Raw genomic sequence first — 115,343 nt, forward strand, 5'->3', positions numbered from 1 at the left:
ACAGAAAAATCCCCTCCATAGTAAACAGGTTAATGTGCTTTCTTTTTCCTGTCTACTATAAGGGGATCATATCATTTATGTAGGACTCTTTTTCAGTATTTATAGCGGATTAGCGCTTAGAATCATGGCAATTAAATGCATTTATTTACAAAATTCACCACATAATATATATGCTATCCCTTTTTATTCTGTACATAATTTTCTTTAGGCTGATATAGTATAAACACAATAGTTCTGGAAAGGTGATGATATTATGTATGAACAACAAAATAATAGAGATAGAGATCAAAAAATGATGTTTTTCATGCAGGGAGTTCCCTCAAATAAAATTAACATGAATCAATTACCTAAATGGATTAGAATTTTTGGCTATTGTGCGTTTGGTTGGATAATAGTATTTAGTTTAATTATGATTGTAGGTTTAATTCTGCAATAACTACACAGATAAACAGTTAAACGGGACAGCATTTAGATTATATATCTAGGTATTGTCTCGTTTTTTATGTGTGATTATCCCATGATATAGGTAACCAATTATAATAAAAAGAACTTGTAGAATATCCTACAAGTTCTTTTTCGAATATTATTAAAACGGGAACAACAAACTATTTTAACATTCAGTACAGGGAGACCATTTTGGTTATGGCTTGATTTTATTATAAATTAAATATAAGTTTTTGAAAGGGATATATCTTGAAAATTATGTGAATTGAACAGCTACGATGTTTATATTAGATTTCATTTACGACCAACTTCTTCTTACTTAAATATACTGCACGATCTGATTTTTTAGCAACCTCTTGTGAGTGCGTCACAACAATAATGCATTTATTCTCTTTATGTGCAAGTTCTTGAAACAGTTCTATTATATCCATTGCAGTTTCCTCGTCGAGGTTTCCTGTCGGCTCATCCGCAATCAGTAAATCAACATTACAAGATAGTGCTCGAGCAATTGCTACACGCTGTTGTTGTCCACCGCTTAGTTGCAATACGTTTCGTTTCGCTTCAAGTTCTGTGAGTCCTACCCTCTCTAATAATTCTAATGCTCTTGCTGTTTTATTTTGCACTTTAACACCTGTAATTTCCATTGCTGTTAAGACGTTTTGAAGAGCGGTCATATAGGTAATTAAGTTATAAGATTGGAAAATTACAGATACATTTTGATTACGGTATCGATCCAAACCAATTTTTCTAATATCTTTGCCATTATACAGTACATGACCATTTTTAGGGACATCCAGTCCACAACCTAAGCTCAGAGTTGTGGTTTTACCAGATCCAGATGGTCCTAAAATCGTGTAGAAATGCCCTTTTTGAAAAGAAAAGTTAACATTATCTAGTATCGCTACATTTTTTCCATTACTTTCATAATAATAATCCAAATTTTTAAACTGTAAAATCGTCTCCATATCGAGCCTCCTCATTCATCTTTTAAAAGAATTTGTTTTGGGTTTAAACGTAGAATGGATAATGCTGGAAGAAGCGTTGCTATTATAGCAATAGCTAGTCCAATTCCACCCATTTTCCCTACATCTTCTCCTGTTACACTTACATCAATTTTATCAATTGGATCTTCTTTTTGATTTTGTAGAGTACCACCAGGTCCAGCCATCATTACAGTACCATGTTGCGAGGTATCTGTTTCTTCGCTTGCAGTAGCAATTTCATTCGAAAGTAAATTATCCCCGATATATTGAGAAACTTTAGCTCCTGTTGTTACGGATAATCCAAATGCTAAAATAGCGACACATACTACTTCTACTACGAACTGTGCCATCAGTTTCCACTTTTTCTCTCCAATGGACAATAGAATTCCCATTTCTTTACGACGTCCTTTAATTGATAGCATAATGATTAATCCTAAAATAATCGCACCTGCAATCGATACAATATAAATAATCATTTGAGAAGTCGAAGAGATATTTTCGATAGGACCAATCATTTGCTTGTACAATGAATCATGTGCATCTAATTTATAATAATTAAAATCAATATTAGATTTTTTTGCTTCTTTTTTAAATGCATCAATATATTGTGGATCATTCAAGAAATACACGACTTGAACACTACTTATACCTTGGTCTACTTCTAATTTTTTCATAGTTGAATGCGGCATATATAGTTTATTAGCTGGATCCATAATAGGAGGAGCCTGTTGACCCATTGCTTGCTCATTTGTTTCGTAAATACCGATAATTTTAACCTCAAGGGTTTCCTTCTTATCCCCTGATTGCACTTTAACTTTGTCTCCTACTTTCAAATTGTTTAATTCCGCTAATCGTTTTTCCATTAAAGCTACATTCTGATCCTTCATTTGCTCTGTAATTGGTTTTCCATCAATGATTTTACTTTTTCCGTTTTTAAAGCTTTCTTGTAATGCAGTCTTGCGGACCCCCTCAATCATAAAAGAAGCATTCATATCTATTTCTGTACCAGAGCTTGAACCGCCTCGCACAGCCGCCATTCCCGCTTTACCTTTTCCTTCTTCTTCTCCTTCTGAAGCTCCTACTAGTTTAAGTCCATCAGAAATACCGAAAGTGTTAGCTATGTAATTATAGTCTTTTACATACTTGGACTTCGCTAATTGATCTGTTTCTTGTGTATCGAGCTGCGGCGGATTTGGCATTTCTCCAGTTTCCTTAGCTTTTTGACCTAATTTGTCGAAATCAAGACCTAAAGTAACATCTGCACCAAGTTTTTTTCTTGCAGCATCCGCTGCTTTTTTTGACGCATTTTGGATTGTGAAACCTGAAAGAACCAAATTTGTAACAATCAGAAAAACTGCCATCAAAATTAATGATGTTCCTATCCTTTTTTTCATACTGAGAATTGCTCGTTTCATAAAATTCATTTTTTCTTACCTCCTTGATATCTTGTATTCTATATAGGTTATCTAGAGTTTATATGGAGCTAATCGGTAGTTTAACTAGAGATATAAGGAGTTTATGTGTAGTTATTCATTTACCTGTTCAAGAAAAACTAGAACACAAATTCAAAAACGCAGTCGTTGTTGAATATTGGTAAGGAGTTAGTCAATTTAATATGCAAATTTATCACCTGTTTTTATAATTCAAGCACCTACTATTAGGAAAAGAGAATATTTCCTAATTAATTTAAAACATAAATTTTGTCTATGTTTTAAACAATATGTATTTTGGAGGAGGTTAATTTGATTTTTTCAAAACTCATTGATCGGTACGCCTTATATGATTTACACAAAAAAAGAAGTGTAGCGTTTCAGTATACTTCCCTTTCTAACACTTCATTAAATATAAAGGACATAGAATCTTTTTATAAAGCAAAACCATCACATATTCATTTTGACATTAAGCATTCAAAGCAGAAAAATGAATACATGGTTGGGCAATTCAAATATAAAAGCTCGGTTCAATCCGGTGATTCACGCAACGACTCTGTAACTGGGGAATTATTCTTACATAATAATGAAAATACACCTCATGTTATCTTTGTTCACGGTTGGAGAATGGATTCTAACGAACGTGTGAAAAAAATATTCAACGATCATATGACCAGCCTGAAGTGGAATATGTATTATTTCACTCTACCCTATCATTTTGAAAGAAAACCCGATCAATCCTTATTCAGTGGAGAGTATATGGTAAGTGCAAATATTGAACGAACAGTACACGCAACTAGACAAGCGATAGCTGATTTACGAGCTTTGATTAAATGGATTAAAGCAAACAAAAATGGTCCCCTAATTCTAATAGGGATTAGTTTAGGCGGATTTATTACTAACTTAACCTCTCTTGTTGAAGAAGAAATTGATGTGTTAGTATCCATTTTCTATGCAAATCGACTTTCTTATTCTATTTGAAATACAACTCCGGGTAAATTTATTAGAGAAGACTTGGAATATCATGGTGTTACGTATGATGATTTAATAGATTATTGGAAAATCACTGAACCGAGTCAAGCATTGCCAAAAGTAAAAAAAGAAAATATTTTATTAATTTCAGGTAAGCACGATCTATATGTGCATTCTGAGGATACAGACTACTTGTGGGAATCTTGGGAAAGACCTACACGATATATTTATACATGTGGGCATGCCGAGATCGTTCTTAAACGTAAAAAAATTGCAACTGATACTATTGATTTTATTCAAAATCGATTGAACTCCCCACACTTATCCAATGTCATGCCTTAAATTGCGAGATTACTAAGTACAAAATCTTATACTTATATTGTTATATTTTTTACTAGTCACCTTTGTAAATCTTAGCCCCAAGCCTTACACGATTGAAAATGAAATAAATAAATAACTAAGGAACTAATTTACCATATGGAAAAACATTGCTCAGCATTTTCACCAGTGGTCCCTGTATATGCAATATTACATACAAAAATCTTTATTTATTACGTTATTAATTTAAAAATAAATTATTCATCCATTAATCTATACCATCCGTATTTACATTTATGGATACCCTAATTACATATGAAAAAGAGAGAAGAACATTGGTTAGTTCTTCTCTGTTTGTTTATTTTTAAGATAACTATCTATAAAATTTTGCTTTTCATAATTCTTCATGAGTCTAGAAAAGAAATTTTTCTAATGTACATAATTACAACGACATGAAAACACTTAGCTCTTAAATCCACTACTTGTATTATTGATTGCATGAAACTCCTTCTTGAGAAAGGTTTTAATTCCGGAATATTCTGTTGACCATTATAACATATCCAATTTACAATTTAATTGTGGTGTTCTTTCACAATTAAACTACTTAGAATACACTTCATTTATTTGAAAACAATTACAAATAGAGGTGCTAAAATGAAAACTAGAGTAAATCCAGAATTATTACAAGGGTTAGAGATGTTTCCGGATCTCGATTTATACCCGGAAAACTTGCAATCAATCAGAGAAGGAATAGCTCAAATGAGACCACCTACCGTTGTTGATGACTCCCTTTCTTTATCAGATAAAGTCATTGTTGGACCTGATGATAATCCGTTACGATTAAGAATTTATCGTCCAAAATCCAATCATGAATTTTTACCTGTCTTATTATGGATACATGGTGGTGGTTATATCTTAGGGTCTATAGATGATAACGATGATACTTGTATGAGGTTTGCAAAAGAAGCTGGCTGTGTGGTCGTGTCTGTAGACTACCGCTTAGCACCTGAACACCCTTACCCAGCACCAATTGAGGATTGTTATTCAGCTTTAAAATGGATTGCTGATAATGCAAAGTCATTAAACATTGATTCGAATCGAATTGAGGTTGCAGGAGTAAGTGCTGGCGGTGGACTAACAGCAGCATTATCATTATTAGCACGAGATCGAAAATACCCTTCAATTTGTTTACAAATGCCACTATATCCAATGATTGATGACCGAAATAATACACCTTCAGCGAATGAAATTAAAGAGGGATTTGTTTGGAACCAAAAGGCAAATGAAGCTGGCTGGAAAATGTATTTAGGAGGAATGTATGGAACGGATCAAATTCCTGCCTATGCAGCGCCTTCTCGAGCTGAGGATTATAGTGACTTACCGTATACTTACACATTTGTTGGTCAATTAGATCCATTCCGAAGCGAAACATTAACCTATGTAAGCAAACTAGCGCAAGCTGGTGTTGATGTCGAGTTTCATTTATATCCAAATGCCTATCACTGGTTTGAAGGGTTAAATCCAAATGCCGATGTATCTATTTATGCTGTGAACGAAATAGTACAAGCAATAAAAACTGGGTTCAAAAGAGTATCTAAGGTTGAGGCTTAATCCCATTACAAGAGAAACACTCATAAATAGTATACATTTGTGAGTGTTATTATCATTTAAACATAATAGCCGATTCTCATTTGAAATCGGCTATTAATATGTAAAATTCACCTAATATATCAAGGTTGAGAAACAGATATAAGATGTTTAGGCGATGTGTTTATTTCCTCTGCCAATGCTTTTATGTTCATCATGATTTGAAGTATTTCTTCTTTTGTTGTCCTTGGGTTGATAGAGCAAAGTCGAATTACTACTTTTTCTTTTAATTTAGTCGTACTTAGCATAGCAAATCCTCTTTGATTAATTTCTTCCACCAATTTTTTGTTTATTTCATGAATTGCATCTGTAGATGTTAGCTCACATGGAATATAACGAAAAGTAACAATTCCTAATTGGGCGGGTGTTACTATTTCCCAATCTTTTTCTTTCCTTAAAAACTCTTCAACTTGTTCAGCTAGCATAATGCCATGATCTATTGCCTCACGAAAAGCTGTAACTCCGAATGCTTTAAAAGAAAGCCATACCTTTAATGCTCTAAATCTACGAGAAAGTTCAATTCCACGTTCCCCAAAATTCACTTTTTCTTCTATATTAGTTTCCGTATCCCTAATATACTCTGGGATCATACGGAACGTTTCACTTAAATATTGACTATTTCGAATGAGTACACAACCAACATCATAAGGCTGAAAAAGCCATTTATGCGGGTCTAACGTCAAAGAATCAACACGATGAATTCCTCTTAATAACTCTCTTCCTTTTTCGCTCAGAATTGCTGCAGCCCCATAAGCGCCATCCGCGTGTAGCCATACATCTTCATCACCACATAGATCAGCCAATTCATCGAGGGAGTCCACCGCTCCGCAATTCGTTGTCCCTGCATTCGCAATAATACAGAATGGTTTTTTCCCTTTTAATCGATCTTCTTTTATTTGCTTTCTTAAAGTACTAACTGAAATTTTCAAATCTTCATCTGTCTCAATTCGGCAAATTTGATGCTGTTTAAAACCTAATACTTTAAGTGCTCGATCTACAGAAAAATGAGTTTGGTTAGAAAAATAAACAACCGCATTTTCTATGTCATTATTCAACTTGATCTGTCTCGCTACAGTAAGTGCAGTCAAATTAGCCATGGAACCGCCACTGACAAATAGTCCTTCAGCTGAATCAGGGAATCCTAGCATTGATTTTAACCAGTTGATTGTTGTTAATTCAATTTGTTCAGCACCTGCACCTACTATCCAAGCTGTAGGAAATACATTAAAACCACTTGCTAAAAAATCTGCTACTACACCAACATAATTATTAGGACCTGGCACAAAAGCCATAAAATGAGGATGATCCACATGAGTAATTTGATTAAACACATTGTTATTAAGAAAATGAAGTAATTCTTTTGGATTAGATCCGTTTTCCGGAATCGTTTCAATTAGCTTGTCTCTAAAAATATTACTATCAATCGTTTCCGAAACTGGTTTACTTTTTAAATGATTCATATGATCAACAATCAAGTCAACCGCTTGATATCCTAACTGACGCATCTCTTCGGCTGATAACTGCAAGTTTTTTGTCATTTGGTTTACTCCTATTCTATTTAAAAAGGCGAGTTCTTGCTCGCCTTTTCATTTTTTATAATTTGTAATCATCGATTGCCTGTATGGGATTTTGAAGAATCATATTGATTAACTGATGCATGTGATTCAATATTTCTTGTATTTTCGCCGCTTCATATACGGTTTGATCATATCCAAACTTTATTGTAAGTTTCTCTTCAGGGAAGCACATAATTCCATACTTTACATGTGGCTCATCGACAACTTCGTAATCTGTGATGGCAAAATGTCTGTTTTCATTTGAAGAAAAGATTGCTGGATTAGTTGGATAGTTTTCAAAAACCCAAAGATGGTCAGTCAACTCAGTTTTTAATTCACTTTGCTTTTGTATATCAACAAATGAATAGTATGCATACTCATTACATTTCAATGTTTCTAGTTGTACTTTTTGCAGGAGGTCCACAAAAGATTGCATTTCTGTCCATGCTAATCGGATAGGCAAAACATTTGTGAACAGACCGAACATATTTTCAATTCCTTCTACTTCGGGAGGTCTGACTGATACTAGATTAGGCAATACTACTTCTCTCGTTCCGTTGAATTTGCCAAGTAATATTCCCCATACAGCTAGTAGTGCTGTATTCATAGTTATATTGTTTTTAGTTACAAATGTCTGTAACTGATTAGTCAAATCCTTGTCTAATGTTAAATCCATAAAAGTGAAGTTTAACCCTTCACTTTGAGTTGGGACTTTCTTTTTAGGAATACTAATTTTCCGATTGTATCCTGATAAATAATCCCTCCAAAAATGACGTGCTTTCTCATGATCTTGTGCCAAAGTCCAGTCTATGAATGTTTCAAAAGGTTTTACCATAGGTAACTCCGCCGTAGTTCCCGCATTTGTTGTTTCATAGAGCTGGAATAATTCGTCTATCAAAATGCTGACACTCCAACCATCACATAATAGATGATGGGAACTCCAAATTACCTTATGCTCGTTATTACCTATTTGGAATATACAGAGACGTGTCATAAGTTCATCATTTTTGAATCCTCGGCTTAAATTTTCATTCATCCACTGTTTTAGGAATTCTTGCTGTTCTTGTTTCGTCATCTCAATCAAGTTTTTTATTTCTGAATTTATTTGAACATCATATAGAACAGCTTGCCAAGGTTTTGCTTGTTCATCTTGCACAATTATTGTTCTTAAAGAATCATGACGATCAACTAATTGTTGGAAACACTGAATAAAGAGTTTAATATCCAGCTCTCCCTCAAGTGCCCAAATTGTTTGTTCAAAATATGCATTTGTATCAGGTTCATTCGTAGCATGTTCATAAATAACTTCTTGGAAAGGTGCTAACGGGTAAATACGTTCTATTTTTATATCCGGCATTTTTTCTTGTATTTTGGTAAGTGTTTGTTGATTAAGTTGTTTATCTTTAACATTTAGTAATGTAGCTTTATTATCGTTCATTATGTTTACATCATTTGTTTGTGAACTTGAAAAATGGTCTAGCTTTTTAACAAATTGAACCATGTCTCTTAATATAGGAAATGAAAATAGATTTTTTGGTTCAAGCTCAAATCCTTGTCGATACAGTCTGACGGACACTTGAATCGCTTTTATCGAATCTCCACCTAAGGCGAAGAAATGATCATTTACTCCAACTTGATCTATTTTGAGTACTTCTTGCCAAATACTAGTTAATATTTTTTCCATTTCAGTTTTTGGAGCAATAAATACTTCATTTTTTTGTTTCTCTGGAGTAGGGAGTGCTTTTCTATCTAATTTACCGTTTGGAGTCAAGGGTAATTGGTCCAAAGAAACAAAATAAGAAGGAATCATGTAATCTGGCAAGTGATCTCGCAAATGCTTTCGTAGTTCTGTTGTACTAATATTTTGCTCAGTTACCACATATGCAACTAAAAATTTTATTCCGTTCTCATCTGTTTGATCAATTACGACAGCATGTTCGACTTGTTTATAAGTTAAAAGACAATGAGAGATTTCTTCTAACTCTACTCGATATCCTTGAATTTTCACTTGATAATCTTGGCGGCCTAAAAATTCAATATATCCCTCAGAATGCATTTTTCCACAATCTCCTGTTTTGTATATAAGACCAAAATCAGGATGTGACACAAACGCTTCATTTGTTTTCTTTTCATCATTTAAATATCCTTTAGCAAGGCCCACTCCCCCGATATATAAATCCCCAATTACACCAACAGGGCACATTTTCTTTTCATAGTTCAACACATAATACGTTTGGTTTGCCAAGGGCATCCCGTATGGAATACTATTCCAATGTGATTCCACCTGTTTGACCGGATAATAAATTGACCAAATCGATGCTTCTGTTGCTCCTCCTAGTGAAACTACTTCTGCAATCGGAAAATGTCGTTTTATTTTTTCTGGTAAAGAAAGTGGAATCCAATCTCCACTATGTAAAACTAAACGCAAAGAAGAATGTTCAAAATGAGAACCTACTTGATCCAATGCCAAATCCATGATTGCAGGCACTGTATTCCAAATTGTAACCCCTCTACGCTCGACGGTACGGATTAATTCTTGCATGTCTCTTGGATCACGAATCATTACCAACATTGCACCTGTGCTTAACGTTCCGAAAATATCGTATACAGATAGGTCAAAACACATGGAAGAGATACCAATAATACGATCATCTTCATTTACCTCGTATTTTTGATTTATGTCTTGAATAGTATTTGTAACCGCTTGGTGAGTAATAATTACTCCTTTTGGTTTCCCTGTACTTCCTGAAGTGTATATAATATAGGCAATATCTTCTGGACCAGCAATAGCGGGCATATCTTCTGTTGTATAAAATGACAAATGATTTTCTTCATAAAGACTAGGTTCTAATAAAAGTTTGCATGAGCTATTTTTTAAAATATATGTTTGGCGATCTAAAGGATGATCGGGATCAATCGGAATATAAGCGGCACCTGCTTTTAAAATACCTAACATATTAACAATTGTGTCAACTCGCCTTTTTGCTAAAAGACCCACTTTGTCACCTAGACCAATGCCTTGCTCTTTTAAGAAGTGGGCAATTTGATTGGAGCGTTTATGAAGTTCTGAGTATGTTAACCATTCTTGTTCAAATACCACTGCCACTTCATCCGGTGTACGTTTTACTTGGTCTGTAAATAATTGATACAGAGTAGTTGAAGGTATTTTTTCTGTTGTTTCATTGTATTGCTCAATTAAAGTTTGATCCGATTCTTTCATCTGCAAAGATGTTATATCGCTTTGTTTCACCAATTGTTCCAATAAGTCAACAAATTGGGAAAACATTGCTTCTATCACATCAACATCAAACAACTCTTCAACATAGTTCCAGCTAATTAATAACTCTCCATTTTTTTCAATTACTACATTATCCAAATACACTTGTGGAGTCCGAGCATGAATATAGCGAAGAGAACCAAGTTGTTCCCAAGAGAAAGCACCTGCACCTGCTAACATCGAGGTGAAAACGATTGGCATAACTGCTTTTGGCGTCATTTGATGATATCGAGTAAAATCTCGAATAAAGTTAACTCCATCGTAATGACGATGTTCAAGGCCATCTAATAAAGTAGATTGCGTTTCTTTTACTCTAGTAAAGAAAGTTTGCTCTGGTTTTACATCAACATCCAACAAAATAAGCGATGTGAAATCTCCCACAATCTGTTCTACTTCATCATGAACAGGATAACGGTTAAATACAGTCAAATTAATTGCCAATTTACGTTGATTACTCCAATATGCCAACACATCACCATATATTGTACAAAGTAGAGCGGAAGGAGTTACCTCTTTCTCTTGTGCTAACTTTCGTAGCTTTGTCCATTTTTCATTGTCCAGGATCTTAGTAAGTGATTTGAATTTAGGAGTAGCAATCTCTGCTGGATCCTTTTTTAACAGCAAAGAAGGTGCAAACGGAAAGTCAGTAAGCTTACTTGTCCAATAATTTTTTGCTGTTTTATATTCTTCGCTTTGTTCCATTTCATCATAGATAAACATGTAATCTTGAAAATCAAAAGATAGAGATTCTAATTTTTGATTGGGTTTATAATAATAATGTAACAAATCCTGTCCAACAATGTTCATGCTTGCTCCGTCCATTAATAAAGCATCGTATCGAAAACATAATAAATACGTGTCTTCTTTTAAAAGAAAGGCTTTTAATTCAAACAAAGGCCATTGCCCCAAAGGGAATACATGGTTAGTCATTCGAGAACGCTCTTCTTGTAAGCGAGCATTTTGATTCCTATCATCTAAATCTATGAGACTCACTATCTCAATCTCGTAATCAGGAACGCTTTGTAATATTTGTTGTTTTCCCTCTGGTAAAATTACAGCTCGCAACATTGGATGACGATGGATTACCTTTTGAAAACTTTTTGAAAGACGATTGATATCCAATGCTGTTTCATATTCAAAATATGTTTGAGGTGAAATACCACTTAATTCAAACTGTGAATTCCGTCCTAACATATACGCTGTCTGAACTTCTGTTAAGGAAAATGGCTTAGACAAATCTTTAACATGAGTTGGTCTACTTTCAAGGTTTTCCTCTTTATGCTCTAACTTTACACAAGAACTCAGTTGAGCGATTGTAGGGTGCTTAAAAAAATCTGTTGTACTTATTTTTAAGCAGTCTTTTCTTAATAAATTAATTACCTGAAGTGCTTTAATGGATTCTCCTTTTAATGCAAAAAAATTATCATGAATACCGATGCCCTCAATCTCCATAACTTTTTCCCATGCACGCACTAATTTTTGTTCAATTTCATTGCGCGGGGCAACGTATGGAATTGATACATAATCCATTTGTGTTATATCCAACAACCTTTTTCTATCCACTTTTCCATTTGGATTCAATGGAATCTCTTCTACCTGAATCATTTTTTCAGGAATCATAAACTCAGGTAGTTTATCACTTAAATATTTTCTAATTTCACCAAAAGACACCTTGTTATCCGATACATAGTAGGCAGCCAATAATTTCCTATTTCCATACACTTGATCAACAACGATAGCCTGGTTTATTTCTGGATATTCCCTTAATTGAGTTTCGATTTCTCTTAATTCAATCCGATACCCCCGAATTTTCACTTGATGATCCATTCGACCTAAATATTCAAGTTCTCCATTAGGCAACCAACGAACAAGATCACCCGTATGATACATCATTTCCCCTGCCGTAAAAGGACTCGGTACAAACTTTTCATCTGTCAGTTTATTTTTACCAAGATACCCTCGTGCTACCGCTACGCCAGCAATGCAGAGTTCACCGGGAATTCCAAATGGTTTTAATTGGCCATACTTATTCAATATATAGGAATGATAATTCGGGTTAGGTTTGCCAATCGTAACTTCTTTGGAAGTGCTCAAGTCTTTTACTGTTGCGCAAATGGTTGTTTCTGTGGGACCATAAATATTTAAAATTGTTGCTTCACTGATACAACGAATTTTTTCAACCAAATCAATGGAAAATGCTTCTCCTGCTAATAAAATAGATTTTAAATCTTTTAGAAAATTTGCCCCTTCTGGATCACTCAAAATCACTTCCATTCGCGATGGCGTTGATTCCCATAAATCCACCTTATGTTTTTTGACCAAATGAGCCAATTCTTTTGTTGCAAACTGGTCCTCTGTAGCAATTACTACTTTTGAACCTTGCGTTAAAGGAAGACATATTTCTAATAAGGAAATATCAAAAGATACACTAGCAAGAAACAAGAATGATTGATTAGCCTTTACTTTTTCTCTCATTACATTTAAAAAATGAACTAGCGATTTTTGTTCTATCATTACCCCTTTTGGATTTCCTGTCGATCCTGATGTGTAAATAACATAAGCCAAATCATTAGGATTATGTTCTCGTACTAAATTACTTTCTTCACCTTGGAAAAGATATTCTTTATCAAGATACAGTACTTCACCCGCAAATTGTGGCAATACCTCCTCTGTTCGCTTACTAAGTAAATATTTTGCTTGACTATCTTGTAACATATATTCAATTCGTTCAGTTGGGTAGTTAGGGTCGATTGGTAAATACGCTGCTCCTGCTTTTAAAATCCCCATCATACCAATAATCATTTCTAATGACCGATCTACCATAACGCCAATAATACTTTCTTTTGAAACACCTTTACTTTGAAGAATAGAAGCCAATTGATTCGCTTTCTTATTCAATTCTCTATATGTCAAAGATTGATCATTACAAACAACAGCAATTTGATCTGGAGTTTTTAATACTTGCGCTTCAAACAAATCTTGAAATGATTGAAACAAGTCTATGCCCGTTTGAAAAGTATTCAATCCTTCTAGCAACTCTTTTTCTTCTTCTGCAATAATACAAATATCTTTCACTGCCAAATTCGGTTTTTGTGAAACTTGCTTTAAAACATAACAATACGAATTTGCAAATTGTTGCAAAGAAGAGAATGAATGGGACTTGCAAGAAATTTGAAATTCAAATTCATTATGTATTTCATTCCATTTTCTTCGTATCCATAGGGCTAAATTATTCTCTGCGTATTCTTCTAGCGAATTTTCATTATGTAATCCTTCCATCCCGATTACAATTTGAAAAGGAGTTGAATTGTGTTTAACTAATAATTCAGAGAGCGGATACTCCTGATTTTCATACCCGAATAAAGTCGTTTGTTCAATCTCATTTACTAATTGTTCAAAGGTGTGATGCGGATGGATTTCACTTCCTAAAGGAATCAACTTATTAAGATTCTCACTTTGTTCAAGATTTTTTTCAATTATAGGAATACCAATAGTAATTCTTTCTTGATCTGTATAATGTGCCAAACAAACCCTTAAAGCGGCTTGAAACCAGCTAAATAATAATAAATCTTGAGACTTACTTATTTTTTGTGTACTTTTACTAAACTCTGCATTCACTATGACTTGAACGTACTCACAAGGTGTTTCTTTATTTAGTTGGTAATCGCTATTAAATACAGAAAAATCGAGAACCTCGGAAGATAATTGCTCCTTCCAAAACGCTTCTACTTCTTTATTTTCATGAATCGAACTTCGATCTTTAATGTGCATTTTTATCTTTATCCCCCTAATATTCATTTCTTCTACTTGTTAATTTTCAAGCCAACTTCAAGCCCATGGAGAAACACTTGATGGTTATCCAAACATAAAAATTGCTGAATCTCTTCAAATTTCATATGACCAACTGAACAAACCCCTAAATTTAATGTCTCAGCAACCATATTTAAGGTAGCAGTGATAATGCCTGACTCAATACAAGCAAATAAATATCCATCTGAACCGTATTTCGGGATGGAAGCGTTCGCATTATAAACCAAATAAACTGAGAAGGCAGATTGAGTAAATAAATCCTGATTAATTAACTCATGATCACTTTTGATTACTTGATCAATGTTGTTTACAATCACAAGACTATTTTTTGATGGGTTATAATAATAAAATCCAGCTTTCATACCCCCTATACGTTTTGGTTTTACATAAACAAAGATATCAATGGGATAGAGCCCGCCTGCACTTGCGTAATGATAGTATATTTTTTCTTCCCTAACCTGTTTTAGAGTTGATATAAGTTGAGAAAATTGTGAAAAACTAATATGTTTTTCCACATCAAATTGACGACAAGACCTACGTTCCTTGATTAAAGTGGGTAGCTCATCTGTTGTTTCAAGTTGAATTTCGGTTGACCGTGCAGCAATGTGCGTACGATTTAATTGTTCACTCATATACTTATCTAACTCTTCTTTAGAAAAGCGAATCTGGTCGCTATATGGATTTGGAAAAATATTTTCTTGTGAAGAAAATACTTCTCTTGGGTGTAATATGTTACTTACTAACACACGATTTTTTATCATAAGCTCTATGTTTTTTTGTGTCTCTTCTACATTTCCTAACGAAAAGCGTTCTACTAGTTCACTAATTTTCACACCTTTTTGAGCCATAAAATAAAAATCAGGAAACCACTCAGACAGAATACCTGTAAATCTCATTTCTCCTATCAAAACCTCATTATGCAACTTCTCCCAATGCTTAATAGGAGACCAGTAATAAATTTTCTCGCTCATATAACCCTCCATAAACGTTTAACTTATTTTTGAAATGCAATTTTCTAATCTACAAAAAATATTTTTTAGATTCTGATCCTTGTCTCATAGTGATTATAAATACATACACTTCAATGAAACTTGAAAATAATGAAATAACTTTTTCTTCATTAAAATTTTTTATTTCATTGTAAAAAATGATTTTTCTTTGGATATTTCACATCCTTTCCCATAGTAATCCTATAAGGTATAAACCATTTAGAACATTGGGAATATTCATGTATTTCCAATGTGAAATTATTGTAATGGATTGGAGAGCAGTTGAATATAGTTATTAAATCAAATAATGTTGAGAAAGTTTTATTTATTATATTGATAAAATTTTATGATGTAATTTATTACAAATAGATTAAGAAAAGAGTTTTAAATTTTTCTTAATCAGTTAGTGTGAAAATATCACATACTATTACATACAATTGAGTTACTTACATTTCATATTCAAAATAGAGAAAAGACACCTTGGATGGTGTCTTTTCTCTATTTTAATTCCATATACTTTTTACGCATTTGTTATTTTTAAACGATTTGTAGGAATTAATACAACTCTAATATCTAACTTTTTGTATGTTCTAATATACAATAAAAATTATGTAAATTACGAATGTATTTCAGATAATTTTATAAATAAACTCAAAGATATCTTCTCCCCTACTGTCACGATAGCAATAATCTATTGCTTATTTCTTTTATTAAATTGTAATATAATTACAGTATGTGAAATTATATTACATTAACTTTAAAAGCGAAGTGAGAACAACCTTCACTTCGCTTTTTTCATTTGCAATCACTTTGCTCAATTCAGTATTTATTTCCACACTCTTCGCTTTTATTTAATTGGTTTTTCTGATTTTAAAACAATGGAACTTAATGCAGGAACTTTAATTTTATTGTCATGGACAACATAAAGTGGTTTACTTCCCGCCTGCTTCCCGTCTACTAGTACTTTCCAAGGCCCTTTCGATGGAAGTGTTATTTCAACAGCTTCTCTATTTGCATTGTGAGCCACTGTAAAGTATTCATGTTTATTCCACTCTATTGTATAAGCTACAGTATTTTTCGGAGCATCAATAAATGATACATGTGTTTTTATTTGCTCAGCAGATGTCATTCGAAAAGCTGAATACTTTTTGCGTAATTCTATTAAGCCCTTCATATAATCTACTTCATTATTAAATGCTGCACGGCGCAACCAGTCCATCTGGTTAATTGAATCAGGAGATTTGTAACTATTATGATCACCATATTTCGTGCGCATAAACTCTTGTCCTGCATGTAAGAATGGAATACCTTGTGATGTTAATAAAATCGAAGAAGACAATTTGTGCATTTGTTTTCGTACTTCTTCACTGTCACCTGGATTAGTCAACTCAAGTTTATCCCATAATGTATGATTATCATGTGCTTCCACATAAGTTAGCACCTGCTCCGGATCTTGATAAGTAGACGAATTTGTATCGTAGTCAATTCCTGCCGTAATACCTTTTTTAATACGGTCTTCCATGTTTTCCCTTCCACTTACAAACCCATTTTCTTTCTCCTCAAATACACTACCTTTCAATCCATCACGTATATTATCGTTAAAATGGGCAATCCCTTTCATTTTTTCTGCATTCTTTTGATTTGCTTTCAACTCAACTGCAAGGGGTGTATTTAAATCCCAGCCTTCTCCATGCAGTATAATAGAAGGGTCAATTTGATTAACAGCTTTACGTATTTCATTCATTGTTTCATAATCATGAATACCCATTAAATCAAAACGGAATCCGTCTAAATTGTATTCTTTTGCCCAGTATGCTACAGAATCGATCATAAATTTCCTCATCATTTTTCGTTCTGAAGCAGTATCATTTCCTACACCGGTTCCATTAGCAAATATTCCGTCTTCATTGTAACGATAATAATAACCTGGAACTAACTTATGAAAATTAGATTCAGCAGCATTATACATATGGTTATAGACTACATCCATAACAACACGAAGATTATTATCATGCAGTGTTTGAATCATTTGCTTTAATTCAGTGATTCGAACAGTCGGCTCATATGGATTTGTAGAATAGGATCCCTCTGGAACGTTGAAGTTTTTTGGGTCATATCCCCAGTTATACTGTGGTTCATTTAAATTCTCTTCATTTACTGAAGCATAATCAAATATCGGTAAAAGCTGAACGTGTGTAACACCAAGATCTTTCATATGATCAAGTCCTGTTTTCACACCTTCAGGCCCTTTTGTTCCTTTTTCTGTTACTCCTAAATATTTCCCTTTCTGCTTAATGCCACTTTCAGGTTGGATGGAAAGATCGCGTACATGCAATTCATAAATAATAGCATCTTCCGGATTTTTAAATTTTGGCTTTTTGTTTGCTTTCCATTTTTTCGGATTTGTTTCTTCTAAATCAACAACAGCACCTTTATCTCCATTTACAGAAGCAGCACGTGCATACGGATCAACTGCTTCAGTCCACTTATCACCAATTTTCACCTTATATGTATAATAGAGACCTTTTTTGTTCCCTTTAAGTTCTGCTTTCCAAGTGCCCTTTTCACCTTGTTGCATGTTTATTTCAGTACCTATTTTATCGTTCCATTTTTTATATGTAACTAATTTCGCTTCACTCGCAGTAGGAGCCCATACACGGAACTTTGTATGTTGCGGAGTATATACATTACCTAAATCGTTACTTCCATAATAAAATAAATTATCAAACTCCTCACTACGAATGACTTTACCGATTTCAGTATTCGTATCAGCTAAGTTTTCAATTTTAACATTGTATGTCTGTTTTAAATCAACTTTCTGCTCTGTAATTATTTTAACCTTATTAGTAAAATTGCTACTGTTTATATCATAAGGACTAATATTTTTAATTTTAATGCCTTCAATTTCAATTTTCCGTTCCTTAATATTAAAAGGGACATTAGTCGTTACAGTAATTTCATTGAAACTATCAATAGTTGCTTTTTGAATTGATAGATTCGAAGAAGGCTTAGAGTTATATACTTTTTCATCACCAGAAAGAATCCATACTTCAGCACGACCGTCCTTTATATTTTCAATCCAACGATCGCCACCATCTTTTTCCCACTCATTCGTACGAATGATAAATCCTACACGATTATAGTCACCATCTATATTAATCTTAGCGTACTTTCCAAATTCATCTTCACCAGTAAATTCATATGATTTACCATTTGCATTTTCTCCCCATAACCAAAGGTTCCAGTCTTTTGTATTTCCAGACTGCTCTTTGTAATGAACAATCACTTCAGTTATTTTCGAATTTGAAACTGCCTTTACACTTTGAAACGAGAAAACAGATGATAACATAACGATTATAGTAAGTAATAAAACTGATTTGTTTATTAATCTTTTTATCATTTGCACCACATACACCCCTTCTTTAAATAATACGAGCAATTTATTATGCTTGTACTAAATTACACTGCTTAAATTAATCTAGAAATCTTTATTATTTCACCCCCATGTTGGCTATCTTCACATATGTATTTCAATGATCTTTTAATACGAAAACGTTTGCATTAATGTTTAAAAAAATAGATATGTTTTTGTCTTCATATATTTGTAAATACTAAAAGATCAGGGAAATCATTTTAAAGCAATCGTTTGTTATCGCTTTCATTCTATAGCACTTTCTATCAAGAGGTCAATATATTATTAATTTTCTGTTTTTATATACTGTAAACCTTAAAAATTTGTTTCAACTACTTAAAGATAGAATGCCTACTTATTACTTACTAAGTTTATTTTTACTAATACATTGCTACGTAAAAAAACAGCTAATATCTCTATAATGACATTAGCTGTTTTTTCATAATGTAATAATATATGAATGAAAACTATATTTCTAACTTACTTAATTTTTGCTGCATCAAATGCTTTTTGAACTGCTTGAACTTCAGCTGCATTCGCACCATATTTATTAGTTGCTACTCGAATACATGCTGATCTCAATTCTTTGAAATTAGAAGTCATGTTTAACTCATCTGTATTTGCATAATAGAAAATATCAAACATTTTATCTTCACCAATTCCTTTGACAGTTACTCCGTTATGAGTTCCGCCTTTTGCAATGAGATACGCAACTTTATTAATAATGCTCGAATTAAAATGAACGCCACCTTGATCCCATCCATTAAAATCGTTAAATTCACTGTAATCATCTGGATAAGGTACTCCAAGTGAAGATGGAACAGAAGCCGGGTTTTCCATATCACGGAAGACAGATCCAGTTTGTTCTCCCATCGTCCAGTTAAAGCTTCCATTATTTACGTATTTCTCAATAGATGTTCCCATAATATCAGATAGCGCCTCATTAATCGCACCAGATTCACCGTAATATTCAAGATTAGATTCACTAGAAGTAACAGCATGTGTAAATTCATGGCCAGCTACGTCATATGCTTTGACGATAGGATCTCCATATACAAGCATACTACCATTATTAGCACTTAACGCATTCTGCCAATTTTTCGGATCATTCGTATCTCCAGAATCCCAAGCGTGTACAACTGAAACTACTTTCTGTCCCTTATTATCAAAACTATTACGCTTATATTTCTCTTTATAAAAATCAAATACTTTTGTTGCTAAGTAATGAGCACTTACTGCTTTTGGATCGTTAAATGCTGTCGAAGTACTAGTTGCTAATGTACCAGGATAATAGCTTTCTTCTTTAGTAATATCTCTGTAATTCACATCGTATGTTTCAATTCCTTGCCCCCTTGTATAATCAGCAAGAGCATATTTACCATTACTTTGTTTAGAGATACCAAATGTACGTGATATACCTAAATCATCTTTTCCTGTTCCTGTTAATGATGTAAGACTGCTTTTTTTACTCTTCTTTAATGCTCCAACTAGTTTTTCACTTGCTTTTAAGTTAGATTCTTGTACCATATTTTTTAACATATCGCCATTTTGTGCATTTACTAAATAAGTTCCAGAAACATAGTTTGGTGTTGCAGCTTCAAATGTAACCTGGTATGCATTGCTAGCTTGTCCATTATTTTCATCAACAAAAATAACTTCCTTAACTTCTGGCTCAGAAATAAAATTGATATCGTTCCCGTACTTCTTATAAATATATTGTTTCGCTTCATCTTTTGATAGATTGATAGGTTTTTTCAATTCTTCTTGTTTTAAATTTTGCGCGCTATCGCCAGAAACACTTTTAATCACACCGTTATTATCTACGTGTGCAGTTAATTGATGGCCATATACTTCTCTTCCTTCGTATGTTTGCTGTATACGTACAAGTGTAGTCCCATCATATGAACCACGTTTTTGAATAACTTTATAATCTACTCCTGTTTCTCCATTGACTTGCTTTGGTGATAGAACTTGTTCTGTTTTCTCCTTAAGAGCATCTTTTACTACATTCTCTGGTGCCTTTTGTGACGGTTGTGTAAGTTCACCCGAACGGAACGATTCCTCCTGAATTTGAACTTGTAGTTGATCTGTTTCCTCTGCATGCCCTACCCCATATGGTGCTACAGCTGTTAAAGCTAAACCTGTTGTTAATGCTACCTTAGTTAACGTCTTTTTGTTTTTCATTTTTTTCACCTCGTATAATTTTGAAATAGAAAGCTTGTACAAAGTATACTGCCTGTTTCTGTCGAAAAAAAGGGAAAATACACAATTTATGTAACATTATGCAAAATTACATATATGTGGTCGATGATATAAATAAAGAACGACACATATATGTATATTAATTTCAATAAAAAAGAGCTCTTTTAGGCGCTCATCCAATTGGTTAGTTGTTAATTATCTATATTCATTCTAATCAAAGTACCCTTACATCTAAATAACAACATAAAAACCCACTCTTTACTATTTTAAGAGTAGGTTTAATGCTATTAAAATAACAATTATTATAGGACATCTTATAATTTATATTACTTATTTAAACTTATATTTCGGACATGAAGTTGATTTAGGATAAAGATGGATCAAATGAATACTAATGACCTTGATAAATAAGAAAAAGAAAGTGCGTGTTTTGTTTTATGATGTATATAGTATATAAATACTTTAGTGAGACAGCGCATCTACAATTTAGATTTTTTAATATAATGTTGTTATGTATGTCTATAGCTGCATGGATTGTAACATTATGAGATAGCTGAGGTCTCATATGAGTTTCAGACTTTTTTATTTTGTCAAAAACATCTTTAATTTGTCTCCCATTTAAATATAGTAAAGGACACATCTATTGCATGTTATTAGCTCAAGGTATGTTCTTTTAAAGCATATTATAAATATGCATAGTAAGAAATAAAACCAAAATTATTTAAATAAAACATCCCCCGGATTTGTTTAATGATCCAGGGGATGTTTTATCGTTGATTCTTTATATTTCCATACCAATCACAAACTTTTTTAGGATAATGGTATGTCCAAGTTTAATAGTTTTTTGCACGAAAGCTATCTATTTTATATTTATTTAATTATCCTACTAAGTTTTTTGTAAAATTCACCTTTTCTTTTTACATGATTAAACTGATTTGGATTAATATTAGCTTTTTGTGAGAGTGCTACAATCTCTTCTTTTGTAATTGAATCTTTAGTATTTATAGATGCTATATTTGTATATTTTCCATCTTCAGTTTTTGGAATTTCTAAAATCCCTTTATTTACAAGATCCACTACAGCCTTATGCTCTGAAGAATGTGTATTCACGCCAGTAATTTTCCAATTATGCATAACTTTTGGTGTGTATACACCATTCTTTACCTCTTTTAAATATGTAATAGCAAGGTTACGAATGGTTCCACCAGTTTCCCCGAATGCATTCTCTTGTTTAGATGACCAAATTTGTTCAAACTTACGCCCCTCTAAAGCTCCACCTTTTGCCTGAAGAGCCTCCATTCTATATGCATTCATTCCTAGCGTCATAACATCGTTCGTTTTGATTGGTTTATTTGTACGAATAGAACGTAAATTTGTAATTCTACTTCCATATGGTTTTGTTAAGTCAATTTCATATTTTACGCCTCCAAAGAAGTCATTCGTACTGTATTTAGAAGCACGACGGGTTTTATCAAAGCTAACTGTTACATCTCCGGCACGAGATGGGTTAAAGTACCCTGCCGCCCATTCCATATAGTCTTTTAAGTCTTTCCCAGTTACCTTATATACCGTAATTTCTCCCAAAGCATATTGATAATTATACGCAATATCTTTTTTCTTAATAGGACCTACATCCAAACGAGCATTATCGTTATCAATTTGATGGGCTACTACATCTGCTTTGCTGTAGTAGAGCATGACTTCATGAAAGAAATCTGATAAAGGTGTCTCTTGAATCTGCACACTTGGAATACCCTTTATTTCATTTTCAGGAACAAGGTTTCTACCCTTTAATTGAGCGACTACAACATTTGCATCTCCCCTCGCATACTCGTGAAAAGGTGTCAGTGTGTCTTCAAGTGTAGGATCAGATACTACTGTTGTTCCATCAGTATTTTTTACAGGTATAGCTGTAGCAGTTTTATCTTTTAAAACCAGCTTTCCATCTTGTTTTGTAAAAGTAAGGTCAATACGCGAGATATGTGTTCCATATTTATCTGGCTCTGTAATAATAACGCCATTTAAAACTTCTTTTTTAACAAGTTTATGCATATGAGCTGCAAAAATAGCACTTAGTTCCGGACAAGCATTCGCAATATCTTGAACACCAGTACCAGGGATCCCATTCTCATTTTCTAATCCCATATGCATAACGCCTACCATTACATCTACTTTACCTTCTAATTCTTTAATGGCCTTCTTTGTCTCTTCTACTGGATTTTTCACTACCAAACCATCCAAATGATCTGTCCCTTTTTCAAAATCACTAATCATTGGTGTATTCATACCAATAATCCCGACTTTAATTCCACCTTTTTCAACAATTGTATATGCAGGAAGAAAACGCTCTCCATTTTCCTTATAAATATTTCCTGCTAACGTCTTTCCCTTATATTGCTCACTAACTTTTTTCAATGTATCTAATCCAAAGTTGAATTCATGATTTCCAAATGCCCAGGCGTCATATCCCATTGTATTCATCGCTACCATCATTGGCGATTGTGGCTTATCATTGAATAATTCTACTGAGTTTCCTTGAATTGTATCCCCGGCATCTACTAATATGGTATTTGGATTTTCTTGACGTACCTTCTTTATAACCGTATAAAGCTGTGTCAAACTTCCACTCATATTTGCTCCATCAAGTGCATAATCCCAAGGCATAAATCTACCATGAATATCTGCCGTACCTAACAATGTAATATTAACATCAGATTCCTCAGCCTTAGAAATAGCTGGTTTGGCTGTTACTGCTGTTACAAGAAGCATAAGAATAATAAAATAGCATACATAATTCTTCCATTTCATTTTTTGCATAATAACAATATTTCTCCCCTTTTTGTACTGCTATAAAGTTGCTTGAACTTTAAAAATGTAACTTATTATTCGGAAAAATTCAACTGCAAAAGATAATTTTGGAGGTGATTCTGCTGTGAAAATATAGAGAATAAAATGCATATCCCTCCCTAGCAGGATAGTATTTACTTCTTCCTCTAACGCGTGAAGAGCGCTAAACCAACGGTAGATGTATATGTACTATCAAAATTATGGACATATAACTCATTTCCGGAAATCATTATAACTTAAAGATATAGTGTGTAATGCTGATTACATTTTCGGATTTCATTGCTAATTTATTTCCTTCTAAATGAAAATGCTGAGATCACTTCCAAAAATAATAACCCCGTTCTTCATTTAAGACGGGGTTACACTTATACAGCAATTCGGATTCAGTTTTTTGAATGTTCGTTTCCTATTCAAGAGTAAGATCTGCTAGTTTCGTATTTTCTTCTGCTTATTGGTTGCTTTCAACTAAATTCATCATAATTTTAATCAAGACTTGTATTTTATCACTCGAACCCCTGATGCTATCCTAAATCGCTCAATAAATAGATAATAATTTTTACTTTTCAACTTCACAAAGCAATTTTACCTCTTTGATTTGTTCTATATGACGCTGTTCATGCAAATAGATTAATTCTATCCACTGATCAAGAAGTAATTCTCCAAGAGCTGGATGCATTACTGATTTTTTTGCCAATTTAGATTCATCTTCTATTGTACTCAGAAAACGCATCAATTCTTTTCTAGAGTCGTTTAACAAATCAACCATTTGCAGCAATTCAAATGGTTCTATACTTGGTTCAATCATTTCTGGTGCTATAAATTTTATCGATCTATCTAATACAATAGTATGAATTTCTTTACGCTCATTTTGGAAACTATCCATCTTTTTTAATCCTGACAAAATAACCGTTATAACTCTCTCATCTAATAAAACTAAGTGATGACAAACTTGTGCTATACTCCATTTATCCTTATCTGGTTTTCTATTAAATTGAGCATCACTTAACAAAGTAATTTCCTCAAATAATTGATTTCTCGTTTCATAAAACTTGTCCTTTACAAATGTATTCATGTGAATTCTCCTTTCATTAGAACCTATATACTTAGATTCCTGCGTTAGAAATATTCTCTATAGAAGAAAGATTTTCCTTCACTACTATTTCAATCAAATCTTTTCTTGCTTTAATAGTTTCTCTAATTCACGACTAAATATATGAGTTTTCTCAACATCCTTGAAGATTCCCTTGAGGTTATCATGTGCTACAGCTACACCATAATACTTTCCACGGAATCCTTTCAATACAACTACATAAAACGTTCCTAATTATCAATCTAGCATTAAATAAATGTAAAAAATGCCCCTATTCATTCATTTTTCATGCGTATGTATGTACATTTGTTAATTTATTCGATATATTATGTGTATTGAATGATTACGAAAAGCTTATTGGTCGCTAAAAAACACCTTATATTTTTATATCCGAGAAAACTACAAAATGTATAAAATTCCATTTGTCAAATGAATTTAATGCGGAAGGAGGTTTGTGGTTACTTCATCGGGATATAATAATCAGTTTTGAACTGATCAAAATATAGGAGGCGACATAATGTTTCGTACGATTTCAAATTTCATGAGAGTAGCTGAGATAAGAAACAAAATTCTTTTTACACTAGCGATGCTAATTGTTTTTCGAATTGGCACGTTTATTCCAGTTCCTCATACTAACGCAGAGGTATTAAAAGTACAAGATCAAGCTAACGTTTTAGGTATGCTAAACGTATTTGGCGGAGGAGCACTGCAACACTTCTCAATCTTTGCTGTAGGTATTACACCATATATTACAGCTTCCATCATAGTACAATTACTACAAATGGACGTTATACCTAAATTTTCGGAATGGGCAAAGCAAGGAGAAATGGGCCGTAAGAAATCAGCTCAATTCACTCGATACTTTACAATCATTCTCGCATTCATACAGGCCATTGGGATGTCTTATGGCTTTAATAATATAGCAGGTGGACAATTAATAACAGATCAAAGCTGGACTACATACTTATTTATTGCGACAGTTTTAACTGCAGGTACTGCTTTTTTACTTTGGTTAGGTGAACAAATTACTGCTAATGGCGTAGGTAATGGTATTTCGATGATTATCTTCGCAGGACTTGTAGCAGCGATTCCAAATGTTGCGAATCAAATTTATTTGCAACAATTTCAAAATGCAGGCGATCAATTATTCATGCACATCATAAAAATGGTTTTAATTGGTCTCGTAATTTTAGCGATAGTTGTTGGCGTTATTTACATTCAACAAGCCGTGCGTAAAATACCGATTCAATATGCAAAAGCTGTTTCAGGAAACAATCAATATCAAGGAGCAAAAAACACTCATTTACCTCTAAAAGTAAATAGTGCTGGTGTAATTCCAGTAATCTTTGCTTCCGCATTTTTAATGACGCCGCGTACAATTGCGCAGCTCTTCCCTGATTCAAGCGTATCAAAATGGTTAGTTGCAAATCTTGATTTTGCACATCCAATTGGAATGACACTTTATGTCGGTCTTATCGTTGCTTTCACATACTTCTACGCATTTATTCAAGTAAATCCTGAACAAATGGCAGAGAATTTGAAAAAGCAAAATGGATATGTTCCTGGTATTCGTCCTGGTAAATCAACAGAACAATATGTAACTAAAATTTTATACCGTTTAACATTTATCGGCGCAATTTTCTTAGGTGCAATTTCAATTTTACCGCTCGTATTCACAAAAATTGCTACGTTACCACCTTCTGCTCAAATTGGTGGTACAAGCTTACTGATCATTGTCGGTGTAGCACTAGAAACAATGAAGACGTTAGAAAGTCAGCTTGTGAAACGTCATTATAAAGGGTTTATAAAAAAAGCGAATTAAGTAAAAAAACACAGTTGGTTATTTTTCCAACTGTGTTTTTGATTTTACTACCTCTAATGTTCCCACTAATGTACCAATGATTTTTTCTAAGTTCATTATTTTTTCTTCTAAGGCTTGAATACGCTTATTGCTTTCGTCTACATCATTATGTTTTAAACTGTTATTGGAGACTTTGAACTGCTCCCCTAATTCGGAAGTGATATCTTCAATAGTTGATTTTGATTTTTCGCCATTACTGGTTGTATTTGTATTTGAATTTAATTCAAATTGAAGTTCATATGTATTTCCAGTTACTTCTTTAGCTATTTGCGAAATTAAATCTTTATAAGACTTTTCAACCCACTCTTGTTGAAATTTATTTTTAAAATAAATGATCAATGAATTTTCATTTATTCTGGCTGTCGTTTCTTTGACCCATGTTTCATATGATGGTCTCGAAATTGTTAATTGCATTTTATCTTTTATTTTATTCCAAATTATTTTTGATTCCTCTTGTCCGGAAGTAAGTTGATTATTTTGCACGTGATGAATCTGTGCTTTAGAAGTGGCGTTTGATTCTATTTCGAACCAAATTTGATATTCTTCATTTGTAATTTTCTGTACGGTACTTGAAATTATATTTTTATACTCCCCTTCAAGCAAATCACGATGAAACACATCTTCACAAAATATTATTAATTTATTATCTTCTATTGTAGCATTTGTATTTCTAATCCATGTCATAAATGTTTTCTCTGCTAGCTTTGGTCTTAATGCTTTCTTTACTTCATCCCAGCTATTAAGCCTTTCTTTTTTTACATCTTTCAACTTAGATGGTTCGCTATTACATAGATCAAACTGAATTTCAAATGTCGTATTATACATTTCTCGTAATGTATTAAATACTAATTCTTTATAATGAGTTTCTAACCAATCACGTGCAAATTCATTCGGACAATAAATTGTTAATATATCATCCTCTAAATAAACAGTAGTATTAGTAAACCAAGTTTCATATGATGGTTTTGAAATTTGCGGTCGAATTTTTTCCTTTACTTCAGTCCAATTCATTTTCATAATAACTCCCCTCTTTTTACAGTTTTCTTTCATATAGATTAATAATATTACGCCTTTCCAATAAATAAAGTCAATCCGTATCGTAAATAAAATTCAAGCAGCCCTGATTTATACAGGGCTGCTACTTTATACAACTACATTTCCTTCTCAAATAATCTTCCTTGTTTGAAATACATACGGAGTGTGGATCGATTAGCTAAAAATACACCAACCAAAATAAAACAAGCGCCTATTCCCATTGTAGGGTTTAAAGGTTCTCCTAATATGATGTATCCAACTATAATAGCAATTAGTGGTGAGACATATAACCACGTTGACGGAAATACAGGATTCGTTTTTGATAAGAGCCAGTAATATAATCCGTGTCCACCAATTGATCCGATAAAGATGAGATATAAAATAGGCCACTGTACACTCCATGAAGCTAATACAGTTACATCCGGTTGTTCTACTATGACGGATACGATTAGTAATAAAACACCTCCGTAAAACATTTGAATACCATTAATGAGAAATGGCGATACACTTTGTAAATCCGAAAGTATTTCTTTTGAGCGAATAGAGCCTATTCCGTAAAATAATTCTCCTATTATTAAAACAAAACAAGCGATACTCCATATGAAACTTATTTCTTGGTGCATCCCTGGTAAAGAAACAAAGATAACGCCTATTAGTGCAATAACTAAAGCGACGAGTTGCTCCTTTTGTAATTTTTCCTTATTTCTCTTAGCTTGTAATAACAAAATCATCATTGGACCCGTAGCCGAAAGAACAGCAGCTAGCCCTGAAGAAATATATTGTTCCGCCCAGTACAATGATGCAAACGTCATGAAAGTTAAACAAAATCCAGCATACATAATACGTTTTGAAAATAGATGCGGTGTAATCTCTTTTCGCTTTAACTTAAATATAATCATAAGGATAACGCCTGCTAAAAAGAAACGAATTCCTGCTGAAAATAATGGGGGTGCTCCTGCTTCAATTCCAATTTTTATCGTTAAAAATGTTGTACCAAAAATAATACATACTAAAATATAATTGAAAATAACCATTACTTTTCCTCCTTTTTACTCTTAACATGAGTATAGAAGGTATAGTGTATAACAGTGTAACTATGTATATAACAGTTGCCTAAAATCATAGTTGATTCTCTATATATTTTTCGCTTTAATAAAATAAAAACGAAAAAGGTGAAACCATGAAGATTGTCCTTCGTAAAGAATCCAACATACCGTATTACCAGCAAATATATATGCAAATTGTTGAAAGAATACAAAGTGGCATGCTTTTGCATGGTGACTTACTTCCATCTTTACGCTCTATGGCAGAAGATTTACAGATTAACCTATTAACTGTTCGTAAGGCGTATAAGCGGTTAGAAAAGAAAGAATATATACGCATTGAGCAAGGAAAAGGTGCTTATATACATAAACATGTAAAGAAAGATTTCAGGTCAATTCCGTATAAATGGCAACAAACAAAAACGATTAATGTTATGCGATCTCAATATGCAATGAATCAGCACCGGAAATATTATGATTTTTCACAAGCGATTTTATATCCTCGCTTATTACCAAATCCATTCTTGGCAGAAGAAATGCATAAAATACTTAATAAAGACCAGATGATTCTAGCAACTTATGGGCCAGTTCAAGGCGATTATGAACTGCGAGTTGAAATAGCAAATTACTTAAATGAGCACCAGAAATTAGTGACAGACCCATCTCAATTATTAATTACAAGCGGAGCACAACAAGGAATTGATTTAATTGCTCAAACATTATTAAAACCTGGTGATATTGTATTAGTGGAAAGTCCGTGTTACAGTGCTGCACTTGATATTTTCATCAATAAAGGTGTTCAAATTATTCCAGTTTCTCTTGATAATCATGGAGTTCGCTCCGATTTAATCGATGATATTTGTCAAAGTAAAAATCCCGTTTTATTGTATACGAATCCCACTTTTCAGAACCCAACAGGTACAGTAATGAGTAAAGAGCGAAGAATGGAACTTATAGAACTAGCAGAGCTATATGAGTTTTTTATAATTGAAGATGATTCTTTCGGAGAAATATATTTTGAGGATGCTATTGTTCCCCCTCCAATCAAAAATTTTGATAAGAATGGCCACGTAATATATATAAAAGGATTTAGTAAAACGTTAGCACCAGGACTGCGTATCGCAGCACTTATTGCCGATGGTCCTATTTTTGAATGGTTATTTGCTGTAAAAGGTTCAATGGATATCGGTAGCCCTTTATTAACACAAAAAGCACTTCTACCGTTTTTACGTGCAGAACGTATGAAAAATCATTTAGAAAAATTACGTACAGCTTTACAAATTAGACGTGATATAACGATTGATATTTTATCACCACTTAAGGAAATAAACTTTGAAATTCCAAATGGTGGCTTTAATTTATGGATTGCACTTCCTAATTCGATAGATCCTTTTACTTTATTACAAAAAGCAAATGAAGTAGATGTTTCTTTTTTGCCAGGAACAGCTTGTCTATTACATAACGAAAGAAATAATAACCAATTAAGAATTAGCTATTCTATGTTAAATGAAAAAGAGATGTTGATTGGATTAGAGAAATTACATGATACAATACGAAACTATAAACTTTAGAAACACATGCACAATCCTTTTAAGCTAAAAAAAGTAAATACCCCAAAATATTTTTGTTTTGGGGTATTATGAAATTTTTAAGTATGTTAAGTCATTTTTATTCCACTTTCATGACAATCTTACCTCTAACATGTTGACCTTCACTCAAAATATGAGCTTCTCTGATCCCTTCTTCATTAAACGGCACCACCTTACTTACAATAGGCTGAACTTTTCCATGTACAATTAAATCTGACAATGCTTCTAATTGCTTTCCATCTGGTTTTAGCCATAAAAACCCTGATTTTATCCCTTTTACTTTTTGAATTGGCTCATGAACAATCGAAACTAAAGCACCACCAGGCTTAATAATTTGAAAGCTTTTTTCTTGTACTTCACCACCTATTGTATCTAATACAATATCGAAATCTGATAGTAATTCTTCAAATTTATCGTTTTTATAATCAATAACAAGATCTGCCCCTAAAGACTGTAAAAACTCTTTATTTTTATCACTCGCAGTGGTCGCAACAAAAGCTCCAAATGATTTGGCGATTTGGATTGCTAAACTTCCAACTCCACCTGCTCCAGCATGAATGAGCACTCGGTCATGTTCTTTTATTTTTGCGTAATCTACAAGACTTTGCCATGCTGTAAGTCCTGCAAGAGGAATTGAAGCTGCCTCTTCGAAACTTAAGTTAGTAGGCATATAGGAAACTAAATCTGATTTTACTGTAATGAATTCAGCATAAGAGCCTTTTCCTATATTTTCAGGTTTCGTAAACACTTTATCTCCTATTTTGAAACAATCTACACCTTCCCCAACTTCTTCAATAACTCCAGCTACATCTAACCCTAAGATGATTGGAAATGAGAATCGCAACTGTTCTTGTAGGTCTCCTTTTCTTATTTTCCAATCAACAGGATTAACAGCTGTTGCGAGAATACGTATTAATACCTCGTTATTCTTAACAACCGGTTTTAAAACTTGTCTTTCTTTTAATTCTTCAACACTACCATATTGATCTATAACAATCGCTTTCATTTCCTCTCCTCCTTGTTGTTTATTGTAATAACATACAATTATTTTTCAAAATTTTTTGTCTTGAATAATCATATAATTATTTTGGGGGGTAATTATGCTATAAACAAATCTTACTCACATCTTAGAACCATTACAAACTGTATTGTTAATTAAATTCAAAAGAAATGGAGATAATTTTATGACTGAAAAGATATTTAAAATAAACGGAATTGATATATGTACAGAAAGCTTTGGGAATCCTAAGAACCCAGCTATTTTATTAATTATGGGTGCTACGTGTTCAATGGTTTATTGGGATGAAGAATTTTGTGAACGGTTGGCGAAAACAGGGAAATTTGTTATTCGTTTTGATAACCGTGATGTGGGACGCTCAGTTGCATACGAGCCTGGAACTTCCAATTATACCGTTACAGATATGGCTGAAGATGCAATTGGGGTACTAGATGCTTATCATATTGACAAAGCACATCTATTTGGTATGTCATTAGGTGGCATGATTGCTCAAATTGCTGCTGTAAAACATCCCGAAAGAATTTTAACGTTAACATTACTAGCTACAAGTGTGATAGGATCTGACAATAACACGCGCGATTTACCCCCGATGGATGAAAGAATTTTAACACACCATGCTAATGGCGCGCATTTAGATTGGACAAATGAAAATGTTGTAGCAGAATATTTAGTTTCAGGATCTCGCCTATTATGTGGATCCAAACGAACATTTGATGAAAAAAGGGTCTACAAACAAGTCAAACAAGAAATAGAACGAGCTAACAATCTATTAAGTATGTTTAATCACGCTCTACTTCAAGGAGATGATGCATATGAAGGTGTGCTTGACTCCATACAAGCACTTACATTAGTCATTCACGGAACAGACGATACTGCACTCCCTTTTGAACATGGTCTTGCAATTATTGATGAAATTCCTAACTCAGCGCTGTTAACCCTTGAAGGCGCAGGACATGAAAATCATCCCGATGACTGGGAAGACATAATTCATGCTGTTACTGAGCATACATCTAAATTATAGATAAATAACGAATAGAAGGGCACACCGTAATTTGTGCCCCTTCTATTCGTTACATTAAAAAAAGCCCATCACTGTATCCGTATGTATAGTGATGGGCGATACTTATATTTTTATATGTTTAAAAAAACGGACAATCTAATTGATCAACAGCTTCCCATGATTTTTTTTTTATATTATCGGTGGATTTATTTGCTTCTAGTGGTACGTTTTTAAAAGGATTAACTTCGACCTTTAACAAGGACGATGGCTCTACGTATAATGAGAAAACATGGCTGCTTGGTATAGCTTTTGACACATCAATATCTCCCACTTGTTTAAAGAGTTGCTGTGCAGCAAAGAAAAAGAAATTGGTTGGGTTTGATTGTTTATTCAGCCATGCAAGCATTTCAGGTGATACTGATTTATGAATATTGATTTTCACTCGATCACCACGTTTATATCGCCTAGATCGCATGTTCCCACCAACTAACTTATCGTTAAGTTTGTAAATCCTAACTCTTTTTGCTTATGCTCTCTATATTTTGGTGAACAAGTGTATACTAATAATCCACGTGCATTTGTAAATAATGGATTATCTACAAAGATTACATTTGTTAAACGCCCTTTTTGTTTTAAAATCATTTTCAAGCTATTTTTAATGATAACTGCGCCCCCGCCATAAATAAACACGTATGGATCGTCTTTCATATCATCAATTTTGTTAATAATATCCGTTGCGACACGTGCTGCTAAACCTAATAATGCTGGTTGTGATTCTTCAACTAATAACGCATTTCTTGGATGCTTTTCATTTAAATATATTTGGTTAAACTCTGTAATGCTATCAATCGTCTTTGTTGGATACTTCCGGTTCCATCTCGTAATTATTTGTAGTAACGTTTCTTTCACACCGTATGATAAGCCTTTACTTAGTTGTGGTCTAAAGTTTACGCCTAGTGAAACTACTTCTTCTGTAGTCCCTGCTCCAATATCAAAAGATAATAGTGTTTTATCAACAAAATCAATTTCAGAAACTTGATTTGGTTCACATTCTATTTTATGTTTCACAACATTTCCTTCTTCATCATATACAATGCCCCACGTCCCAGAAGCGCCCTCAGGTAGGCATTTACAATATTCGATAGAAATATTAATTGTCACATCACGTCCGTTTGGATAATGGAACACCACTTTATGGTTACCCATATAACGTTTTGCATTTTCCGCAGCTATTTCTTGCGTAATGAGTTGCATAGGAAGAGCAACTGATAAATCATAACGAATATTAATATGACTAGAAGTTGGACTTTGACGCATAGCACTTACTGCTAAGCCTGATAGAATTGTAATAACCATTAACTCATCCGTTGACTTATTCGATTTCTTCTCTACTTCAGTACCTTTTAATTGATCTTGAATTACTTTTTCTCCAACGATATACCGCACGTTATTTAACATTAACGATGGAGAACTAATGGTCACGTCAATGTGATTTTCTAATTCAGATAATGAAACATCTCCCTCATCTAAGAGTCCTGTAGGCTCTCCTATATATAAAGAATATATACTCGGAATAAAAATAGGGTCTTGCCCTTTCACCATTAACTTCAAACCGTTATTTCCTGCATCAGCACCAGCTTTTAAAAGAATAGACATAACTACCCCCTAAATTAATCTGACATCCCTTCCAAATATATGCGAGCCCATTCTTTTACATTCAAATGTAATGTAATTTTTTATTAATCTTAAAAACAAAATATCATATTCTCGCCCTTTATGTAAAAAGTATTTGACATGGAACTTTTCCAATTTTATACTATGATTGTAAAGAGTTTTTTACAACTATGGAGGTGTCATTTCTAAATTGAAGCATAAAAAATTTATTTTCATAATTATCGTTTTATCATTAATCGGAGTCCTCATACATGGCGCATATAAATATGTAACAGAAGGTTCGATTTTGGGAGGAACATTATTCGCTTTTTCGTTAATACTTGGTAATTTAATTAATCAAATTACTTGGGGAGATCCAAACGGAGTATCGGAAGAAAGCCAAGATGAAATGGGACAGCAAATCAAATATAAAAGCTTTAAAATTTCTTATTTTGCACTTATTTGTTTCATGTTTCTAATTTTAATATTTTCAGAAGGATTTGCCTTCCTATTACTTGATGAAATAAAGAATCTTCCTCTCTTTATCGCACTTTGTTCTTCATTCTTTATTTATCCTATTGTCGAACTTATAGTCGGAAAACAATATAAATAAAAAGATGAGATTTTCTATATAGAGAAAATCTCATCTTTTTATATTTACATATCCTCAACTATCGCTTTTAATTTATTCACAGTCCGCCAATTTCTTACTGTAGCTGGTGTATGTAACTTCTGAAACTGGTTCATTAATTTGGAATTTCGAATGCTATTTTTGAAAAATAAATACACAACTTTTTCATGTATATAACAATCTTCAGTCTCATTTTTTTGCATAAGCAGCTGATCTTTTTCTATTTCAGAAAGTTCATTTGCTAGGAAGGCAACATGTATACTTTCCCCTTCTAGCAATGAATTGGCTTTATAGGAGCATCTTTTTATAATATTTATAAATTCCTCATTTGTTCTTAACATGACTGGAACATCAAAACCAAAAACGTTTTTAATTTCAGATTGTATTCGCTCCTTTAGAAATTTTATATCTTCCTCAGATTCGAATACGATATTACCGCTTTGAATATATGTTTTCACTTGTTTTAACCCTATTGATTCAAACACTCGTTTTAAATCAGCCATTTTAATTACCTTATGGCCGCCTACATTTATCCCTCTTAGTAATGCAATATAAATTGCCATATCATTTCTCCTCAATTAAATGTATTTCACAATTGATCTACAGTGATAATAAAGTAAGTTAATTTTAATATAAACTATAAGAACCTTGCCACAATCTATCGTAGTAAGGTTCTTTAAAGTTCTTTAATTTTGTTCAACGAAAGGTGCTTTCGTTATAGAACTGTTGCCTTTTTAAACAAAGGTATGTATCCTCCACTAGGCCCATAAGCAACTCCAATTTTTTCCCATTCATATTTTTCATAATAGCCTTTAAGATCTGAAGTAAGATAAAGAAATTTGTATCCTCTTTTTGCTGCTTCTAGCAGTCCATGATTCAACAAGTCTGCTCCTATAGAGTTACCTCTAAATTTTTCATCTACAAACAAACATGCTAGCCACGGGCTCAAATCCTGACGACTGTTTAAATCATTACGAATTAATGCATAAGTTCCGATAATCTTATCATCTACTTTTGCAATGTAAAAACTCGGTATGTCATTTGGATCAATTAAAGCATTAGTCATACAATCTTCATAAAAAGCACGCCCTCCTTCCTCACCCCATTCTTTCCAAAACACATCTATTGCCTTATTAAATAAGTCATCCTTCTTTAGTAATTGAATTATTTCCATAAAGCTACGACCTCCATTAGTATTATTTAATACTTGTAAAACTAACTAAAATTAATGTTTTTCAAGTATCTTTATTTTTTTATGTCACTAGCTATAATTTCTTCACTCCTAAATATATGTGTTTTATATTAATTCTCTTATCGTTCTAAGTAAAAAACTTACTACTTTGTTATGCAAGAGTAAGTTTTTCTTCTCATTATTTCATGATAGGTAAATGCATTATGATTTGTTGACCAATTGGTCCCATTCTTCTAAAGCCTTTATCTTGGAAGCCGACTTTTTCATATAAATTTTGTGCAGGAATATTTTTTTCATTCACAGCAAGTATAACTTCATTTTTTATCGGAAAATAACGTTTTACAAACTCTTGTAATAGCGCCAATGACTTTTCGGCATATCCTTTCCTTTGTCTATTGTGATTTATAGAAAATGAAGTTAAAAGTAATGCGTTCTCATTATCTGTGAACTCCTGTACTCTATCACCTGTTTGCAATGCGAAAAGGCCAACAGGTACCCCATTGTAATCCATAATAACAATCACATTTTTTGTATGATCACTTTTAGCTTTCTCCAGCAATTCACCTGGGTCTGATGTAAATTGAACTTGTTCACTTGGTAAAGTAAATGTTTGTATAACTTCTTTATATTTTTCTTTATACGGAACTAATTGAATTTCCCCTGTATGTATGTTCATGCAAAACTCTCCCATTTTTTACTTATTAACTTAAACCTTGCTGCGCTTTTGAATGTACTTTTCCATCTAAAAAGGTAATTTCAACAAATGAAGTTGAATCGCTTCCTTTCCAAGAAAAAATTTGTTTAATTTGTGTAGAATGTTCTACGCCTTCTTCTATGATTAAATTCCCTTCAAAACCAATTAATTCTTTTACTTCTTTATAAGTCATTCCTTCATTTATGTGCGAGAAATGATTTATATTGATAGATTCTTTCTGCTGTCTCTCCATCACAGTAGAAGAAGTAGTGGTTTGTTTTTTTACTTCTTTCTTCTGTTCACACGCTGTCATACTGAAACCTAAGCATAAACTACATAATATTAATGTGCTTTTTTTCATCATAACAGTTGTCCCCCCCATCATAATTAAACCATATATTCCCTTAAAAATAAACTGAATATTTAATATTATATAAAAAAACCCGTACAATTTAGTACGGGCCTAAGGTTAACTTTATTTATTCAAATGATAATTTGATTGGTCATTCTGTTCTTTTCTTAATTCTTGTTCTTCATCTTTTGGTAATTGTTTATCATTATCTTTAATTGGATTCGTTTCTCGATTTTCAATCATGTCATTTGGAACTTGTGGCATTACTCGGCCAACAATTGCTGCTAACTCATCGAGTATACCTTCACCTGTTTTTCCTTTTTTAATTTGCTTTCCAATTTGTTTGAGACGTTCATACGTATCAACATCCGCTACAACAACTGCATTAGCACCATCAGGATCGTTTTTTAAACTTTCTGCTACAGAGTATTTAATGGACTCCACACGAGTTCGATCGAGTTTCGCTTTTACATCAATACCTACAATAGCATATTTCCCAACAACGACTGCTGTTGCATCATTCACTCCTGGCACACTTGCGGCTAAAGATGCTAAATGGTCTGCTGCTTTTTCATTTGGCTTATTTGATTTGTTCGTATAATTAACATTTTTCGTCGAAACATTTTTTTGTTCTGGCTTTTCGTTTGGGTTGTCCTTTTTTCCAATACTACATCCAACTATAATAAAGCAAAACATTAACATATATATTAGGGTTTTCATTATTTTCACCACTTTACTAATAAGGTTTAATCATAAATTTTTTCAACAGCTTGCATTTTCTTTACTTTTTCTTCAGCTCCGCTATTTGCATTAATGAAAATTTGGTACGTATCTTTCCCTAACGTACCTACAAATTCATAGCAAAGTACTTCATTATGCAAATCATTTACTACGACGGCTTTGCGTTCTTCCATAACTTTAACATCTGGATTGATTTTCTTTCTCGCTTCTGCTGCAGTTAGCTTTGCTGATGGAACCGTTCGTTTTTGATGTGACGCTAAATATTCTTTTGCGGAAAATCCAACGATAGAACCGTCATCTAAAGCAATTTTCATTTGAATTGCTTCTGGATAAATTCGTATGCCATTCTCATTTACAACATACGTAAATACACCAACATTATCATATTGTGAGCTATCATAAAGCTCCATATTATTAAACTTATGGTCCTTTAAGAATTTCAAACCTTTACTTCCTGCATCGTTTAAACTAACTTTCTGTTCTTTAATTTCTCGATTATTCATAACCCAAATTGGATATCCGCCTTTTCCGGTAATATCCATATAAAACTCATTATTCGTCACTTCATCTTTAATTTTCACACTATAGAAAGATTCTTTTGCACCTTTTCCGCTTTTCTCAACTTCTACTTTTTCATTTCCTTTTAAATTTAAAAATGATTTTGCGATTTTCGCCGCTTCATCTTTTGAAATCGCTTTTCCTTCTGCTTCAAATCCGCCTTTTTTATTTTTTTGCGTACTTGTAAAGGTCGGTCCGAAGTTTGTAGATGAATACGATGTTACATTTTTTTCTACAGTCTTTAATCCATCAATAATTGTATTGTCTGCAGGATCACGATTTGATGCGAGTGCCATCTCAACATCCATCCAGCGTAAATTATTTTTCAAAACAAGATGTTGCACTTTTCTTAGTTCATCTTGTATATTTCCTGCATTTGAGTATAAAGTTTGCAACGTTTTGTATTCTTGAGCATTTAACGGCTCTTTTTCTAAATCACGAATGGCTGCACGGTAACTAAAATCACCAATATTCGCTAAAAATTCTTCCGTTTTATTAAAAGGCATTAATGTTAAAGGAAGTTGCCCTACATCCGAACGAGCTTCAGATGTTAATCTCCATACATCTGCTAATGCAGGTGATAAAGATGCACGTGAATTCATCGCGAGCGTTGTTCCAATTTTGTCGTGCAATAAATCAACCTCATATGCTAAATCATGAAATGCACGTTGATAGCTATTTTCCGCTCGAATTAATACTGCATTTTTCTCTTGGTGCTCTTTATAGCCCCAGTATCCTGTCCCAACTACACCGATTGTTAATAATACGATTATAATACCTCGTAACATAGTTCCACCTCCGCTCTATTTACAGAAAATATGTTTTCCGATCTTTTTAATTTGTGGACGCGTCCAAATCCATTTACTTGTTGCGGTATCTGGATTGAAATAATACAATGCATTTCCTGTTGGATCCCATCCATTAATTGCATCTAATACAGCTTTTTTTGCTGTTTCATTTGGTGTTAAATATATTTGCCCGTCTGCTACTGCTGTGAATGCTCTTGGCTCAAAGATTACACCTGAAACGGTATTTGGAAATGATGCACTTGTAACACGATTCAATATAACTGCAGCTACTGCAACTTGTCCTAAGTATGGCTCCCCACGTGATTCTCCATATACTGCGTTTGCCATGAGCTGAATGTCATTTTGAGAATAGCCATTTGGAACATTTGTCCCTTTATTTTGAGGTGGTTTATTTTCTTGCGCAGTACCACCACTATTTCCTTTATTAGCAGTTGACTTGTCATACTTCGTTGCCTTCACGAGCATTTGCTTCGTTTTAGCTCCAGCTAAACCATCAACAGGTAATCCGAATTTCTCTTGAAAATTTCGAAGTGCCCAATATGTACCCCATCCGAAAACACCATCCACTTTTCCCGTATAAAACCCGTTATATTTCAAACGAGATTGCAGTTCAATGACATCTTCGCCAGATGCTCCTCTTTGAATGACTTGATTAGAAAAGGCTTCTACATTTTTTAGTTGTATACTACTGACCATCAAAGATAGTCCTATGAACGCAAGTAAAACTGCTATTTTAAAAATAGCTTTTTGACGCATAATTTTCCCTCCTTAATTACGGAAATGATTTCTTGGTTATGTTTTGTAAAAGCCTCGCTTTTATGTAAAGAAGACAAAAAAATCCAAGCTAATATCGTTGAAAAAATATGTAAACAATATACAAAAAGAATAAAAGGAGTTCATCATGAAGAAATTGTTAAAGCGTGTCGCACTCGTCATTCTGTTCCTAACAACATGTTCAAATATATATACCGGCTCATCAATTGTTCATGCGCAGCCGCCGTATGCTAAATGGGGGAAACTTGCTGTAGAAAAGACGAAAGAACAATACCCGAAAGCTGAGATTATTGATTATCTTCATATAGGTAGAAAACCAAAAACCGTTCAAATAACAGTTGAAAAATTTAAATTATGGCTACGTGAAGATGGAAAAGAATATGGTGTTTTTGTTGATGTAGAATTTGAAACGAAGACAGAGAAATTTATAAAGGTGTCGTTCCAGAAGACGAGTAGATAAAATAAAACCCCACTGTTACTAATGTAAACAGTGGGGTTTTATTTTCTAAATTACTTTTAATTGCGAAGAAACTAAACAATTGAACTGGATTGAACGGATCCACCTGTGGCCTTATTGAACATTGTAATTCTCTTGTACATGCTCAATAAATAATTTCAATGGAACGAGTCCACGTTTTGGCATATGACTGCTTATTACAGCAACGACCTCTAACTGCGGAATGATAACGATGTATTGTCCGCCATATCCCATAGCAAAGTACATACAATACGGTATGTGAAATCTTTCATTATTCAATACCCACCAGTGATATCCATATGCCCCGACATATTCATACGTTTCAAATAGAGCCATACTTGATTTTTCTAACCATTTCGATGATACAATTTTATTCCCCTGCCAATACCCATTCTGTAAACATAATATTCCTAACTTTAATAAATCTTTAGACTTCATTTTCATTCCGAAGCCGCCGACATGTATTCCTTGCGGATCTTGTTGCCACTCATATTTGGTAATTTCTAATGGATCAAATAAATATTTTTTCGCAAACTGTTCTGTCGGCATTCTAGTAGCTTCTTGAATAATATAGCTAAGCAAATGCGAAGACCCTGAGTTATAATTCATTTTTGTAGCGGGTTCTTCAATTATTGGTTTTTCTAATATGTACTGCACCCAGTTTTCCGATTCTACAAAATCATTTGGGAACACTACTCCATTTCCGAACTCTTTCCAGTCCTCACCTGTAGTCATCGTTAATAAATGATACAGAGTCAAATCCCGCTTTTCATTAGATACATTTTCAATCCACTTTGTAATCGGTGTATGTATATCATTTATATATCCTTTATCGATTGCAATACCAATTAATATAGATACAATGCTTTTTGTAATCGAATTTATTTTAAATAGATTATTTTCACACTCTAACGTTTTATAATACTCAGTTGTTAACTCACCTTTTTGATAAACGAGAAATGTATTCACTTTTTTCTTTTCAAATTTATTTTCTAGTTGCTTGAAATCCAAAACTTTACCTCCATTTAAATAGTTACTTAATGTATTATATCTTGTAGTTTCCATTAAAACATAATTGTGCTCAAATAAAAAAACAAACCTGCCAGTTAAACTGACAGGTTTGTTTTTATAATTTCGTACGAACATTCCAAAGCTCTGGGAAGAAACGTTGATCAAGTACTCGTTTTAAATAAGATACACCAGAAGATCCGCCTGTTCCCATTTTATGTCCGATAATGCGTTCTACCGTTTTCATATGACGGAAACGCCATTGTTGTAACCAATCTTCAATATCAATCAATTTTTCAGCAAGCTGATATAAATTCCAATATTTTTTTACGTCTGCATATACTTCTATCCATGCTGCTTCTACTGTTGCATCTTCTTCATAAGGCTGCGTAATATCACGATTTAACACATCTTTATGAATCGGGAACCCTTCTTTTACAAGCGCTTGAATTGCCACATCATATATACTAGGTGCATGTAGTGCTTTATAAAGGCGAGCATGTAATTCTGGATCTTTTTCATAAATCTTTAATGCATGTGGTGTTTTATAACCAAGTGCATACTCAATCATACGATATTGGTACGATTGAAAACCTGAAGCTTGACCAAGTGAATCACGGAATTCAATGTACTCTGATGGCGTTAATGTCGCAAGAATATCCCAAGATTGAATAATTTGAGACTGAATTTTTGATACACGTGCTAACATTTTAAAAGCTGGTTGTAATTTATCTTGTTTAATAGATTCAATTGCTGCATTTAACTCATGTAAAATGAGTTTCATCCAAAGTTCACTTGCTTGATGAATAACGATGAATAACATTTCATCATGATGGTCTGATAATCTCTTTTGAGAAGATAGTAAACTATCTAATTGCAAATACTCCCCGTACGTCATATTTTCTTTAAAGTCCGTATGAATCCCTTTTTCCATAATTACCTTTTCGTTTTCTTTCATATTAGCCAAACGCCCCTTTATATATATTTCTACTTATATTGGTCTAATAACTGCTCGAACTGGACTTCCATCTGCATCTGTTAAGGCAAGTGGTAATGCGATTAGTTCATAATCTCCATCTACTACATGATCTAGTACGACATTTTCTAAAATGTGTATTCCATGTTTAAACAATTGATGATGCGCTTCTAATTCTTTATCATCTAATGGATCAACTGAGGGAACATCTACCCCAATTAAACGTATCCCTTTCTCTGAAAGAAACGGTGCTATATCTGCACGTAAATGCGGAATTACATTTGGGAATTCATTCGCTTTACCATGTGAAGATGTGCGTAACAATAAGCGTTCTACGCCTTCTAAATGAAAGTTTTCTAATTCCTTTTTCCCGATGCTTTCAAGATTAGAAACATCAATGATTTTTGTAGGCCCAACATAAACTCGAACATCTAAGTCTATTACTTTCTTTCCTTCATTATCAAAATGAAACGGTGCATCAATATGAGTACCTGTATGAATACTCATCGTTAACTTTCCGACATTTACTGATCCACTCTCTTCTTTTGACCATGAAACTTCATACGAGAATGGTGTATCCCCTGGCCAAGTGGCAATATCATTATTTAACGGTTGTGAAATATCAATCCACTCTGATGTTTTCATGTTTATGCCACAACCTCTCGCTTATTTTCAAATTGCTTATACTCTTCATCTTTCATAATATTCTTTAAAATACGAACAGACTGCCATACTTCCTCGTACGTATTATATAAAGCAACTGGCGCAAGTCTCGCTCCATTTGGCGCTCTAAAATCTGGAATTACACCATTTGCTTTTAACGCTTTACATATGCGTGCTGCTTCTGCATGCTCTAAATAAATATGCCCGCCTCGTTTTTCATCTTCTAATGGATTTCCTATTGTAAATCCAAAATCTTTTAATTCATGATCAATTAAATCAAGCATGTATCTTGTAATATGTATGGATTTTTCACGTAAACGTTCTATACCAGCATCTTTAAACATTTCAAGAGAACCGATTAACGGCGCTGTACTTAATACGTGCGGTGTACCAATTTGATAAGCACCTGCATGATCAGCAGCTGTTAATGTATGTTCCATATCAAATTGCTTATCTTTTCTGGAACTAAACCAACCTGATAACCCTGGAAGTCTATTAAAATGCTTCTTATTTACATATAGCCCCGCTACACCACCAGGTCCTGCATTTAAATATTTATAGTTACACCAAATAGCGAAATCAACATCCCACTCTTTGAAATGATGTGGAATAGCACCGATTGAATGACATAAATCGAATCCAATATGAATACCACGCTTATGCGCTTTCGCTGTTAAACGTTTCATATCAAGAATTTGGCCGCTTCTATACAGTACAGAAGGCAATAAAATTAAAGCGACATCATCTGTCATCGCATGAATAATATCATCTTCAGAAAGTGTTCTACCATCTCGGCTCTTCACTCGCACTAAATGCTCATCTGGCTCTAACCCTTTTAATCGAATTTGACTTTGAAGTGCATATATATCTGATGGGAATGTTAACTCATCCGCAAGAATTTTTGTACGTATTCCTTTCGGCTCATAGAAAGTTGCGATTACTTGATGAATATTCGTCGTCGTGGAACCGGTTACAATAGTTTCTTCTGGTAAAGCTCCAATAAGAGGTGCTGTCAGTTCACCTAATTTCTCCGAAAGGAAAAACCAAGGATGCTCACCCTCTGTCCAGCCGTCAATGCCATACTCTTTCCATGAATCTAGCAACGTAAGTAACGATTTCTCTGCTCTTTTTGAAAGTAGCCCTAATGAGTTTCCATCTAAATATATTGTTCCTTCTTTTTTATAAAATTCAGTTTGAAAATCTTTCAGTTCATCATGTTTATCACATTCAAGCGCATACTCATAAGTTGGTTGAAATGGTTCTTTATACATGGTGTCACCTTCTCTTAATTTTCTTTTTATTCTAACTAATTGAAATATATCACCTTCGTTGATATAACGTCAATGATATTATGTCAGTTGACTTTATATATGAATTTCTTTTACAATACAGTTATATTTTCAGATATTTCAGTATAAAGAGGTGGTTCTTTGAAAAACAGTACTCTTTCATCAAGAAAACACCGCTCCTTAGAAACAAAGAAAAAACTTTTACACTCTGGCTATACTATTTTTATACATAATGGTTTTCAAAAAACGACAATTACACAAATTATTAAGCATGCAGAAACTGGTTATGGAACCGCATATGTATACTTTAAAAACAAAGATGATCTCCTCATCGTTTTAATGGAAGATGTTATGAATCAATTTTATGATATTGCTGAGCGCTCCTTTTCGCCTCAAACAAAAGAAGAAGCACGTAGCATGATTCAAAATCAAGTTAGAGCATTCCTACAATTAGCAGAGAAAGAACGAGCTATATTGCAAGTTGTGCAGGAGGCAATCGGATTATCAAAAGAGATACGTCAAAAATGGGACGAGATACGAGAACGCTTTATAAACAATATTACGCAGGATATTACATACTCTCAAGAAAGTGGATTAGCACAATCTAAATTAAATAAAGAAATTGTAGCCCGTGCTTGGTTTGCGATGAATGAGATGTTTCTTTGGACGATTGTGAAAAATGATAAAAAATTAGAGTTAGAAAAGATAGTGCATACATTGACGGAAATGTATACGACGGGATTATATAAATAGCACACCTTCAATGAATAAGGTGTGCTATTTTACATCTATAAAAATATTTTATCTGGGTATGGTAACGCTAAAGGCGGCTTTTCAGATAAAGAGAAATATTGTAGTTTTAAAGATTCACCATCTATCGATTTTAGCTCGCCACTAGTAACTTCACACTCAAACACAACAACTATATATTCTAATTCATCACCATTCGGATATGTATGACGGTACTCTTCTCCTCCAAATACCCCTTTTTGTTTTTTTACTTGCACTTTCAATCCTGTTTCTTCCCAAACTTCCCGAACTACTGCTTCTTCTGGAGTTTCCCCAAGCTCAATTGCTCCAGCTGGCAAACTCCAGTATTCCCCACCAGGAAATTGAAACAAAATATCCCCCTGCTCATTTTTTATCACAGCAGCTACACTCGGCATAAAAATTAGTTCATGACCTAATTGCTTCCGGATCTTTTTATAATATAGCGACATAGACATATAATTCTCTCCTACCCTACTAATAACTGTATTTTCTGACATTTATTATATAATATTCTTAATACTAACTTCTATATAGAAAGGAAAAGAATATGTCGTCAGAAAAACTAGTAAACGAATTTCTATCATTTTTAAGTGCTACAAAACAGCCTAATAGCTTAAAATTTTTAAATGAGCTAATTAAAGCTCATCAAGAAAAAGTAAAGTGGGAAACCCTTTCTAAAATAATTGACTGGGAAAAAGGTAATGAAACAGGGGATTATTTTCCTTTCATTGAGACATACATAAACCGTATTACAACAAAAGGTCTGGGCGGTACTTGTTGGACGCACTCGATTGGATTCCATTGGTTATTATCAAATCTTGGTTTTGATGTTCATTATATGTATATGGACCCCGGACATTTATGCTTACGAGTCAACTTAGACCAACCTTATTATGTCGATGTTGTTTACTGTGCACCTTTATTCCAAGCTTACTCACTTTATGAATCATTTCAAATAAGTAATGTAAGAGAAACTTTTACTTATGAAGTCTCAAATAATAGGGTTAAAATTACTAGAAATCCAGGTCCAGCAAAAATCTTAAATACAGAGCAAATACATTTATCAAGTATGAAAGAACTCATTACAAAGTCTAATGATTGGCCTACCTCTCCTGTATTAAAGACAATTCAGATCTTCGGTTATATCGATGGCATTCCGACTTCTATTAATAATAATGTTTTAAAACGATATTTCCAAGGTAAGAAAAGAGAAGAAAGTCTTACATCTTCCGAACTTAATTATTGGATAACAGAAAGATTTTGTGTCGATAAAAAAATATATGAAAGAACTATTGAGATTTTTAATATTAAACTTCTTTATTATAAGCAGTTTCCACACATTCTGCTAAACGCTCCATTTGTTCCATAGTTAAACCTCGTGAAATCCATCCTGTTAACTTATACATAATTTTATAGTAAAAATTACTCGGTTCATATTCTGAAATTAATGTTAGTGCTGTACCTTCTTCATCTTCTTCTAACATATAAGTCATCGCTGAATATCCTTGCTTCATTTCACTACCTAGTGAAATGATATGGGGGGCATCGTATTCAAGAATTTCTACTTCTGCCTCCAATATTTTCTTACCGACTTTTTGAACAGAAATATATTTATCTCCTACATGTGGATTCTCTTTATCTATATTTGAAGGATAGCGATTTTCTATTATAAACGTATTCCATTCTTTTATTTTTTCATCTTCTATTATATAGTCACATACAACATCCATTGGTGCTTTTATTACTATTTCAATTGCAAAACTCATTATACTGCCCCTCTCAAATACCCTATCCATTTCTATTTAACTAAATCATTATGCCATATTTTATATAGTGAAATACAAGTGGAATTTTAACTTTTATTGCGAGAATGTTTTTCGTAATAAGAAAATCATGAATAAATAATTTAAATACTTATTCATGCAAAATATCTTACTAACGATACAACAATTAAATATAACGCAACGAGTAGTAAAGCGATGCCCATACTTCTATTTTCTTTATTTTTAAAATTTTGCACCCCTAAACTAACTAACATAAACCCTAATAGTGTTTGTAAAATTAGCAAACTCTGTTTCGAAGCATCATTCCAACTATAAATGGAATACCCCATTACAATAATTGCAAGTAAAACCGTTACAATCCTATTCATACGCAAATCCCTCCTATTCAAAAAGAAACCGCTAAGTTTCCTTAGCGGCTTTATTAACAATTTATATTTGTGAAATTGTTTTTCATGAATTAGATATAAATTAAAAGAATTTCCTGGTTAATATAACTACGTATGTTAACACACTTTTTCTTTATTTAATCTACTCACAATTCCAACTATAAATTTATATTCAACCCTCCTTTTCTTAACCTTTTTAAACCCTTCTTTCGCATCAAAAATTAAACACGTTTTGCGAAACCAAATTCGTACATATAAAGACTCAAAATAAATAGGTTTTATAATACCTCGTTCCTCAAATTCAGTTCCATCTTTATTTTCTGTTTCTGTTCGAACGAACCACCTATTTCCAATACCAATTTCAATATACTTCACATAAGTCCCCCTTTCGGAAATTAATTTCTAACTATTCTATTATTTCCCCGGTAAGCGCACATTCCGACAGAACATGAGCCCACAAAGAAAAAGTAGATTACAAAAATCTACTTTATAACTTATATTTTTGCATTCGTTTATAAAATGTACTTCGAGGTACATCTAACAGTTTTGCAGCTAACGAAACATTTCCATTCGTCTTTTCAAGCGCTTCAATCATACTATCACGCTGTATTTTCTCACGGAAATTTAATGTATACTTCGTTTTATTTTCTATTTGCAATTCAAGTTGATGTTGATTTCCCATCATAGTTTGTAATAAAAAAGAGATTTGTTTTTCGCATATTTCCCGTCCTTGCGACAAAATGTAAATACGTTCTAATACATTTAATAATTCTCGAATATTTCCGGGCCATGTATGTTGTGAAAATTGATTACAAATGCTCTTTGGAAATGCAACATTCCAATTCTTTCGTTCACAAAAATGTTGTATGAAGTACGGAATATCCTCCTTTCTTTCTATTAACGATGGAACATATAGCGGATAAACATGTAAACGATAATATAAATCTTGACGGAACTTTCCTTCTTCAACTAATCGCAGTAAATCTTTATGTGTCGCAGTAATAATACGAATATTGACTGGTACCTCTTTTGAACTGCCAATTGGGGTTACTGTTCGTTCTTGTAAAACACGCAATAATGCGACTTGCATCTCTGGTGGCACTTCACCAATTTCATCTAAAAATATTGTTCCACCGTCTGCTTGTTCGAATTTCCCTTTATATCCTTGGCGCCGCGCACCTGTAAACGCTCCTTCAGCATAACCGAACAATTCACTTTCCATTAATTCTTTCGGTAATGAACCACAGTTAACAGCTATAAAAGGACCATTTTTTCTTGGACTATTTTCATGAATCGCTCTCGCTACATATTCTTTCCCTACACCTGTTTCACCACAAACATATACACTTGCGTCAGTTGGTGATACAAGCTTAATTTCTTCTAATGTATGTTGAAATACACTGCTCGTCCCAGTTACTCCAGGGAAAGTAATTCCATTTATAAATAGGGAAGTTGAAAATAATTTTTCTTGTTTATTTTCCTTTACATAAATACATTTCCCAATCATTCTATTATTACTGTATACTGGAACTTCTAATTTAGTTTTCAATCCATAGTGCATTAAATCTTCAGATTTCATTCGTGACCAATTACATACTCGTTCACGAACCCTCTTGCTTGCGGAAACGATAACATCACGATGATTACAAATAACAACTTGCTCATCACTATCAATTACATCTAAAAAACGATGAATTAAGTGTAGCTCATTTTGATGCACTCGAATACTACATTCACGTTCAATTGCATGGGCAAGCGAAGTTACCATACCGAGCATATATGGATGTGAAAACTCAATTGGACAGGAGAAATCTAGACCGCCAATTAATTTTCCATCATCATTATGAATGGGAGCGGCCGCACAGCTCCAGCTATGAGATGCGACAGAATAATGTTCTGTACCACTTATCATAATAGCTTCTTCAATTTCTAACGCTGTTCCTATCGCATTTGTACCAACAGCTGCTTCCGTCCACTTCACACCTTCAATGAAATTAATATGTTTCGCTCGTTTCAACGTTTGTTGATTTCCACTTAACGATAGAACGTAACCGTCTGGATCAATTAATAATGCCATCATTTGCAGTTCATCAATGGTTTTTCTCATATTTTGTATTTGAGGTATTGCTATATCAAGGAAGATTTCACTCTTTGTCTTTTGATCCTGAAAAATATTAGAAGACAAAATTTTCTGACCTTTATTCATATGAGGGTTCACATTTGCTTGTTTACATCGATGCCATGACTCTGAAATTCTCTCGTTAATACGGCTCGAATCAAGAACTCCTTCATCAACAAACTTTTTCCAAGTATGTAAGTAAAACGGTGAAGCTAACATCATATCATCTCCCTTTTAATTGTTTTGGAGATTTATAAAAACATACTTTTATTATAAAATCGAATAAAAGCGTTTTCAACAAAACTAGAAAGATGACACAAATATGTTAATAATTTGAATATATCAATACATTTCTTTATTCTTTTTTAGTAGAACTATATTTTGTATAATGGACGCAACGAAAATACATAACCAAAACCACTTTTGTGGATTGCCATTTATAAAGAAAACAATCACGGCTATTGTAAATAAAATAGTGGATGCTACACTAAAATATAATTTTGTTTTAATTCCCATTATCCCTCACCTCTCTATCACTTTACAGTATATATTAACTCTTCATTTTTCATCTCTACTATGTACTCCTGTAAAACATACTCTTTCCCGCCATGTTTTTCATACCATTCATGTATTCTTCTAGTATGTTTCTCGTCACTTCTAATTTTTGATTCTATTTCTTTATACTGTTCATAACTATCATATTCCCATATGGCAAACATTTCAGTCGTACCATTCTTATTATCTTTCATCCAGCGTCCTATTAGCCTAGATCCATGCTTTACCTGATTAGGTAAGTTCGTGTTATTGAAATGATCATTAAACATTTTAATAAATTCATTTTTTACTATATAGTACTTTCTTCTATAAAACATACCTTTCCACCTCTTTTATGAACAGACTCAAATACATCTTCCCATTACAACCGTATTATAATACTGCTCATCTGACAGCCTCTTATCATTTTTCAAAATTCCTTCTACTTCAAAACCTAATTTTTTATAAAGTAGAATGGCTTTTTCGTTTGTCTCTAATACTTGTAATGATATCTTTTTCACTTCATTTTCATCAGCCCAATGAATAGATTGTTGCAATAGACTCTTGCCCATTCCATATCCCCAAAACTCTCTTAAAATACAAACACCAAACTCTACTTTATGAGATAATCTCTTCAAATTTGATCCTTCACATCTTGAAAATCCAACGATTCGATTGTGCACTTCTGCAACTAAAAACAAATTCTTTGTCTCTTCACTATCTGTTTTTATTATTTTTTGAAACCCTATCTTATCTATAAATCCCTCTCCAGCTTCTCTATCCATATTTTCAGTTTCGCCATCGATCTGAACTCTAATCTTCGATAATTGCTCAGCATCCGTTTCAGCTGCAGAACGAACTGTATAAGTTAATCCATTTATATAAAACTCTTGTTCTTTTATAATCATTACAAACTCCTTTTAAATGCAGTCTATTGATGCTATCAAAATTTCTTTACCTTGTTTCTCAAATTGTTGAATCGTTTCTTTACTAGCCTCTTCACCTGTTATAATAAGGTCAATCTCAATCAGTGACTCTCCTTTTATAAAGCAGTCTATTCCGATTTTAGTATGAGGAGCTAAACAAATGTTTCTTCTAGCAATTTTACTTACTGTTTTTCCAAAATAAGCAACTTCCGGCGTTGCAGTACTTATACCATTCAATGAAACACCATCACCTGTAGAGAAATACAGATCAATAGAGAATCTACTTATCATTTCAGAGGCAAGTGTATCTGTCATATTTCCTGATGGTTTCACCTTTCCACCAATTAAATACGTTTCTACATTCTTATACTCCCGTAACTTACTAGCAATTTCTAAAGTATTCGTAATCACTGTAAATGATGTTTCAGGTAAATACTTTAACATGGCATAATGAATAGAAGCCCCGCCAATAAAAACAGAATCTCCTTCTTGTATGTAGGATGCAGCAACTTTTGCAATCACTTCTTCATCTAGTGAACTATCACGATTACGTCTCGATGGTTCAGCAGCTAAATTCCTTACTCTAGCAAGTTCGATTGCACCTCCATGTGTTCTTTTTAACAAGCCATCCTTCTCCATAATAGACAAATCTCTTCTTATAGAATCAATAGACATATCGAAACTTTCCGCAAGATTTTTAGCAATTACCCTTCCATCTTTCTGAAGTAACTCTAAAATTTTCTCTCTACGCTCTTCAGTAAACATGTGCCCACCGCCGTTATTAAAGATTCTGAAATCTCATCCTTATTTTAATTATATGCATGCCTCTTCCACTTTACAATATTTTCAATTCTTATCCACTCCGTTTTATTCAGCTTTTCCCTCTTTCTATTCCGTGAACTGGACAACAAAATAAATGTATATTTGCATATTCCATAAACATACTTCCATTTACTTTCCTATTGATGTAAAATTATTCCTATGTTTTACTTTTTAATACAGAAAGGAATTACTATGAAATCTATAATTAAAGTAACTTGTACAGCATTATTATTTACAGGAATAATGGCAGGATGTAATGGGGATACTGCACCAAAACAAGAAAAGAGCGCTCTTGAAAAGAATGCAATGCACTATGGGGAAATATTTAAAAACGAATACTATAGAGCAACTGTTGAAAATGCTAAATTCGAAAAAATAGACAAAGAGTGGCGTCTCACAGCTCGCGTTACTATAAATAACGCTCGTGTTGACGGACAAACGATAGATCTTTCAGAAATAAAATATTTCATAAAAGATGACAAAACGGGTGAAAAATACGAAGGTGAAGTTATACAAAATGAAAATGCTAAAAAGGTTCCATCTGAGTTTTCTTTAACTACTGACATTGTATTTAATATGAAAACTTCTCCAAAAGATTTAAATAATATGTATTTATACATAGATAGCAAAGCTGCGCCGTTAACAGATACATATTGGAAACTTGATAATTTAGTATCTAAATAAAAAAACCAGTCTTACATGACTGGTCTTTTTACATTCATGTATCTATTTTTCATTAACATTTACATTGATTTGCTAATAACAACTTGAATTACATCAGCTAAACCAGTGTGCCCTTTCCCTTCAACTCGCTCTTGTTCCCCATTAAAGAAATGAATTACCTCATGTTCTTCACACCAAGTAAGGATATCAATTGGATCATACAGCATATCAATATCTTTTGGCCCACCAGTACCATAATTGATTTGTTTTTTTGAGTAAACTTCAAACATTATTAATCCACCAGGCTTTATCGTTTGTATCATTTTATCCAATATCATTTTTTGATGATCATTATGAAAATGTCCAAATACCATAATCGCTGCATCATATTCATTTACTGGCGAACTATCAGCTAATAAATCTACTTTTTTTGTATGTACCTCTACATTATGTTTCTCCGCCAATTTTTTTGTCTTTTCTAATCCGTCTTCCGAATAATCAATAGCTGTTACTTTATGTCCTTGTCTTGCTAGAAATACAGCATTTCTACCTTCTCCTTCTGCGAAAGCTATTACTTTATGATAATTTTTTAAACGAAATGCTTGTTCTTTAATAAACGTATTAGGTTCTTCCCCGTAAAAATATTCATCTGATTTATATCGATCATTCCAAAATTTATTCATCATCTTCTCTCCTTCTTCAAATCATTTTCTAGTTAGAACCGCTCATCTGTAATATCACTATTAATAGCTATTGCTGCTTTATTCCCATGTGATGCAGCAATAATTAATGAGGATGGTCCTTGAATCATTGTTTCTCCTGCTAAGTAAATATTCCTTTCTGAAGTACGCCCAAAATCATCTATTACAAAAGTTCCATTACTTTGCAACTCACAACCAAGTTGTTCTATAAATTGATTTGCTCTAAAGAAAGTAGGTACTATAAATCCTCCAGCTCTTTCAATCCGTAAACCTGAATAAAACTCTACTTCTTTTAAAAAACCTCCTTCACCTTGTAGTGCACGTATAGGTTCTGTAATAAAAGGTATATTTTTATTAGACAGTTCATCCATAGTAATTTGACTTAGCTCATTGCCATTTGTTGCGATTACTAAATCAATAGACCAGTTATAAACTAATTTTGTCATATGCAACGTATAATCTTCGTTTTCAGAAATAATAATGAGTGGTTGATCTTTTAATTCCCATCCATCACAATACGGACAGCTAAATAAGCTTTTCCCATAGTATTCTCGAACATTAGGAATAGATGGGAATTCTTCCTGTATGCCCGTCGCTAATAAAACTCTTTCTGCCAAATATTTTGTGTGATCTTTGGTCACAACCTCAAATAAACCATTGGATTGTTTCGTTATCATTACAACTGTTTTTTCATAATAATGAACTGATGGATACTTCATCAATTCATTTAATCCTATTTCCTTAAACTCTTCCGGTTTAATCCCGTCACGCGTAATAAATCCGTGAGAATTTTGTGTTACACGATTCCTATTCGTTTTATTATCAAATAACGCTATTTGTTTACGAGCTCTTCCTAAAAATAAACTCGCATTAAGTCCGGCTGGTCCTGCACCTATTACTGCACAGTCTATATATTTCATAAGCAAATATCCTCCATGAATGAATAAATTTAACTATAATTAAAGATATTAAAGAGTCTTTTTATCTTTAATATCTTTAAAAATAAAAGCGGATTAAAAATCCACTTTTATTTTTTTCGCAAGATCTACAATTTTTTGATTTCTTAACTCTTCTTCCATTTTCTCTTCTGCTGCGAGCATTGCTTCATTAATTAAACATCCAGGTTTTTCATGTAAACAACATTCAAATAATGATGTTTTACCTTCAATCGCATGTATAATATCTAAAAATGAAATATCTTCCCAATTATGACTAAGCGAATAACCACCTTTTGGACCAGATGATGAATGTATCATCCCTTCCTTCGTCAACTTAGTTAGTATTTTAGACAAGTATGTTGGTGAAACATTTTGCATTTCTGCTAATTGGTGAACACTAACTAACTTATTTGGTGTTGCCTTTGCCAGAAAAAGCATTGTATGAAGAGCATAATTTGTAGCTTTAGAATATTTCATAGTACGGCTCCTATTGCAGACTTCATATATCTACAATAACTCTATTTCTTTATCCTGTCAAACATTTGTAATACTCCATACAAAATTACATCTTCTCCAGTAATACATCTGCTGCGCAAATCGTTACTTCTATAAATGGGCAATCAAATAAAACTCCTAGTTCGAAACCATCTTCAGCAAGGTCTATTTCATGACATAACCACCAAGCACCTTCAAAATTTTCCGGAATAGAACATTTCGTTACTCCTGTAAAAGTTACTTGTAGTTTATCAAATTCACTGAAAGTACCACTGCAATCTAAAGTTATAATTAGCGTATCCTCTGATCTTCTCTCTACTGATTTGACTACACTGTCATGTAGTGAGTATTCATGTAGTTGAACGACATTCTGCGCGAGCCTTTCTTTTATAGAATTATAATTCTCTATATAAGCTTGCTCTAAATCATGCATTCTTTTTTCATAATCTACTGTCCACTCAAGCACAAGTTGCTTTAATTTTTCCGATGGGTATTCTGAATTAATTGTATTGTTATAAATGTATGGATGTAATGACTTAGGTAGAAACTTTAATAACTCTTCTTTCTTTTCTTCCACGTCTTCTCTCAAACTTTGCTTATAATCCATTCCTGCCTTTTCGCTCTCTCGCAAAATCTCTTCCCATTCTTCAATAGTTTCTGAGAAAATTAAAAATCCAGATACTTGCATTTCTTTATACCAATCTCTAGTGAAGTACTTCAATGGCAGCCCCTAAAACATTTTAAAATCCAACAAAAGCAATATATCCACTTATTATATCATTCCAATAACCATTTTTTCTAAAGAAAAAATGTAAAACTTTAAATATTCCGCCTTTTATTTCTAAAACTTCAGAATATTTACAAAAATCAATAATTAGACTACATTTTACTAGTACAAAGATTCATCTGTACAAAAATCTTAAACAAAAAGGGATGGTTATATGTTGAAGAAATTAGTAGCAGGGACATTAGTAGCTGGATTTGCATTAACTGGAGGATTAGGTGCAGTAAGTGCTGAAGAAAAAAATAACACAATCAAATCATTTGATTATTTAAAAGTGGATGAACAAAATGTTTCTTCCTTTGCAAAATTAAGTGATCAAGATAAGAAAGACATCCAAATTACTATGGTATTACCAGAGCAAAATGAAAATGGAGATTGGTTAGCTTATGGTTTTACTAATAGAGAAACATTGGATGCTTATATTGAGAAGGATAAAAAAGCGCTTAAAAATAAAATTAATCCTTTAGGTAGCGGCGCTGGTAGTACTGATTTTTATGAACATATAAATAAAGGTGGACAATATATTTACTGGAGTAGCGGCTTTAAAAACTTACCTTCTAGCTGGAATGACAGAATTTCTTCTGTAAGCACAGCATCACCTTCTGCAAGTTATTCAACGACACTTTGGGAGCATACTTCTACACAAGGATATGGGAAAGGTGTTGTATTTAAACACGCTGATTGGTATGGTAAAACTGCTAATTTAGCTCCTGAATGGAACGATAAAACTTCAGCTATTGACATTAAAAAGTAATAGAGGATTTAATTTCTTCTATAAAAATCCAAACCACTATTCTCTCATTCATCTAGAGAATAGTGGTTTATTATAATTCCATTTAAGCATGTACAGCATGTCCTACAGCTTGCAATAGCGCTTCATGAATCGCTTCAGATAAAGTTGGATGAGCTGCAATATAATCTCTCATTATATCAGCGGTAACTTCCGTATGAATCATTACAGTTCCTTGTCCGATTAATTCGGTTGCACGAGGACCAATAATAGAAATCCCTACAATTTCTTGATATTTAGGTTCAACAATAACTTTTACTTTACCCGTTTGTTCTCCAATAATAAGTGCTTTACCGTTTGCCGTAAAAGGAAATTCTCCAATAAGAATATCACCATATTGCTCTCTTGCTAATCTTTCACTTAAACCGACGCTAGCAATTTCTGGTGCTGTATAAACACAGCGAGGTACAGCATGATAGTTTACTTTTATACCTTCTCCGCTCGCGTGTAATGCTGCTGTTGTTCCTTCATGGAAGGCAACATGAGCAAGCTGGATTCCCCCAATCACATCACCAGCTGCGTAAATATGTGATATGTTTGTTTGCATATGTTCATTCACAGAAATTCCTTTATTCGAAAATTGAATGCCTGCTTTTTCTAATCCTAACTCTTGTACACGTGGTTTTCGACCTACAGAAACGAGAACAAATTCTGGATTGGCTTCTTGGATACTTCCTTCGTATTCAAATGAAGCCTGCTTTTTATAATTATTTAATCCTTTTAAAGCTGCTCCTGTAAATATTTCTACGCCATCATTTTCTAGTTTCCCTCTTAAAATGTGTGCGATATCTTCATCTTCACCTGGTAATAATTGCGGTTCCATTTCAACAATCGTAACTTTTGTTCCAAGACGACTATAAATACTTGCAAATTCACAACCTATTACACCACCGCCAACGATTAATAATGATTTCGGTATGTTTTCTAGAGACATTGCATGGGTACTATTTAAAATCCACTTTCCATCAAATGGAGCAAAAGGTAATTCAGTTGGTTCTGAACCTGCCGCTATAATAAACTGTTCTCCATCTACTACAGCTTCTTTATCACTGTGCATAACTCTCACACGGTGATCCGTTTCAAATTTTACTTTCCCTTTTATTACTTTAATTTTATTTTTCTTCATTAAATATTGAATTCCTTGTACGAGCTGCGTTACAATTTGTGACTTCCTTCCCTGTATTTGCTTCCAATCAATTGATATACTTCCTTTGTTAAGCTTAACTCCATAATTATTCGCTTTTCTCACAATGTCATGCACTTCAGCACTTTCTAACAGTGATTTCGTAGGCATACACCCAACATTTAAACACGTACCACCAAGATCAGCTTCATCAATAAGAGTGACGTCTTTACCATTTTGAGCCGCGGTAATTGCTGCTACATAACCAGCAGGTCCGCCCCCAATTACAACTAATTTACTCATTCTCTCACCTTCTCTTTATAAAAGAATTGTTACAGGTTCTTCTAAATAGCATTTAATTGTGCGTAAAAATGCAGCTGCTGGTGCACCGTCTAATACGCGATGATCGAATGTTAAACTTAAAGGTAACATACTTCCTTTTCTTAATTTTTTTCCTTTATATACAGGAACATGTTCAATCGCACCGACACCTAAAATACCAGTTTCAGGTGTATTTAATACTGGCGTAAAATATTCAATACCAAAGCTTCCTAAATTACTAATTGTAAATGTTGTTCCTTGCATATCGTCGCTATTTAAACTGCCTGCTCGTGCCTTTTGTGCCACATTCTTAATCTCTTTAGATAACTCTACTAAAGGTAGATTATTTGCAAATCGAATAGCTGGAACGACTAATCCTTTTTCTAATGCGACTGCCATGCCTAAATGAACATGTTCAAATTGATGAATTGCATCATCTATATAAGCGCTGTTCATTTCTTTATGCTCTCCAAGTGCTAATACAACAGCACGAGAAACGAAATCCGTAATGGTTAGTTTGTTATCGTATCTTTTTTGTACAACTTCCACTATTTCTTTATGTAAAGCAACTAAATCTGTAACATCTACTTTCATCGTTAACGTTAGTTGCGCGCTATTTTGTAAGCTTGCATGCATACGATTTGCGATTGCTTTTCGCATACCTGTAACAGGAATCACTTTACTTTCTTCTTGTTCAAGTACTTCTGGTATTGCTACTCTTTCTTCAAGCGCCTTTAATACATCTACCTTTGTAATTCTTCCACCAGGACCTGTACCAAGTAATGATCTAATATCAAGGTTTTCAGTTTTTGAAATTTTCTTCGCTACTGGAGATATTTTAACTCTTTGCTTCGTCACATCTATCACATATGGTTCTAGATGTTGGACCTTTTTAGGTTCTGGATTAGATGTTTTTTCTTCTACAACATTTGTACTTTCATAGACTTCTACTTTTTCGTTCGGTTTACCGATATAGCAAATTACAGTGCCAGGTGGAACTCCCTCATCTTCACTTACAGCTATATCAAGAACAGTTCCATCAGCTGGTGCTTCTATCTCTGTTTCAATTTTTTCTGAATTAATACTAGCGATTAATTCTCCTTTTGCCACATTATCGCCCGCTTTAATATTCCAACTCGTAATAATACCTTCTTTCATCGCCATACCTAACTTCGGCATTACAACTTCTACAGCCATGCTTCTCTCTCCCTTCTCATCGTTTCATTACACATGTAATAAAGATTGGTCTGCGATCATTTCTGATACAGTTTCAATTACTTTTTCTGGCGTTGGCAAATACAACTTTTCAAGCGGTGGTGAGAACGGAACAGGTGTATGTGGTGCTGTAATTCGTTTAATAGGTGCATCTAACAAATCGAATCCTTTATCCGCTACAATTGCCGCAATATCTGTTGCGATACTACATCTTGGGTTTGCTTCATCAATAACGATAAGACGATTTGTTTTTTCAACAGATGCTAAAATCGTATCCTCATCAAGCGGTGATAAAGAACGTGGATCAATTACTTCTACTTCAAGTCCCTTTTTTGTTAATTGCTCAGCAGCAGCGAGCGCAGTATGAACTTGTTTTCCAATTGCAACGATTGTTACATCAGTACCTTCACGTTTAATATCTGCTTTTCCTAAAGGAATTGTATAGTACCCTTCTGGTACTTCGCCTTTCATATTGTAAAGTGTTTTATCTTCAAAGAAGATTACTGGATCATCATCTTCAATTGCCGCTAATAGTAAGCCTTTTGCATCATACGGAGTGGAAGGAACGACGACTTTAATACCTGGAATACTTGTAAATAACGCGTATAAACTTTGTGAATGCTGCGCTGCTGCACTAAATCCAGCACCGTGCATCGTACGTACTGTAACTGGAACTTTTGCTTTACCACCGAACATATAGCGGAACTTTGCACCTTGGTTTAATACTTGATCAAGACAACTACCGATAAAGTCATTAAACATTAATTCAGCTATCGGACGTAAGCCTGTTGCCGCCGCTGCCATCGCAGCTCCCATGTAACCCGCTTCAGAAATTGGTGTATCTAAAATACGATTTCGGCCAAATTCTTGTACTAGCCCTTTCGTCACGCCAAGTACACCGCCCCACGCTTCATCATCTTGCAAGTGATCAACTTGTGCACCACCTGCAACGTCTTCTCCTATTAAAATTACATTTTCATCACGACGCATTGAGATTTTCATCGCTTCATTAATTGCAGTTGACATACTTACTGTTCTAGTCATTATTTTTCACCCTCCTCTTATTTGTAAGAAACGTATACATCTTTTAATAATTCTTCATCCTCTGGATATGGACTATTTTCACTAAATTCAATTGATCTTTGCACTGCATCATCTACTGCTTTCTCCATATCAACAAGTTCAGATTCTGTTAATAAACCTTCATGAATTAAATGTTTACGGAAATTCACAATCGCATCTATTTCATTTAAATGTTTTTCTTTTTCCTCTGCAGTTTTATATGTTTGTGCTTCACCCTCAAAATGACCGTAGTTACGATATGTCATACATTCAATTATTGTTGGGCCACCGCCATTACGCGCGCGTTCCACCGCTTCTTCGGCAACTTTGTATACTGCAAGTAGATCTTTTCCATCTACTTGAATACCTGGAATATTATAAGCTTTTGCACGATCAGCAATAGAGTCACAACTTGAAGCATATTCAAATGTCGTTGCTTCACCGTAACCGTTATTTTCAGCGATAAAAATTACTGGTAACTTCCAAATCGCTGCTAAATTAACGCCTTCATGGAATGTTCCTTCATTATTTGCTCCGTCACCGAAGAAACAAACACTTACATCTTTCGTTCCTTTATATTTAGCTGTTAGTGCTGAGCCGCAAGCAAGCGGGAAACCGCCACCTACAATCCCATTTGCACCAAGCATTCCTTTATCTAAATCAGCAATATGCATGGAGCCGCCTTTACCTTTACATAAACCTGTCGCTTTCCCAAAAAGTTCAGCCATCATACCGTTTAAATCACAGCCTTTTGCGATACAATGTCCATGTCCTCTATGCGTACTTGTAATACTGTCACTATCCGTTAAGTGGGCACATACACCAACTGCTACCGCTTCTTCACCTGCGTATAAATGAACGAAACCTGGCAAAACACCTTGCGCGAACAATTCATGCACCTTATCTTCAAACTTACGAATCTCTAACATTTTTTCGTACATCCAACGAGCTTGTTCTTTCGTAATTTCATTCCCTTTACTTTCAGTTGTTTTTAACATGTCCAGCCCTCCTATTTTCTTGTTCATCTTTTATATTGCAAGTACTGTGCCAAATTCTAATCCTTGATTTAATAGGTTTTCTCTTTACTTTCATAATAAAAAAGTGGACAAAATGAGACATCTGTCTCGTTTTGTCCACTTTTGTTCACTTTTGTTCACTTTTGTTCATCTAATTTTAGAATTATTATGTTATTCATTATCAAAACTCTTCTGTAACTTCCGGATGTAAATAATTTGACCAATATGATACGCATTATGAGTTGTTACATTTGCTAGCACTTCCCACCACTTAGCGGAAACTGGAAATCCAATTACATCACTTTCAACCTTCTCTTCATTGATAAGCTTTTGCCATTGTAACAGTTTCTCTAGTAGTTTTTCTCTTAACTCATCGAAGGTTTGATTATCTGAAAGCATAAAACTTTTGTTATTATCACCAATAGCGGGCACGGCATTAACATTCGATTCTTTATACCTAGTTTGCCACGTTGAATTCCAATACAGTAAATGTTGTACAATTTCAGCTATACTATTACTCTCTTCATTCGGTTTCCAGAAAGCTTCTCTCTCAGATAGATCTTTAACTGCATCTGAAAATGGAATATACCAACTGGGATCGTTCGCATTTGCTAATAACTGATCTGCTAATACATCTTTCACTTGAGCCATTTTTCTTCCCTCATTTCATTATCATATTAATATACACTACTCTATATACGCTGATTCCCTATAAACCCCTTTTTTACATACGAATTGATTTCATAATGAATATAAGAATAATAGATTTTCTTATTATAACTCGTTATGATAAAAGAAAAAGAAAGCGAGCAAAAAATGAATAAAAAAATCGCAGTTATAACCGGGGCTTCAAGTGGGTTCGGTCTTTTAACAACAATTGCCCTTGCGAAAAAAGACTATTTAGTTATCGCTACAATGAGAAACCTTAAAAAACAAGTGAACTTAATATCTCAAGCTAATCAACTCAACTTGCAGCAAAACATAAAAATTCAACAATTAGATGTAACTGATCAAAACTCTTTACATAACTTTCAATTATTTTTAAAAGAAATAAACAGAGTAGACCTTCTTATAAATAATGCAGGATATGCAAATGGCGGCTTTGTAGAAGAAATTCCAGTAGAGGAATACCGTAAACAATTTGAAACGAACCTTTTTGGCGCTATTTCAATTACTCAGCTTGTTTTACCTTATATGAGAGAACAACAAAGTGGAAAAATCATTAATATAAGCAGCATTAGTGGTCAAGTTGGATTCCCTGGTCTATCCCCTTACGTTTCTTCAAAATATGCATTAGAAGGATGGAGTGAATCCCTTCGTTTAGAAGTACAACCTTTCGGAATAGATGTTACATTAATTGAACCTGGTTCTTATAACACGAATATTTGGGAAGTTGGTAAACAACTAGCTACAAACCAATCTGATACTACTTCTCCTTACAAAGAATATATGGATAAAATCCAAAAACATATTAATAGTGGCAGTGATACATTTGGTAATCCGATAGATGTTGCTAATAAAATTGTAGAAGTTGCAGAAGCAAAGCGTACAACATTACGATACCCAATTGGAAAAGGTGTAAAATTTATGATCTTAGCAAAGAAGATTCTTCCTTGGAGATTGTGGGAATACCTTGTTTTGAAAAGTTTAAAGAAGATGTAATTTTTTTTGAAAGAGGTGCTAATTATATGTTAGGTTTACCCTATGGCAAATTGTTTTTAGTTCCGTGGACTGAAGAATGGGAAATTGAATTTACGAAAGAGAAACAATTCATTGAGGAACAAATTGGCGAACATATTTTAGCAATACACCATATTGGAAGTACTTCCATTCCATATTTAAGTGCAAAGCCAATTATTGATATTGCAATCGAACTAGAAGATTATAAAGACGGTTTAAAATGTATTAAAAAATTAAAACTACTAAATTATACGTACAGAAAAGATGTATTGCCTGAAAGATACTATTTTAATAAAGGAGAGCCACGAACTCATCAAATTCATATGTATGAACAAGGGAATGCATATTTAATAGAACAATTACAATTTCGAGATTACTTAATAGACAATAAAACTGCTCGTATACAGTATGAACAGTTAAAGATTCAACTTTCAAAAGCTAATCCTAATGATAAACATCAATATGCAGAGGATAAAACAAATTTCGTTAAATCTATTTTAGCTAAAATAAAATAAGAAACCATTTAGTAGTAAATGGTTTCTTATTTATTAGTTATTTCATTATTTGTACCATTATTAATGAATTTATTATGTAGCAGGTGGAACGAAATAAAATAGTATTGAAAGCATCAATATAAATGCAACCATTCCCATTATCGAAAGTATATATTCTTTTGATTCTCTATCATACTTCCATTCCATCCATGCTCTTAAAGTACATGATATCCCTAAATAAGTGAACATGACATAAGCCGTTTTAGCGTTTTCAAATTTAAATATATAATAACAACTACTTATTACATAAATAATAATAAGCCCTATTTCTAATTTTACATGTAAACTATTCACATGCTTATATCCAAAGAAGCCTCTTTTCTCCATATTTAATTTTCTTCTTAAAAACTGTTCTATAAAGTAACCACCTATACCAAGTCCAATAATAATAATCAAAATTGTAGAAGTACCCATTGCTATCTCCCCTATTACTTTATTTATCTTTAGTAATAAAGTGGACTATATTACGTTTATTCTCTTCTAAATAACTTACAATTCCTTCAGGATATGTTGGTTTCTCTTTTAATTCCTTTATACTCTTCCATATTAATATAATATCTTCATGTTCTTTATGTCTTATTTCATTTGTAATCATCTCTTCAACCGTTCCCCTATGTATTAATGTACCTTGATGTCCTTTTTCGTTGTTCCACTCGAAAATATGCTCATTTACAACAGCTAGCTCTTGGACATCAATCTTCAAATCGTATTCTTCCATTAATTCTCTTATTATCGCTTCTTTTGCTGTTTCACCAAATTCAATAGAGCCTCCTGGAAAACGATAAAATGATTCACTTAAATCACATTGTACAAGTACTTTAGAATAATCTTCATTTACAATCATTGCTTCAGCACGTAATTTAGGCATTTTCATTTTGTCTCCCCATTCATTTCATATATGTCTAAATCCAATAGGTATAAAAGAAAAGATTAAGCATAATCCCTGTTATTATTAATAGAGGAACCGTTCCTAAAGAAATGACATATTCCCTCGATTCTTTATCAAATTTCCACTCCATATATGATTGAAAGCAGTATAAAGTTATTAAAAATAAAATGGGTAAGTTGCTAATATAAATAGGATTTAAATTGGCACATATCATCGTAACAATTATATAAGAAACGATAAGAACCCTAATACCCCATTTATGAGTGTTGTTTACATATTTACTATTCCATCCTGTTTGTTTCGGTATATTTAATTTTTTTCTCACTACTTTTTCCAAAACAACTAAGAATATGATCCATACTATTAATAAAATTCCTTTAACTAAAAACAGTGATGTCTCCTCCTTTACTTTTTATCTGGCTGATCACTCGGATAAGTAGCCTTTCCTTTATTATCAATATCCCAACTAATAATTGTCGCACTATCGCGTCCGAATTGATGATGAACGTGCTCTAATACATGATGAACACTTTCTTCATGTATTATATTATTTCTATTCATATCATTATACAGATTTAATGGTGTTTCATATCGACGGTCCCCACATTCTAATACCCCATCTGTCACCATTACAATTCGATTGTTGCCAGTACGTAATTCACGAATTCCTGATGAATAGCAAGGAACAGGTAAATCAAATGTGTTTACATTTCCAATCCATTCGTAAAAATGACGTTGATTTAATGCATATTGCCCTAACTTATGTAACTCTTCATGAAATACATAAACTAAACAATCTCCAATAGATAACCACCATAGATAATTTTCTTTTCTTACACATAGTAAGCAAGCTGTTTCACCTTTAATTATTTTGCACTGTTCTTTAAATGAAGAGGACTGAAAAATTGTAAGTATATGATTTTCAAGAGATCGAAACACAGTTTCAATTGGTTCTTTCATAATCGTTTTTATATTTTCATACTCTTTTTCAATTGTATTTACTACTAAATCAACACTTTCTGCACTATTATGTCCATCTAGTATAGCTGCAAATTCCCAATTACCATTTGACCAAACTAACGCACCATCTTCATTCTTTTTTGCTCCTGCGCTTATATTCCCACCATATGTACCAAGCAAGATGTCACCATATTGCTTTACCGAAATTTCGTCTAAACACATTTCCCTACTTCCAACCCATGAATATTGTCTATTATTTGTTGTATGCATATTCACTCACCATATACTTTCGTATTCTTTCACATAGTTTTTTGATTTCTTCTGCGTCACCATAAGGCGCACCTGTCCATTTCGCTACTTCAGTCGGTGACCAAAACTCTTTTGGTTTATTTGTATAACGCGGTATGATGTGCATATGCATATGTGGTACACCATTTCCTGAAACAAAAGTGTAAATATGTTCTGCACCTTCACTTTCTTTTAGCGCTTTACTCATTCTACTAGTTATAAGTCCGAATGCTTTCGCCTCATCTTCAGTTAATTCAGCTAGACCAGGTACATGTCTTTTTATGTCAATCATTATATAACCAAGATATGTTTCTTCACTATCCCAATGGACATGTCCAACGTATATAAGATCATCTTCATAAATAGCACCACCTGGAACTATAATATTTCCTTTATGTTTTTCACAAATAAAGCAGTTTTGTTCTACTTGTTTGTTTGTTGACATATCCATCACCATCCTTTTTATATATAATATCATAAAAAAAGGAAAAAAAGGTTTTATATTCCGAATATTCGTTCTTTTAACGCAACAATTTTTGAAATGAATTTACAACCTCATTTTTTCTTCAAAAACGCAATTCCAATTACAAGCCCAATCACAATTCCGATTACTAAATTATTTGTAAAGTACCCTTGGAATACACCGATTACAACCCCTATACCGACGCCTATTGCCAAGGCATCATTTCTTTTTATATTTTTAGCCAAATTGCATCTCCTCCCATCATTTCTTCCCTAATAATATCCATTTACATGACGTCGCTGTCTCCTAATATATTCGCTATTCCACTTAATAATTTCCAAAAAATGTACTTTATTACTTATACTTTTCCACCACATAATCCTCTTCTTAAAAAGAGATTTTCAAGTCGCTATTAAATAAACATATCGTTATTCATCGAAGAATTAAATCAATGAAATAACAACAAAACCAAGTTTTTGCGTCAGCTGATGGTTCTGTTATTGTTCGTATGTGATCTTTTCGAATATAAAAAAACACACTTTGTATAATAAAGTGTGTTTTCTTTTTATCTTCTTTTTTGATGAAATCCTTGTGTAATGCGGTCTAATATAATCGCAATGACAACAATAGCTAGTCCTGCTTCAAATCCCATCCCGATATTAACTTGTGTTACAGAGCGGTATACATCAACTCCAAGACCTGGTGCTCCTACAAGAGATGCTGTTACAACCATTGATAACGAAAGCATAATGCTTTGGTTCACACCAGCCATGATTGTTCCAGTTGCGAGTGGTAATTGTACCTTAAATAATTTTTGTGATGCGGTAGAGCCAAACGCATTCGCTGCTTCAATTAAATCTTCTGGAACTTGTCTAATTCCTAAATCAGTAAAACGAATTGTCGGTGGCATTGCAAAGATTACTGATGCAATAATCCCAGGTACTACACCTACTCCGAAAAATGTAATCGCAGGAATAAGATATACGAAAGCTGGCATTGTTTGCATAAAATCTAATGTCGGTTTTAAAAATTTTGAGAAGCGTTCATTTTGAGAAGCTAAAATTCCGATTGGGATACCTACAATGATTGAAATAATAACAGATGTAAGTACAAGTGCTAATGTTTGCATCGTTTGTGCCCAGTAGTTAATATTTAAAATAAATAATAAACCGATCAGTGTAAAAATAACTAAAGATAATTTTCTCGTTGTGTACCAAATGAGGAAACAAAGGATAATAATCATCAATATGGCTGGTATTATTATTAAAAAATTAGTGAGTAAATCAACGAATCCTCCAATAATATAAGAGAACCCTCGGAATACGCCTTCAAAGTGCTCATATAAACTTGCAACAAATGAATCGACCCATTCCCCTAATGGAATACGCGGAATACTATTCATCGTCTTTCACCTCTTCCTCAATGTTTCCTGCAAGAGCTTGAATGACACTTTCACGTTTAATGATTCCTCTAAGTCTTTTCTTCTCATCAATTACGGGTAACGGATATTTCATCTCCGCCATCTTTGCATATGTTTCCTCAAGTAAAGTATCCAAATAAACATGCGGAATATCGTTAAGTAATAAATCAGCAATCGGCCACTGTTTTTGTACTGCTTTACTCGCATCATCCGCAGTTAATATACCTAAAAACTCATACTTTTTGTTTACAACATATACAGTAGAAACACCGGCGTTCCTCATAATTTGAAGTGCTACACGTGGTCCACGATCAATTAATAAAGTCTCCGGTCGTTTTAAAATAGATTCTGCCGTAATTACTTTTCCTAAATTCACGTCCGCCACGAACTTCTCTACAAATTCATTGGCAGGACTCATCATAATTTCTTCCGGTGTTCCAATTTGGACAACTTCTCCGTCTTTCATCAATGCAATTCGATCACCAATTCGAAGCGCTTCATCTAAATCATGCGTAATAAAAATAATTGTTTTTTCCATTTTATCTTGAAGTTCTAATAGCTCATCTTGCATTTCTTTTCGAATAAGTGGATCTAATGCACTAAATGACTCATCCATCAATAAAACATCTGGGTCATTCGTTAGTGCCCTTGCGATTCCAACGCGTTGCTGCATTCCACCACTAAGTTGACTTGGATAATTATCTTTATGATGGTCTAATCCAACTAATTTCAAAGATTCTAACGCTTTTTTCTCTCGTTCCTCAACTGGAACTCCCTGAATTTCTAACCCGTACGCAACGTTTTGAATCACTGTACGATGAGGAAATAAAGCGAACTTTTGAAATACCATGCTCATCTTCGTTCTTCTCACTCTTCGCAACTCTTCTTTCCCCATCGTTGCGATGTCTTCACCATCTATGTATATATGACCTGCGGTTGGTTTAATTAATTGGTTTAACATACGAACTAACGTAGATTTCCCGCTACCAGACAAACCCATAATAACGAAAATTTCTCCAGTATATACTTCGAACGTTGCCTTTTTCACACCAACATTCATTCCTGTCTCTTTTAAAATATCCGATTTACTTTTTCCCTCTTTTAATAAGGAAAGGGCTCTTTGCGGATGTTTCCCGAATACTTTTGTTACGTTTTCAACACGCACCTTTGTATTATCCATGTCACTACTCCTTTTCTACCCATCTATTCACATAGTGTTGCGATTTTGCAAAGAAATATTACATAAAAATGACATTCATAAGATTTCTTTAAAATTCTCGTTTCCGTTCATAATAAGAATGCTTACTTATACATTTATTTAAAAAGGCAAACGTTCCTTAGGAGGTTTTCAATGAGAAAGAAAATATGGCTTATATGCCTTGCATTATTTATTACTATGATTTTCACCTCATGTAATGCAACAAATGCAAATTCGAAAGGGAAAATTAAACTTGGTGTAACAAGTTGGAAAGAAAACATTGCAACAGCAAACATGTGGAAAGTTTTATTAGAACAAAAAGGCTACAAAGTTGAACTCATGTATTTAGAAAAAGCGGCGATTTGGACTGGTGTCGCTCGTGGTGATGTTGATGCTAATTTAGAAGTATGGCTACCCGTTACGGATAAACCACTAAACGATCGTTATAAAGATGATATTGTCTTAAAATCAAAATGGTATGAAGGAACTGGACTAGGTTTAGTCGTACCATCTTATGTGAAAAACATAAACAGTATCGAAGATTTAAATGCTCATAAAGATGAACTAGATAATAAAATTGTCGGTATCGAACCCGGTAGTAGTCTTATGAATTTAACGAATAAAGCAATGAAGGAATATGACCTAAAACTAAAACTTGTCCAATCTTCAGAAGCTGCGATGATGAGTGAATTAAAGAAAGCATATACGAAAAAGAAACCAATCGCTGTTACGCTTTGGAATCCACATTGGGGCTTTTCAGAATTTGACTTAAAATATTTAAAAGACCCTAAGAAAGTATATGGTGAAAAAGATGACATTTATTACTCTGTTCGTAAAGGTTTCGAAAAAGATCATCCGGATATCGTGAAATACTTTGATAAATGGAAAATGAACGATGAACAGCTTGGTACATTAATGGTCATGTTAAATAAAACGAAAGATCCCGAAGAAGCGGCGCGAAATTGGATTAAAAAGAATCAATCGTTAGTTGATGAATGGATTAAAGATTAAAAAAACAGGCTAGAGAATTAGCATATTCTCTAGCCTGTTTTATGTTATTTTTTCTCAACGACCCCATCAACAATCCCATATTCTTTAGCTTCCTCTGCTGTCATAAAATAATCTCTTTCCGTATCATGTGCTATTTTTTCGATTGGCTGTCCTGTTCTGTCAGCAATAATTTTATTAATGTCATGCTTTAATTTCAATATTCTTTTTGCTGTAATTTCGATTTCTGTTGCTTGCCCTTTTACACCGCCAAGTGGCTGATGAATCATGATTTCACTATTAGGAAGGGCAAACCTTTTTCCTTTTGCGCCAGCTAATAGTAAAAGGGCACCAAATGATGCTGCTAAGCCCATACAAAGCGTTTGCACATCCGGTTTAATAAGATTCATCGTATCTAATATTGCAAATCCCGCTGTCGTTGAGCCGCCAGGACTATTAATATACAGGAATATATCTTTCTCCGCGTCTTCCGCTTCTAAAAATAATAATTGCGCTACTACACTGCTCGCAACCTGATCATTAATCTCTGAACCGATTATAATAATTCGGTCTTTTAATAACCTTGAATATATATCATAGGAACGTTCTCCTAATTTCGTTTGTTCTACTACATATGGAATTGCATTCATTTTAAATCCCTCCAATAATTGTTATGCCGCGCAAAGCATACAACTGTAGGAAGAAGGGTTTTTCGCATTAAATAATAAGACTGGCTGTTTAGATGGTAACTTAGTAAAATCAATTGTCGGAAGAAGTTTGGTTAATAATTCCGGCCTTTCTTCACGAATAGATGTTACTACAACTTCAATATCATCTGTGAATTCGACTATCTCAATCCCTTCTTCACTTACAGTTTTCAGCCTATTTCTACTCCGAAATAAAGAAGCTTTCACTGCCCCTTCCGATACGGAACATACTTTGGCAATATCAGCGATACTATATTGAAAAACATCCTTTAATAATAAAATTGCAGATTGCTGGACATTTAATGAAAATAATACTTTCCCTACCATTTCATGCAAATCCGCAATTTTTTCATGTGGTTCTTCAAAAGTAATTTGGTCTCTTATTTTTTCATGAACTGATTTTGACTTTATTTGATCTAACCAACGATTTCTAGCTATTTTATATACAAGCGTCATACAAATATCTTTATCACTATATTTTTGAAGAACTTTACAAACTGTTTCTTGGGCAAGATCTTCGCCGTCCCATTTGTTTTTCGTTAAAAATGTACAGTACCTTTTCAATTCTCCATATTGCTCAATTAAAAAGTTTATATTTGAATGATTCATATCGATATGATTTTTTAAAATATGAGTTACTTTTGTGCACAAAATAACCACTCCTTTTCAGCGCTTACTTAATTAACGATTCAACAAATAAAAAAGTTACGGGGCATATAAAAAAATTATGTTTATGTTCAATAATTCGCGGTCATAAATATGTTATGTACAATTTTACGTGAGGAGGAATAAATTTGCCAAAATTAACAATTGAAGGTGCAGGAACTTTTGATGTAACAGAAGGCACAAAGTTAGTATTAGCGATTGAAGACAACGGTGTAAACATACTTCATCGTTGCGGCGGAAAAGCACGTTGCACAACTTGTAGAGTAGAAATTATAGCGGGTGATTTTTGTGAAGCGAGTGCGAATGAAAAAAATGCGATGACGGAAAAAGGGATTGAGGATCATTTACGATTATCTTGTCAAATGCGTGTACATAAAGATTTAGTCGTTCGTCCGGTACTTACAGTTGAGAATTCAGGTCTTGATGCTGGGCCACGTCCGGCGGAATAAAGCGATGAATCTAAAACAACTCGCAGGTGAATATGCTGCAAACTTTGTAAAAGATGGAATGACAGTTGGGCTTGGCACAGGTTCAACTGTATATTGGACGATTCAAAAATTAGGTGATCGTGTAAAAGAAGGGTTATCATTTCAAGCTGTACCGACATCAAAGGAAACAGAGGCATTAGCGCAGCAATTAAATATCCCATTGATTTCGTTAAACGACGTACAAAGTCTTGATCTTACAATTGATGGAGCTGATGAAATTGATCCTAATTTACAGCTTATTAAAGGCGGCGGTGGTGCATTACTACGAGAGAAAATTGTAGCCTCCTCCTCGAAAGAACTTATAATTATCGCTGATGAATCAAAAGTTGTGACACGTTTAGGAACTTTTCCATTACCTGTTGAAATCATACCTTTTTCATGGAAACAAACCGAAAATAAAATCCAATCTTTAGGATGTCAAACAACATTACGCTTAAAAAATAATGTAACGGTTATAACTGATAATAATAACATGATTGTCGATTGTATATTCCCTAATCATATATCTACTCCTTCCGATTTACACAAACAATTAAAAATGATTACTGGTGTAGTTGAAACCGGATTGTTTGTTAATATGACTAGTAAGGCGATTATTGGAACAAAAAATGGGATTAAGGAATTATCATGAAAGCTGACTCTTACAGTCAGCTTTTTATATTTTCTCTTTATTGCGTAACATTATGATATACTATTAAAACAAAAGCACATCACACTAGAAAGGACTGAACAATTTGCACTCCAAACTCATAACAGAACTTACAGATTTAGAAACTGCCTTTCACATTCGAAAAGAAGTATTTGTAAAAGAACAAAATGTCCCACTTGAAGATGAATTCGATATGTTTGATGAAATCGGAGAGACATGTAAACATATTTTAGTTTATTATAATGAGCTTCCTGTAGGTACAGGTCGTATCCGATTTGTTGATGGTACTGGTAAATTAGAACGCATTTGTATTTTAAAAGACTATCGTAAATACGGTTTAGGAAAAGTAATTATTCAAGCGTTAGAAGAAATTGCTCGAAACAAAGACGCTACAAAAGTAAAACTACACGGTCAAACACAAGCTGAAGGGTTTTATAAAAAACTAGATTATCAAACTTCTTCTGATGTATTTATGGAAGATGGAATTCCGCATATACTTATGACGAAAATATTATCATAATAAAAAGGGTAGTATATGAAACTACTTTATGTATTCATATACTACCCTCTTTTATTAATAGAAAAATGAATTCTCAAGATGTCCTTTTGCATCAAAGCCCATTATCTCTTAGTTCATACCTCGGTAAAGCTTATATTGTTTTCCATAATGATAAGGCATAAATCCAGTTTGGATCCCCATTTCCTTTATAACTCTGGACTGCTTCATATACTTTTCCCTTGTGTAGAACTCTATCTCCCTTTTCATATGCTTTCTTTGCATCCCACTCTTCATATGAAGCGCTTTCAGTTTTTGTAGTAATTGTGAACATATCACTCTGTACAGATTCATTTCCAGCTCCATCAACAGCTTTCACTACATATTTATAAGTAGTATTAGGGAGTAAATTTTTATCCATATAAGAAGTCGTATTGGATGTTGCAATCTTTTTCATCGATCCTTCTGTTTCTCTATAAATATCGTAATGGTCTACACCAATATTATCGTCAGAAGGACTCCACATTAAATCCACACTTGACGTTGTTGTTCCCATACTATGTAATCCTTTTGGTTGTGTTGGTGCTTCTGTATCAGGAGCCTCAACTGTCGTTTTCACTGTATATGCTGCACTTTCTTTCGAGACATTTCCAGCTGTGTCAATCGCTTTTACAGTATAAGAATATTCCGTACTTGGTTGTAATTTTTTATCAATAAAATGAGTGCCCGGTACAGTATCGATCATCTCTCCGTTACGGAAGATTTGATATCCTTTTACCCCTACATTATCCGTAGAAGCGTTCCATGCTAGTTCTATACTATGCGCTGTTACTTTTTGTTCCTGAATTCCATTTGGAATACTTGGAGCTTCTGTATCTGGTTTTACGTCATTGATGAGTTTAACATCAATTACATTATAAAATGCATTTGCAGTATCAGCTACATCCCATACTGCTAAAATCACATGATATCCACTTCGATCAGTAGGTACATTGATTTTGTGAGTTAAATTATTTGAGGCTGCAGAACCATCATGTTGTACAGTTCCAATTGGTTCAAAATCTGCTCTTGTGAGCGCTTTATTTGGATTCCATCCTTTTTTTGTAATATAGTAATGCCATTTACTCGTTAAATGAGGCGCTGTATACTTCCAAGTAAATGTATTTTCACCACCTGTGATTGTATTTTTAAACCAACGATTGTCTGCTTGTTGATCTAAAATACCACCAAATTTACCACCTGCAGAAGCGATTTGCCCATCAACTGGGCCACCTTGCGGGAATCCTTTTGGTGCTTCTAAGCTTTGCGGTTCATACATAACACTTCCGCAATTTACATTTAGTGCACCATAAGTTGGACTACATAAAGCAGATCGGCTGCCAGGCTTTTCAACAAAACCGTGCGCGTATGCGTTTTGAGGAATAAGTGTCGTACCAATAATTCCAGCTGTTAATGCAACAGCTCCTAGACTTTTTTTGTTCATTTTCATGTTTTGTAGTTGTTTTAAAAATCGATTATTCATGTTCCTGTCCCCTTCTTGTTATACTTTGTAGTGTAATGTGGGCTTTGATGTAAAAGAATAACGAGAGACAATCTTGTATCGATGTATGTGTTAGTTATGCATACACCGCAGTGAAAATATATTTCTATTCATGTGAAATATTTCACTTAATGAATATATCATGACATAGAAATCAACAAAACATGCGCAGAAGTTGTGCAGAAAATGTGAAAGCATTACTAACACATAATACTATGGCCAGAATTTATAAAACAGGATATTTAATCTTTCAATGTAATTGATTCTCCGCTTTATATAACAGAAAAGTGTCTATACCATTTCATATAGACACTTTTCTCATGTATAATCTTCTATTTATTACTGACCTATAAATGTAAAAATCTCATCGACAGCTTGTTTATGCCCACCAGATTTTCGAAATGACTCCTTCAAATGTAATGCAGCTTCTTTATATGATGGATTATTTAATACAAGTTCTACACTTTCACGTAGTTGTTCCACAGTTAATTCTTTCATAGACAACTTAATCCCAGCTCCTAGATTCTCTACTTGCTTTGCGATTACTGGCTGATCTGCACTTTGTGGAATTACAATGAGTGGAATCCCGTTATTTAATCCTTCATGTGTACTGTTCATCCCGCCATGTATAATAAATAACTTTGTATATGTTACTTCTTTTTATAATCTAACTATCTACGTTATCGCACTTCTCTAAAAATAGTTTTACTTCATTTGAAGATTTTAAAATAACAACATCTTTATCCTTGCTTAATTGATTTAGCCTCTTTAAAATGAAAGGTCGTTTCGTTTTAGGGTATTCCCATATCCATTTGAAAAATTGCAAATCAAATCTTTCTTTACATCCAGCCCCCATATCCGGCCTTGTTTTATTCCGATATTGTACAATCCTTTTAAAAGCACGATAAACACATATTGTTCTATGAATATCAAGAAAGATAATTGTATCAGCTGCGTTCATTCTTATGTCCATTGTCCCGCCATAATTCCCATCAATAATCCACTCATCTTCTTTAACTAATTCATTTTGAACCGTTCTTTGCTCTTCTTTCGAAACACCCTCCCAATTTGGTTTCCAAAATAGTGCATCAAGATGATGCACCTTAATATTTAGTTTATTTCCTAGCTGTTTTGCTAATGTAGATTTCCCTGAACCACCAGAACCTATTAATATTATTTTTTTCATAAATACATACTCCTTTTCAGATTCCCTTATTTCTTCCGTAACATAAATTCATAAAACATTCCAATCCCCACACCAATTGTGTAAGCCACCAAATCACTCCACAAAAATCCGTAACCTAATACGAGTCCACCTAAAGTCGTTGCACGAACGCTATCTATCCATTCAGCATGGTATAATTGGCTCACTTCAATCCCGTAGCAAAACATTAAACTAATAAAAGTCAATTTCTTCGTTTCTATTTTAGGAAATAAAAATCCGAATCCAGTAAAAATCATTAATGCCCATAAAGCATCACCTAAATAATCATTTAATAGAGCGGGCAGCGCAAAAGCTAACTTTCTTGAGCTAAGACCTAAAATAATTACAACGATAGTAAACAGTGCATATAATAATCTATTTCGTTCCCTATTCATATAAAGTTCTCCTAAAATGTAATTTAAAACTACAAATAGCTAGTAAAATATAATCATTTTACTAGCTAGCTATTTATTAATTGCTTTCATAATAAGAAAATGGGGATTTGTATTTAAATAATGATAAGATTTTTCATTTACTTCTTTCATCTTTTCAACTGGCCTCGGTTCCACCATTTTTTCTAACACAAAATAATTTGTTGTTTCATTAATAATGTCTTGAAGTGACCTTCTAAAAAATTCAACTTCAATTGTAATGTTGGATTTAACCCAAGTATCTACTAATAATTGTTTTTCGAAATAATTTTCACAAGTAAACTTTGTAAAGTCCATAAAAGGATGATGAATGGAATATATAAATTCTCCACCTGGCTTCAATACTCGACGAAACTCCTGAAATACTTGATTCCAATTTTCTAAGTAATGAAGGGTTAACGAACTCACAATAACATCAAAAGTATTATCTTCAAATGGTAATGTTTCTTGCAAGTCATGACAAAGAAACGTCGCTTTATCACCTGTACTTTCCTTTGCAGCTTTTACCATTTCAGAACTCACGTCAATTGCAGTGACATTTGCTCCTCTTTCTATAAATTGAGAGGTATACCACCCAGCTGCACATCCAGCATCTAGTATACTCTTCCCTTCTAAATTCTTCGGAATCATCTCCATCATCGCTGGTCTTTCGTAATAGCTGTTATATGGATTTGCCACATCTAGATTTTCTTTATATGTACTCGCTAATTTATCATATGTACCTTTAATCGTGTCTTTCAATACATCCACCCCTTATACATATTAATCTAATAATTCTTGCTGCTTTTTCTTTGAAAATGACTGTAGAACTAAATCATACGACCAATCAATCATCTTATTAATTTGCTCCCGCTCTACAACTTTATTAATATACACTGTATTCCAATGTTTTTTATTCATATGATATCCTGGAATGATTGTATCTGGATAATCTTCTCTTATTCTTATTGAAAGTTCTGGATCACATTTTAATGTAATTGCCGCTTTTTCACCTTCTTCATGGTTCAATATCGCAAATATTTTATTGTTAAGCCTCATACATGTTGCATTCCAACCATCAGGAGAATCTTCTGTCGCTTTTCTTTTTTGATAAACAATATGTTCTTATTGCAATCATTCTAATTGTCACCTCTTATTCTTTCACTATTTGATTACGATGCATTACAATTTGTTTCGTCGCTTGAAACTGCTGTTCACCATAAAACTTTATAAATTTCTCTCCACAAAATAAGCTCACAATATCGATATGAGGTATCTCTTCAAGTAACATTGTAAGCATCTTCTCTCCAATACCTTTATTTCTTACACTCTCATGTACAACAACATCTTCTATGTACGCTCGAAAAACACCATCAGAAACAACTCTAGCAAATCCTATTAATTCGTTATTTTCCCATACCCCAATAGCTATACTATTCTTTAACATTTTTTGAATATCGTTTTCTTTTCTTTTCTTTCTGGCCACCAACCGACAGAATCGTAAAGTTTCTTTATTTTTTCTGCGCAGATTGGTTGATCATGTTGTAATTTATACGTGTACATTTTCTTTCTCCCATTGAATAGAATTTATATTATTATAATTACTTTTATGAATAATTCAATTTGGTATTAGCAAATTCGCTTGCATACTTGTTAGCACTTCTCATTAAGTAACTCCAATGATATTGCAGCGAATTCCTCAATACGATCTACACAGTGCAGTTTCTCTTGGTATTTACTTTTCCTTACTTCCCTTCTTTCACTATATAGTTCTGGAATCCCCCTGTTACCAAACCTTCATAAGATTAATTTATAATACAGATTCTACAATTGCAATATAAACAGTTCTTCACTACCTTTCATATCCCCTCTATTAAATTACGTTATTTAAAATTGGTGAATTTATGAATATAAACAATTACTAATGGGATATTTATCTATTAAACTTTGAATTACTTGTAAGAAATGGTAAAGTTAATAAGGTAAAAAATACATTAAGTGAGGCGATTTTTTGAAAAAGTTTAGTTTATTACTAACAGCATTTGTCATGATTTTATCATTGTTCATTCCAAATCTTACAAGTGCCAAATCTTTCCCTGATGTCCAATCTAATCATTGGGCAATTAAAGAAATTAACTATTTATCGGATAAAGGTATCATTAAAGGTACGCCAGATGGATCTTTTAAGCCAAGCGATGATGTAACTCGTGGACAAATGGCCTTAATGCTAGATTTATCATTAAAATTAGAAAAACCATCTAGTTATAATCATATTTTTTCCGATGTAGCCAAAGGTATCTATTACTATGATTCTGTACATAAGTTAGCACATAATAACATTGTACAACGCGAAACAAACTATTTCCCTGACCGCTCATTAACTCGTGCAGAAATGGCAAAAGTTTTAGTTAAAACTTTTGATTTGAAGCCTACAGGTGCTGACGTCAATTTCCCTGATGTTCCATCTAATCACTGGGGTTACAATTATGTCAAAATTTTAGCACAAAATAATATTACCACTGGATTACCTGATGGTACATTTGGTCCAGGTGTAAAAGTAACTCGTGAACAATTTGCTGCATTTTTGGCTCGTGTATTAGAAACAAATTTCCGTCCTGCTCTTCCTAAGCCTAAAGGAGAGTTAGAAGTTCATTACATTGATGTCGGACAAGGTGATGCTACTTTTATTAAATCTCCAAGTGGAGAAACGATCCTTATTGACGGTGGAAATAACGGAAAAGGTAAAGTTGTAGCAAATTATTTAAAAGGATTAGGATTTCAAACTATCGATTATATGATTGCCACTCATCCTGATGCCGATCATGTAGGCGGATTGGATGAAGTGCTTTATGCTATAAATGTAAAAAACGTTTACGCACCTAAAGTGAGTCATACGACACAAACGTTTAAAGACTTTTTAACTGCAGTAGCTAACAAAGGGTTAACTATTAAAGAAGCGAAATCTGGAGTAACTTTACCAATCAATGGTTTAAACTCACAATTTTTAGCTCCTGTTAAAGAATACGGTAACGATTTAAATGAGTGGAGTGCTGTATTAAAAGTAACACATGGCAGCAAATCTTTCTTATTTACTGGTGATGCTGAATCTAAAAGTGAAAAAGATATGGTTGCAACGTACGGTTCCAGCCTAAAATCCGATGTATTAAAACCTGGTCACCATGGAAGTAAGACATCTTCTTCTCAACCATTTTTAGATGCAGTGAAACCAAGTATCGCTATGATCAGTGCAGGTGCAGGTAACCGATATGGCCATCCTACACAGGAAACTTTAGCAAAGTTAAATGCAATGGCTGTTAAGGTATATAGAACCGATTTAAATGGAACTGTAACTATTAATAGTGATGGTTCTAGCATTTCTGTAAGAACGGAGAGATAATTATGAAAAGAGGTATTATTGACCGTTTTGAAGGGGAACTAGCAGTTATTGAAGTGAATAACGTAACAATTGATGTACCTAAATCCAAACTCCCTTCCACTGCAAAAGAGGGTGATGTTCTTATAATAGAGGATGATACGTATACAATTGATAAGGACGAAACAGATAAAAGAAGACGTGAAATACAAGATTTAATGAATAAGCTATTTGAATAGTAAAAAAGAGCCCTCCAAAAAAACTGGACGGCTCTTTTTTTACACAAATAGTAGCTAGTTATTTTTTTATTATTTAACTTCATACCACCAACCTTTTCGATCAAGCCAGCTTTTCATTGCGTTTAATTGCGTATCACTAGTGGGTTCAGTAACAAAATATGTTAAACCATCTGATTGTAAAATGAAGGTAGCAGTCATTTTTAAAGAAGTTAACGCTCCCATAACATCTGGAGTTTCATGTGGTGAAAAAGCACCTGATTGGATAATGTTTTGTTTTGAAACTTGCGCTTGCACATTTTCTTGTTTTGGTACTGATTCAGTAAACCAAGAAAGTGGCTTATTTCCTATTAATTGATTTAAATCACATGTACCGATACCAGGTACATTACCAGTCTCAGTGTATTGCCAAATATCACAAGGATATGCTGGTTTATTACCGCCATACCTAGGAATCCATACAAAGTCACTTTTTACGTTCGCCATACCGAAAGGCGCATACATATGATGTCCAACATATAAACCAACTTTCTTAGCACCTAGTCGGCGTAATTCATCGATAAAAGCTTGTGTACCGGCTCTCATGTCATCCATTGTTTTCATTTCTACATCAGCTGCCCAAACTGTAGCGCTCTTATCACCACGATTCCAAAAATCTTGTGCTTCCTTCTTCGCATCAGCAATTGAAATAAAACGGCAGAATGCATAGTTACCAAAAGGAATATTTCTTGTTTTCATTGCTTGGGCATAATTTTTATATAAAGGGTCTACATAATTTGAACCATCTTGTACCCTAGCGATTACGAAATCTAGTTGGGGCGCTGCTACATCCCAGTTAATGTTACCGTTCCATTTTGAAATATCTACAATATACCCCATAACTTAACACCTCCTTTATCATTATTATATTCAGTGCTCGTCTTATTGCTCTTCTCCTTCTAAAAATTCAATAGTATTTGTTAGTGCATATAGTAAATACGACTAGTTTCTTCTACAAAGACAGTAACTCATTTCCGATAAAAAAGAAAATCTTTGTTATACGAACCTTATTATTTGTTCCCATAATTGCATCTGATTGAGTAGTAGCTATAAACAAAATAAAAAGCATCACCTTGTTAGTGATACTTTTAAAATCTATTTTTCTTGTAGAATACTATTACTATAATCTCTTCTCTAAAAAGTGTTGACTATGTCCCTTAGGATGATCTTCAACAACACCATATTCTCGGTAGCCGTGTTTTTTATAAAATTCTGGTGCTTGAAAACTAAATGAATCTAGTAATATTAATCTACAACCTTTTTCCTTCGCGATGTCTTCGATTTTATGTAATAGTTGACTGCCATAACCATCATGACGAACCAATTCGTCAACCCATAAAAAATCTATATGAAGATGATAAAAATACATCGTTCCTGTTACCCCGCCAAAGATTTTTCCAGCCTCATCTTTCACTACGAAATTTACTTGTTCCATCGGCTGTTTCGCTTCATCATTTAAAATAGACATGTTATATTGAATGACTTTATTTTTTATGTATTCTCCTTCAGCGCGAGTACCATTCTCTATGTGTTTCATATATTCCTCCCTTTCAACTTAGTAAGTTACCTTTAATTTTTACTTTTCCTCTTTAAAATACTAATAAATACGAATCCACCATATGTAACAAAGCATGAAAAACCAATTATCCCGGGCACAGAAACATAGCCTATTCTTATATAACTTATAACTGCAAAAGAAGCGATAGACAGTAAAATAAATGTCCAAAATAGAAGAGCTGTTTTTCTTCGCCCTTGTTTCGATGTACTTTCTTTCTCTTTAGAAATACGTGTACCAAAAAGTAATACAATACAAATGAGGATTGCTGCAAAGTAAATTGTATCTAACGATAAAGTGTGATCGTAAATCGCGATTCCAACTTCCAAGGCGATAATTGTTACTATTAATATAATGATTGTTGATGTCTTTAAGTTTCTTTTCAATCAATCACTCCTAGCGTAATTTCACTATATTCTTTGTATATGTACTTCAAAGCTACTGCAAAAACTTTATCTACCTCTTTATTTTCACGTCGATTAGGTAAGTCTTTTCCCCCAATAACATAAAGAAACGGGAATTCGTTAAATATTCCTATTATACCAATATTTATTGTAGCTGAAGATAGTCCACCTGTCATATGAGCTAAGTGATATGAATGTATTCCTTCATATTCACCTTGCTGCCTTACCATGCCGCTAATAATTGGTTCCCATAATTCTGCTTCTGATTTATAACCTTGAAATATATGTACTAAAAGTGAAAGAAGTTCATTTAATTCTCCAATATTTTTCTCATCTCTAGCGTCCTCTTGTATATGAATTTTTGAAAAGTACGTTTGAGCATACATTTTCACAGCATCCCATCCACCACAGTACATTACAACTGACTGTGCAACGTAACTATCATGACATGCTATCATTACTTCAACTGCTTTACTAAGTGTTAAAGTATTTCTTCCTTGTAAATGTGGATATAACTGCGCACTATCTTCATGTGGATTAAATTTAACATCATGAAGTATATCATTCCAATTACGTTTATTTTCCTTCACCATCTGCGCTACTACAAATCCAATTACTACTTTTACTGCCGATGCTAACGGAATATTTAATTCACTATTATATGAAGCAACTATACGATTGCTTTTTGTAGAATAAATAGCTATCCCAACATGATCAGAGTGTATCTCTTTCATTTTTTGAATGACAGTTTCCATTTTCATTCCTCATTTCATATCGTTTTATCACCTTCTAATAATTCAATATAGAATTTAAAAATCCTTTTTAGCAGATTAAATCGGCTATTACAATAAGAAAAAGGTAGCATGAATTACTCCTTGCTACCTAAAAGATAAATTTTTACGAAAAACCTCTATTCTTCTAAAGGATTTTTAGGACCACTAAGCTCCAATTGATAAAAAGCTAAATCTAGCCACTTATTAAACTTATAACCAGCCTTTTTGATTGTCCCCGCATGAGCAAATCCATATTTTTCATGTAAGGCAATACTTTTCTCATTATCTGCATCAATTCCAGCAACTAAAGTCATATATTCCCTTTCTTTTGCAATTGTAATTAATTCTTTCATTAAAGAATTTCCTATCCCACATTTTCTATATCCCTTTTTAACGTATATAGAATGTTCAACTGAATATTTATAAGCAGGCCAAGCTCTAAACGGACCAAATGTCGCAAATCCTACTACTTTATTATCTTGTTCGTATACAAAAACCGGATAGCCATCAGCCTTTTTTTGTTCATACCAATCTATTCTATTTTTAAGGGTTACAGGTTTATATGCATATACAGCTGTTGTATTTAGTATCGCATCATTATAAATATCTAAAATATATGTTACATCTGTTTCCATTGCTTCCCTTATCATTGTTTTCTTCCTTTCATATACGTTATCTTTTTAACTACCTATTCGTTACACGAACACTAGCTTTTCGGAAGCCATCATAAATGTTTAATGCAGCAGATACTATATAAATGAGAATACCTCCACCAATTAACCACCCTTTAAATTCCTCTGGAGAAATAGTAAACACATTTGCCACAAACGTAATAAATCCTTCGTTAAACAAGTGCGGATTTACTACAATTACAATGAATACTATTGTTCCCGCTATTTGGAGAACAGTATTTCCGATTGCCAATCTTTTCGTCCATTGTCCCTGTACTAACTTATAAAGAGATATAGCTATTTCAAAAACAATCATAATCACAACGATTAGCCAATATTGAAGTAACACATCTTGATTAAACGTCGGCGCAACAAACTTCAATCCTTTTTCCGTACCACTGTATACACCAACGAGGTGATTCGCATAAAAGTAAAGTGTAGCCCAAATTGCCGTCCACATTAAACCTCCAAAAACTTCAAACTTAGAGATTGCTTTTTTCTTCGGAATATACGAAATATTTTTCAAATCATCTGGCGTCCACTTTTTTAAACTTGTCGTCAATGGTTGCGTATCTTTGTCTTTATCCGTTCTTTCTAAAATAGCAAATACAAGTGTTAACCAGAAAAATACATGGAGAGCCACTTCAAGTATTTCTCCTACACCTTTACCTATCAATTGTAAAACAATATTTAATACCGCTTGATCACCAGTATAACTTATAAAATTTTCTGCAACCATTGCAATGAGTGCGATAACGGCTGCAATTGGAATGATCATTTTTAATAATGTCATATATACATCAAAATAACGTGGTCCAATTAAATGCATCGGTCTATCCAAGTACCCATTAGCCAACGAAACCGGACTTCCTAATTTTTCAAGAACTCTTTTTTCATCTTCTTCATTATAATCATCAGGTAACATATCCTCTATTGTTGATCGTAGTTCAAGAATAATATCTTCACGATTTTTTTCAGGTAATCTCTTCGCTACTTCCTCGACATAAATATCAATCAAGTTCATTCTTGTCCTCCTCCTTTAATAAGTTATAAAGTTCTTTCGAATCCTTTATCCATTCCTTTTTTAACTGCAAAAATATCTCTAATCCGTATTCACTTAAAACGTAATACTTACGAGGTCTACTCTCCGTTTTATCCCAACTACTCGTCACTAGCTCCTGCTTTTCTAATCGGCGAAGTAGTGGATATAAAGTACTTTGATCAATTGTAATCCCTGATTGCTCCAATAATTGGACAAGTGAATATCCATACTGCGGCGTTCTTAATTGGCTTAAAACCGCTAATGTTAATGTGCCTCTTCTTAGTTCAGTAATTAATGAATTTAATAAAGCATCCATGTATTCACCTCATTTTTATTACTATATGTCATACAGTATATGTTTTATACTATGTATCGTACAGTATAATTGTGACAAAAACAACAATTTTTTACCAAAAAACGGATAATAAAAAGCACAAACTATATGATTTGTGCTTTTCTCACTAACTTATATATAACATTCTTATCTTTGTACCTCTGGTAATATAAATTCCCATTTTTCTTTAGAAAATGGAACAACATCAATAATTGCATCAATATTAATTGCTCCGTAAACATGCGGATACTCTTGGCCGTTAGAAGCAAGTTCATATTTTATTTCTGCTTTCACTAAGGATCGATCAATTGTCAGTAATAAAACATCTTCTTCATGCATGAAATGTTTTTGTGCAACGTTTAAAGCTTGTTCTAAATATGAACAATGGATAAATCCCTCTTCAATTAGTGATTTTTCATAAATTTCTCCAGTTGTTTTTGCGATTTCCCAATTTCTTTTTGTTATTACTTTTGTAATCATTATCATGTCCCCTATATATTTATCAACTAAGAGGCTTTCCTATTCATTACTAGAAAAACCTCTTGAATTTTTATTTCTTAATTAACGGAGATGCTTCCCCGCTATGGAAAATCCATAAATCATGAAGCGACCTTGTACATCCGACATATAATAACTTCGCATCGTGTTTCGTATTTTTATAATGTTCTTCATCAACATCAATGAGTAGAACGGCATCAAATTCTAACCCTTTGGCTAAGTATACAGGTACTACCGAAATACCACCTTTATATTTACTTTGATCTGCTTCAATAACGTTTACAGACAATCCTTCATTTGTTAATTTCTCATACATATCGCGGCATTCATCGTCTGTTCTTCCGATTACCGCAATTGTTTTCACATCTGCATTTTGAAGCTGTTTTAATGTCTTCACAATTTCAGTAAACTGATCTTCAGTATGAATTACTTTTACTTCTTCTCCACTACGGAAAACTGGCGTTGCAAGCCCTACAGGAATCTCTGCATTTTTAATTATTTCGTTCGCAAATTCTATAATTTCTTTTGTAGAGCGATAACTTCTCGTCAGTTCATAATAACCTGTTTCTTGGAAGACTTCCTTAAAAGCACTCCAATCTTCAATCCCTTGATAATCATAAATCGCTTGAGATAAATCACCTAATATAGTAAAAGAATTACCTAGTGTAATTTCTTTCAATACATAAACTTGGAATGGCGAGAAATCTTGCGCTTCATCGATAACGACGTGATGAAACTTTTGTCCAATTTCAATACCTGTGATGCGGTGATGTATGTATATTAAAGCGGGTAAATCTTCTACATACACTTCTTTTTTACGACAATTCTTTTCTGTTTCTCTAACAAGTTCTTCAGGTAATACTTCGAGTATTTCTTTACTTTTCAATATTGAACTATATATTGAAAGTGGGCTCATTTTCGGCCAAAACTTCATATAACTGTTCAATCTCTTTGTCGCTTCTTTTTTTAATAATTTCTTCTCGTTAGTTTCTCCATACTTTTTCAGTTCAATTTCAATCCAGCGTTTCATTCGGCCGAGTAAACGTTCTCTTCTTTTCTTTAATGGATAATGTTTATATTCCACTTGCATCCACTTTTTAATATCTTCCACTGGAATAACAGCTTTATCCCACGCCTCAAAATCACTTGTTGGCACTAGTTCTTTTTCAAATTCAACCATTCGCTCTTCAATAAAGGACTTAAATTTCAGTGTACCTTTCAATTTACCAAGCATAACCTTTCTTTCATCACGATTAATAGAAAAGGCTTCTTTTAATTTTTCATCTGTCTGCTTTAGTTTCACCGAATCATCTAACGTACGTAATGCCCAATTTGAAAACGTTGTTTGACTAATATTCCCTACACCTAATTCAGGAAGTACGCTCGAAATATAGTCTAAAAATAAACTATTCGGAGCGAATACAATCATTCTTTCAGCTTCTAACTGTTCACGATATTCATAAATTAAAAAAGCAAGGCGATGTAAAGCGATCGTTGTTTTTCCGCTCCCTGCAACCCCTTGAATTAGTAATGGTAAGTTTCTTTCCGCACGAATAATATCATTTTGCTCCGATTGTATCGTCGAAACAATATCCTTTAGTTTATTATCTTTATTCTCACCTAGTCGATATAGAAGAAAATCATCAGCATGCGATACATCTTCATTTCCTTTCACATATGTATCAACAACACGTTCTAGTTCTCTTTTTCGAATGGAGATGTTTCGCTTTAAATAAACATCACCCTCTACTAATCCGTCTGGTGATTGATAAAATGCTAATTCTTCACCACCGGTAAATGAATAAAACATACTTGCGACAGGCGCTCTCCAATCAATAATGATTGGTTTCATCGTGTCTATATCCGAAACACCTACTTTACCGATATAAATCGGCATAACGTCTTCCTTGCCATCCTCCTGAAAATCTAATCTTCCAAAGTACGGCTCTTGTACACCAATACGTAAGTTTTGTCTATTAGACTCCCTCATACTTTCAAGAATTTGTTCTTTAAAATCATCGCCATAATAAACTGGAATTTTTTCAAGCTGATCCAATTGTTCATCCATCGTACTTAATGTATCTTTCATTTTTTGTAATTCTTCGTTAAAAATGTTGTTCATTTGATGATTCCCTCCTGTCCGTTCTAATTTTTCAGTCGAAACATAATTGTATTAAAAATCCATTTATAAAGTCAACAATTTTAATTTAAGTTTTCCGAAAAAACTTATTTTTCACCTTTCTAATATCGAAATTCAAATGATATTTTTACATTATAAGAATATATAACATCTAAATCATACAACTACACATATAATAAAGTGATTTATACAACAGCTGCTATTATCTATTGATTAAAAGAACTTTATACTATCTAACTAAGTTCCCCTTACACACTCTCCAATTTCTTATCTAGTTGTCTATTAAGACGTCGTTGCTACTGTATTATTTCTTCGAATTGGGATCATACTAAGATCCATAAGAATAAAAAAAGAACGACAATTAAATATTCACACTATAAAAGTAAAAAAGAGTAAGGAATTAATCCTTACTCTTTTTTACTTTTATACGATATGATAAACATTCATTTAAAGACGCTTGCTCTTTATATTTTCTCTCTTCGAAGTCATATGCTCCCCCTGGGAAAATCCCAACTATACTGAACTGAGCCTCTGCACATAAATTACTAATCTCATCTATAGTATAGCAACGTAAAGATTGTGTCACGATATCATTTGAAGAATCCGTTTCCCACCAGTGGTCCAGCATCCTAGCATTTTCACTATCGTATTCATATTTTCGCATTGCAGAATAAATCGGCATTTCTTGTCCATTTGCTTTTTCCCAATATAATGGTTGATAAATATCAATAAGTGCACACCCACCATCTTTCAACCAATTATGGATTCGTTTTAATAAAACCAATTGTTCTTCATCTGTTCCTACACCAAATCCGTCTAAATAACTAACAACATCAAACTTTTCTTCAAAGTTAATTTTATAAAAGTCAGCACAATGAATCACAATGTCGTTAGTAGAATGTTTTTTAGCAAACATAACTAACTCTGGTACAAGCTCAACCGTAGTCATTTTTACACCCAAATTAGACATCGCTCTTGCAAACCCGCCATTTCCAGCACCTAGTTCTAACATCGTCTGAAATGGATATCCCACTTGCTCTTGAATTTCTTCAGCAACTTCCTGTAACCAATTTTCATTATTTATATCATGGCTTAGTAATTCAAATTGTTTTTTATAAAATTCTTTTACATTTAATTCGTTCATTATTATTCTCCTCCTGTACGTTATTTTTCTACTACAGTTGAGAAACTAAATTTCTGACACCCCTGAAAAATCCTCCTTTTTATTTCCCTATATTTACAATTTATCAAAATAATAAGAATTTTAAAAGTGTAAATATAAAAAATAGATAATGGATTATTCCACTATCTACTCTTTAGTTACTCTTATTTTTCTTTTTGATACTCCACCCAATCTCCAGAATCAATCACTTTCAATATCATCTTTTTATCTTGAGCGATATACACATATGCCTCTATTTCCCTATCAGCAGCATATACTGTTTGCGTAATGCGATCATATAAATCAGTCTCCGCATTACCTGTATATTCTTCTAGTTCATCTAACTTACGCAATATCTCATCATTTACTTCATAAACTTCACCATAGACCTTTTCTTCATTCGAATAAGTCATGGCTGGATACCCTTCGTTTGTATCAAATAATTCCCCATACGTCCATGCTTCGTCTGCGATGCATGTTGCACCTTGCATATAATGAGCATTTGTTTGCTCTTTTCTTAACGTGCCATACACAAAAACGTGATGCATAAAATCCCTATCCCCTTTACATGTCACTACTTTCTAATTTGTAAATAAGCACGAATCATAAAGTAACTCACTTCATTCGGAAGTTGTTCCTTAATCGATTTCAGACCACCATCAGCATTTTGCACTGCAGTTTCAATCAGCAGTTCATATTCTGCAGGAACAAAACTGTTCCAGTCTACTTCCATTCCATCTTCAAAACAGCGAATTAAATGATTTTCAATTGTTTGTCTTGATAGGTTACGTTCTTTTGCAATCTCATTTAAATCAATGCCTTGTTTATACATTTCATACGTCTCTAAATGAGAATTTGCTGAAGCTTTCCCTGGCTTTTTCCGCTCTGTCACCACTTCTGTCTTAACTGTTTCAGCATAGTTTGGGTTTTCCTCAATAAAGTGCTGTACTGCTTGCAAGAAATGAGAACCGTACTTCACAAGTTTGTGTTCGCCAATCCCTTTTACTGTTAAAAGTTCAGAGTCACTTTGCGGCATTTTGGCACACATATCTTTTAACGTTTGATCAGAGAAAATAACGAATGGAGGTACACCTTCTCCTTGTGCAATTTCTTTACGTACTTCACGGAGTACTTCAAATAAAGGATGGTCTTGAACAATTTGTCTTGTCTCTACACGTTCTTTGCGTAAAACATTCTCTTTACCAAGTAACACTTCTTTCCCTTTTCCTGTTACTTTTAATGTTGGATACGTACCATGTTCAACTGCAATTAACTCGTCTGAAATAAGAAACTCAATAAACTCACTGACTTCTTTTACACTACGATTTGATAGTAATCCGTACGTTGGTAAAGTATGAAAATTAAATTCAATGACTTTCTTATTTTTAGATCCCGTTAGTACTTGTGCAATCATTTGTTTTCCGAATCGTTGGTTCGTCCTAATCATACAAGATAGAACCATTTGTGATTCTCTCGTCACATCAATACTTTCACGTTCGTCTGTACAATTACCGCAACGGCCACAATCTTCTTTCGGTTCTTCTCCAAAGTATTGCAAAATAAATGATTGTAAACATTGTTCTGTATGACAGTAATCAGTCATATTTTGCAATTTTTCAAGTTCGTTTGAAAAACGAGATTCTCCGGTCGATTGATCAATTAAAAAGCGCTGTACTTGCACATCTTGAGAAGAATACAGCAATATACATGCACTATCTAATCCGTCACGGCCAGCACGTCCTGCTTCTTGATAATAACTTTCCATATTTTTTGGCAGTTGATAATGAATAACGTAACGAATATTCGATTTATCAATACCCATCCCGAATGCAGATGTCGCTACCATTACACTTACTTCATCACGTAAAAAGAGTTCTTGCTGCTCATTTCGATCGTTATCACTCATACCCGCATGATATTTTGATACAGAAACTCCCGCTTTCATTAAATCCTCATACAACTGATCAACTACTTTTCTAGTAGCCGCATATATAATCCCAGATTCCTTTTGATTTTGACGAATATAATCCGCTAAATATGCATTACGATCTTGTCCTTTAATAACAGAAAATGATAAGTTCTCGCGCTCAAACGTTGTCATAATCGTGTTTTCTTGATTAATTCCAAGCGTATTGCAAATATCATCACGAACTTGTGGTGTTGCCGTAGCAGTTAATGCTAATACGAGCGGCTTTTCTGGAAGATAATCTAATATACGATGTATATGTAAATAACTCGGACGGAAATCATGTCCCCACTGCGAAATACAGTGCGCCTCATCAATTGCAATCATCGGGATTTTCATATCGATAAGTTGATCAACAAACTCCATTGAATCAAGACGCTCAGGCGCCACATAAAGTAACTTATAATGTCCTTGTTTCGCTAATTGAATTCGTTGATTCGCTTCTGTAATAGAAATAGAACTATTAATATAAGTAGCCGAAATACCATTTTGTACTAATGTATCTACTTGGTCTTTCATAAGTGATATTAAAGGCGATATAACTAACGTTGTTCCTTCAAATACTAATGCGGGAATTTGATAACAAATTGACTTACCCCCACCTGTAGGCATAATACAGACTGTATCTTTCCCATCTAATACATTTTTAATTGTTTCATCTTGTCCTCTTCGGAATGAAGAATAACCGAAATAAGACGCTAAAAGTTCTTGTGCTTTTGTAAACAAAAAAGAGTCACCTGCTTTTCTTTATCTTTCATCTACTTCTATTATATCATCTCTTATGCGTCATGAAAGTGATGAATGCATAACTAACAGCCTGCTTTTTCATTATTTTATGCATCTTTACGTTTTAGAGATTGATTAGCAACTATAACGAATTTCAAAATGAATACACATTTTATTAATTCTCCTTGAATACTACTAATCTTATACATATGAATTCAGGAGGTTACTATATGAAGCACCGTAATATTAGTTCCATCAAACAGAAAACAGTACCGAACCAACTCCAATTCTCAAATAATGATGCGTGGAAATATGAATCATATTATAAGTACCAACCATTATTTTCTTATAGAAAGCTTTTTCATTTTCTTTCTCAACTTTTTAAACATTAATACACGTGCGAAATATATCATTCATAATAATTTTCTCAATATGAACCTTATAGACATACTACAATACAGTTGTTAACATATGAGGTATTCTGTTGGATAAACCCCTTAAGTTGACCTGCTTATTTGTGCAGGTCTTTTTTGATTTTTATATATTTCAGTACACTTTTAGATGTGATTGTAAATCTTTTCTCCATTTTATAACCATACTCCACTCACAACAAATGATGATAATAACAGGAAGTAAAATATAAGTTCTTAACATCTAATAAAGTAAATCTTTTTTTCTCAATACACAAAACGAATTTCACTTGTTACTATAAAGGTACTCTAGATGATTTTTTGCTCATCGACATTATCTAGTTAAAGGGACCTGCCGCGGGAAGCAGGTCCCTTTGACTTTATTAAAGACTGACTTTCATTTGGACACATTTACCAGGTTTTTTTAATAGAATTTTATGATAATATTACGTAGTCGAGTCCGACATCTCGGCAATACCCTTTTGAGGCTCTGCAACTTCCCTTGCAGAGCCTCTTTTACTTTAAATTCAATTTATTTATATATACCACAATAAAATTCTTCATCTTTTTCCATATCATTTTTTGAAATTAATCTAGGACACGTAACTAAAAATAAATTTTCATCATACTTTGAGTTATACATGTTCAAAGGAGTGTTACTATTTATGTATTCATATTGGCAATCATATTACTCCCCCTATCATAATCCTTATGTAAACTTTGATGTATCTGTACGTAACTACCGAATTAGTAAAAACGAGAATTTTTTAAAAGGTTACATGCGTTCTTTATGGGAACAACACGTTGCTTGGACGAGATTAGCTATTATAAGTATTGTTTTCAATTTACCTGACGTAAACGTTACTGTTGGACGGCTTCTTCAAAATGCAACACATATGGGACTATCTCTTGAACCATTCTATGGTGAAGATGCAGTGAAAAAATATAGTGCATTAATTAAAGACCACTTAGTAATTGCAGCAGATCTTGTTAAAACCGCAAAAGCTGGTGACCAAAATGCAGCTGCCGCTATAGAAAAAAAATGGTACGCTAACGGTGATAAAATTGTTGCGTTTCTAACAAGCATCAACCCATATATAGAAAAGGAAGAATTCAGAAAAATGTTTTATGAACATTTAGCACTTACGAAAGCAGAAGCACTTACCTTTCTAAATAAAGATTATGAAGCAGGAGTAAAATTGTACGATAAAATTGAAAAAGAAGCATTAGAAATGGCTGACATGATAACAAATGCAATCGTAAAGCAATTTCCGCAAGTATTTCAATAACAATAAGCCGATTTGAAAAACAAATCGACTTATTGAGCTTTCTATCAATGATATTTCGTCCCCGCTCTTTACATTTAGCTTATATCGATATATTTTATTAATATCCGTTTTTATAGGAGGAAATAGTTTGATTAACGCCATCGGTCTTGTATTTATCCTTACAAATAAGCACGAGAAAAAGAAGAAAGTATATCTAAATGAAAAATACGCATTAATAGACATTATTGATTCTAAAGAAGTAATTGATGATGAAGGAAACTCACTAGTAGAACTAACATGTAAATACAGTATATATTTAGATGAAAAATACTACTGTAAATCTCTTGATGATTATACTGGACAAGTATTTCCATTCTTAAGCGCTAAAATAGGAAAAGGACTTCTCAGAAACTTAAATTATTACTTTTCTTACGTTGATGCCTATGATAAAAAACCACCTGTAAAAGAAATTAGGCCACTTATGAAACAAGTAACGAACAGATAGTGAAAATCACTCAAGAAAGAAAACATCTAATTTCAGATGTTTTCTTTTTTGAATCCAGAACTAGTTACCTTTCATCCTCTTCTAAATATATGTATCCAAGCATACTTTAAATTAAAAACATTGGAGGATTAAACTGAATGAAATACTCAGAAACAATTGTAAGTAAACGGCTTCGAACACTTAAAATATGTAGTATGTTTATCATGCTAGTTTTAATCGCATGGGTTGGATATACAAAATTACTTTATGAAAACGGATTTCTTCAAGAAAAGAAAAATTCAGTTGAAGTAATGAATACTAGTATTACAGGAGAAATTGAACAGAATTCCCATGTAAACTTACAAGGTTATCGTAAAACAGACCTTGATACCATTATAGATGCAAGTAGGACTGATCCGAGCGAACTATCCTTAATTGAGATTATCAATACATCTTGTTCAAGAGATTGCATAGGTGAACCATTGACATATGTGAACGCAAATAATGGATATATTTTTTTTAAGGAGTCTAATGGAACTCATGTAGCTATAAAGATTAAAAAACAAGATAAATGGAAAATTGTAAAAAAATCTGTTGAAGATGGAATATAACCTTATAAATTGAAAGAGTACTTAACGTACTCTTTTTATTATTAATACCCTTCATGTTTACAATAACATTTCGGTTTCTCTTTACAATTACATTTTTCACAATCGCACTTCGGTTTCTCTTTGCAATGACATTCGTTACACTCCCTGCATTTACATCTACATCTTCCAAACATTAAATCGTCCCAAAATGAACGCCTACAATTACAATGATTCCCCATGAATATGCATCCTCCTAAATAGAATTCATCATATTCTATGGTTAAGAGTAGAAAAAGGTTTGTTTGCTAGTCTATATTCTAGTTTTATAAGTATAGTTATAAATGTTATACTTCTCTGTTAGTACTTCCAATTCTCTTTAAAGTAAATACTACAAAGAAAAAACCCCAATATTTAGGATTTAAATTCATACGTGTTTTCTTTTTTCACACACAATATATATAAACACTAAAAGTTGGCTATAACTCTCTCCCTTCCCCCACAGCCCCTTTTAACCTCTGCAACATATACCCAATTCCTTTACACCCTTCTAACGGATACGTAATGATTTCTTCTAGATACAATTGTGTCACTACTTTTTTATGCTTCTTCCCTGCAAGTAAGACGATTTCATCAAACTGAAGCAAGTCTTTTTCAATCATCTGTTGTTTTAATTGTTCAATACTAATAATCTCATCGCTCTTTGAATCAAAGGCAAGATCATAGTTTTCTAGTACAATATCATTTGGCCTTAAAAATCCATGCTTCGCCGATAATATAACCCAATTCTCGAAAAACATAGTTGCGTACGCCTGACATGCTTTTCCGAACGGGCTAATATATACATCTTTTGCCTCCATCGGTCCGTAATCACGATACTTATCCCAAATTTTCTTCTTTCCGCATGGAATTATGCATAACCTTTTCATCGTTTTTTCTTACCTCATTTCTAACTTTTTAAATATAAAAATATAGAACCCTCTACTTCTTCATACACAGCTTCTATTTCTCCAACCCTAAAAACGTTCCAACCATTATTTGTTTCTTTCGGTTTTTCGTTCATTATGATATGAACTTGTGTCATATTTTTAAAATCTTCTTCGAAAGATGCTAAAACAGGCTGATTTATCATATATGTTTTATTATGTATATTTACACTTAAAAAGGTTTTATGTAATGCTTTATTTCCGTTTAAAATTACATTCATTGGATTAAACGAATTTAATTTTATATCTCCTACAATATACAAATGATACCCTTCTTCATCATAAAATTGCTTAATATCCTTGTCTCTTTCGTTTTGAACAAAATGAAGGATTTGCTTCGTTTCTTTACTTATTGTCATTTCAATATTGAAACTCAAATCCACATTTATATTTTGTTTTAAAAAAGCATATAACAATTTATCACTATTAAAGAAGCTCGTTTTCCATTCAGGGAGGATTTTATCTAATAATAAACATAAAAGCATTCCTGAGCTATAGCAGCTCTTTCTAATATTATAATTAGCATCATATGCATCTAAAATAAGCCCGCTATATTTTCGTAATGTTTCGCTTTTAACATTTTTACAAACTGCAATACAAGCATTCATTTCAACATACCAAGCAGGCCCTTCTATACTTTCAACCATATACTCATATGTTATAAACTCTTCTCCCATAAATCTAGCTCTTTGCTCTCTTAGTTCAATAAACTTCTTAATATAATTATTTTTCTCAGCTTGTGACTTACAATGAACTGCATTATATAAACAAATTCGTTCTCTATTTCGTAATTCTATATTTTCTTCAAATATAGGATATTGAAATCCTAAAGACTCATTTGGAAATCTACTTTCTTTATTCAAATATTGATAGCAATGAAAAAGTTCATGCACCACAATCGCAAGTAAACCTGCATAATCTTTATATCTATTCATATTCACGATGGCAGTTGGATAATCTTTGAATAGGATACATGTATCAGCTTTGAATTGTTCATCCCACTTTAAAATGGTGTACTCATTATCATCTTTCAAATATAATGGATGATGAAATACATACACATGCTCATTATTATATAATGCAAATGCAGCCCTATTAAAACCAGGCCATAGCGTATTCAATAATTCTATACTTACATCTTTCTTTATTCGATTTAGTATATTATTCATTATATATAACACCCCTATATCATTCTACATACACCTATTCTATTCCAATCAAAAACACCCCTTTTAATTACATGACTATTTAAAAAATATATCTCTTATCTCAAACTATAATGCATTATACAAATATACATGTGATGATTTTATGACAAGGAGGTCAATAAATGAAAAATATAATCCCTGCACTAGTACTTTATATTATTGTTTGCATAATCGCTATGATTACTCCAGCATCTCAAGGCTATAATCATGTTGGCTGGAAGTTGTTTGTTGGGCAAGCGTATGCTATACCTATTTTCCTCATTACTGCTATTATTACATTTTATATAAATAAGAAAAAATCTACGAATAAACAGTTATAAGGATAGCGAACGCTATCCTTATTTTAATTCGCTAAGCAAATCTAAAATAACCATTGCAGTACTTTCTATCCTTTCTTCTGAAAAGTCAAACGAGACACCGGTTTTTTCATATATTTCTTGTATAGGTAGGTTCCAATCTGCACTCGCTCCCTCTTTAAAGAAAGCAATCGCTTTTTCTGGGTCCTCTCGATAAATTTGAAACAATTGCATCGCTCCTATTTGTGCAACTGCATATTCAATTTTATAAAAAGGAAACTGAACAAAGTGAAATGACTCTAACCAGCTTGCACCGATTTCATCTTCTAATCCTGCACTATCGACTGATGAATATTGATACCTTTCACATAGTTCAAAATATTTCTCATCCCGCTCTTCTTGTGTATGGTTTGGATTTGTATAAAGCCAGTGTTGGAATACATCTCCTGCAACTGACGATATTAATAAAGACAAAGTACGATATAATTGTACTCGCTGCACTTCTTTATATTCATCTTCTTGCTTGTAAAAGATATTAAGCTTATCCATTACTAGTAACTCAAGACTGAGAGAATAAAGCTCAGCCACCTCTTCACGAAGATATCTTTCCTGCATACTACTATCATTGTTAAACTGTTTATAAAAATGAAATGCATGCCCCACTTCATGTATGAGTGCATTAATTGCATAAAATGAAGGACTAAAATTAGAAAACGCAAAAACCTCTTTACTATGAGGTAAGGTAAAACAAGCAGCTCCTGGTGCTTTATTTTCACGTTCTTCTACGTCAATCAATTCCGCTTTCCTTAAATGAATAAATTTCTCATAAAAATATAAATCTGTCGTCCGAAACATTTCTTCCACCCCACCCAATAAATCAATGGAATTTTGAAATGGTACTTTTGGCAAACTACAAAGAGCTAGATCCCAGGGACGATACGCTTCTACATCGAGATTCTTTTTCAAAAAATCCCCTAACCGTTTCCAAATTGGTACAACATACTTCTCTATAGATTTATGAAGCTTATAACAGTCTTCAATACTGTAATCTCTATTTTTCATTTTAAAAGCATATTCACTATAATTATGAAATCCTGCATTTAAAGCTATCTCATTCCGCAATTGTACGATTTCATTCATAATACACTCTATTTCTATTTTCACTACACTTCTTGCTTCACATAAAGCGTACCAAGCTTTTTTGCGAATAGCTCTATTGGGGTTATCTAGCTTTGCTTTTACGTATGCATACGTCTTTTGCTCGTCTTCCCAATTAATTGATATGTTAGACATTATTTCTCTATATTTCGTAATAAGCTCTTGCTCTTTAACGGAAAGAGAAATGTTTTTTTCATTAAACATTTTACTCTTCACCAATCTTACTTTTTTCATAAATCCATATTTCTGCTCATCTAAAAAATTAGAAAACGGACAATCTATAAATTTCTGGTCAAACTTTGCATTGTATCTTTTTAAAAGTGGTTGAATTGTATTTTGGTTATATATATGTAAATCACGTATATTACTATTGTTTGTATCTCTATACATGGAAATTAAACTATTTGTTATCTCCTCTTCTATTTCAGCATTTACACGTAGTTCCTCCAAAAGCCAACTCTCTAATTCTGAAACAGAAGTAATATTTCGCTCTAATATTGACTGTAATTTACTCTCCAAATCATTAAACATACACAATCCTCCTTTTAAAATTCTAATTTTCTGTTTTTTAGAGATAAAAAAAGACAAGTAGCCAATCCGACTACTTGTCCTTGCTGTTTATCTGTACTCAATAGAATTAAGCTTGGAATGCTTCTGTTAATACTGGTACGATTTGTTTTTTACGAGATACAACACCTTTTAATGTAGCAGTGTTACTTACTAGAGATACGTTGTATGCTTTCTCAACAACGTTTGCTGCTTTACCGATCGCAAGACCGACAGAATCGTTAGTTAAGATATCAGTTACAACGAATAAGAATAGGTCTAACCCTTTTTCTTCTACTACTGCAGAGATAACTTTTTCAAGTTCCGCTTGGTGTACAAGAACGTCGTTTGTATCAACAGCATTTACTTGTGCGATTTCAACTTTCGCATTACCCATTTGGAATTCTTTAGCGTCAAGAGAGATTAATTGCTCCATTGTTTTTCCGCTCAAGTCAGCACCAGCTTTTAACATTTCTAAGCCGTAGCTATCAGCATCTACACCAGCGATTTCCGCTAATTCACGAGCTGCTGCTACGTCTTGCTCTGTGCAAGTTGGAGATTTGAATAGTAAAGAATCTGAAATGATTGCAGATAACATTAAACCTGCAACTTCTTTACGAATTGTAACGCCGTTTTCTTTGTACATTTTGTTTAAGATTGTAGCTGTACAACCAACTGGCTCACAACGGTAGTAAATAGGATCGCTTGTTTCAAAGTTAGCAATACGGTGATGGTCAATAACTTCTAACACACGAACAGATTCGATATCGTTAGCACTTTGTTGACGTTCGTTATGATCAACTAAAATAACGTTGTCCACTTCGCTTGCAACTGTCTCAACAAAACGCGGTCCTTCTACTTTAAAATAGTCTAACGCAAATTGAGTTTCACCGCTGATTTCGCCTAAACGTATAGGCTCAGCATTCATTCCTAATTCTTTTTTCAATTCTGCATAAGCAATTGCAGAACAAATTGCATCTGTATCTGGGTTTTTATGCCCGAAAACTAGTACTTTTTCCATGTTTTCCACCTCTTCATGAAAAGGATATCTTAAAGAAGCAAATATGACAATATTTAAAGCCCATTTTTTTATAAATAATTGCACTTTCTTCTATATTTTTCATCGTTTTTCATAAAAAAGATCATCTAAAATGAATTAGATGATCTAAATGTATATTTTATTTAAAATAATGTAGGAACTTGCACTACATGATTTAGCGCGATATTTGATGCTAAACCATTATTTACAAGGTTTACATCTATAACTTGATAAAATGCATTCCCAGTATCTGCAATTTCCCACACAGCTAAAATAAGGTGATATCCATTTCTATCAGTAGGTACATTTGCTACATGTGCTACGGAAGTTCCAGGTTTAGCTCCTCCATCATTTTTTACATAAAACGGTACTAAATCCAAATCATATCGTGATAACGGCTTATTTGGATTCCAATCTTTTTTCGTAATATAGTATTTCCATTCTTTCGTACTATGAGGAGCAGTTAATTTCCACTTGAATGTATTCGTTCCGCCGTTTAACGTAACTTTCTTCCACCTATCAACTGTTTGAACGTCTAAAGCAGGGAAATGGCCAGCTCCTGCGATTTGTCCATCAGAAGGTCCTAATTGTGGGAATCCCCCTATTCCTTCTACACTTTGCGGCTCATATTGAATCGGACCACAATTTACATTTACCCCTTGTTTACATAAATAAGAACGGCTCGCTGGTGATTCTACGTATCCATGAGCGGAAGCTTTTTCTGAAAAACCGAAAGTTAACAATCCTGTAAGTAATATACCACCACTTAATATAGCTTTCTTTACCTTCTGTAAACCTTTCGTTTTCATCTCGTCATCCCCTTTCCCATAATAAAGCGAAAATAACTATAGTTGCCTAGTCATCTTCTCTACATCTATTATAAGTCGAGAGACCATGCAAACATAACCCTCTAAAAACTTTCTCAAATTCAATTCGTACATTAAACAAATTCAAATAACACCGCTAGAGAAATATAGACGGTGTTAAAAATTGGAGTTTATTATTTGGAGCATGATAGCATTGTAATCATCACTTATAAAAACTTATAATAAATAACTGTGGCATCCAAACTACCATTTGGAGATATTGCGTATTTTGGTATTTTTCCAGCTTCTTGATACTCTAATGATTTATACAATCTGTTGGAAGGGTCTCCTTCTCTCGTATCTAGTACTAAAAGAGACCTATTTTCTTGTTTCGCTCGTTCCTCTGCTTTTTGCATAAGTAAACGCCCTATGCCATTACGTCTAAAGCTCGGATGAGTCATTAACTTACAAATCTCGGCTCTATGAATTCCGTTAGGCTTTGTAACTAAATGTAATTGAATACTCCCTGCCAATTCATTATTTATTTTAGCGACATATAATATCACTTCTGGCGCTATAACAGTTTGCCAATACTTTATTGATTCTTTTTGTTCCAGTGGAGGTAAAAAACCAATTGATGCTCCATCATTTACAACCGTTTTTAATAGTTTCGAAAGTTCTTCCATATCATTTTCTAGTTGCTTAATTTCTTCAATTACTAAATTTCGCATTACTTTCCCCCCTTTTGTTACATTATACCAATTTTTAAAGCAGGAATAATGATATACTAAGATGAAATTCTTTAAGACATGATTTTTTAGGGAAAGGATAACGATATGAAATATATATTAGATAGAACATATGCAAAAGAATTACTCGAATGGGCATATGAACAAAACCCCGGTCCTTGGTTTGAACATTCAATAAATGTTGCTCAGGCAACTGAAAACATAATTATAGAACTTATTAAAAATGGGTATAACCTAGATGCTGATATAGCATATAATGCTGCCCTTTTGCATGATATCGGAAGATACAAAGGTTTTACCAAATCGGTCATTCATTCCTATGATGGTTATATGTATATGAATGATTTAGGGTATACAGGAAACGCAGTTATTTGTGTTACACACTCATTCCCATGCAAAAATGAACATATAGATATCGCAGCAGAGTGGCGTCTCGTTCCTGACCATATGAGAATCCAGTTAGTTGAAATATTGAATGAATATTGTAACTACGATTTATACAATAAAGTAATTACTCTTTGTGATGCTCTTGCTGACGCGGATGGTTTTACTACGCTGGAAAGAAGATTGATTTCCGTTGGTTTACGTCATGGTACAACGTCTCATACATCATTACATTGGAAAGGGTTTTATGCAATTAAGAAAGAATTAGAAGCTTTAATCGGTAAAAGCATATACACAGTTCTTCCTGATGTAGAGAATTCGATTTATGAAGACATAGAATATTAAAGTGAATACAAATTTAATTTCACATAAAAAACGTTTTAAACATAAAGTTTAAAACGTTTTTTTATTCAATGCTTTTGATTTTTCAGTTCTGTTAAACACTCTTGCACTAAAGTTACCGCTTGACTCATCGCAGCTCCGCCAGCAAATGCTGCTGATACACCACACGCTTCCAGAATTTCTTTATCTGAACACCCTTGATCAAGACAACCTTTTGTATGATAAACAGTACAATATTCATCTTGCGTTGCTAGACTAATTCCTAATGCGATAAGTTGTTTTTCCCTTTTTGTTAAAGAACCCTCTTGAAAACAAGCTTGCGTGAATGCATTATATGTTTCAGTAATTTCAGGAATTTGGTTTGTAAAACTACCGATTCCTTCTTTATAATGATGTAGAACGTCATTTACTGAACTATGATGTTGTTCGTGTTCCATCTTATTATTACCTCCATTCAAATTATCTGTACCTATTGTAGTATGTGATGAAAAGAAGGCAATATACCCCGATAAATAGAATGAAAATTCAGTTTATTATAGCTACAATTTCAGACTATCATCCACTACTGATTGTTCTTTAGAGTTTGTTCTTTCAACCTCTTTACTTCTTTCTTCCCAAAATGCTAATCCTTCAATCCCTATATTTTTAGGGTCAAATACTGGATCTTTCCCTTCTTTTTTCTGCGTTTCATAATCTTTTAACACTTTTAATGCTGTTTTACTTAATAGTAGAATCGCAATTAAGTTTAGCCATGCCATACTACCGATTCCTAAATCTCCAAGATTCCATAAAAGCGACGCTGATTCTACACTACCGATATAAACCATAATTAAAAATCCAAATTTCAAAACTGGCTTTAACCAGCTATATTTAAATTCACGATCTAAATAAGTAAGTGTTGTTTCAGCGATATAATAGTAAGCGAGTAACGTTGTAAATGCAAAGAAGAAGATAGCAATGGAAATAAATATTGGTCCAAATCCTGTCATAACAGTTTCAACTGCTTGTTGTGTATAGATTGGATCTGCATCAACATTCCCTATATTTTTTACAATAGCGCTTTTCCCTTCAGGTATAACATTATACATACCTGTTATTAATATCATAAGAGCTGTCGCTGTACATACAACAATTGTGTCGATATAAACGGAAAATGCTTGAACTAACCCTTGTTTTGCTGGGTGAGATACTTCAGCAGCAGCGGAGCTATACGTCGCTTCTCCAACACCAGCAACATTTGAAAATACCGCCCGCTTTACGCCCCATGCGATTGCTGCGCCGACGATTCCGCCAAACATTTCATTTACACCAAAAGCACTAGAGAAAATTAAAGCGAACATACTTGGAATTTCTGTTACATTCGCAATTAATACGATACATGTAACAATTACATAACCAATTGCCATAAATGGAACAAGCATTTGAGAAACACCCGCAATTCTCTTTACGCCACCAAAAATGATCGCTGCTAATAATACGACTAACAATATACCAGTTATATATTTGCTAATCCCATTAGAGTTTTCAAATCCAACTGCGATGCTACTAGATTGAATCCCTGGTAATAAAACGCCATATGAAAGTGTTACAACGACCGCTACAATGACTGCAAACCATTTCATTTTTAAGCCTTTTTCAATGAAATATGGTGTACCGCCGCGGTATTCATTTCCAACTTTACTTTTATACACTTGAGATAATGTTGATTCAACAAATGCACTCGCTGCTCCTAAAAGGGCCATTACCCACATCCAAAATACAGCTCCAGGTCCGCCAAAAGCGATAGCAGTCGCGACCCCGGCGATATTACCTATCCCAACCCTACCTGATAAGGCTAAACAAAATGCTTGAAAAGATGAAATTCCCGTCTCCGAGCTCTTCCCTTCAAATAATAGTTTAATCATCTCTTTAAAATAACGAACTTGTAGAAAACGAGTTGCAATTGTAAAATACACACCTGCTCCTAATGCGAAAATAACTAAACCAATACTCCACACTTGTCCTACTAACCACTCTACTAATTGCTCCATCCAAATCCCCCTTATCATTCTTTAGAAAACTATTTTATATATAAGAAAACGGACAACTATTATTAAAACTTCCAGTTGTCCGTATCTCTATTCATTAACAGTTAGACTCTCTATTACTTTATATTTACCCAAACACTTTTCACTTCTGTATAGTTATCAAGCGCATATGAACCTAACTCACGACCGATACCAGATTGTTTAAACCCACCAAATGGTGCCGCTGCATTTTCTAAGTTATAATCATTAATCCATACTGTTCCTGCCTTTAACTTATTGGCAACTTGATGTCCTGTTTTAATATTTTGTGTCCATACGCCTGCTGCAAGCCCATATGACGAACGATTTGCTCTTTCGATTACTTCATCCATCGAATCAAAAGGAAGTACAACGACAACTGGACCGAAGATTTCTTCCCTAACTATCGTCATATCGTCAGTAACATCTGTGAATACTGTTGGCTGTACAAAATAACCTTTTTCAAATGCACGTTCACCACCAGCAGCAACAGTAGCACCTTCAGCTTTTCCTTGTTCAATGTAATGTAGCACACGCTCTTGTTGTTTTTTAGATACAAGTGGACCCATTTCCGTTTCCTTCTCCATACCTGCTCCAAGCTTCACGTTATTCGCCATTTTTACTAGTTCATTTACGACTGTTTCGTAATGTTTTCGGTGAACAAACACGCGAGATCCAGCACTACAATTTTGGCCGTGATTATACATAATGCCTTGAAATGCACCGTTAATCGCCTCTTCTAAATCAGCGTCTTCTAAAATGATATTTGGTGATTTACCACCAAGTTCTAATGTTACATGTTTAATTGTTTCTGCAGATTGACGCATAATATATTTTCCAGTAACCGTTGAACCTGTGAAGGCTACTTTATCAATATCATGATGGTTTACGATTGCAGCTCCTGCTTCAGGACCGAAACCTGGCACAAAGTTTACGACACCATTTGGAAAACCTGCTTCTTTAAAAAGCTTCGCTGTATATAATAAAGATAAAGGCGTTTGCTCTGCTGGTTTTAATACGATCGTACAACCGGTTGCTAATGCAGCTCCCATTTTCCAAGAAGACATAACGAGCGGAAAATTCCAAGGAATAATTTGACCTACAACGCCAACAGGTTCATGGCGTGTATAATTTAAGTAATCTTTTGAAATCGGAATTGTTTGCCCGATAATTTTTGTAGCCCATCCCGCATAATAGCGATAATTTTCTACAGTCGCTGCTATATCATCATCCAGTGCTACTTGATATGGCTTCCCATTATCTAAAGCTTCTAACTGTGCTAATTCTTCTCCATTCTCTTCTATTAAGTCTGCTAATTTATAAATAAGATGTGCTCTTTCAGCGGTAGTCATTTCTGCCCAATGTCCTGATTCAAATGCAGATCGTGCCGCTTTTACTGCGACATCAATATCCTCTTCTTGTGCTTCACATACGACCGCTAAAACATCTTCTGTTGCTGGATTGTATGTTTCAAACGTCTTCCCGCTAATTGAAGGAACAAATTCACCATTAATAAACATTTTAATTTCTTCATTTAAAAACGCTTTCACTTTTGGTTTTAGTTCAATGTTTTTCGTTAACATATATGCTCTCCTCCTTATTTAAACAGCCGCATGAGCTGCAATTTTTGAAATAATCGTTTGAAGTTTTTGATCTTCTTCTTCAGTTAATCCGAGTCTCGGATAACGCGAAAGTCCCCCAGCTTGCCCGTGTAATTCCATTGAGCGTTTCACGATTTGCACATACTTTCCTGATCCTTCAAGAAACTCGCAAAGAGGTAAAATAGCGTCGTTTATTTCCCAAGCTTTTTCTAATTCACCATTATGAAAATGCTCATACATTTTCGTAACAAGTCCCGGTACGATATTTCCTGCTACTGAAACCCATCCCGTTGCACCAACTAAATAAGATTCCATAACTAAATCTTCAGATCCACAGAAGACTTGAAAAGCACCTTCGCCTTGTCTTACTAAATCTCTCGCTTTTCGAATATCTCCGCTAGATTCTTTAATATGTGTAACATTTTCACAGTCTTTTCCAATACGTAGCATGAGTTCTGTACTCATATCAACACCAGATGTAAACGGGTTATTGTACAACATAATTGGTATATTTACAGCGTTTGAGATTTCTTTAAAGTGAAAATAAATTTCCTCTTCTTTCGGTTTACAATAGTACGAGTTAATAATTAATGCACAATCTGCTCCATGCGCTTCTGCATGTTTTGTATATTCAATCGCTTCTTTCGTCGTTTCTGCTGCAGTTCCAACAATAACTGGAATACGACCATCAACTTCTTTTAATACTGTTTCTACCATTTTAAATCGCTCTTCTTTTGATAAACTAACAAACTCTCCTGTACTTCCATTAATAATAATGCCAGCCACTTTTTGCTCAATAAAGTAGTTTACGTTTTGTTTTACACCGTTCCAATTAATCTCTTGAAACTCATCCATCGGTGTGATTAATACTGGAAATGCCCCTTTAATTTTTTTCATATGTATCTCTCCCTCTCATATTTTATTTTAATAAAAATCCTGATGGAAACGGATCTGTAGAATCTAATAGAAACGTCTGCATACCTGTAATAAATCCTCTACTTTCAAAACGGAAAATGTAACCTTTTTCTTCCTTCTTCACTTTTTCAACTGTTATAAAACTATTAAATATACTTTCATTTATAAAAGGTTTATCCACTGTATAATCATTTTTAAATAACGCATGAACATAAGACACAATAGTAGAAACAAAACCTGGTGAACGTACGATAAAGTTATCTTCATGAAATGTAATCGACTTTATATGGTTCTTTTCTTTTTGCGTGGAATCTACTAAAATTAGTCTTTTTATTAACGACTGTTTTTGTATAGTTTGAAGTGTAGCTTCTCCCCATTTTTTCAATTCAGAAATGTTTTCAATACGAATTTCTGGCGAATACATATCCTTTTCTACAACTGCATATACTTTATCTGCCTGAATGAGAGAGTAACTTATATTATCAGCTTGTAAATTTTGCTCAATCACATAACATAGTTTACTTTCAAAAGAAACAGATACAACTTCATCATTCTCTACATACGCATGGACTACAAATATGCCAGATAACGTTTCTATTTTGTATTGATTCGTCTCTCTCTTTTTTAAATACCCGCTTTCTAGTAACATCGTTATTACTGCCACAATGCCTCCATAATGAAGCGGAATGGATCCTTCATGATTAAAAAATAATACAGCTGCATCGACTTCCGTATGAATAGAAGGAACGACAATACATCCATTTAAACCGATAAAACCACGTGGTTCATTTAATAAGAGCTTCATTTCTTCTGCTAATTCACCTGAAAATTGCTCGTTTAATTGTTCCAAACTGGAGTAGTATTTGCATGGTACATCTTTCATTACACGAAATGCTTCACCATTTACATGTACGTCTACTGCCGTATACATTTTTTGAATGTTCATTTTACATCCTCCGTTTCATGTTCCATCGGCGGAATTAGCAAAAAGCCTTCTTTAAGTGGGTCCTTTTCATTGTAAAAAAATCTGTGCATCCCCATAAGCCAAGCTGAACCGGTAATTTTCGTTACGACAGCTTCAATATTTTTTACAAATGTCGTATTTATGACACAGCCTTTAAATAGAGAGCCCACGATACTCTCATGAATAAACTCTTCATCCATTTCGATTTTTTGATTTGCGTATAATACAGCTAACTTCGCTGATGTTCCTGTACCACATGGAGATCGATCAATTCCTCCTGGTGGAACAACAACTGTATTTTTCACATGTGCACTTTCATGAGTAGGATCTGTATAAAATTCAATGTGCGTTAATCCTCGTATAAACGAATACTCTGGATGAATGATTTCAAATTTCTCATTAATTGTATTTCTTATAAGAATCGCTTTATTGATGATTGTAGATGCGTTTTCTGGTACTAACTCTAACTCTACTGATTTCGCATCGATAATGGCATAAAAATTCCCGCCATATGCAATATCAGCCTCTACAGTTCCAATGTCTTCGACGTCTACAGTAATATTTTTCAGTAAAAAAGCTGGTATGTTACAAAAGGAGACTTCTCTCGCTTTTCCATCTTGAACAGAAATATTTACTTCAACTAAACCGGCTGGCGTATCTAACTTTAAAGAAGTAATCGGTTCAACTACCGAAATTAAACCTGATTCAATTAAAGCTGTACATACACCAATTGTATCGTGACCACACATTGGTAAATATCCACCTGTCTCTATGTAAATAACACCAATGTCTGCTTCAGGATGACATGGATCTGTTAATAGTGCTCCTGACATTACATCATGACCACGCGGTTCATTCATTAACAATTTACGAATCCAGTCATACTCCTTTTTCATATGTAACATCTTCTCTGCCATCGTCTCTCCACTTAACTTAGGCAGTCCACTAATCAATGTTCTCGTTGGATTCCCTCCTGTATGTGTATCAATCGTTGTAAAAACTCTTTGTGACCTCATCCGTTTAACACCCTTTCTGTAAAACGACTCAAACGAAGTGGTTCAATAGGAATGATTGTTTCTTTTTCATTTAATAACTCTTCAACCACTTTCCCAGTAACTGCTGCAAGACTAATGCCATCCCCTTCATGTCCTGCTGCAATAAAGTAGTTCGGGATATGTTCCACACGTGAAATGATCGGCAAATGATCTTCTGTCCACGGGCGTAATCCAGCATATGAACGAATCACCATCATATCCGCCATTTTCGGATAAAAACGAATTGCTCTGTTCGCAATACATTTAATAACCTCGTTATTTATCCTTGTATGAAACCCTACAAACTCTCTACTACTACCAATTAAAAAATTTTGGCTTTCTGTCGGCTCAAATACTAGAGCTACCCCATATTTTTCAGTTAAAGCATCCACTTTTCTTTTTCCACCAAATTTAGAGATTAAATAACCAAATTCCATTACTTTACGACAGCCAACGTGTTCTTGCCTTGAAGCTACAATAATATGCCCTTTTCTCGGCTCAATTGGTATATTCACATCTAACATTTTTCCGATTTTCGGAGCCCACACACCAGCTGCGTTCACCACTTGCTTTGCATTAAACGTCCCATTTGTCGTTTCTACAATAAAGGAACCGTCTATATCTCTTTTCATTTCTTTTACTTCCGTAAGATTAAAAGCTTTCGTACCATATTTCTTCGATTCTGCAAGAAGTGAAAAAGCAAGAAGATATGGATTTACAGTCGAATCCGTTGCGCATTCTAACCCGCCTAATAAATCATCTGCGAAAAATGGTGATTCTTCTCTTATATCTTGCCTATCGAGCATTCGAAACGGTAATCCAGCTTCTTTTTGCCGATTTACCCATCGCTGCGCAGCTTCCATTTCTTCGTCTGACTCACATACGAGAATACTTCCTGGTGCCCTATATTCAAATGAATGCTCTAACTCTTCGCTTAAATCAGTTACTAACTTTTGACTTACTAACGACATTTGACTATCAAACCCTGGGTCTTTATCAATAGCCAACATATTCCCGTCACACCGTGAAGACGTCCCACTGACAAATTCTCCTTTTTCAATGATTGTTACGTCTCTTCCGTATTTTGAAGTGTAATAAGCGATAGAACATCCTATTATTCCACCACCTATAATTAAAACGTCGCAGTGTCTCACAAAATACTCCTCCTTCCCCTAAACCTCTCACTTTCTTTTATGCAATTGACGTGCCAACTCTACATATATACACTTTTTATAAATTTAAAATATTTTTATTTGTAAAAATATTTTAAATTTATCGTAAATAGGTGTATTATTTTTTTATCACTGTCAAAATTTTTATACATAACAGGAGGACAATATGGCATTCTCATTTCCCACAATAAAAGAATTTCTAAAAACTTTATCCATTGATCGTACATACAGCATGCACCCCATTGAACAAGTTGACGAAAAATTTTATTACCGACCTTCTACTACAGAAATATATAACTGCGCAGTTATATATGAAGATGACTCATTCACCACTTTAATTAACGCGTTTTCCAATGAACTAGTCGTTATCATAATGAATGGAAATAAAGATCCTTTATGTTGTATAACGGTTCAGCAAATCATTCCGTTTCTTGTTAAGTCTTACTATGAACTACAATCTTTTTATAACACCGTAATACAAACTACTGATTCTTCTGTTACAGTCATCGATGATAAAGAACGTGTTCGTACTTGGACAGATGGCGCCGAAAAGATTTTTTCAGTCAAGCATACTGAAATTATTGGACAACCTATCACTCGTTTTTTTGACTATAAAGATTTGGAAATTTTGCAATCATTACATGACGGAAAAAGTATAATCGCTCAGTTCCATCAGCCTCGGCCAGATTTGTTCGTATTAATCAATTCAAACCCAGTCTACTGTAACGATGAAATTATCGGAGCGGTCGTCTCAGAGACTGATGTGACAAACCAAGTTGCTTTAAATGAAAAACTATTTAATATGTCACATGAAATGCACCGTTTAGAACAAGAAGTAGCAAAGTATAAAGATGAATCCGATCCTTTTCTTGCAATGAATGGAAAAAGCCCTGTTATACAAAGAACAATACAATTAGCTAGAAAGGTTTGTTCGGTGAAATCAACTGTTTTAATACTCGGCGAAAGTGGTGTTGGAAAAGAAGTATTTGCGAAAGCAATTCATGAAGCAAGTGAGGCAGCGAAGGCACCTTTTATTTCGATTAACTGCGGTGCCATTCCAGAGGCGTTATTTGAAAGCGAATTATTCGGGTATGAGCGTGGGGCTTTTTCTGGTGCAAATAGTAAAGGAAAAAAGGGTAAAATAGAGCTCGCGCAAGGCGGTACATTATTCCTTGATGAAATTGGAGAAATGCCGCTCGATATGCAAGTAAAACTTTTGCGCGTACTACAAGAACGAAAATATTACCGAGTTGGTGGAGAAAAGGAGATTAATATTGATTTCCGTATTATCGCTGCAACAAATCGTGATTTACAAGAAGAAATGAGAAAAGGTACGTTCCGAGAAGATTTATACTATCGCCTCAATGTAGTTAGCTTGCATATTCCACCGCTACGCGAAAGACGCGAAGATATTATCGAATTAACATACTCTTTCTTAAACGATTTTTCAATCAACTATAACAGACCAATTCGCGACTTACCTTCCAGTATTATGCATGAACTACTTCATTACAATTGGCCTGGTAATATTCGCGAGCTTCGTAACGTTGTTGAAAGACTTGTCGTATTTGCGACTGACGGTATTATAAAACAAGAATATTTACCATTTCATACAACTGAAACGTTAGACGACCATGCAGCTCATTCCCTATTGCTCAGCAACAATAATACAATTCTCTCTTTGCAAGAAGAGATGGATGAACATGAGAAAAAAGTCATTGAGAGGGCTTTACGCATTTTGAATGGGAATAAATTAGAATGCGCGAAACAGCTTGGTGTTACGAGAGCCACTTTATATAACCGTTTAAAAAAACTTGGGTTACAATAAAACATCACTCCTCTATATTGGCATAGTTTTTGCATTAAATAATTTGTGCAAACCGAACTAGAGGAGGAATACATATGACGAATAAAGATCACTTAATTGTTTGTCGATGTGAAGAAGTTACATACGGTCAACTTCAATCGACAATCGCTGAATATAAATGCTCGGCAAGAGAATTAAAACTAAGAACACGTGCTGGCATGGGATTTTGCGGTGGCCGCACATGTAGAATGATGATAGATCGAATGATCGAAAGTGCAAATCCCGACGTAACTACTAATGAAATCCCATTAAAATATCAACCACCAGTGCGCGCAGTTACTTTTGGATCGGTAGGTGAAAGTAAATGAGTAGAATTACAAATCACCCTATTTTAGGGAGTTTAAATAGTAATAAGCACATTACTTTCCAATTTAATGGTCAACAATACGAAGCATATGAACATGAAACGATTGCGGCCGCTTTACTTGCAAACGGAATAAGAACATTAAGAGTGCATGAAGATAGCGGGACGCCACGAGGTATTTACTGTAATATCGGACATTGTTCTGAATGCCGCGTCACCGTAAACAATCAAGCAAACGTACGAGCATGCTTAACTGTTGTAGAAAAAGATATGATTGTTGATAGTGGTAAACAGCATCCAAATATCGTAAGAGAGATGGTGAAAAAGCGATGAGTGATGTCATAATTATCGGAGCCGGACCAGCGGGTTTATCAGCCTCTATCTCTTGTGCTCGTTTTGGACTAAATGTACTTGTTATTGATGAATTTATGAAACCTGGCGGAAGATTGTTAGGACAATTGCATCAAGAGCCTTCTGGAGAATGGTGGAACGGAATAGAAGAATCGAAGCGACTTCGTGAAGAAGCAGAATCACTTTCAGTTGATATACGATGCGGTATTTCCGTCTACAATTTAGATAAAGATGAAAATTCTTGGTTCGTACATACGAATATCGGTACGTTAGAAGCATCGTTCGTTTTACTTGCTACTGGCGCTGCTGAGTACTCTATCCCCCTCCCTGGTTGGACACTTCCAGGAGTGATGTCGATTGGGGCAGCCCAAGTAATGACAAATGTTCATCGCGTTCAAGTTGGAAAAAAAGGAGTAATTATTGGTGCTAACATTTTGTCATTCGCTATCTTAAATGAATTACAATTAGCGGGCATTAAAGTTGAGCATATCGTACTTCCTGAAAAAAGTGAATTAAGTCGAAAGGCTGGTGAACCAGAAGAAGTTTTAAATTCTCTATTACATGCTGCACACCTTGCCCCGTCACCTTTATTACGTATAGGTAGTAAATTAATGAAATATAATTGGGCTAAACAAGCTGGATTAACCTTCTATCCAAACAGTGGAATGAAAATAAACGGCACACGTCTTCATCTTCGAAAAGCAGCACTTGAAATTATCGGAACAGATCAAGTTGAAGGTGTACGCGTTGCTAATATTGATACGAAAGGGAACATCATCACTGGATCGGAACAAATATATCAGGCAGACTTCGTTTGTATTGCCGGCGGCTTATACCCTCTTGCTGAGCTAGCCGCTGTAGCTGGCTGTCCGTTCCGTTACATTCTGGAATTAGGCGGACACGTTCCTCTCCATTCCGAAACAATGGAAACTCCTCTTCCGGGTTTATTTGTAGCCGGCAATATAACTGGCATTGAAAGCGGGAAAATCGCAATGGCACAAGGAACTGTTGCTGGATATTCAATTGTAAAACAAGCAAATAAAAAATCCCATTCGGTTGAACAACAGTTGCAACAAGCGATCCAACATGTACATGCTGTACGTCAACAGGCTGCCATTCAATTTAACCCGATGATTGATGTCGGTAGGCGCAAAATGAATGAAATTTGGCGTGATTATTCCCTTGCATATGCACATACTAAAAAGAGCTGCTGAGATTACTCTCAACAGCTCTTTTTCCTACTCATCTGAGTTATGAAATTTTGCTAATGCGTAAATACCTTCTTCATCATCTAATTCAAGTTGTAATCTTGCCGCAAATGAATTGACATTATATTCTCTGTCAAGCAATAAGCGTAGTGCTTCGATTAAGTTCGCTTGGATTAAAATTTGCTGGCGACCATTTACCTCTACTTCAGCAGAGAATCCGTAGTCATCGTCATACATGAGTTCAACTAAAACTTCTTCTGGACCAACTTGTCTTTTTTCAGCGATATATACGCAAAGCGCATTGATAAGTTCTTGTTCAGAAATTTTTATTGTTTCCATGCTACTTCATCTGCCTTTTTCTTACGTTGATCTTTGAAGTATTTAAATGCACGAATTGCTAACATTACGATACCAGCCATTACTAACATATTTACCATAAACGCTAATACAGAACCAAGAGCTCCCATATTTGCAAATAAGCTACCCATTAGTAAACCACCAAGACCACCTAGTAATAAACCTTTCATAAAGCTTCCTTTATTACTTTTTGGTGCTGTGTTTGTTGCTTTTGTTTTTGAATCTGGAGTCGTTTTTTGAGAATTTACATTTGAATCTTTTTTGTTTAAATCAACTTTTGATTTTTGACCTGAACTTGGTGTAAATGATTTTTTACCAGATTTGTAACTTTTCGCTGCCGCATGATCTACGAACATAAAGCTACTAGCCCCAAAAATCACCATGAATGCTGTCATTACTGCTACAAGTTTTTTCAACATATTATATCCATTCTCCTTTTATATAGATATATGTGAAATCTACCTTTCTAGTAAATTCAGAATGATAGATTTATTTTTAAGAACATTTAAAGGTTCTTATGAACTCATTATATGAACTTTTGTCGAAATATGCAAGTATTATTTACTTCCAACAGTTTAGTGACAAAGGAAAAATTAAGCAAAACTGAATTGACTTTAAATGAAACAAAACATATTATAAGTTCATAAGAACTTTTTATTATTTTGGAGGTGAAAAGATGGAAACATTTCATCTCACACGAAACGAAATGGCAACCCTCCTTCTATCATTAAGAGGATGGAATACGAAAAAGCCTCTCGGTATTTTACAAGAAGCTTGGGCAAAGTCACATAAAAAAGATATTGAAAGCGGACAAAGCGTAACTGCTTTTATTACTACCGCACTTTCACCTATTTTCGAAAAACTGATTAAAATTGACGATACAGACGTCGGTTTTTCTTTAAATGAAATAGTCGCGCTTGGCAATCAGATCGAAAACACAAGTTTCTCTGTAACTGCTATGCAAAACTGGGTGAAACGAGATATAAAAGAAATGATTGGCTCTCCTCAAAAAGGGAAAAAATATTCAATTGAACAAGCAGCCTTACTATTCATTGTCGAAGATTTAAAAACAGCACTTGATTTTGAATCCATTCGTAAGCTATTACGCCTAATCGTTAATGACCCAGCTGATCGAAGTGATGATTTAATCAATCCTGTTCATTTATATGTAGCATACTCTTCTCTATTTGAAGAACTTAACCAAGGGAACTGCTTACAACTAAATGCAACAGATACAGTTCATACAATTGAAAATATCGTAAAAGAAAAAGCTGATAAAATCGCAAGCAAGTTCGATCAAATTAATAACGAGCAACGCGAAGCAATTCGTAACGCCATTATTATAGCGACATTATCTGTGCATACCGCTTATGTACAAATGCTAGCGAAACGTTACGTAACAGCAACGTTATTTTTACAGAACTTAGATGTGAAGCCATAAAAAATAGGAGCAGAAATGCTCCTATTTTTTTATGAGAAATTTTTAATAATCCTTTCATTATCTCTTCAAAAAAACTGGGCTTATTTCCTTTACTATAATACTTATGAGAGACATAAAAGAATTGAAATAGCAATCCTTTATATAAATAAGGTATAATCTACATATAGTTAATCTTTTATATTATTAAATAAAAGATTAACCTATTCAAAAATTCATAAACTAGAAGGTGCAACAAATGGTAAGTAGTTTTATTCATTCAGTATTAACATTTTTTGAAGGATTAGGTTATTGGGGCATTATGCTTGGACTTATGATTGAGATTATCCCAAGTGAAATTGTCCTTGCTTATGCAGGATACTTAGTTTTCAATGGTAGTATCTCATTTTTAGGTGCAGTTGTATTTGGTACAATTGGCGGTGTTATTGCTCAAATCTTTATTTATTGGATTGGACGATACGGTGGACGCCCTATTTTAGAACGTTACGGAAAATATATTTTCATACATAAAAAACAAATAGACGCTGCTGAAGATTGGTTTAATCGTTACGGAACTGGCGTAATTTTCACAGCGCGCTTCATTCCAGTAGTACGCCATGCGATTTCAATTCCTGCTGGTATTACAAAAATGCCCTTACTACGTTTCACTACATTAACAGCACTTGCGATCATCCCCTGGTCTATCATTTTCATTTATTTAGGTGAAAAACTAGGTGAAAACTGGGAGAATATTAATGATATTGCTGGACCGTATGTGAAATCATTCACAATCGGTGGTGTTGTACTTATCCTTTTATACTTTGTCATTAAAAAATGGACAAAAAAACGTAAAAATATTGCTTAAAATCCCAAATAAAAACCGCTATACATTCATTCAGAATTATAGCGGTTTTTATTATATGCTTGATTATACATTAGAAATTGCATTATTTCTTCTTTGTGCTTTAAGTCATGTTGAATGAGTGATGAAAAGTAATTATTTAATCTCACTTTTTTAGTGCCAAATTGGTAGTCATTATCAAAATATTGGGTAGGAATTCGCTCAATTTGATCTACTAATTTTTTACGAGTAACACTAAATTGATCTAATAGTTCTTCTTTTGAAATACCAGATCTCGCATATTTCATTGCTCCCTTATTCATTTCCTCAACATCTATTGGAACATTTGGTACAGATTGTCCACTTATAAAGTATGGAATTCTATGCTTTATTAAAAACACATCCCAAACAATAAAATGTGAAATCACATCTGCAATTCCCCATGAACCTTTTCTAAAAGATTCAAACCATACATCATGAGTTACACACTTAAATGTTTGGCACCATTCTATTAAACTTAACTTTTCTTCCAGAATACTTTCTTTCTCCATAATTCATTCCTTCCTCGTTCACACTTATAACCGATTCATATATAACTTCTAGAAACTACATAAAAAACCTCCAACTTAAGATTTACGTGGAAAAGCAACAATTCACTCATTGATTTCGTATATTATCTCAAAAAGGAGTGATTT

The 115,343-nt window shown here is 33.7% G+C and carries 115 protein-coding genes and 5 pseudogenes; 32 read left to right on the forward strand and 88 right to left on the reverse strand.

The features are described 5' to 3' along the window. Positions 1 to 253 precede the first annotated feature (253 nt). The gene (locus tag V7S50_RS14820; RefSeq protein ID WP_048560893.1) at positions 254 to 436 is read left to right on the forward strand and encodes a hypothetical protein; all 183 of its coding nucleotides are present in this window, start codon (positions 254 to 256) and stop codon (positions 434 to 436) included. A 295-nt stretch (positions 437 to 731) separates the two neighbouring features. Here the strand turns inward: V7S50_RS14820 and V7S50_RS14825 are convergent, their stop codons facing one another. Further along, complete coding sequence (locus V7S50_RS14825; protein ID WP_242253093.1) at positions 732 to 1,409, reverse strand: ABC transporter ATP-binding protein; 678 nt, start codon at positions 1,407 to 1,409, stop codon at positions 732 to 734. Positions 1,410 to 1,420: 11 nt separating this feature from the next. After that, positions 1,421 to 2,851, reverse strand: a complete 1,431-nt coding sequence (locus tag V7S50_RS14830; RefSeq protein WP_242253092.1) for an ABC transporter permease — start codon at positions 2,849 to 2,851, stop codon at positions 1,421 to 1,423. Positions 2,852 to 3,169: 318 nt separating this feature from the next. Between V7S50_RS14830 and V7S50_RS14835 the strand changes: the two are divergent. Together V7S50_RS14835 and V7S50_RS14840 are read left to right on the forward strand one after the other, a co-directional pair. Continuing rightward, positions 3,170 to 4,171 (forward strand): annotated as a pseudogene (locus V7S50_RS14835) (alpha/beta hydrolase). A 630-nt stretch (positions 4,172 to 4,801) separates the two neighbouring features. Beyond that, a complete protein-coding gene (locus V7S50_RS14840) occupies positions 4,802 to 5,758 on the forward strand; it encodes an alpha/beta hydrolase (protein WP_336376457.1) in 957 nt (318 codons plus the stop codon). Positions 5,759 to 5,877: 119 nt separating this feature from the next. Here the strand turns inward: V7S50_RS14840 and V7S50_RS14845 are convergent, their stop codons facing one another. The 7 genes from V7S50_RS14845 to V7S50_RS14875 all read right to left on the reverse strand — a co-directional run bounded on the left by V7S50_RS14845 (position 5,878) and on the right by V7S50_RS14875 (position 24,959). Continuing rightward, the gene (locus tag V7S50_RS14845; protein WP_242253089.1) at positions 5,878 to 7,332 is read right to left on the reverse strand and encodes a pyridoxal phosphate-dependent decarboxylase family protein; all 1,455 of its coding nucleotides are present in this window, start codon (positions 7,330 to 7,332) and stop codon (positions 5,878 to 5,880) included. A gap of 55 nt (positions 7,333 to 7,387) precedes the next feature. After that, complete coding sequence (locus V7S50_RS14850) at positions 7,388 to 14,398, reverse strand: non-ribosomal peptide synthetase (RefSeq protein WP_242253088.1); 7,011 nt, start codon at positions 14,396 to 14,398, stop codon at positions 7,388 to 7,390. A 32-nt stretch (positions 14,399 to 14,430) separates the two neighbouring features. Continuing rightward, complete coding sequence (locus V7S50_RS14855) at positions 14,431 to 15,408, reverse strand: SagB/ThcOx family dehydrogenase (RefSeq protein ID WP_242253087.1); 978 nt, start codon at positions 15,406 to 15,408, stop codon at positions 14,431 to 14,433. 865 nt (positions 15,409 to 16,273) lie between these two features. Then, the gene (gene pulA, locus V7S50_RS14860) at positions 16,274 to 18,832 is read right to left on the reverse strand and encodes a type I pullulanase (RefSeq protein WP_242253086.1); all 2,559 of its coding nucleotides are present in this window, start codon (positions 18,830 to 18,832) and stop codon (positions 16,274 to 16,276) included. Between the two features lie 486 nt (positions 18,833 to 19,318). Beyond that, positions 19,319 to 21,022: a M4 family metallopeptidase gene (locus V7S50_RS14865; RefSeq protein ID WP_242253085.1), complete on the reverse strand. Its 1,704-nt coding sequence runs from the start codon at positions 21,020 to 21,022 to the stop codon at positions 19,319 to 19,321. Positions 21,023 to 21,910: 888 nt separating this feature from the next. Beyond that, complete coding sequence (locus V7S50_RS14870; protein WP_242253084.1) at positions 21,911 to 23,857, reverse strand: bifunctional metallophosphatase/5'-nucleotidase; 1,947 nt, start codon at positions 23,855 to 23,857, stop codon at positions 21,911 to 21,913. A 586-nt stretch (positions 23,858 to 24,443) separates the two neighbouring features. Next, positions 24,444 to 24,959, reverse strand: a complete 516-nt coding sequence (locus tag V7S50_RS14875) for a DinB family protein (RefSeq protein WP_242253083.1) — start codon at positions 24,957 to 24,959, stop codon at positions 24,444 to 24,446. Positions 24,960 to 25,494: 535 nt separating this feature from the next. Here V7S50_RS14875 and secY point away from each other — a divergent pair. Beyond that, positions 25,495 to 26,799: a preprotein translocase subunit SecY gene (gene secY / locus V7S50_RS14880; protein WP_063221392.1), complete on the forward strand. Its 1,305-nt coding sequence runs from the start codon at positions 25,495 to 25,497 to the stop codon at positions 26,797 to 26,799. 18 nt (positions 26,800 to 26,817) lie between these two features. Here secY and V7S50_RS14885 read toward each other — a convergent pair whose 3' ends face one another. Continuing rightward, positions 26,818 to 27,855: a DnaA N-terminal domain-containing protein gene (locus V7S50_RS14885; RefSeq protein WP_242253082.1), complete on the reverse strand. Its 1,038-nt coding sequence runs from the start codon at positions 27,853 to 27,855 to the stop codon at positions 26,818 to 26,820. A 134-nt stretch (positions 27,856 to 27,989) separates the two neighbouring features. Beyond that, positions 27,990 to 28,907 carry a DMT family transporter gene (locus V7S50_RS14890; protein ID WP_063221394.1) on the reverse strand — a complete coding sequence of 306 codons (918 nt, stop codon included), beginning with the start codon at positions 28,905 to 28,907 and terminating at the stop codon, positions 27,990 to 27,992. A 146-nt stretch (positions 28,908 to 29,053) separates the two neighbouring features. Here V7S50_RS14890 and pdxR point away from each other — a divergent pair, with 146 nt between their 5' ends. Beyond that, positions 29,054 to 30,487: a MocR-like pyridoxine biosynthesis transcription factor PdxR gene (pdxR, locus tag V7S50_RS14895; protein ID WP_242253081.1), complete on the forward strand. Its 1,434-nt coding sequence runs from the start codon at positions 29,054 to 29,056 to the stop codon at positions 30,485 to 30,487. Positions 30,488 to 30,584: 97 nt separating this feature from the next. On the opposite strand, the gene V7S50_RS14900 is transcribed toward pdxR, so the two are convergent. Continuing rightward, entirely contained in the window at positions 30,585 to 31,511 is a 927-nt protein-coding gene (locus V7S50_RS14900; protein WP_336376456.1) for an NADP-dependent oxidoreductase, read from the reverse strand. A gap of 178 nt (positions 31,512 to 31,689) precedes the next feature. On the opposite strand from V7S50_RS14900, the gene V7S50_RS14905 reads away from it, so the two are divergent. Further along, positions 31,690 to 32,544, forward strand: coding sequence for an alpha/beta fold hydrolase (locus V7S50_RS14905; RefSeq protein WP_242253079.1), 855 nt, complete (start codon positions 31,690 to 31,692; stop codon positions 32,542 to 32,544). Between the two features lie 118 nt (positions 32,545 to 32,662). On the opposite strand, the gene V7S50_RS14910 is transcribed toward V7S50_RS14905, so the two are convergent. Both V7S50_RS14910 and V7S50_RS14915 read right to left on the reverse strand, forming a co-directional pair. Beyond that, positions 32,663 to 32,998: a hypothetical protein gene (locus tag V7S50_RS14910; protein ID WP_001257753.1), complete on the reverse strand. Its 336-nt coding sequence runs from the start codon at positions 32,996 to 32,998 to the stop codon at positions 32,663 to 32,665. An 11-nt stretch (positions 32,999 to 33,009) separates the two neighbouring features. Then, positions 33,010 to 34,179 carry a ParM/StbA family protein gene (locus V7S50_RS14915; protein ID WP_242253077.1) on the reverse strand — a complete coding sequence of 390 codons (1,170 nt, stop codon included), beginning with the start codon at positions 34,177 to 34,179 and terminating at the stop codon, positions 33,010 to 33,012. A 208-nt stretch (positions 34,180 to 34,387) separates the two neighbouring features. On the opposite strand from V7S50_RS14915, the gene V7S50_RS14920 reads away from it, so the two are divergent. Continuing rightward, positions 34,388 to 34,789: a hypothetical protein gene (locus V7S50_RS14920; RefSeq protein ID WP_242253075.1), complete on the forward strand. Its 402-nt coding sequence runs from the start codon at positions 34,388 to 34,390 to the stop codon at positions 34,787 to 34,789. 44 nt (positions 34,790 to 34,833) lie between these two features. Here V7S50_RS14920 and V7S50_RS14925 read toward each other — a convergent pair whose 3' ends face one another. The 7 genes from V7S50_RS14925 to sleB form a co-directional block, all read right to left on the reverse strand. Further along, entirely contained in the window at positions 34,834 to 35,370 is a 537-nt protein-coding gene (locus V7S50_RS14925) for a DUF1697 domain-containing protein (protein WP_242253073.1), read from the reverse strand. A gap of 152 nt (positions 35,371 to 35,522) precedes the next feature. Continuing rightward, on the reverse strand, positions 35,523 to 35,981 hold the full coding sequence (locus V7S50_RS14930) for a GNAT family N-acetyltransferase (RefSeq protein ID WP_242253072.1): 459 nt from the start codon (positions 35,979 to 35,981) through the stop codon (positions 35,523 to 35,525). 196 nt (positions 35,982 to 36,177) lie between these two features. Beyond that, on the reverse strand, positions 36,178 to 36,675 hold the full coding sequence (locus tag V7S50_RS14935) for a GNAT family N-acetyltransferase (protein ID WP_242253071.1): 498 nt from the start codon (positions 36,673 to 36,675) through the stop codon (positions 36,178 to 36,180). Positions 36,676 to 36,700: 25 nt separating this feature from the next. Beyond that, complete coding sequence (locus V7S50_RS14940) at positions 36,701 to 37,057, reverse strand: DUF3862 domain-containing protein (RefSeq protein WP_242253070.1); 357 nt, start codon at positions 37,055 to 37,057, stop codon at positions 36,701 to 36,703. Positions 37,058 to 37,168: 111 nt separating this feature from the next. Continuing rightward, positions 37,169 to 37,765, reverse strand: a complete 597-nt coding sequence (locus V7S50_RS14945; protein WP_242253069.1) for a YhcN/YlaJ family sporulation lipoprotein — start codon at positions 37,763 to 37,765, stop codon at positions 37,169 to 37,171. A 26-nt stretch (positions 37,766 to 37,791) separates the two neighbouring features. Then, a complete protein-coding gene (gene ypeB, locus V7S50_RS14950; RefSeq protein ID WP_242253068.1) occupies positions 37,792 to 39,132 on the reverse strand; it encodes a germination protein YpeB in 1,341 nt (446 codons plus the stop codon). Between the two features lie 15 nt (positions 39,133 to 39,147). Then, positions 39,148 to 39,909: a spore cortex-lytic enzyme gene (gene sleB / locus V7S50_RS14955; protein ID WP_063221405.1), complete on the reverse strand. Its 762-nt coding sequence runs from the start codon at positions 39,907 to 39,909 to the stop codon at positions 39,148 to 39,150. A gap of 145 nt (positions 39,910 to 40,054) precedes the next feature. Between sleB and V7S50_RS14960 the strand changes: the two genes are divergently transcribed. After that, positions 40,055 to 40,387 (forward strand): DUF3889 domain-containing protein, encoded by a 333-nt coding sequence (locus V7S50_RS14960; RefSeq protein ID WP_242253067.1) that lies wholly within the window; start codon positions 40,055 to 40,057, stop codon positions 40,385 to 40,387. Positions 40,388 to 40,498: 111 nt separating this feature from the next. On the opposite strand, the gene V7S50_RS14965 is transcribed toward V7S50_RS14960, so the two are convergent. From V7S50_RS14965 to kynU, 4 genes are all read right to left on the reverse strand, one after another. Then, positions 40,499 to 41,416, reverse strand: coding sequence for a serine hydrolase domain-containing protein (locus V7S50_RS14965; RefSeq protein ID WP_242253066.1), 918 nt, complete (start codon positions 41,414 to 41,416; stop codon positions 40,499 to 40,501). A 115-nt stretch (positions 41,417 to 41,531) separates the two neighbouring features. Then, positions 41,532 to 42,371: a tryptophan 2,3-dioxygenase gene (kynA, locus tag V7S50_RS14970; protein ID WP_242253064.1), complete on the reverse strand. Its 840-nt coding sequence runs from the start codon at positions 42,369 to 42,371 to the stop codon at positions 41,532 to 41,534. Between the two features lie 33 nt (positions 42,372 to 42,404). Then, a complete protein-coding gene (kynB, locus tag V7S50_RS14975; protein WP_242253061.1) occupies positions 42,405 to 43,034 on the reverse strand; it encodes an arylformamidase in 630 nt (209 codons plus the stop codon). 2 nt (positions 43,035 to 43,036) lie between these two features. Next, entirely contained in the window at positions 43,037 to 44,323 is a 1,287-nt protein-coding gene (gene kynU, locus V7S50_RS14980; RefSeq protein ID WP_242253060.1) for a kynureninase, read from the reverse strand. 159 nt (positions 44,324 to 44,482) lie between these two features. Between kynU and V7S50_RS14985 the strand changes: the two genes are divergently transcribed. Beyond that, positions 44,483 to 45,094 (forward strand): TetR/AcrR family transcriptional regulator, encoded by a 612-nt coding sequence (locus V7S50_RS14985; protein WP_063221411.1) that lies wholly within the window; start codon positions 44,483 to 44,485, stop codon positions 45,092 to 45,094. A 35-nt stretch (positions 45,095 to 45,129) separates the two neighbouring features. Here the strand turns inward: V7S50_RS14985 and V7S50_RS14990 are convergent, their stop codons facing one another. Next, complete coding sequence (locus tag V7S50_RS14990; RefSeq protein ID WP_242253059.1) at positions 45,130 to 45,567, reverse strand: NUDIX hydrolase; 438 nt, start codon at positions 45,565 to 45,567, stop codon at positions 45,130 to 45,132. Between the two features lie 92 nt (positions 45,568 to 45,659). Here V7S50_RS14990 and V7S50_RS14995 point away from each other — a divergent pair, with 92 nt between their 5' ends. Further along, on the forward strand, positions 45,660 to 46,481 hold the full coding sequence (locus V7S50_RS14995) for an arylamine N-acetyltransferase (protein ID WP_242253058.1): 822 nt from the start codon (positions 45,660 to 45,662) through the stop codon (positions 46,479 to 46,481). Here V7S50_RS14995 and V7S50_RS15000 read toward each other — a convergent pair. The 7 genes from V7S50_RS15000 to V7S50_RS15030 form a co-directional block, all read right to left on the reverse strand. Continuing rightward, positions 46,420 to 46,878, reverse strand: a complete 459-nt coding sequence (locus V7S50_RS15000; protein ID WP_242253057.1) for an SRPBCC family protein — start codon at positions 46,876 to 46,878, stop codon at positions 46,420 to 46,422. The two genes, V7S50_RS14995 and V7S50_RS15000, sit on opposite strands and share 62 nt — an antisense overlap. A gap of 152 nt (positions 46,879 to 47,030) precedes the next feature. After that, the gene (locus V7S50_RS15005; protein WP_063221413.1) at positions 47,031 to 47,264 is read right to left on the reverse strand and encodes a YczI family protein; all 234 of its coding nucleotides are present in this window, start codon (positions 47,262 to 47,264) and stop codon (positions 47,031 to 47,033) included. Positions 47,265 to 47,399: 135 nt separating this feature from the next. Further along, positions 47,400 to 47,657, reverse strand: coding sequence for a DUF3977 family protein (locus tag V7S50_RS15010; protein WP_242253056.1), 258 nt, complete (start codon positions 47,655 to 47,657; stop codon positions 47,400 to 47,402). A gap of 112 nt (positions 47,658 to 47,769) precedes the next feature. After that, entirely contained in the window at positions 47,770 to 49,620 is a 1,851-nt protein-coding gene (locus V7S50_RS15015) for a sigma-54-dependent Fis family transcriptional regulator (RefSeq protein WP_242253055.1), read from the reverse strand. 314 nt (positions 49,621 to 49,934) lie between these two features. Further along, entirely contained in the window at positions 49,935 to 50,273 is a 339-nt protein-coding gene (locus V7S50_RS15020; protein ID WP_242253054.1) for an NIPSNAP family protein, read from the reverse strand. A gap of 27 nt (positions 50,274 to 50,300) precedes the next feature. Beyond that, complete coding sequence (locus V7S50_RS15025; RefSeq protein WP_242253053.1) at positions 50,301 to 50,843, reverse strand: GNAT family N-acetyltransferase; 543 nt, start codon at positions 50,841 to 50,843, stop codon at positions 50,301 to 50,303. A gap of 12 nt (positions 50,844 to 50,855) precedes the next feature. After that, the gene (locus V7S50_RS15030) at positions 50,856 to 51,626 is read right to left on the reverse strand and encodes a DeoR/GlpR family DNA-binding transcription regulator (protein ID WP_242253052.1); all 771 of its coding nucleotides are present in this window, start codon (positions 51,624 to 51,626) and stop codon (positions 50,856 to 50,858) included. A gap of 249 nt (positions 51,627 to 51,875) precedes the next feature. Between V7S50_RS15030 and V7S50_RS15035 the strand changes: the two genes are divergently transcribed. Beyond that, positions 51,876 to 52,367 (forward strand): hypothetical protein, encoded by a 492-nt coding sequence (locus V7S50_RS15035; protein WP_242253051.1) that lies wholly within the window; start codon positions 51,876 to 51,878, stop codon positions 52,365 to 52,367. Between the two features lie 59 nt (positions 52,368 to 52,426). Here V7S50_RS15035 and V7S50_RS15040 read toward each other — a convergent pair whose 3' ends face one another. From V7S50_RS15040 to V7S50_RS15055, 4 genes are all read right to left on the reverse strand, one after another. Then, entirely contained in the window at positions 52,427 to 53,032 is a 606-nt protein-coding gene (locus V7S50_RS15040; RefSeq protein WP_242253050.1) for a class I SAM-dependent methyltransferase, read from the reverse strand. A gap of 29 nt (positions 53,033 to 53,061) precedes the next feature. Then, the gene (locus V7S50_RS15045) at positions 53,062 to 53,967 is read right to left on the reverse strand and encodes an NAD(P)/FAD-dependent oxidoreductase (protein WP_242253049.1); all 906 of its coding nucleotides are present in this window, start codon (positions 53,965 to 53,967) and stop codon (positions 53,062 to 53,064) included. Between the two features lie 93 nt (positions 53,968 to 54,060). Next, on the reverse strand, positions 54,061 to 54,462 hold the full coding sequence (locus tag V7S50_RS15050) for an Rrf2 family transcriptional regulator (protein ID WP_000877648.1): 402 nt from the start codon (positions 54,460 to 54,462) through the stop codon (positions 54,061 to 54,063). 85 nt (positions 54,463 to 54,547) lie between these two features. Next, on the reverse strand, positions 54,548 to 55,201 hold the full coding sequence (locus V7S50_RS15055) for a DUF4085 family protein (RefSeq protein ID WP_242253048.1): 654 nt from the start codon (positions 55,199 to 55,201) through the stop codon (positions 54,548 to 54,550). Positions 55,202 to 55,421: 220 nt separating this feature from the next. On the opposite strand from V7S50_RS15055, the gene V7S50_RS15060 reads away from it, so the two are divergent. Beyond that, positions 55,422 to 56,018, forward strand: coding sequence for a hypothetical protein (locus tag V7S50_RS15060; protein ID WP_242253047.1), 597 nt, complete (start codon positions 55,422 to 55,424; stop codon positions 56,016 to 56,018). An 82-nt stretch (positions 56,019 to 56,100) separates the two neighbouring features. On the opposite strand, the gene lpdA is transcribed toward V7S50_RS15060, so the two are convergent. The 5 genes from lpdA to V7S50_RS15085 form a co-directional block, all read right to left on the reverse strand. Continuing rightward, entirely contained in the window at positions 56,101 to 57,480 is a 1,380-nt protein-coding gene (gene lpdA, locus V7S50_RS15065) for a dihydrolipoyl dehydrogenase (protein WP_242253045.1), read from the reverse strand. Positions 57,481 to 57,495: 15 nt separating this feature from the next. Continuing rightward, on the reverse strand, positions 57,496 to 58,695 hold the full coding sequence (locus tag V7S50_RS15070) for a dihydrolipoamide acetyltransferase family protein (RefSeq protein ID WP_242253044.1): 1,200 nt from the start codon (positions 58,693 to 58,695) through the stop codon (positions 57,496 to 57,498). Between the two features lie 27 nt (positions 58,696 to 58,722). After that, a complete protein-coding gene (gene acoB, locus V7S50_RS15075; RefSeq protein ID WP_242253043.1) occupies positions 58,723 to 59,757 on the reverse strand; it encodes an acetoin:2,6-dichlorophenolindophenol oxidoreductase subunit beta in 1,035 nt (344 codons plus the stop codon). Between the two features lie 17 nt (positions 59,758 to 59,774). Further along, complete coding sequence (gene acoA / locus V7S50_RS15080) at positions 59,775 to 60,773, reverse strand: acetoin:2,6-dichlorophenolindophenol oxidoreductase subunit alpha (RefSeq protein ID WP_242253042.1); 999 nt, start codon at positions 60,771 to 60,773, stop codon at positions 59,775 to 59,777. Positions 60,774 to 60,962: 189 nt separating this feature from the next. Continuing rightward, positions 60,963 to 61,442 (reverse strand): DinB family protein, encoded by a 480-nt coding sequence (locus V7S50_RS15085; protein ID WP_242253041.1) that lies wholly within the window; start codon positions 61,440 to 61,442, stop codon positions 60,963 to 60,965. 165 nt (positions 61,443 to 61,607) lie between these two features. Here V7S50_RS15085 and V7S50_RS15090 point away from each other — a divergent pair, with 165 nt between their 5' ends. Together V7S50_RS15090 and V7S50_RS15095 are read left to right on the forward strand one after the other, a co-directional pair. After that, positions 61,608 to 62,453, forward strand: a complete 846-nt coding sequence (locus tag V7S50_RS15090; RefSeq protein WP_242253040.1) for an oxidoreductase — start codon at positions 61,608 to 61,610, stop codon at positions 62,451 to 62,453. Positions 62,454 to 62,479: 26 nt separating this feature from the next. After that, positions 62,480 to 62,986 (forward strand): GrpB family protein, encoded by a 507-nt coding sequence (locus V7S50_RS15095; RefSeq protein WP_242253039.1) that lies wholly within the window; start codon positions 62,480 to 62,482, stop codon positions 62,984 to 62,986. A gap of 72 nt (positions 62,987 to 63,058) precedes the next feature. Here V7S50_RS15095 and V7S50_RS15100 read toward each other — a convergent pair whose 3' ends face one another. From V7S50_RS15100 to V7S50_RS15135, 8 genes and pseudogenes are all read right to left on the reverse strand, one after another. Then, the gene (locus V7S50_RS15100; RefSeq protein WP_242253038.1) at positions 63,059 to 63,439 is read right to left on the reverse strand and encodes a DUF4181 domain-containing protein; all 381 of its coding nucleotides are present in this window, start codon (positions 63,437 to 63,439) and stop codon (positions 63,059 to 63,061) included. A gap of 19 nt (positions 63,440 to 63,458) precedes the next feature. Beyond that, positions 63,459 to 63,899, reverse strand: coding sequence for an NUDIX domain-containing protein (locus V7S50_RS15105; RefSeq protein ID WP_242253037.1), 441 nt, complete (start codon positions 63,897 to 63,899; stop codon positions 63,459 to 63,461). A gap of 28 nt (positions 63,900 to 63,927) precedes the next feature. Then, positions 63,928 to 64,251 (reverse strand): DUF4181 domain-containing protein, encoded by a 324-nt coding sequence (locus V7S50_RS15110; protein ID WP_080468295.1) that lies wholly within the window; start codon positions 64,249 to 64,251, stop codon positions 63,928 to 63,930. 68 nt (positions 64,252 to 64,319) lie between these two features. Beyond that, positions 64,320 to 65,144, reverse strand: a complete 825-nt coding sequence (locus V7S50_RS15115) for a PP2C family serine/threonine-protein phosphatase (RefSeq protein WP_242253036.1) — start codon at positions 65,142 to 65,144, stop codon at positions 64,320 to 64,322. Beyond that, complete coding sequence (locus tag V7S50_RS15120; protein ID WP_242253034.1) at positions 65,128 to 65,640, reverse strand: HIT family protein; 513 nt, start codon at positions 65,638 to 65,640, stop codon at positions 65,128 to 65,130. The genes V7S50_RS15115 and V7S50_RS15120 overlap by 17 nt, the downstream gene beginning before the upstream one ends. Positions 65,641 to 65,717: 77 nt before the next feature. Continuing rightward, a pseudogene (locus tag V7S50_RS15125) lies at positions 65,718 to 65,887 on the reverse strand (septum formation initiator). A gap of 303 nt (positions 65,888 to 66,190) precedes the next feature. Beyond that, positions 66,191 to 67,027, reverse strand: coding sequence for an ABC transporter permease (locus V7S50_RS15130; RefSeq protein ID WP_063221434.1), 837 nt, complete (start codon positions 67,025 to 67,027; stop codon positions 66,191 to 66,193). Beyond that, positions 67,020 to 68,225, reverse strand: a complete 1,206-nt coding sequence (locus tag V7S50_RS15135) for a quaternary amine ABC transporter ATP-binding protein (protein ID WP_242253032.1) — start codon at positions 68,223 to 68,225, stop codon at positions 67,020 to 67,022. The genes V7S50_RS15130 and V7S50_RS15135 overlap by 8 nt, the downstream gene beginning before the upstream one ends. A 171-nt stretch (positions 68,226 to 68,396) precedes the next feature. Here V7S50_RS15135 and V7S50_RS15140 point away from each other — a divergent pair, with 171 nt between their 5' ends. Next, positions 68,397 to 69,254, forward strand: a complete 858-nt coding sequence (locus tag V7S50_RS15140) for a glycine betaine ABC transporter substrate-binding protein (RefSeq protein ID WP_242253030.1) — start codon at positions 68,397 to 68,399, stop codon at positions 69,252 to 69,254. A 44-nt stretch (positions 69,255 to 69,298) separates the two neighbouring features. On the opposite strand, the gene clpP is transcribed toward V7S50_RS15140, so the two are convergent. Both clpP and V7S50_RS15150 read right to left on the reverse strand, forming a co-directional pair. Next, positions 69,299 to 69,880, reverse strand: coding sequence for an ATP-dependent Clp endopeptidase proteolytic subunit ClpP (clpP, locus tag V7S50_RS15145; protein ID WP_001992188.1), 582 nt, complete (start codon positions 69,878 to 69,880; stop codon positions 69,299 to 69,301). A gap of 21 nt (positions 69,881 to 69,901) precedes the next feature. Then, positions 69,902 to 70,588: an RNA polymerase subunit sigma-70 gene (locus V7S50_RS15150; protein WP_063221437.1), complete on the reverse strand. Its 687-nt coding sequence runs from the start codon at positions 70,586 to 70,588 to the stop codon at positions 69,902 to 69,904. Positions 70,589 to 70,731: 143 nt separating this feature from the next. On the opposite strand from V7S50_RS15150, the gene V7S50_RS15155 reads away from it, so the two are divergent. The 3 genes from V7S50_RS15155 (at position 70,732) to V7S50_RS15165 (ending at position 72,260) form a co-directional block, all read left to right on the forward strand. Next, a complete protein-coding gene (locus V7S50_RS15155; RefSeq protein WP_242253028.1) occupies positions 70,732 to 71,052 on the forward strand; it encodes a 2Fe-2S iron-sulfur cluster-binding protein in 321 nt (106 codons plus the stop codon). 4 nt (positions 71,053 to 71,056) lie between these two features. Next, positions 71,057 to 71,722, forward strand: a complete 666-nt coding sequence (gene rpiA / locus V7S50_RS15160) for a ribose 5-phosphate isomerase A (protein WP_242253027.1) — start codon at positions 71,057 to 71,059, stop codon at positions 71,720 to 71,722. Between the two features lie 103 nt (positions 71,723 to 71,825). After that, positions 71,826 to 72,260 carry a GNAT family N-acetyltransferase gene (locus V7S50_RS15165; RefSeq protein WP_063221440.1) on the forward strand — a complete coding sequence of 145 codons (435 nt, stop codon included), beginning with the start codon at positions 71,826 to 71,828 and terminating at the stop codon, positions 72,258 to 72,260. Positions 72,261 to 72,390: 130 nt separating this feature from the next. Here V7S50_RS15165 and V7S50_RS15170 read toward each other — a convergent pair whose 3' ends face one another. The 7 genes and pseudogenes from V7S50_RS15170 to V7S50_RS15200 form a co-directional block, all read right to left on the reverse strand. After that, complete coding sequence (locus tag V7S50_RS15170) at positions 72,391 to 73,758, reverse strand: lytic polysaccharide monooxygenase (protein WP_242253026.1); 1,368 nt, start codon at positions 73,756 to 73,758, stop codon at positions 72,391 to 72,393. Positions 73,759 to 74,115: 357 nt separating this feature from the next. Beyond that, positions 74,116 to 74,430, reverse strand: a pseudogene (locus V7S50_RS15175) (nucleotide disphospho-sugar-binding domain-containing protein); the annotation flags it as partial. Between the two features lie 13 nt (positions 74,431 to 74,443). Then, positions 74,444 to 74,962, reverse strand: a complete 519-nt coding sequence (locus V7S50_RS15180) for a DNA topology modulation protein (protein ID WP_242253025.1) — start codon at positions 74,960 to 74,962, stop codon at positions 74,444 to 74,446. 26 nt (positions 74,963 to 74,988) lie between these two features. After that, complete coding sequence (locus V7S50_RS15185) at positions 74,989 to 75,375, reverse strand: ribosomal maturation YjgA family protein (RefSeq protein ID WP_242253023.1); 387 nt, start codon at positions 75,373 to 75,375, stop codon at positions 74,989 to 74,991. Positions 75,376 to 75,444: 69 nt separating this feature from the next. Further along, the gene (locus V7S50_RS15190; RefSeq protein WP_242253021.1) at positions 75,445 to 76,152 is read right to left on the reverse strand and encodes a class I SAM-dependent methyltransferase; all 708 of its coding nucleotides are present in this window, start codon (positions 76,150 to 76,152) and stop codon (positions 75,445 to 75,447) included. Positions 76,153 to 76,173: 21 nt separating this feature from the next. Continuing rightward, positions 76,174 to 76,528 (reverse strand): annotated as a pseudogene (locus tag V7S50_RS15195) (MmcQ/YjbR family DNA-binding protein). Between the two features lie 15 nt (positions 76,529 to 76,543). Then, positions 76,544 to 76,953: pseudogene (locus tag V7S50_RS15200) on the reverse strand (GNAT family N-acetyltransferase). Positions 76,954 to 77,401: 448 nt separating this feature from the next. Here V7S50_RS15200 and V7S50_RS15205 point away from each other — a divergent pair. Together V7S50_RS15205 and V7S50_RS15210 are read left to right on the forward strand one after the other, a co-directional pair. Beyond that, positions 77,402 to 78,787 carry an S-layer homology domain-containing protein gene (locus V7S50_RS15205; RefSeq protein WP_242253020.1) on the forward strand — a complete coding sequence of 462 codons (1,386 nt, stop codon included), beginning with the start codon at positions 77,402 to 77,404 and terminating at the stop codon, positions 78,785 to 78,787. A gap of 2 nt (positions 78,788 to 78,789) precedes the next feature. After that, entirely contained in the window at positions 78,790 to 79,002 is a 213-nt protein-coding gene (locus tag V7S50_RS15210; protein ID WP_000820164.1) for a DUF3006 domain-containing protein, read from the forward strand. 69 nt (positions 79,003 to 79,071) lie between these two features. Here the strand turns inward: V7S50_RS15210 and V7S50_RS15215 are convergent, their stop codons facing one another. From V7S50_RS15215 to recQ, 13 genes are all read right to left on the reverse strand, one after another. Next, positions 79,072 to 79,878, reverse strand: coding sequence for an N-acetylmuramoyl-L-alanine amidase C-terminal domain-containing protein (locus V7S50_RS15215; protein ID WP_242253019.1), 807 nt, complete (start codon positions 79,876 to 79,878; stop codon positions 79,072 to 79,074). 112 nt (positions 79,879 to 79,990) lie between these two features. After that, positions 79,991 to 80,137 carry a phage holin family protein gene (locus V7S50_RS15220; RefSeq protein ID WP_286676873.1) on the reverse strand — a complete coding sequence of 49 codons (147 nt, stop codon included), beginning with the start codon at positions 80,135 to 80,137 and terminating at the stop codon, positions 79,991 to 79,993. Positions 80,138 to 80,158: 21 nt separating this feature from the next. Then, entirely contained in the window at positions 80,159 to 80,575 is a 417-nt protein-coding gene (locus tag V7S50_RS15225) for a GNAT family N-acetyltransferase (protein ID WP_242253017.1), read from the reverse strand. Positions 80,576 to 80,607: 32 nt separating this feature from the next. Further along, positions 80,608 to 80,979: a hypothetical protein gene (locus V7S50_RS15230; protein WP_063221451.1), complete on the reverse strand. Its 372-nt coding sequence runs from the start codon at positions 80,977 to 80,979 to the stop codon at positions 80,608 to 80,610. Continuing rightward, a complete protein-coding gene (locus tag V7S50_RS15235) occupies positions 80,976 to 81,752 on the reverse strand; it encodes a serine hydrolase (RefSeq protein WP_242253103.1) in 777 nt (258 codons plus the stop codon). The genes V7S50_RS15230 and V7S50_RS15235 overlap by 4 nt, the downstream gene beginning before the upstream one ends. Before the next feature lie 155 nt (positions 81,753 to 81,907). Further along, a complete protein-coding gene (locus tag V7S50_RS15240; RefSeq protein ID WP_242253016.1) occupies positions 81,908 to 82,420 on the reverse strand; it encodes a GNAT family N-acetyltransferase in 513 nt (170 codons plus the stop codon). Between the two features lie 34 nt (positions 82,421 to 82,454). Next, positions 82,455 to 83,465, reverse strand: a complete 1,011-nt coding sequence (locus V7S50_RS15245) for an HAAS signaling domain-containing protein (RefSeq protein WP_242253015.1) — start codon at positions 83,463 to 83,465, stop codon at positions 82,455 to 82,457. Beyond that, on the reverse strand, positions 83,452 to 83,799 hold the full coding sequence (locus V7S50_RS15250) for a PadR family transcriptional regulator (RefSeq protein ID WP_060486712.1): 348 nt from the start codon (positions 83,797 to 83,799) through the stop codon (positions 83,452 to 83,454). Before V7S50_RS15250 ends, V7S50_RS15245 begins: the two co-directional genes overlap by 14 nt. 165 nt (positions 83,800 to 83,964) lie before the next feature. Beyond that, positions 83,965 to 84,297: a DUF952 domain-containing protein gene (locus V7S50_RS15255; protein WP_242253014.1), complete on the reverse strand. Its 333-nt coding sequence runs from the start codon at positions 84,295 to 84,297 to the stop codon at positions 83,965 to 83,967. A 70-nt stretch (positions 84,298 to 84,367) separates the two neighbouring features. Beyond that, a complete protein-coding gene (locus tag V7S50_RS15260) occupies positions 84,368 to 86,437 on the reverse strand; it encodes a HelD family protein (RefSeq protein ID WP_242253012.1) in 2,070 nt (689 codons plus the stop codon). A gap of 418 nt (positions 86,438 to 86,855) precedes the next feature. Then, complete coding sequence (locus tag V7S50_RS15265; RefSeq protein WP_242253010.1) at positions 86,856 to 87,599, reverse strand: class I SAM-dependent methyltransferase; 744 nt, start codon at positions 87,597 to 87,599, stop codon at positions 86,856 to 86,858. Between the two features lie 182 nt (positions 87,600 to 87,781). Continuing rightward, positions 87,782 to 88,165, reverse strand: coding sequence for a gamma-glutamylcyclotransferase family protein (locus tag V7S50_RS15270; protein ID WP_063221458.1), 384 nt, complete (start codon positions 88,163 to 88,165; stop codon positions 87,782 to 87,784). Between the two features lie 26 nt (positions 88,166 to 88,191). Beyond that, positions 88,192 to 90,309: a DNA helicase RecQ gene (gene recQ, locus V7S50_RS15275; RefSeq protein ID WP_242253008.1), complete on the reverse strand. Its 2,118-nt coding sequence runs from the start codon at positions 90,307 to 90,309 to the stop codon at positions 88,192 to 88,194. Between the two features lie 230 nt (positions 90,310 to 90,539). Between recQ and V7S50_RS15280 the strand changes: the two genes are divergently transcribed. From V7S50_RS15280 to V7S50_RS15295, 4 genes are all read left to right on the forward strand, one after another. Beyond that, positions 90,540 to 90,701 (forward strand): hypothetical protein, encoded by a 162-nt coding sequence (locus V7S50_RS15280; RefSeq protein ID WP_180230807.1) that lies wholly within the window; start codon positions 90,540 to 90,542, stop codon positions 90,699 to 90,701. Between the two features lie 683 nt (positions 90,702 to 91,384). Then, on the forward strand, positions 91,385 to 92,008 hold the full coding sequence (locus V7S50_RS15285; RefSeq protein ID WP_242253006.1) for an acetylglutamate kinase: 624 nt from the start codon (positions 91,385 to 91,387) through the stop codon (positions 92,006 to 92,008). Between the two features lie 127 nt (positions 92,009 to 92,135). Further along, the gene (locus tag V7S50_RS15290; protein ID WP_336376455.1) at positions 92,136 to 92,492 is read left to right on the forward strand and encodes a cytoplasmic protein; all 357 of its coding nucleotides are present in this window, start codon (positions 92,136 to 92,138) and stop codon (positions 92,490 to 92,492) included. A gap of 137 nt (positions 92,493 to 92,629) precedes the next feature. Continuing rightward, complete coding sequence (locus tag V7S50_RS15295; RefSeq protein WP_242253004.1) at positions 92,630 to 93,082, forward strand: hypothetical protein; 453 nt, start codon at positions 92,630 to 92,632, stop codon at positions 93,080 to 93,082. A 455-nt stretch (positions 93,083 to 93,537) separates the two neighbouring features. On the opposite strand, the gene V7S50_RS15300 is transcribed toward V7S50_RS15295, so the two are convergent. Beyond that, a complete protein-coding gene (locus V7S50_RS15300; RefSeq protein ID WP_242253003.1) occupies positions 93,538 to 93,987 on the reverse strand; it encodes a DUF6884 domain-containing protein in 450 nt (149 codons plus the stop codon). 20 nt (positions 93,988 to 94,007) lie between these two features. Then, positions 94,008 to 95,213, reverse strand: a complete 1,206-nt coding sequence (locus V7S50_RS15305) for a peptide ABC transporter permease (protein WP_242253002.1) — start codon at positions 95,211 to 95,213, stop codon at positions 94,008 to 94,010. Positions 95,214 to 95,374: 161 nt separating this feature from the next. Here V7S50_RS15305 and V7S50_RS15310 point away from each other — a divergent pair, with 161 nt between their 5' ends. Continuing rightward, positions 95,375 to 95,572 carry a DUF4017 family protein gene (locus V7S50_RS15310; RefSeq protein WP_242253001.1) on the forward strand — a complete coding sequence of 66 codons (198 nt, stop codon included), beginning with the start codon at positions 95,375 to 95,377 and terminating at the stop codon, positions 95,570 to 95,572. Between the two features lie 18 nt (positions 95,573 to 95,590). Here V7S50_RS15310 and V7S50_RS15315 read toward each other — a convergent pair whose 3' ends face one another. From V7S50_RS15315 to V7S50_RS15330, 4 genes are all read right to left on the reverse strand, one after another. Further along, positions 95,591 to 97,237 (reverse strand): M3 family oligoendopeptidase, encoded by a 1,647-nt coding sequence (locus V7S50_RS15315; protein WP_242253000.1) that lies wholly within the window; start codon positions 97,235 to 97,237, stop codon positions 95,591 to 95,593. A gap of 106 nt (positions 97,238 to 97,343) precedes the next feature. Further along, positions 97,344 to 98,273, reverse strand: coding sequence for a manganese-dependent inorganic pyrophosphatase (gene ppaC, locus V7S50_RS15320; RefSeq protein WP_242252999.1), 930 nt, complete (start codon positions 98,271 to 98,273; stop codon positions 97,344 to 97,346). Positions 98,274 to 98,434: 161 nt separating this feature from the next. Then, positions 98,435 to 99,100 (reverse strand): lytic polysaccharide monooxygenase, encoded by a 666-nt coding sequence (locus V7S50_RS15325; RefSeq protein WP_242252997.1) that lies wholly within the window; start codon positions 99,098 to 99,100, stop codon positions 98,435 to 98,437. Between the two features lie 224 nt (positions 99,101 to 99,324). After that, complete coding sequence (locus V7S50_RS15330; protein ID WP_242252995.1) at positions 99,325 to 99,828, reverse strand: GNAT family N-acetyltransferase; 504 nt, start codon at positions 99,826 to 99,828, stop codon at positions 99,325 to 99,327. A 105-nt stretch (positions 99,829 to 99,933) separates the two neighbouring features. Between V7S50_RS15330 and V7S50_RS15335 the strand changes: the two genes are divergently transcribed. Beyond that, positions 99,934 to 100,575 (forward strand): HD domain-containing protein, encoded by a 642-nt coding sequence (locus tag V7S50_RS15335; protein ID WP_242252993.1) that lies wholly within the window; start codon positions 99,934 to 99,936, stop codon positions 100,573 to 100,575. A 65-nt stretch (positions 100,576 to 100,640) separates the two neighbouring features. Here the strand turns inward: V7S50_RS15335 and V7S50_RS15340 are convergent, their stop codons facing one another. The 7 genes from V7S50_RS15340 to V7S50_RS15370 all read right to left on the reverse strand — a co-directional run bounded on the left by V7S50_RS15340 (position 100,641) and on the right by V7S50_RS15370 (position 108,285). Then, complete coding sequence (locus V7S50_RS15340; protein WP_242252991.1) at positions 100,641 to 101,009, reverse strand: carboxymuconolactone decarboxylase family protein; 369 nt, start codon at positions 101,007 to 101,009, stop codon at positions 100,641 to 100,643. 102 nt (positions 101,010 to 101,111) lie between these two features. After that, entirely contained in the window at positions 101,112 to 102,602 is a 1,491-nt protein-coding gene (locus V7S50_RS15345) for an alanine/glycine:cation symporter family protein (protein WP_242252989.1), read from the reverse strand. 113 nt (positions 102,603 to 102,715) lie between these two features. Next, the gene (locus tag V7S50_RS15350) at positions 102,716 to 104,200 is read right to left on the reverse strand and encodes an aldehyde dehydrogenase family protein (RefSeq protein ID WP_242252987.1); all 1,485 of its coding nucleotides are present in this window, start codon (positions 104,198 to 104,200) and stop codon (positions 102,716 to 102,718) included. A gap of 18 nt (positions 104,201 to 104,218) precedes the next feature. After that, a complete protein-coding gene (gene dapA, locus V7S50_RS15355) occupies positions 104,219 to 105,115 on the reverse strand; it encodes a 4-hydroxy-tetrahydrodipicolinate synthase (protein WP_242252986.1) in 897 nt (298 codons plus the stop codon). A 22-nt stretch (positions 105,116 to 105,137) separates the two neighbouring features. Further along, positions 105,138 to 106,079: a proline racemase family protein gene (locus V7S50_RS15360; protein ID WP_242252985.1), complete on the reverse strand. Its 942-nt coding sequence runs from the start codon at positions 106,077 to 106,079 to the stop codon at positions 105,138 to 105,140. Beyond that, positions 106,076 to 107,113: a proline racemase family protein gene (locus V7S50_RS15365; protein ID WP_242252984.1), complete on the reverse strand. Its 1,038-nt coding sequence runs from the start codon at positions 107,111 to 107,113 to the stop codon at positions 106,076 to 106,078. Before V7S50_RS15365 ends, V7S50_RS15360 begins: the two co-directional genes overlap by 4 nt. Continuing rightward, on the reverse strand, positions 107,110 to 108,285 hold the full coding sequence (locus tag V7S50_RS15370; protein WP_242252983.1) for an NAD(P)/FAD-dependent oxidoreductase: 1,176 nt from the start codon (positions 108,283 to 108,285) through the stop codon (positions 107,110 to 107,112). Before V7S50_RS15370 ends, V7S50_RS15365 begins: the two co-directional genes overlap by 4 nt. Before the next feature lie 184 nt (positions 108,286 to 108,469). On the opposite strand from V7S50_RS15370, the gene V7S50_RS15375 reads away from it, so the two are divergent. From V7S50_RS15375 to V7S50_RS15390, 4 genes are all read left to right on the forward strand, one after another. Next, a complete protein-coding gene (locus tag V7S50_RS15375) occupies positions 108,470 to 110,131 on the forward strand; it encodes a sigma-54 interaction domain-containing protein (RefSeq protein ID WP_063221476.1) in 1,662 nt (553 codons plus the stop codon). A 74-nt stretch (positions 110,132 to 110,205) separates the two neighbouring features. Then, positions 110,206 to 110,478, forward strand: a complete 273-nt coding sequence (locus V7S50_RS15380; protein ID WP_063221477.1) for a (2Fe-2S)-binding protein — start codon at positions 110,206 to 110,208, stop codon at positions 110,476 to 110,478. Next, positions 110,475 to 110,807, forward strand: a complete 333-nt coding sequence (locus V7S50_RS15385) for a (2Fe-2S)-binding protein (RefSeq protein WP_063221478.1) — start codon at positions 110,475 to 110,477, stop codon at positions 110,805 to 110,807. Before V7S50_RS15380 ends, V7S50_RS15385 begins: the two co-directional genes overlap by 4 nt. Further along, positions 110,804 to 112,039, forward strand: a complete 1,236-nt coding sequence (locus V7S50_RS15390) for an NAD(P)/FAD-dependent oxidoreductase (RefSeq protein ID WP_242252982.1) — start codon at positions 110,804 to 110,806, stop codon at positions 112,037 to 112,039. Before V7S50_RS15385 ends, V7S50_RS15390 begins: the two co-directional genes overlap by 4 nt. A gap of 24 nt (positions 112,040 to 112,063) precedes the next feature. Here V7S50_RS15390 and V7S50_RS15395 read toward each other — a convergent pair whose 3' ends face one another. Beyond that, a complete protein-coding gene (locus tag V7S50_RS15395) occupies positions 112,064 to 112,372 on the reverse strand; it encodes a YxcD family protein (protein ID WP_242252981.1) in 309 nt (102 codons plus the stop codon). Next, positions 112,360 to 112,809 carry a hypothetical protein gene (locus V7S50_RS15400; protein ID WP_060631188.1) on the reverse strand — a complete coding sequence of 150 codons (450 nt, stop codon included), beginning with the start codon at positions 112,807 to 112,809 and terminating at the stop codon, positions 112,360 to 112,362. The genes V7S50_RS15395 and V7S50_RS15400 overlap by 13 nt, the downstream gene beginning before the upstream one ends. A gap of 257 nt (positions 112,810 to 113,066) precedes the next feature. On the opposite strand from V7S50_RS15400, the gene V7S50_RS15405 reads away from it, so the two are divergent. Further along, the gene (locus V7S50_RS15405) at positions 113,067 to 113,831 is read left to right on the forward strand and encodes a DUF1836 domain-containing protein (protein ID WP_000447231.1); all 765 of its coding nucleotides are present in this window, start codon (positions 113,067 to 113,069) and stop codon (positions 113,829 to 113,831) included. 235 nt (positions 113,832 to 114,066) lie between these two features. Next, entirely contained in the window at positions 114,067 to 114,672 is a 606-nt protein-coding gene (locus V7S50_RS15410; protein ID WP_336376454.1) for a DedA family protein, read from the forward strand. 26 nt (positions 114,673 to 114,698) lie between these two features. Here V7S50_RS15410 and V7S50_RS15415 read toward each other — a convergent pair whose 3' ends face one another. Next, on the reverse strand, positions 114,699 to 115,199 hold the full coding sequence (locus V7S50_RS15415) for a DinB family protein (RefSeq protein WP_242252979.1): 501 nt from the start codon (positions 115,197 to 115,199) through the stop codon (positions 114,699 to 114,701). Positions 115,200 to 115,343: the final 144 nt, after the last annotated feature.

This window comes from Bacillus sp. CCNWLW194 (genome assembly GCF_037120585.1).
GTDB classification, from domain to species: domain Bacteria; phylum Bacillota; class Bacilli; order Bacillales; family Bacillaceae_G; genus Bacillus_A; species Bacillus_A basilensis.

Bases quoted from the DNA above. Each gene is read 5' to 3' on its own strand.
- V7S50_RS15085 (WP_242253041.1), bottom strand. From the start codon at position 61,442: ATGGCTCAAGTGAAAGATGTATTAGCAGATCAGTTATTAGCAAATGCG.
- secY (WP_063221392.1), top strand. From the start codon at position 25,495: ATGTTTCGTACGATTTCAAATTTCATGAGAGTAGCTGAGATAAGAAAC.
- V7S50_RS15135 (WP_242253032.1), bottom strand. From the start codon at position 68,225: ATGGATAATACAAAGGTGCGTGTTGAAAACGTAACAAAAGTATTCGGG.
- V7S50_RS15330 (WP_242252995.1), bottom strand. From the start codon at position 99,828: ATGCGAAATTTAGTAATTGAAGAAATTAAGCAACTAGAAAATGATATG.
- V7S50_RS15285 (WP_242253006.1), top strand. From the start codon at position 91,385: ATGTATTCATATTGGCAATCATATTACTCCCCCTATCATAATCCTTAT.
- ppaC (WP_242252999.1), bottom strand. From the start codon at position 98,273: ATGGAAAAAGTACTAGTTTTCGGGCATAAAAACCCAGATACAGATGCA.
- V7S50_RS15380 (WP_063221477.1), top strand. From the start codon at position 110,206: ATGACGAATAAAGATCACTTAATTGTTTGTCGATGTGAAGAAGTTACA.
- V7S50_RS15265 (WP_242253010.1), bottom strand. From the start codon at position 87,599: ATGAACGAATTAAATGTAAAAGAATTTTATAAAAAACAATTTGAATTA.
- V7S50_RS14820 (WP_048560893.1), top strand. From the start codon at position 254: ATGTATGAACAACAAAATAATAGAGATAGAGATCAAAAAATGATGTTT.
- V7S50_RS15300 (WP_242253003.1), bottom strand. From the start codon at position 93,987: ATGAAAAGGTTATGCATAATTCCATGCGGAAAGAAGAAAATTTGGGAT.
- V7S50_RS15090 (WP_242253040.1), top strand. From the start codon at position 61,608: ATGAATAAAAAAATCGCAGTTATAACCGGGGCTTCAAGTGGGTTCGGT.
- V7S50_RS15410 (WP_336376454.1), top strand. From the start codon at position 114,067: ATGGTAAGTAGTTTTATTCATTCAGTATTAACATTTTTTGAAGGATTA.
- V7S50_RS15005 (WP_063221413.1), bottom strand. From the start codon at position 47,264: ATGAATAGGATTGTAACGGTTTTACTTGCAATTATTGTAATGGGGTAT.
- V7S50_RS15115 (WP_242253036.1), bottom strand. From the start codon at position 65,144: ATGCATACAACAAATAATAGACAATATTCATGGGTTGGAAGTAGGGAA.
- V7S50_RS15000 (WP_242253057.1), bottom strand. From the start codon at position 46,878: ATGAGTTTTGCAATTGAAATAGTAATAAAAGCACCAATGGATGTTGTA.
- V7S50_RS15120 (WP_242253034.1), bottom strand. From the start codon at position 65,640: ATGATATTATATATAAAAAGGATGGTGATGGATATGTCAACAAACAAA.
- V7S50_RS15170 (WP_242253026.1), bottom strand. From the start codon at position 73,758: ATGAATAATCGATTTTTAAAACAACTACAAAACATGAAAATGAACAAA.
- V7S50_RS14990 (WP_242253059.1), bottom strand. From the start codon at position 45,567: ATGTCTATGTCGCTATATTATAAAAAGATCCGGAAGCAATTAGGTCAT.
- V7S50_RS14925 (WP_242253073.1), bottom strand. From the start codon at position 35,370: ATGGCAATTTATATTGCATTACTAAGAGGGATAAATGTAGGCGGCCAT.
- V7S50_RS14870 (WP_242253084.1), bottom strand. From the start codon at position 23,857: ATGCAAAAAATGAAATGGAAGAATTATGTATGCTATTTTATTATTCTT.
- V7S50_RS15270 (WP_063221458.1), bottom strand. From the start codon at position 88,165: ATGCATCACGTTTTTGTGTATGGCACGTTAAGAAAAGAGCAAACAAAT.
- V7S50_RS15345 (WP_242252989.1), bottom strand. From the start codon at position 102,602: ATGGAGCAATTAGTAGAGTGGTTAGTAGGACAAGTGTGGAGTATTGGT.
- acoB (WP_242253043.1), bottom strand. From the start codon at position 59,757: ATGACTAGAACAGTAAGTATGTCAACTGCAATTAATGAAGCGATGAAA.
- V7S50_RS14910 (WP_001257753.1), bottom strand. From the start codon at position 32,998: ATGCGATCTAGGCGATATAAACGTGGTGATCGAGTGAAAATCAATATT.
- V7S50_RS15180 (WP_242253025.1), bottom strand. From the start codon at position 74,962: ATGAAAAAAATAATATTAATAGGTTCTGGTGGTTCAGGGAAATCTACA.
- V7S50_RS15360 (WP_242252985.1), bottom strand. From the start codon at position 106,079: ATGAACATTCAAAAAATGTATACGGCAGTAGACGTACATGTAAATGGT.
- V7S50_RS15385 (WP_063221478.1), top strand. From the start codon at position 110,475: ATGAGTAGAATTACAAATCACCCTATTTTAGGGAGTTTAAATAGTAAT.
- V7S50_RS15400 (WP_060631188.1), bottom strand. From the start codon at position 112,809: ATGTTGAAAAAACTTGTAGCAGTAATGACAGCATTCATGGTGATTTTT.
- V7S50_RS14935 (WP_242253071.1), bottom strand. From the start codon at position 36,675: ATGAACATACATACAGGGGAAATTCAATTAGTTCCGTATAAAGAAAAA.
- V7S50_RS15255 (WP_242253014.1), bottom strand. From the start codon at position 84,297: ATGATTACAAAAGTAATAACAAAAAGAAATTGGGAAATCGCAAAAACA.
- V7S50_RS15045 (WP_242253049.1), bottom strand. From the start codon at position 53,967: ATGAAATATATAGACTGTGCAGTAATAGGTGCAGGACCAGCCGGACTT.
- V7S50_RS15095 (WP_242253039.1), top strand. From the start codon at position 62,480: ATGTTAGGTTTACCCTATGGCAAATTGTTTTTAGTTCCGTGGACTGAA.
- kynA (WP_242253064.1), bottom strand. From the start codon at position 42,371: ATGAAAGAAAACGAAAAGGTAATTATGGAAAAAGGGATTCATACGGAC.
- V7S50_RS15415 (WP_242252979.1), bottom strand. From the start codon at position 115,199: ATGGAGAAAGAAAGTATTCTGGAAGAAAAGTTAAGTTTAATAGAATGG.
- pdxR (WP_242253081.1), top strand. From the start codon at position 29,054: ATGAAGATTGTCCTTCGTAAAGAATCCAACATACCGTATTACCAGCAA.
- acoA (WP_242253042.1), bottom strand. From the start codon at position 60,773: ATGTTAAAAACAACTGAAAGTAAAGGGAATGAAATTACGAAAGAACAA.
- V7S50_RS15140 (WP_242253030.1), top strand. From the start codon at position 68,397: ATGAGAAAGAAAATATGGCTTATATGCCTTGCATTATTTATTACTATG.
- V7S50_RS15235 (WP_242253103.1), bottom strand. From the start codon at position 81,752: ATGGAAACTGTCATTCAAAAAATGAAAGAGATACACTCTGATCATGTT.
- V7S50_RS15215 (WP_242253019.1), bottom strand. From the start codon at position 79,878: ATGGGGTATATTGTAGATATTTCAAAATGGAACGGTAACATTAACTGG.
- V7S50_RS14940 (WP_242253070.1), bottom strand. From the start codon at position 37,057: ATGATGAAAAAAAGCACATTAATATTATGTAGTTTATGCTTAGGTTTC.
- V7S50_RS15025 (WP_242253053.1), bottom strand. From the start codon at position 50,843: ATGATTATAAAAGAACAAGAGTTTTATATAAATGGATTAACTTATACA.
- V7S50_RS15280 (WP_180230807.1), top strand. From the start codon at position 90,540: ATGAAGCACCGTAATATTAGTTCCATCAAACAGAAAACAGTACCGAAC.
- V7S50_RS14890 (WP_063221394.1), bottom strand. From the start codon at position 28,907: ATGGTTATTTTCAATTATATTTTAGTATGTATTATTTTTGGTACAACA.
- V7S50_RS15070 (WP_242253044.1), bottom strand. From the start codon at position 58,695: ATGGCTGTAGAAGTTGTAATGCCGAAGTTAGGTATGGCGATGAAAGAA.
- V7S50_RS15035 (WP_242253051.1), top strand. From the start codon at position 51,876: ATGAAATCTATAATTAAAGTAACTTGTACAGCATTATTATTTACAGGA.
- V7S50_RS15015 (WP_242253055.1), bottom strand. From the start codon at position 49,620: ATGTTAGCTTCACCGTTTTACTTACATACTTGGAAAAAGTTTGTTGAT.
- V7S50_RS14915 (WP_242253077.1), bottom strand. From the start codon at position 34,179: ATGTCTATTCTTTTAAAAGCTGGTGCTGATGCAGGAAATAACGGTTTG.
- V7S50_RS15350 (WP_242252987.1), bottom strand. From the start codon at position 104,200: ATGTTAACGAAAAACATTGAACTAAAACCAAAAGTGAAAGCGTTTTTA.
- V7S50_RS14875 (WP_242253083.1), bottom strand. From the start codon at position 24,959: ATGAATACATTTGTAAAGGACAAGTTTTATGAAACGAGAAATCAATTA.
- V7S50_RS15305 (WP_242253002.1), bottom strand. From the start codon at position 95,213: ATGAATAATATACTAAATCGAATAAAGAAAGATGTAAGTATAGAATTA.
- V7S50_RS15365 (WP_242252984.1), bottom strand. From the start codon at position 107,113: ATGAGGTCACAAAGAGTTTTTACAACGATTGATACACATACAGGAGGG.
- kynB (WP_242253061.1), bottom strand. From the start codon at position 43,034: ATGAAAACATCAGAGTGGATTGATATTTCACAACCGTTAAATAATGAT.
- kynU (WP_242253060.1), bottom strand. From the start codon at position 44,323: ATGTATAAAGAACCATTTCAACCAACTTATGAGTATGCGCTTGAATGT.
- V7S50_RS15260 (WP_242253012.1), bottom strand. From the start codon at position 86,437: ATGAACAACATTTTTAACGAAGAATTACAAAAAATGAAAGATACATTA.
- V7S50_RS14960 (WP_242253067.1), top strand. From the start codon at position 40,055: ATGAAGAAATTGTTAAAGCGTGTCGCACTCGTCATTCTGTTCCTAACA.
- V7S50_RS14850 (WP_242253088.1), bottom strand. From the start codon at position 14,398: ATGCACATTAAAGATCGAAGTTCGATTCATGAAAATAAAGAAGTAGAA.
- V7S50_RS15040 (WP_242253050.1), bottom strand. From the start codon at position 53,032: ATGATGAATAAATTTTGGAATGATCGATATAAATCAGATGAATATTTT.
- V7S50_RS15335 (WP_242252993.1), top strand. From the start codon at position 99,934: ATGAAATATATATTAGATAGAACATATGCAAAAGAATTACTCGAATGG.
- V7S50_RS14885 (WP_242253082.1), bottom strand. From the start codon at position 27,855: ATGAAAATGAATTGGACTGAAGTAAAGGAAAAAATTCGACCGCAAATT.
- lpdA (WP_242253045.1), bottom strand. From the start codon at position 57,480: ATGAGTAAATTAGTTGTAATTGGGGGCGGACCTGCTGGTTATGTAGCA.
- V7S50_RS14845 (WP_242253089.1), bottom strand. From the start codon at position 7,332: ATGACAAAAAACTTGCAGTTATCAGCCGAAGAGATGCGTCAGTTAGGA.
- V7S50_RS14865 (WP_242253085.1), bottom strand. From the start codon at position 21,022: ATGAAAAACAAAAAGACGTTAACTAAGGTAGCATTAACAACAGGTTTA.
- V7S50_RS15390 (WP_242252982.1), top strand. From the start codon at position 110,804: ATGAGTGATGTCATAATTATCGGAGCCGGACCAGCGGGTTTATCAGCC.
- V7S50_RS15030 (WP_242253052.1), bottom strand. From the start codon at position 51,626: ATGTTTACTGAAGAGCGTAGAGAGAAAATTTTAGAGTTACTTCAGAAA.
- V7S50_RS15315 (WP_242253000.1), bottom strand. From the start codon at position 97,237: ATGTTTAATGATTTGGAGAGTAAATTACAGTCAATATTAGAGCGAAAT.
- clpP (WP_001992188.1), bottom strand. From the start codon at position 69,880: ATGAATGCAATTCCATATGTAGTAGAACAAACGAAATTAGGAGAACGT.
- V7S50_RS15405 (WP_000447231.1), top strand. From the start codon at position 113,067: ATGGAAACATTTCATCTCACACGAAACGAAATGGCAACCCTCCTTCTA.
- V7S50_RS15250 (WP_060486712.1), bottom strand. From the start codon at position 83,799: ATGGATGCTTTATTAAATTCATTAATTACTGAACTAAGAAGAGGCACA.
- V7S50_RS15340 (WP_242252991.1), bottom strand. From the start codon at position 101,009: ATGGAACACGAACAACATCATAGTTCAGTAAATGACGTTCTACATCAT.
- rpiA (WP_242253027.1), top strand. From the start codon at position 71,057: ATGAATCTAAAACAACTCGCAGGTGAATATGCTGCAAACTTTGTAAAA.
- V7S50_RS15240 (WP_242253016.1), bottom strand. From the start codon at position 82,420: ATGATAAGGGAAGCAATGGAAACAGATGTAACATATATTTTAGATATT.
- V7S50_RS15105 (WP_242253037.1), bottom strand. From the start codon at position 63,899: ATGAAAATGCCTAAATTACGTGCTGAAGCAATGATTGTAAATGAAGAT.
- V7S50_RS15130 (WP_063221434.1), bottom strand. From the start codon at position 67,027: ATGAATAGTATTCCGCGTATTCCATTAGGGGAATGGGTCGATTCATTT.
- V7S50_RS15100 (WP_242253038.1), bottom strand. From the start codon at position 63,439: ATGGGTACTTCTACAATTTTGATTATTATTATTGGACTTGGTATAGGT.
- V7S50_RS15185 (WP_242253023.1), bottom strand. From the start codon at position 75,375: ATGAATAGGGAACGAAATAGATTATTATATGCACTGTTTACTATCGTT.
- V7S50_RS15020 (WP_242253054.1), bottom strand. From the start codon at position 50,273: ATGTTTTATAGAAGAAAGTACTATATAGTAAAAAATGAATTTATTAAA.
- sleB (WP_063221405.1), bottom strand. From the start codon at position 39,909: ATGCGTCAAAAAGCTATTTTTAAAATAGCAGTTTTACTTGCGTTCATA.
- V7S50_RS14945 (WP_242253069.1), bottom strand. From the start codon at position 37,765: ATGAAAACCCTAATATATATGTTAATGTTTTGCTTTATTATAGTTGGA.
- dapA (WP_242252986.1), bottom strand. From the start codon at position 105,115: ATGAAAAAAATTAAAGGGGCATTTCCAGTATTAATCACACCGATGGAT.
- V7S50_RS15050 (WP_000877648.1), bottom strand. From the start codon at position 54,462: ATGAAATATTCTAAAGCTACAAATTATGCTCTTCATACAATGCTTTTT.
- V7S50_RS14905 (WP_242253079.1), top strand. From the start codon at position 31,690: ATGACTGAAAAGATATTTAAAATAAACGGAATTGATATATGTACAGAA.
- V7S50_RS14855 (WP_242253087.1), bottom strand. From the start codon at position 15,408: ATGAGCGAGAAAATTTATTACTGGTCTCCTATTAAGCATTGGGAGAAG.
- V7S50_RS15060 (WP_242253047.1), top strand. From the start codon at position 55,422: ATGTTGAAGAAATTAGTAGCAGGGACATTAGTAGCTGGATTTGCATTA.
- V7S50_RS15375 (WP_063221476.1), top strand. From the start codon at position 108,470: ATGGCATTCTCATTTCCCACAATAAAAGAATTTCTAAAAACTTTATCC.
- V7S50_RS15310 (WP_242253001.1), top strand. From the start codon at position 95,375: ATGAAAAATATAATCCCTGCACTAGTACTTTATATTATTGTTTGCATA.
- V7S50_RS14995 (WP_242253058.1), top strand. From the start codon at position 45,660: ATGTCGTCAGAAAAACTAGTAAACGAATTTCTATCATTTTTAAGTGCT.
- V7S50_RS14840 (WP_336376457.1), top strand. From the start codon at position 4,802: ATGAAAACTAGAGTAAATCCAGAATTATTACAAGGGTTAGAGATGTTT.
- V7S50_RS14900 (WP_336376456.1), bottom strand. From the start codon at position 31,511: ATGAAAGCGATTGTTATAGATCAATATGGTAGTGTTGAAGAATTAAAA.
- V7S50_RS15210 (WP_000820164.1), top strand. From the start codon at position 78,790: ATGAAAAGAGGTATTATTGACCGTTTTGAAGGGGAACTAGCAGTTATT.
- V7S50_RS15225 (WP_242253017.1), bottom strand. From the start codon at position 80,575: ATGAAACACATAGAGAATGGTACTCGCGCTGAAGGAGAATACATAAAA.
- ypeB (WP_242253068.1), bottom strand. From the start codon at position 39,132: ATGTTACGAGGTATTATAATCGTATTATTAACAATCGGTGTAGTTGGG.
- V7S50_RS15395 (WP_242252981.1), bottom strand. From the start codon at position 112,372: ATGGAAACAATAAAAATTTCTGAACAAGAACTTATCAATGCGCTTTGC.
- V7S50_RS14930 (WP_242253072.1), bottom strand. From the start codon at position 35,981: ATGGAAATAATTCAATTACTAAAGAAGGATGACTTATTTAATAAGGCA.
- V7S50_RS15325 (WP_242252997.1), bottom strand. From the start codon at position 99,100: ATGAAAACGAAAGGTTTACAGAAGGTAAAGAAAGCTATATTAAGTGGT.
- V7S50_RS15295 (WP_242253004.1), top strand. From the start codon at position 92,630: ATGAAATACTCAGAAACAATTGTAAGTAAACGGCTTCGAACACTTAAA.
- V7S50_RS14830 (WP_242253092.1), bottom strand. From the start codon at position 2,851: ATGAATTTTATGAAACGAGCAATTCTCAGTATGAAAAAAAGGATAGGA.
- V7S50_RS15245 (WP_242253015.1), bottom strand. From the start codon at position 83,465: ATGAACTTGATTGATATTTATGTCGAGGAAGTAGCGAAGAGATTACCT.
- V7S50_RS14825 (WP_242253093.1), bottom strand. From the start codon at position 1,409: ATGGAGACGATTTTACAGTTTAAAAATTTGGATTATTATTATGAAAGT.